The organism is Enterobacter cloacae complex sp. P16RS2 (assembly GCF_014982155.1).
In the GTDB taxonomy this organism is placed as follows: domain Bacteria; phylum Pseudomonadota; class Gammaproteobacteria; order Enterobacterales; family Enterobacteriaceae; genus Enterobacter; species Enterobacter cloacae_M.
Window position 1 is genome coordinate 202,497 of the sequence record NZ_JADCKW010000019.1, and the last position, 115,343, is coordinate 317,839.

Consider the following 115,343-nt stretch of genomic DNA (forward strand, 5'->3'; position numbering starts at 1 on the left):
TTTTTGTTGCGCATAGATTATGAAACGCGTCTGGAAAAAGCCCAGGCGTTTACACGAGGTTCACGATGAATCAACCGAAGCGGTTAATGGTGATGGCAGGCGGTACCGGTGGACACGTGTTCCCGGGACTGGCGGTTGCGCACCATTTAATGGATCAGGGCTGGCAGGTACGCTGGCTGGGAACCGCAGACCGCATGGAAGCCGATCTGGTACCGAAGCACGGTATTGAGATCGACTTTATTCGTATTTCCGGCCTTCGGGGCAAGGGCCTCAAGGCAATGCTGCTGGCACCGGTGCGTATTTTTAACGCCTGGCGTCAGGCGCGCACCATCATGAAGCGCTTTAAGCCAGATGTGGTGCTGGGCATGGGCGGCTATGTCTCGGGTCCTGGCGGGCTGGCGGCGTGGTCGTTAGGCATTCCCGTTGTGCTGCATGAACAGAACGGTATTGCCGGACTGACCAACAAGTGGCTGGCGAAAATCGCTACCAAAGTTATGCAGGCGTTTCCCGGCGCGTTCCCGAAAGCGGACGTGGTGGGTAACCCGGTGCGTGTGGACGTGCTGGCGCTGCCGCTGCCGGATGCTCGCCTGACGGGCCGTGAAGGGCCGGTTCGTGTACTGGTCGTCGGCGGCTCTCAGGGCGCACGCATTCTAAACCAGACGATGCCGCAGGTTGCCGCAAAGCTGGGGGATACCGTGACCATCTGGCACCAGAGCGGAAAAGGCGCTCAGCAGACCGTTGAGCAAGCTTACGCAGACGAAGGCCAGCCGCAGCATAAAGTCACAGAATTTATCGACGACATGGCGGCAGCGTATGCCTGGGCCGATGTCGTGGTCTGTCGTTCAGGCGCGCTGACGGTGAGCGAGATCGCCGCCGCGGGTCTGCCGGCCCTGTTTGTGCCGTTCCAGCACAAAGACAGACAGCAGTACTGGAATGCGCTGCCGCTTGAGAAAGCCGGTGCCGCGAAGATTTTTGAACAGCCACAATTTACCGCCGACGCGGTCGCCACCACCCTGGCGGGCTGGAACAGAGACGCACTGCTGGAGATGGCGCAACGCGCGCGCGCGGCCGCTATCCCTGATGCGACGGAACGGGTGGCAAAAGAAGTGAGCCTGGCAGCCCAGGCTTAACCCTCGCAGCGCGTGTTGCGCTGCACGAATTTTAAGTAGTCGATGGCGTTTAGAGAATGAATACACAACAACTGGCAAAACTGCGTTCAATCGTGCCCGAGATGCGTCGCGTCCGGCACATTCACTTTGTTGGCATCGGTGGTGCTGGCATGGGCGGTATTGCCGAAGTGTTAGCTAACGAAGGCTATCAGATCAGCGGGTCTGACCTGGCGCCAAACCCTGTAACGCAGCAGCTGGCGTCGCTTGGGGCGACTATCTATTTCAACCATCGCCCGGAAAACGTGCGCGATGCGAGCGTGGTGGTGGTCTCGAGCGCTATCTCCTCTGACAACCCGGAAATCGTTGCCGCGCATGAAGCGCGCATTCCGGTGATCCGCCGTGCAGAAATGCTGGCGGAACTGATGCGTTTTCGTCACGGCATCGCCATTGCCGGGACCCACGGTAAAACCACGACCACGGCGATGGTCTCCAGTATTTATGCGGAAGCGGGTCTCGACCCGACGTTCGTCAACGGCGGTCTGGTCAAAGCAGCGGGCGTACATGCGCGTCTGGGGCACAGCCGTTACCTGATTGCCGAAGCGGATGAGAGCGACGCGTCGTTCCTGCACCTGCAGCCGATGGTGGCGATTGTCACTAACATCGAAGCTGACCATATGGATACCTACCAGGGCGACTTCGAGAACTTAAAGCAGACCTTCATCAACTTCCTGCACAACCTGCCGTTCTATGGACGCGCGGTGATGTGCGTTGACGATCCGGTGATCCGCGAGCTGCTGCCGCGCGTGGGTCGTCAAATCACTACTTACGGCTTCAGCGAAGACGCTGACGTCCGCGTGGAAGAGTACAAACAGATTGGTGCGCAGGGGCATTTCACGCTGGCGCGTCAGGACAAAGAACTGCTGCACGTCACGCTGAATGCGCCAGGTCGCCATAACGCCCTCAATGCCGCAGCAGCTGTGGCCGTTGCGACGGAAGAAGGCATTGATGATGATGCCATTCTGCGCGCGCTGGAAAGCTTCCAGGGCACCGGCCGTCGTTTCGACTTCCTCGGTGAATTCCCGCTGGACGCCGTTAACGGTAAAGCTGGCACAGCGATGCTGGTGGACGACTACGGCCACCATCCGACCGAAGTGGACGCCACCATTAAAGCCGCGCGTGCAGGCTGGCCTGACAAAAATCTGGTGATGATCTTCCAGCCGCACCGCTTCACGCGTACGCGCGATCTGTATGACGATTTCGCCAGCGTCCTGTCACAGGTAGACACCCTGTTAATGCTGGACGTGTACGCCGCAGGCGAGACGCCGATTCCGGGTGCTGACAGCCGTTCCCTGTGTCGTACCATCCGTGGACGCGGTAAAGTTGACCCTATTCTGGTTTCTGACCCTGCACAGGTGGCGGAAATTCTGGCACCGGTCCTGACGGGTAACGATTTGATTCTGATTCAGGGCGCGGGAAATATCGGCAAAATCGCCCGTACCTTAGCTGAAATCAAACTGAAGCCGCAAACACAGGAGGATGAGCATCATGGCTGATAAGATTGCTGTCCTGTCCGGCGGTACCTCCGCCGAGCGCGAGGTTTCCCTGAATTCCGGCGCTGCTGTGCTGGCGGGCCTGCGTGAAGGTGGCGTCAATGCGCACCTGGTCGACCCAAAAGAGGTCGACGTGACGCAATTAAAAGCCATGGGTTTCGATAAAGTCTTTATCGCTTTGCATGGTCGCGGCGGCGAAGACGGCACCCTGCAGGGGCTTCTGGATTTGATCGGCATGCCTTACACCGGCAGCGGCGTGATGGCCTCCGCTATCTCTATGGACAAACTGCGCAGCAAGCTTCTGTGGCAGGGCGCGGGGTTACCCGTTGCGCCATGGGTAGCGCTGACGCGTCGCGAATTTGAATTGGGCCTGTCGGATAGCGTTAATGCACGCATTGCTGAGCTAGGCTTACCGGTTATTGTAAAGCCCAGCCGGGAAGGCTCCAGCGTGGGAATGTCCAAAGTCGACAAAGCTGATGATCTTTCGTCCGCTTTAGCACTGGCATTTCAACATGATGAAGAAGTTCTGATTGAAAAATGGCTCCGCGGGCCGGAATTTACCGTCGCGATGCTTGGCGAAGAAATTTTACCGTCAATCCGTATCCAACCCGCTGGAGTCTTCTATGATTATGAGGCGAAGTATCTCTCTGATGAGACGCAATATTTCTGCCCTTGTGGTCTTGAAGCTGAGCGTGAAGCCGATTTACAGTCCCTGGTGCTTAAAGCCTGGCATGTTCTGGGATGCCGCGGCTGGGGACGCATCGACGTGATGCAGGACAGTGATGGGCAATTTTATTTGCTGGAAGCCAATACCTCTCCGGGAATGACCAGTCACAGCCTTGTGCCGATGGCTGCACGTCAGGCGGGGATGAGTTTCTCGCAGTTAGTCGTACGCATTCTGGACCAGGCGGGCTGATATGTCTCAGGCTGCATTGAACACGCGCAACCGCGATGACGAGGACGAATACACCTCTTCACGCCGCAGTAATGGAACGCGTCTTGCAGGCATCATTTTCCTGCTCGGGGTGCTGTGCACCGTGTTTATCAGCGGCTGGATGGTCCTGGGCTGGATGGAAGATGCGCAGCGGTTACCGCTTTCTAAGCTGGTGGTCACCGGTGAGCGTCACTACACGCGTAACGACGATATTCGCCAGTCAATACTGGCGCTGGGCTCACCTGGCACCTTTATGACGCAGGACGTCAATATTATTCAGAGCCAGATAGAACGTCTGCCATGGATAAAACAGGCGAGCGTAAGAAAGCAATGGCCTGATGAATTGAAGATTCATCTGGTTGAATATGTGCCCATTGCGCGTTGGAATGATCAGCACATGGTTGACGCAGACGGAAATTCCTTCAGCGTCCCGGCCGATCGTGTCAACAAGCAAAATTTACCGATGTTGTATGGCCCGGAAGGTAGCGAAAACGAAGTATTACAGGGTTTTCGCGAAATGGGTCAGGTGCTGGCGAAGGACAGGTTTACGTTAAAAGATGCAGCCATGACGGCGCGCCGGTCCTGGCAGCTGACGTTAACAAACGGCATTAAGCTCAACCTGGGACGCGGCGACACAATGAAGCGTCTGGCGCGTTTTGTCGAACTTTACCCGGTTTTACAGCAGCAGGCACAGACTGACGGCAAACGGATAAGCTACGTTGATTTGCGCTATGACTCAGGCGCAGCAGTCGGTTGGGTACCGGCTCCGGTCGAGGAACCTAATCAGCAACAGAATCAGGCACAGGTACAGGCAGAACAACAATGATCAAGGCGACGGACAGAAAACTGGTAGTTGGACTGGAGATTGGCACCGCGAAGGTTGCCGCTTTAGTAGGGGAAGTTCTGCCCGACGGTATGGTCAATATCATTGGCGTAGGCAGTTGCCCGTCCCGTGGTATGGATAAAGGTGGGGTAAACGATCTTGAATCGGTGGTGAAATGCGTTCAGCGCGCCATCGATCAGGCTGAACTGATGGCAGATTGCCAGATTTCTTCTGTCTATCTGGCCCTTTCTGGCAAGCACATTAGCTGCCAGAACGAAATCGGTATGGTGCCGATTTCCGAAGAAGAAGTGACGCAGGAAGACGTTGAAAACGTCGTTCACACGGCGAAATCCGTGCGTGTCCGCGACGAGCATCGCGTGCTGCATGTCATTCCGCAGGAATATGCGATTGACTACCAGGAAGGGATCAAGAACCCGGTCGGTCTTTCTGGCGTGCGTATGCAGGCAAAAGTGCACCTGATCACATGTCACAACGATATGGCGAAGAACATTGTAAAAGCCGTTGAACGTTGTGGCCTGAAAGTTGACCAACTTATTTTCGCCGGTCTGGCGGCAAGTTATTCCGTACTGACCGAAGATGAACGTGAACTGGGTGTCTGTGTGGTCGATATTGGTGGTGGTACAATGGATATCGCCGTGTATACCGGCGGTGCGTTGCGCCACACGAAAGTGATCCCTTATGCCGGGAACGTTGTAACCAGCGATATTGCTTACGCTTTTGGTACGCCGCCGAGCGATGCAGAAGCGATTAAAGTGCGCCACGGCTGTGCGCTGGGGTCTATCGTTGGCAAAGATGAGAGCGTTGAAGTGCCGAGCGTCGGTGGTCGTCCACCGCGTAGCCTGCAGCGCCAGACGTTGGCAGAGGTCATTGAGCCGCGCTATACCGAGCTGCTCAACCTGGTCAACGAAGAGATTTTACAGTTACAGGAACAGCTTCGTCAGCAGGGCGTTAAACATCATCTTGCGGCGGGGATTGTATTAACCGGCGGTGCAGCGCAAATTGAAGGTCTTGCGGCCTGCGCTCAGCGGGTGTTCCATACGCAGGTGCGTATTGGTGCGCCGCTGAATATCACCGGTTTAACGGATTATGCTCAGGAGCCGTATTATTCAACGGCTGTGGGCCTGCTCCACTACGGGAAGGAATCTCATCTCAGTGGTGAAGCAGAAGTGGAAAAACGCGTCTCAGTGGGGTCGTGGGTCAAACGACTGAACAACTGGTTGCGAAAAGAGTTTTAATTTTTTTAAGAGACCGGAGAGAATTAGCGGTCTCGGGCGACAGGCACAACGGAGAGAGAAATTATGTTTGAACCTATGGAACTGACCAACGACGCGGTGATTAAAGTCATCGGCGTCGGTGGCGGCGGCGGTAACGCCGTAGAGCATATGGTGCGTGAACGCATTGAAGGTGTTGAATTCTTCGCAGTTAACACCGATGCGCAGGCACTGCGTAAGACGGCTGTAGGCCAGACTATCCAGATCGGCGGTGGTATCACCAAAGGGCTGGGAGCAGGGGCTAACCCGGAAGTCGGTCGCAATGCGGCTGAAGAAGATCGTGAAGCGCTGCGCGCTGCACTGGAAGGTGCGGACATGGTCTTCATCGCAGCAGGCATGGGTGGCGGTACCGGTACCGGCGCAGCACCTGTTGTGGCTGAAGTGGCAAAAGATTTAGGTATCCTGACCGTTGCTGTCGTGACCAAGCCTTTCAACTTTGAAGGCAAGAAGCGTATGGCCTTCGCGGAGCAGGGTATCACCGAGCTGTCCAAGCATGTGGACTCGCTGATCACCATCCCTAACGACAAACTGTTGAAAGTTCTGGGTCGCGGTATTTCCCTGCTGGACGCATTCGGTGCAGCAAACGACGTGCTGAAAGGCGCGGTTCAGGGTATCGCTGAACTGATTACCCGTCCTGGCCTGATGAACGTTGACTTTGCAGACGTTCGCACCGTGATGTCCGAAATGGGCTACGCGATGATGGGCTCTGGCGTGGCCAGCGGTGAAGACCGTGCAGAAGAAGCGGCTGAAATGGCTATCTCTTCTCCACTGCTGGAAGATATCGATCTGTCTGGTGCGCGCGGCGTGCTGGTCAACATTACCGCTGGCTTTGACCTGCGCCTGGATGAGTTCGAAACCGTGGGTAACACCATCCGTGCGTTCGCCTCTGACAACGCTACCGTGGTAATCGGTACTTCCCTTGACCCTGAAATGAACGACGAGCTGCGTGTTACCGTTGTTGCGACCGGTATCGGTATGGACAAGCGCCCAGAAATCACTCTGGTGACTAACAAGCAGACTCAGCAACCGGTAATGGATCGTTACCAGCAGCACGGTATGTCTCCTCTGACTCAGGAGCAGAAACCGGCCGCAAAAGTGGTGAACGACCCAACGCCGCAAACGGCGAAAGAGCCAGATTATCTGGATATCCCGGCGTTCCTGCGTAAGCAAGCTGACTAAGAATTGGCTGGAATTAGGGGATTTGCGCTCTTTGTGCTAAACTGGCCCACCGTTAGTGATATACACTCTCGGTTGGATAGTTAATTTGGCGAGATTATACGATGATCAAACAAAGGACACTTAAACGTATCGTTCAGGCGACTGGTGTCGGTTTACATACCGGCAAGAAAGTCACGCTGACGTTACGCCCTGCGCCGGCCAATACCGGGGTCATCTATCGTCGCACCGACTTGAATCCACCGGTAGATTTTCCGGCCGATGCCAAATCTGTGCGTGATACTATGCTCTGTACTTGTCTGGTGAACGAGCATGACGTGCGGATTTCTACCGTAGAGCACCTGAACGCCGCCCTGGCGGGTCTGGGTATCGACAACATTATTGTTGAAGTCGATGCGCCAGAAATCCCGATTATGGATGGCAGTGCTGCACCGTTCGTCTATCTGTTGCTGGATGCTGGCATCGAAGAACTGAACTGCGCGAAGAAATTTGTACGCATCAAAGAGACCGTTCGCGTCGAAGATGGCGACAAGTGGGCTGAATTCAAACCGTACAATGGTTTCTCGTTGGACTTTACCATCGACTTTAACCATCCTGCGATTGATTCCAGCACCCAACGCTATGCGATGAACTTCTCTGCTGATGCGTTTATGCGCCAGATCAGCCGAGCCCGTACATTTGGCTTCATGCGTGATATCGAATATCTGCAGTCCCGCGGCCTGTGCCTGGGCGGCAGCTTCGATTGTGCCATCGTTGTTGACGATTATCGCGTACTGAACGAAGACGGCCTGCGTTTCGAAGATGAATTCGTTCGTCACAAAATGCTGGATGCTATCGGCGACCTGTTCATGTGTGGTCACAACATCATTGGTGCATTTACCGCGTTCAAATCCGGTCATGCGCTGAACAACAAACTGTTGCAGGCCGTCCTGGCAAAACAGGAAGCCTGGGAATATGTGACCTTCGAAGACGAAGCAGAACTGCCGCTGGCTTTCAAAGCACCAAGCATGGTTCTGGCGTAACGGTTCACGCCGTTTCGTAAAAAATCGACTGGTTAACCTGGTACTCTCTCCGACCAGGGAGACCAGTCGTTTTTTATTTTTACCCTTCTTCGTTTGCCCCAGCGTTATCTCTCGTTTGTCTCACGCAGAAAATGTGTGCGTTAGCTGAATTCTTGACCGTTTTTACCCGCAGCGGCACCTCATTCCTGCTGATGTATATTGGCTTTAGTGGTACTATCTGGGCGCTAAAAAGAATAACTGAACTCAGCCTCTGCAAGGCTGGCTTATTGGGTGGAGCAGGTGAGCGGAATACTGACGCGCTGGCGACAATTTGGCAGACGTTACTTCTGGCCGCATCTCTTATTAGGGATGGTCGCGGCGAGTTTCGGCTTGCCTGCGCTCAGCAACAGTGCCGAAGCGGCGACGCCCGCAAAAACCTCCACCACCAAACACGATCTCAACTCGCGGGTTAACTTCACTAACCTCGCGTGGCTTGAAGCCAACCGCCGCCCAAACTTCTCCGTCGATTACTGGCACCAGCACGCTATCCGCACGGTTATCCGCCATCTGTCCTTCGCGATGGCACCGCAGGCCATGCCTGTTGCGGAAGAGGCGCTGCCGGTGCAGGCTCAGCATCTTGCCCTGCTGGACACGCTCAACGCGCTGCTTACGCAGGACAGCCAGCCGCCGGTCATGGTTCGTCAGACAACGCAGCGTGCGTTTGTTTCACCTGTTTCATTCTCTGTTTCAACCTGGATTAGCCAGGCCCACGGCATTCGCGCCGGTCCGCAACGCCTCAGCTAAATTAACTTTTTCAATACCTTAATTTATCTGCCCACACTGGGGCGTTTGAGAATTTATTATGCTAATCAAATTGTTAACTAAAGTTTTTGGTAGTCGTAACGATCGTACCCTGCGCCGTATGCGCAAAGCTGTTGCCGTCATCAACGGTATGGAACCTGCGATGGAGAAGCTCTCTGATGACGAGCTGAAAGCGAAAACGGCGGAATTCCGCGCGCGTCTGGAAAAAGGCGAAACCTTAGAAAGCCTGATCCCGGAAGCGTTTGCTGTCGTGCGCGAAGCGAGTAAGCGCGTATTCGGCATGCGTCACTTCGACGTCCAGCTGCTGGGTGGTATGGTGCTCAACGAGCGCTGCATCGCGGAAATGCGTACCGGTGAAGGTAAAACCCTGACCGCAACGCTGCCGGCTTACCTGAACGCGTTGACCGGTAAAGGCGTTCACGTCGTTACCGTCAACGACTATCTGGCGCAGCGTGACGCCGAAAACAACCGTCCACTGTTCGAATTCCTCGGTATGACCGTCGGCATCAACATGTCCGGCCTGCCTGCGCCAGCCAAGCGCGAAGCGTATAACGCGGACATCACCTACGGCACCAACAACGAATACGGCTTCGATTACCTGCGTGACAACATGGCGTTCAGCCCGGAAGAGCGCGTACAGCGTAAACTGCACTATGCGCTGGTGGATGAGGTTGACTCCATCCTGATCGATGAAGCGCGTACCCCGCTGATCATCTCCGGCCCGGCTGAAGACAGCTCCGAGATGTACCGTAAAGTCGACAAAATCATTCCACACCTGCTGCGTCAGGAGAAAGAGGACTCGGATACCTTCCAGGGTGAAGGCCACTTCTCCGTAGATGAAAAAGCGCGCCAGGTGAACCTGACCGAACGTGGTCTGGTGAAAATTGAAGAGCTGCTGGTAGCTGAAGGCATCATGGAAGAGGGCGAGTCCCTGTACTCTCCGAGCAACATCATGCTGATGCACCACGTGACCGCTGCACTGCGCGCCCACGCGCTGTTCACCCGCGACGTCGATTACATCGTTAAAGACGGCGAAGTGATCATTGTCGATGAACACACCGGCCGTACCATGCAGGGACGTCGCTGGTCTGACGGTCTGCACCAGGCTGTGGAAGCCAAAGAAGGTGTGGATATTCAGAATGAAAACCAGACGCTGGCGTCTATCACCTTCCAGAACTACTTCCGTCTGTATGAGAAGCTGGCGGGGATGACCGGTACTGCTGATACCGAAGCGTTTGAATTCAGCTCCATCTACAAGCTGGATACCGTGGTCGTTCCAACCAACCGTCCGATGATCCGTAAGGATATGCCGGACCTGGTGTACATGACCGAAGCGGAAAAAATTCAGGCGATCATCGAAGATATTCGTGACCGTACTGCGAATGGTCAGCCGGTTCTGGTGGGGACCATCTCCATCGAGAAATCCGAAGTGGTTTCTCACGAGCTGACTAAAGCGGGTATCAAACACAACGTTCTGAACGCCAAATTCCACGCCAAAGAAGCGGACATTGTTGCGCAGGCGGGTTATCCGGCTGCCGTAACCATCGCCACCAACATGGCGGGCCGTGGTACCGATATTATGCTGGGTGGTAGCTGGCAGGCTGAAGTGGCGGAGCTGGAAAACCCAACGCCAGAACAGATTGCCCAGATCAAAGCCGACTGGCAGGTTCGTCATGATGCCGTTCTGGCGTCCGGCGGTCTGCACATCATCGGTACAGAGCGTCACGAGTCTCGTCGTATCGATAACCAGCTGCGTGGCCGTGCGGGTCGTCAGGGTGATGCTGGTTCATCCCGCTTCTACCTGTCTATGGAAGATGCGCTGATGCGTATTTTCGCCTCCGACCGCGTGTCCGGCATGATGCGTAAGCTGGGGATGAAGCCAGGTGAAGCCATCGAGCACCCGTGGGTGACTAAAGCGATCGCTAACGCACAGCGTAAAGTGGAAAGCCGCAACTTTGATATTCGTAAGCAGCTGCTGGAATATGATGATGTGGCTAACGATCAGCGTCGCGCGATCTACACCCAGCGTAACGAACTGTTGGACGTGTCCGACGTGAGCGAAACCATCAACAGCATTCGTGAAGATGTGTTTAAAGCCACCATCGACGCGCATATTCCACCGCAGTCTCTGGAAGAGATGTGGGATATCGAAGGCCTGCAGGAACGTCTGAAAAATGACTTTGACCTCGATCTGCCAATCAAAGAGTGGCTGGATAAAGAACCTGAGCTGCACGAAGAGACCCTGCGTGAACGTATCTTTGAAACCGCGCTAGACGTCTACAAGCGTAAGGAAGAGGTTGTTGGCGCTGAAATGATGCGTCACTTCGAAAAAGGCGTGATGCTGCAGACGCTGGACTCTCTGTGGAAAGAGCACCTGGCGGCGATGGACTACCTGCGTCAGGGTATCCACCTGCGTGGCTATGCGCAGAAAGATCCGAAGCAGGAATACAAGCGTGAATCCTTCTCCATGTTTGCGTCTATGCTGGAGTCACTGAAGTATGAAGTAATCAGCACCCTGAGCAAGGTTCAGGTGCGTATGCCGGAAGAAGTGGAAGCGATGGAGCAGCAGCGTCGTGAAGAAGCCGAGCGTCTGGCACAGATGCAGCAGCTGAGTCATCAGACCGACGACAGCGAAGCCGCAGCGGCGATCGCCGCGCAGACCGGCGATCGTAAAGTGGGTCGTAACGATCCGTGCCCGTGTGGTTCCGGTAAAAAGTACAAGGCGTGCCACGGCCGTCTGAGCTAAATTCATAAAAAAACAAAAAGGCGCAGATATCTGCGCCTTTTTTATGGAAGTGACAATATGAAAATACTGCAAATTGCCGTCGGGATTATTCGCAACCCGCAAAACCAAATCTTTATCACCCAACGCGCTGCCGACGCCCATATGGCGAACAAGTGGGAGTTTCCGGGCGGTAAAATCGAGTCAGGTGAAACGCCGGAAGAGGCGCTGGTTCGGGAGCTTCAGGAAGAGGTGGGGATCACGCCGCTTGGCGCAACGCTGTTTGATAAGCTTGAGTACCAGTTTCCTGACAGGCACATCACGCTGTGGTTCTGGCTGGTGGAAAACTGGGAAGGTGAACCCTGGGGAAAAGAGGGACAGCCGGGTAACTGGGTGGAACTTCAGGCAAGTGATGCCGAAAAATTCCCGCCAGCTAATGAGCCCGTGATCCTGCGGTTAGTCGCACAACCTTAGACCTGCCAGGCAAAGCGCCAGCAGGCTTTACAGATTACTGCTGGGTTTCGCTCCAGTCATCGCTATCCGAGAGATCGCCTTCGCTTGGAATGCGTTTCTCTTCCGCCGCCCATTCTCCCAGGTCAATGAGCTGACAGCGCTTGCAGCAGAATGGGCGGAACGGACTGACTTCGCCCCAGACAACGGTTTTGCCACAGGTTGGGCAGCTTACGGTGGTGACATCAGACATCGGCACTCCTTAACAACAGGCCAGTTCAAAATCGAGACGTTCCGGCACGGTGCCATTTTCACTGTCCAGCGGCATAAAGCGAATCGCAAAGCGGCTCTTATGCCCGGAAATCTGTGGGTAAAGCTGTTCGCCGAGAGACAGGTTGAGACGCAGAAGATCGGCATCATCACCGTTATCCTGGAAGAAACCATTCAGGCTGGTTTGCTTGCGGAACGGCGCAGAGTTACGGATCAGATCGAGGATCAGCGACAGCGTCTGGTGCATTGGCTCCAGGCTTGCCAGCCAGCTGTTCACCTGCGCGTCACGCTGCGCCTGTGGCATATGTAGCCACATATGCAGCGTCGGCAGGTCGAAGCTGCAGCAGCCGCCAGGAATGCTCAGACGCTGGCGCACCAGTCCAATCAGGCGGTCTTCACGCAAAAACTGCCCGACGCGCGGCGCGGCCATCAGGACGGCGCTACTGCTTTTCAACTGCTGGCGGAGCGCGTCGATACGGCTCTGATCTACGCCGGGGACCTCTGTCCATGCCTGCAATTTACGCTGCTGGCGTTCCAACTCTTTGAGTAATTCTGTACGGACATCGCCGCGTTCAATCACATCCAGCAGATCGCCTACGTTGCGGAAGAAGTGCAACGCCGTGGCATGATCGTTAACAGGCAGATGTTGTGAAAGCTGTTGAATAAGAAATTCGATGCGCAGCCAGGTGCGCATTTTTTCGTTGAGCGGATGCTCAAAAAGGATGTGTGTCGACATTATGGTTTTTCCTGTGCAACGGCCTGCGCGGCGAACGTCAGATACTGCGCGTGCAGACGGGCAACATCCGATGCAATGGCATCTGGTGCGCCGTTATTATCAATAACATCATCCGCCACGGCAAGGCGCTGAGCGCGCGTAGCCTGAGCGGCAAGAATTTGTTCAGCATGCTCCCGCGAGACGCGATCGCGCGCCATGGTTCTCTGGATTTGCGTTTCGGGAGCGACATCAATCACCAGCACACGATCGGCTTTCTTCTGCAGCTGATTTTCAACCAGTAGCGGAACCACCCACAGGACATAGGGCGAGCGGGCTGCGGCTATCTGACGCTGAGTTTCCCGGTGGATGATGGGGTGGAGCAGTGCATTAAGCCAGGCTTTTTCTGCAGAATCAGAAAAAATGCATTCGCGAAGCTGACGGCGATTCAGTGTGCCATCGGCATTGATGGCTGCCTGACCAAAATGTTCTGCGATGACCTTTAGCGCGGGTGTATTGGGCTCTACCACCTGGCGGGCAATGATATCGGCATCAATAATCGTGATACCCAAACGAGAGAACGCGTCCGCAACGGTACTTTTGCCACTACCGATGCCGCCGGTTAATGCGACGATATACCCCATTAATTCAAATCCTGGGAATTATTCATTATTAAAATCAGTTGATTAAAACTCTTAGGTGCGCCAGCAACTGTTTGGTCCTGTTTACCGGCTTTTTACCAGGTAAATTTATAGGATTGTAGCGTAAAAAAAGAGAATTTCGCAGTCTTGCGGAGCAGGTATTAGTGCGTATGATAACGTCACTGGAGTTGTGCTTTTAACATATTTGCCTCTAACCCCAGGAATCCGCACATGCGTATCGAAGAAGATCTGAAGTTAGGTTTCAAAGACGTTCTTATCCGCCCTAAACGCTCTACACTGAAAAGTCGCTCAGACGTTGAACTCGAACGTCAGTTCACCTTTAAGCATTCCGGTCAGACCTGGTCTGGCGTGCCGATCATCGCCGCCAACATGGATACTGTGGGAACCTTTGAGATGGCAACCGCCCTGGCACAGTTCGACATTCTTACCGCCGTGCACAAACATTACAGCCCTGAAGAGTGGAATGCGTTTGTTGCGTCCGCGTCTGCTGACGTGGTGAAGCATGTGATGGTTTCTACCGGGACCTCCGATGCGGATTTCGAGAAGACGAAACAAATCCTGAACGCTAACCCGGCGCTCAACTTCGTTTGTATTGACGTGGCGAACGGTTACTCCGAACACTTCGTGCAGTTCGTCAGCAAGGCGCGTGAGGCCTGGCCGACGAAAACCATCATCGCGGGCAACGTGGTGACCGGTGAAATGTGTGAAGAGCTGATCCTTTCCGGTGCAGATATCGTGAAAGTGGGTATTGGCCCGGGCTCTGTGTGCACGACTCGTGTCAAAACCGGCGTCGGTTATCCGCAGCTCTCTGCAGTCATTGAATGTGCCGATGCGGCGCACGGTCTGGGCGGTCAGATCATCAGCGATGGCGGCTGTACCATGCCGGGCGACGTTGCGAAAGCCTTCGGCGGCGGCGCCGACTTCGTGATGCTCGGCGGTATGCTGGCAGGCCACGAAGAGAGCGGTGGTACCGTTGTTGAAGAAAACGGCGAGAAATTTATGCTGTTCTACGGCATGAGTTCTGAATCCGCGATGACCCGTCACGTCGGTGGCGTGGCAAAATACCGTGCGGCAGAAGGCAAAACCGTGAAGCTGCCTCTGCGCGGCCCGGTTGAATACACCGCGCGCGATATCCTTGGCGGCCTGCGCTCGGCCTGCACCTACGTTGGGGCATCCCGCCTGAAAGAGCTGACGAAACGTACGACGTTTATTCGCGTTCAGGAACAGGAAAACCGCGTATTCAATAGTCTGTAATGGCTTCTGCTGGCGCATTCCCGTGCGCCAGCGCTGTTCAGCACTACCCCACGCTCATCGCATCCCCCAGATGGAAAATCGGCAGATACATTGCCACTACCAGCGTGCCGATGATGACCCCTGTCACAATCAGAAGCACTGGCTCGAGAAGTGCCGCCAGATTATCTGCCCGTTGAAAGGTCTGTTCCGTGTGGTGCCGGGCGAGATTCGCCAGCATGATGTCCAGCGCACCTGACATTTCACCGGTTCGTAAAAGCTGAATACACAGCGGGGTAAAGATGGCCGCTTTCTGAAAGGATGACCAGACGGGGAGACCTTTTTCAATGTCCTCCCGAACGCTGTGGAGTATCCCCCGCCAGTAACAACTTTCAACGGTCTCCTCTGCGCTCTCTAGACCCTGTAAAAAGGGGATACCTGCCTGCTGCGTGAGTGACAGCACGGTAAAGATGTGTCCCAGTTTTTGGCCTTTTGCCAGCGCGCCCATCACGGGCATGTGCATCAGCATGCGCTGCCAGCGAGGATTGTGCCGCAGTGCCCAGGCGGCGGCTAAGGGCGTTAATAACGCGACGAACAACGCGAGGGCATAGGACTGGATAAATGCGGCCATCCCCATGACCATTTGCGTCAGCATCGGGAGCGGCGTGTTAAACGTTTTGTAGATCGCGGCAAACTCGGGCAAGACCAGAATGACCATCGCCAGCACCACGAGTACGGCCAGCGTCAGGACGATCGCCGGGTAGCGTAGGGCCTTTTTCACCTTCTCTCTGAGCTGCTGCTGCGCTTTTTGCTGCTGCGCGAGCTGACGGCAGCACTCCTCCAGTTTCCCTGTGAGCTCACCGGTTTTCACCATAGAGACATGCAGTGGGCTAAACACCGCTGGCCACTTTTTTAGCGACTCAGAAAAGGGGGATCCCTCACTGAGCTCATCGGCAATGCTTTGCAGCAGCGCCTGCCACGGTTTTAACGGATGTTGCTCTGCCAGCATCTGCAGGCTGTGGGACAACGTCAGCCCCGCCTGCAGAAGCGTTGCGAGCTGGCGAAACATCTCGCAGCAGTGATGCGGCTGCCAGCGGTGTCGCTGAGCGCATCGGGTCATCGCCAGAGGATGGAGATCGCTACGCATCAGCCTGGTGAAGGCGGCAGTGCGGTCTGTGGCCCAGAGTGTCCCGCTTCGGGGTTCTCCTTCTTTGGTGAGCGCTCGCCAGCGCCAGAGCTGATTAGCAGCCATCCGGCATTCCCAGCACGCGCACCAGCTCTTCGATCGTGGTCAGCCCTTGTTCGACGGCCATGCAGCCGTGCTCAAAAAGAGAAATCATTCCCGCCTGCCGGGCACTCGCCTCTATCACTTCGATTCCCGCCCCGCTGGCAATGGCCTGGCGCAGGGTATTGTCGATCGCCAGTACTTCAAAAATGGCCACGCGGCCATAAAAACCGTGATAACAGCGATCGCAGCCGGTGGGCTGCCAGCGTGGAAGCGGTCTGGACCATACGGCGCGCGGTAATTCAGCATGCTCGCTGGCTTCCCGGCGACAGTGTGGGCACAAACGCCGGACCAGCCGCTGGGCAATCACCATCGACAGCGCGGAAGATATCATCCAGCGCGCGACGCCCATCTGCTCCAGGCGAATCAGGGTTTCCGTCGTCGAGTTGGTGTGCAGCGTTGACAGCACCAGATGACCGGTCTGAGCGGCATTAATGGCAATTTCTGCCGTTTCGCCGTCACGGATTTCGCCGACCATAATGATGTCTGGATCCTGACGCAGCAGCGCCCTCAGTACGCTCTGGAATGTTAAACCCGCCCGGGGATTAATCTGCGTCTGGTTTAATCCCGCAAGGGGGATCTCAATGGGATCCTCTACGCTACAGATGTTGACGTCGGGGGTGTTACGCGCCTGCAGCGCGCTGTACAGCGTCACGGTTTTGCCGCTGCCGGTAGGGCCGGTGACCAGAATCAGCCCCTGCGGCTGGTGGAGGATCTCATTAAAACAGGCCAGTTGTTCTGCGCTCATACCAAGCGCTTTCGGCTCAAGAGCCTGCTGAACCTGATGCAGCAGACGCAGCACAATTTTCTCGCCACCGCTGCAGGGAAGCGTTGCGATCCGAAACGAGACCGGCGCGTTTGCCAGCTCAATCGTAAACTGGCCGTCCTGAGGTAAACGACGTTCTGCAATATCCAGATTACCCAGCACCTTTAAACGTGCACTGAACAGACTTGCCAGCGAGGCGGAAAGCGGAGGCTGGGGGCAAAGAACCCCGTCGATGCGTAAACGGATCTGGCATGCGTGCTCCATCGGTTCGATATGAATGTCGGAGGCGCGCTGGCTGATTGCCTGCTGCAGCGTGTGGTTGAGGATATCCACCGTCGAGTGTGTTTGCGAAACGACGGGCAGATGCGATTGTGACGTTAGCTGCCGGTGTTTTTCCATGCGCTCAGCGCTCCAGCACTCAATATCAATCCGTTTCTGGGTCGCGAAGCGCAGCGCCTCCATGAGTTCAGCCGCGGGGCTGCCCACGACGGCGATGCTGACCATGTCACTGTCGCTGGTGAGCAGCAGAGCGTGATGGCGCTGACAAAGCGCCACGAGTTGATCGGTATTCATTATCCGCTCCTCAGTTATTGTCGAAGCGGAAAACGTCTTCGCAGGCCTGTTTCAGGGCGCTGTCAGCACTGATGTTGCAGTCGCGCGTCCAGCCCGTCATACCGTTACCGTCGTTCCACTGCGGCGTCATGACCACTTCCAGCCCGTTAAGACTCTCCTGTCCTGTTAAGGTCACGGTCCCTTTCGCCACGCTCATTCCTGAAACGTAGCGTGTCGTGGTGGGAGAGGGGATACCGTTACTGCCCGCATCGCAGCTCTCCACGCCACCGTGATCCAGCGCGCAAAGCTCAATGGCCGTACGGTAGGGAACGAAGGTTTGCAGCATATCGGTCAGCGCCGCCTTGCGCAGGTAGTTCTGATAGGCGGGAACGCCGATGGCGCTCAGAATCGCAATGATGCCAATGACCACCATCAGCTCAATGAGTGTGAATCCTTGTTGTCTGTCCATATCTGCTCCTTATGCAAAGTGGCGCTACTTTGTCAGTGGGAAAGAGCAGAAACGAGAGGCAAAAAAGGGAACGGGAAGGAGGCTTCCAAGAATTTTTTCAGTGTTGCACGGCAGAACAGTGGATCTGCGAGCGGGGCTGAAATTCCCCTCTCCGGGTGGAGAGGGGAGGATGCGTTATTTGAAGCGCATTGAGAGGTCGAGGGCGCGAACGTGTTTGGTCAGCGCGCCGACGGAGATGTAATCCACGCCGGTTTCGGCGAATTCTCGGATCGTTTCGAAAGTGACGTTCCCGGACACTTCCAGCTGGGCCCGGCCGTTAGTCAGTTTTACCGCCTCGCGCATCTGCTCTGTTTCGAAGTTATCGAGCATGATGATATCGGCCCCGGCCTTAATCGCCTGCTTCAGCTCTTCCAGGCTTTCGACTTCTACCTCGACAGGCACATCCGGGTGCAGCCAGAAGGCTTTCTCCACCGCCTGACGCACGGAGCCAGAGGCAATAATGTGGTTCTCTTTAATCAGGAAGGCGTCGGATAAGCCCAGGCGATGGTTAGCGCCGCCGCCGCAGAGCACCGCATACTTCAGCGCGGTACGCAGGCCCGGCAGCGTTTTGCGGGTATCCAGCAGTTGGGTGCGAGTACCGGCCAGCAGGTCAACGTAGCGACGCACTTCACTGGCCACGCCAGAGAGCGTTTGTACAAAATTGAGCGCGGTACGTTCGCCGGTCAGCAAGACGCGGGAAGGACCGTCCAGTTCAAACAGCGGCTGGTTTGCCGTAATTGCATCGCCGTCTTCAACGTGCCAGATAATCTGCACATCATCACCCGCCAGCTGGGTAAAGACCTCTTCAACCCAACGCTTGCCGCAAAAAACGCCCTCTTCACGGGTAATAATGACCGCGTGCGAGCGCGTCTCTTTTGGCAACAATTGTGCGGTAATATCCTTATCAGCGTTAACGTCACCGCCCAGATCTTCTTTCAAAGCATGGGAGACGCTTGCCGGAATATCCATATTAATACGTTCCAGAAGCGCTTCACGTCGGTGGTCGGGGTTGTAGCGGCGAGGCGGCATGATAAAACTCCAAATTGGTAACGAATCATAATATTGAAACATGCTACTCTGAACCGAGTCATTGCACCATACAGAAGGAGTTCCAGCATGTTGTTAGAAAACGGATGGCTGGTGGATGCGCGGCACGTGCCCTCGCCGCACCACGATTGCCGCCCGGAGGATGAAAAGCCCACACTGCTGGTGGTTCATAATATTAGTCTCCCGCCGGGTGAATTTGGCGGTCCGTGGATCGATGCGTTATTCACGGGAACGATTGATCCCGATGCTCATCCCTTCTTTGCTGAAATTGCACATCTGCGCGTATCGGCTCACTGCCTGATTCGTCGCGATGGTGAAGTGGTTCAGTATGTTCCCTTTGATAAGCGCGCCTGGCATGCCGGCGTGTCGATGTATCACGGGCGCGAACGGTGCAATGATTTTTCTATCGGGATCGAACTGGAAGGCACGGATACTACGCCCTACACCGATTCACAGTATCAACGGCTAGCGGCAGAGACCCGCACGCTTATCGGACTCTACCCGGCTATCGCCGACAATATCACGGGACACAGTGATATAGCCCCGGAGAGAAAAACCGATCCCGGCCCGGCCTTTGACTGGCCCCGGTTTCGCGCCATGCTCACCGCGTCGTCAGAATAAGGAGATACCATGACGTTGTTTACCATGCTGCTGGTTATCATCGCTGAACGCCTGTTCAAGCTCGGCGAGCACTGGCATCTGGATCACCGGCTGGAGGTGTTATTCCGCCGTATCAAACATTTTTCCATGCTGCGCACGCTGCTGATGATGGCAGGGGTGATGGTCATTACGTTCCTGCTCCTGCGCTCGCTGTACGGACTCTTTTTCAACGTGCCGCTGCTGGTGGTGTGGATCCTGCTTGGCGTGCTGTGCATTGGCGCAGGCAAGGTGCGTTTACACTATCACGCATACCTGAAAGCCGCCTCCCGTGACGATGCCCATGCGCGCGGTGCCATGGCGAGCGAGCTGACGATGATCCACGGCGTGCCGCCGGACTGCGACGAGCGCGAATTCCTGCGCGAGCTGCAAAACGCGCTGCTGTGGATTAACTTCCGTTACTATCTTGCGCCGCTGTTCTGGTTTGTAGTGGGGGGCCCGCTGGGGCCGGTGCTGCTGATGGGATATGCGTTCCTGCGCGCCTGGCAGACCTGGCTTGCCCGTTATCTGACGCCGCACGAACGCCTGCAGTCCGGTATTGACGCCATCCTGCACGTGATCGACTGGCTCCCGGTGCGTCTGGTCGGCGTGGTGTACGCGTTAATTGGTCACGGTGAAAAAGCGCTGCCCGCATGGTTCGCTTCTCTTGCCGATCGCCATACGTCGCAGTACCAGGTGCTAACGCGTCTGGCGCAGTTCTCGCTGGCGCGTGAGCCGCATACTGACAAGATTGAAACGCCGAAGGCCGCTGTCTCCATGGCGAAGAAAACGTCGTTTGTGGTGGTGGTGATCGTGGCGCTGCTGACGATTTACGGCACGCTGGTGTAGGCCAGCGCGCCGCAAAGGCTAAAGCGTATCCGCGGGCGGGATGCCGAAATCAGGCATCCCGTTTTCATTCCAGCGGACAAGCTTCAGTCGAGTATGACGGTTCGGATCGTACAGCGGGTCGCCCTCAATTTCGGTGTAATTCCGCGCGTGATACACCAGCACATCTTCCCCTTCTGGCGTTTGCGTAAAGCTGTTGTGTCCCGGGCCGAACTGGTGGTTCTCATAGCTGGTAACGAACACTGGACGCGGGGATTTGTGCCAGTTTGCCGGGTTTTGCGGATCGGCATTCAGGTCTATCCACAGTAGCCCCATGCAGTAGTTCTCGTCGGTGGCGCTGGCGGAATAGCTGATAAACAGCTTATCGCCGTGAACCAGCACCGCCGGGCCTTCGTTGACCCAAAACCCGCGACGCTCCCAGTCATACTCTGGCTTGCTGAGCATCACCGGCTCGCCTTTCAGCGTCCACGGGTTCTCCATTTCACAGAGATAAAGATTGGAGTTTCCGGTGATGTCCGGCGCTTTTTGCGCCCACAGATACCAGCGTTTCCCCTTATGAACAAAGGTGGTGGCGTCCAGGGCGAAGGTATCGAACTGCGTTTTGATCTGTCCTTTTTCCACCCACGCGCCGGTGAGTGGATCGCCGTCAGCACATTCAATGGCGAACATGCGGTGCTGGAACATTCCGAGCGCGTCGAGCGCCTGGGTGTGCGTCGCAGCAAAATAGATGTACCACTTCCCGTTGATGTGGTGCAGTTCCGGCGCCCAGATCAGCTGGCTCATCGGGCCGGTCTCGGGTTTGCGCCAGACCACCACTTCTTCGGCATTACGTAAGCCTTCCAGCGACGCTGCGCGGCGGATCGCCAGCCTGTCGTACTCAGGCGCGGAGGCGATAAAATAGTACTGCCCCTCGTGGCGTAAAATGTACGGGTCGGCACGTTGTTCGATAAACGGATTTGGCCACTGATGCATTTGGCTCTCCTTATTTTGTCTCTGCGGCTTTCAGTTCCTGATAGTCGCTCAGTTCACGGTAATTGGTACGACGTTTTTCCAGGTCTTCCTGAATGCGCTTCATCGTTTCACGGTCCACTTTCAGCAGGCGTACCACGCCAGCGGTAATGAGATACCCGATGCCAGGAATGACGGTAAAGAGCAGCACGATCCCGTTAATGGCGTCCGCGCTTTGCGCTTTTGCGCCCGCGTCGTAACCGTACCAGGAGAGCAGGAAGCCGACCATCGCCCCGGCAATCGCCAGCCCCAGCTTCAGGAAGAAGATGTTGCCGGAGAAGCTGATCCCGGTGATGCGTTTTCCGGTCTTCCACTCGCCGTAGTCGTCCACGTCGGCCATCAGCGACCAGTGCAGCGGAGACGGGATCTGGTGCAGGATGTTCAGCAGGAAGTAGAGCACCACGATGGTGACGGTGGCTTTCGGGTCGAAGAAATAGAAGGCGGTTGAGAAAATCGCCAGAACGATATTGGTCCAGAAGAAGACCTTCAGCTTACACCAGCGGTCGGTCAGCACTTTTGCCAGCATGCTGCCGAGCATCATACCGACCACGCCCAGGCTGATAAACAGCGTGGCGAAATGGGTGCTCTGGCCCATCACCCAGGTGACGTAATACATGGTGGCCGCCATGCGGATAAAGCCCGGGCAGACGTTGCACAGGGTCAGGAGCAGAATGCGTACCCACTGGTCGTTCTTCCACACGTCTTTGAGATCGTTTTTCAGCTCGTCGTTGGTCTGTACCGCCGGACGCACGCGCTCGCGCACGGTGGCGAAGCAGAACAGGAACATGCAGGTGCCAATCAGCGCCAGGACGGTCATCGCCATCTGGTAGCCTTTGGCTTTGTTATCCCCGCCAAACCAGTCGGCCATCGGCAGCAGCGTTAATGAGAGCAGTAGCGTGGCGATGCCCACCAGCACGAAGCGATACGACTGGCAGGCCACGCGCTCTTTTGGATCGTTGGTGATCACCCCGCCCAGCGAGCAGTAGGGAATGTTGATGGCTGTATAGGTCAAAGAGAGCAGGAAGTAGGTGACAAACGCATAGATAACTTTGCTGTTATAGCTCCACTCCGGCGTGGTGAACATCAGAATGCTGAACAGCGCGTAGGGGAAGGCGATCCACAGCAGCCATGGACGAAATCGGCCATATTTACTGCGGGTACGGTCAGCAATCGCCCCCATGATCGGGTCCGTTACGGCGTCAATCACGCGTACGGAAAGCAGCAGCACGCCGACCAGCGCAGGGGCGAGGCCAAAAATATCCGTATAAAAATAGTTAACAAACAGCATGATGGCGCCGAAGATGATATTGCATCCCGCGTCGCCCATCCCATAGCCGATCTTTTCTTTTACTGAAAGTGTGTTGTTATCCATCGACAGCTCTCCGGTTTACGGTATGGAGAGAATTATTTGCTGGCAAAGGAATATATGCGTTGCAGTATCAGGGCGGTGATATGGATAAATGCGCTGCGGGCATGAAAGTGTGAGGGAGGTAACAACGCGCGGCACCCGCAAAAGCAGGCGCCGCGAAGAGAGGCTTAGTGTGCCTTCATGGCATTACGGCTTTTCTGACTGAACAGATAGCCCACGCCCAGGATCGCAATCCAGACCGGGATCAGGTAGACGGAAATCGCCATACCCGGGGTGATCAGCATAATCACCAGCACGGCTGCCATAAACAGCAGGCAGATCCAGTTACCCAGCGGATAGAGCAGGGCAGGGAAGCGCGTGGTGACGCCCTGCTGCTGCTTGGCGCGGCGGAACTTCATGTGCGCCAGGCTGATCATGGCCCAGTTGATGACCAGGGCAGAGACCACCAGCGCCATCAGCAGGCCAAACGCCGATTCCGGAGCCATGTAGTTAATGAGCACGCACAGCGCGGTCACAACCGCCGAAACCAGAATTGTGTTTACCGGCACGCCGCGCTTATCGACGTTGAGCAGCGCTTTTGGCGCGTTGCCCTGCTGGGCCAGGCCGAACAGCATGCGGCTGTTGCAGTATACGCAGCTGTTGTAAACGGAGAGCGCTGCGGTCAGCACCACGATGTTCAGGGCGTTAGCGACAAAGGTGTCGCCCAGCTCGTGGAAGATCAGCACAAACGGGCTGGTGTCGGCGGTCACGCGCGTCCACGGCAGCAGGGAGAGCAGCACGGCCAGCGAGCCCACATAGAAGATCAGAATGCGGTAGATAACCTGGTTAGTGGCTTTCGGAATGCTTTGCTCCGGGTTGTCGGCTTCAGCGGCGGTGATGCCCACGAGTTCCAGACCGCCGAAGGAGAACATAATGATGGCCATCATCATCACCAGGCCGGTCATGCCGTGAGGCAGGAAGCCCCCCTGTTCCCAGAGGTTGCGCACGGTTGCCTGCGGGCCGCCGTTGCCGCTGAACAGCAGCCAGCCGCCGAAGATAATCATCGCCACTACGGCAATGACCTTGATGATGGCAAACCAGAACTCCATTTCACCGAACACTTTTACGTTGGTCAGGTTAATGGCGTTAATAATGACGAAGAAAGCGGCTGCGGAAGCCCAGGTTGGGATCTCGGGATACCAGAACTGAATGTATTTCCCGACGGCGGTAAGCTCAGCCATGGCAACCAGAACGTACAGGACCCAGTAGTTCCAGCCCGAGGCGAAACCGGCAAAGCTGCCCCAGTATTTATAGGCAAAGTGGCTGAAGGAGCCTGCGACCGGCTCTTCAACGACCATTTCACCCAGCTGGCGCATGATCAGAAAAGCAATGAAACCCGCAATCGCGTAACCCAAAATAATGCCCGGACCGGCAGACTGGATAACGGATGCGCTGCCCAGAAACAGGCCGGTACCAATCGCACCGCCCAGTGCGATGAGCTGAATATGGCGGTTTTTAAGCCCGCGCTTTAGCTGATCGCCGTGCTGTTGAGCTTCCATTTGAAACCTCGTGTGTGGTTGTTATGTTCACGCTGTGCGTGTGTAATTATGAAAATCCATATTCTGTATTTATTTCTTTACGGTTAACGAGACCGAAAAAAGCGGAGATGGCTTCCGTAAGCGCCAGAATAGTGATAAGTGCCTGCGAATGCACCTGCTTTATGAAGGGGTGATGACGACTTGAATAAAAAGAAAGCATTTGTAAATCGGCCCGCTCGTTGTTCCTCACCCAACCTATAGAATAGAAATGCGCCTTAAGTGGGCGAATTTTCATTATTTGCCTTGTTGAATCGCTTCAGATTGCAAAAACCCTCGTTTCATTATGGTTAAAACTCCCTCTTTGGGAGTAATCAACTCATTTGTGCAAAGTTACATTTCTGAAACGTTATTTCTGTAAGGTTGTTAAAATGTGCAGGGTTTACTGATTTCAATCAAAACCAATATGGACAGAAGGTGAATACTTTGTTACTTTAGCGATACGAAATAGAAATTGGTAAGACCAATTGACTCCGGGCAAAAAGGCGTAAGACAGGGAATATGGCCTACAGCAAAATTCGCCAACCAAAACTATCTGATGTGATTGAGCAGCAGCTGGAGTTTTTAATCCTCGAAGGGACTCTGCGCCCGGGTGAGAAACTTCCGCCAGAACGCGAGCTGGCAAAACAGTTCGACGTTTCACGTCCCTCTCTGCGTGAGGCGATTCAACGTCTCGAAGCAAAGGGCTTGCTGCTTCGTCGCCAGGGCGGCGGAACCTTTGTGCAAAACAGCCTGTGGCAGAGCTTCAGCGATCCGCTGGTAGAACTTCTCTCTGACCACCCAGAATCCCAGTTTGACCTGCTTGAGACCCGTCACGCGCTTGAAGGTATTGCGGCCTATTACGCCGCCCTTCGCAGCACTGATGAAGATCGCGTGCGTATCCGCGAACTGCATCAGGCCATTGAACGGGCACAGCAGTCCGGCGATTTAGACGCCGAGTCCAGCGCCGTCGTCCAGTATCAAATTGCCGTCACCGAAGCGGCCCACAACGTGGTGCTCCTCCATCTGCTACGCTGCATGGAGCCCATGCTGGCCCAGAACGTTCGTCAAAATTTTGAATTGTTGTATGCCCGTCGGGACATGCTCCCACTGGTAAGCAACCATCGCACCCGAGTATTCGAGGCGATAATGGCCGGGGAACCGGAGCAGGCGCGCGAAGCGTCGCACCGACATCTGGCTTTCATTGAGGAAATCTTGCTGGACCGCAGCCGTGAACAATCGCGTCGCGAACGTTCATTACGCCGCATACAGCAACGAAAGGATTAAGCGCCAGGTACTTTTAGAGCGCGGCAACTAAACGCAGAACCTGTCTTATTGTGTTTTCTGGCGAAAATACAATGGGACAGGTTCCAGACAAATCAACGTATTAGATAGATAAGGAATACCCCCATGTCAGAACGTCTCCAAAATGACGTGGATCCGATCGAAACTCGCGACTGGCTACAGGCGATCGAATCGGTCATCCGTGAAGAAGGTGTTGAGCGCGCTCAGTATCTGATTGATCAGCTGCTTTCTGAAGCCCGCAAAGGCGGCGTGAAGGTTGCTTCAGGTGCAGGGGCTAGCAACTACGTAAACACGATTGCCGTCGAAGACGAACCGGAATACCCGGGCAATCTGGATCTGGAACGTCGTATCCGTTCTGCAATCCGCTGGAACGCCATCATGACCGTTCTGCGCGCATCCAAGAAAGACCTGGAGCTGGGTGGCCACATGGCGTCCTTCCAGTCTTCTGCGACCGTTTACGAAGTGTGCTTCAACCACTTCTTCCGTGCAGCGAACGAGAAAGACGGCGGCGATCTGGTGTACTTCCAGGGCCACATCTCTCCGGGCATCTATGCACGTGCATTCCTGGAAGGTCGTCTGACTGAAGAGCAGATGAACAACTTCCGTCAGGAAGTACACGGTAAAGGTCTGTCTTCTTACCCGCACCCTAAACTGATGCCTGAATTCTGGCAGTTCCCGACCGTATCTATGGGTCTGGGCCCAATCGGTGCGATCTATCAGGCTAAATTCCTGAAATACCTGGAACACCGTGGTCTGAAAGACACCTCTGAGCAGACCGTTTACGCCTTCCTGGGCGACGGCGAAATGGATGAGCCAGAATCCAAAGGTGCGATCACCATCGCTACCCGTGAGAAGCTGGACAACCTGTGCTTCATCATCAACTGTAACCTGCAGCGTCTGGATGGTCCGGTAACCGGTAACGGCAAGATCATCAACGAACTGGAAGGCATCTTCGCTGGTGCTGGCTGGAACGTGATCAAAGTCATGTGGGGCGGTCGTTGGGATGAGCTGCTGCGTAAAGACACCAGCGGTAAACTGATCCAGCTGATGAACGAAACCGTTGACGGTGACTACCAGACCTTCAAATCCAAAGACGGTGCCTACGTTCGTGAGCACTTCTTCGGCAAATATCCTGAAACCGCAGCACTGGTTGCAGACTGGACTGATGAGCAGATCTGGGCTCTGAACCGCGGTGGTCACGATCCGAAGAAAGTCTACGCTGCACTGAAAAAAGCGCGTGAAACCAAAGGTAAAGCGACTGTAATCCTGGCCCATACCATCAAAGGTTACGGCATGGGTGATACCGCAGAAGGTAAAAACATCGCTCACCAGGTTAAGAAAATGAACATGGACGGCGTGCGTTATATCCGCGACCGTTTCAACGTTCCAGTGACCGATGAGCAGGTAGAAAACCTGTCTTACATCACCTTCCCGGAAGGGTCTGAAGAGCACAAGTACCTGCACGAACGTCGTCAGGCGCTGAAAGGCTACCTGCCAGCTCGTCAGCCTAACTTCACCGAGAAGCTGGAACTGCCAGCGCTGGAAGACTTCTCTCAGCTGCTGGAAGAGCAGAACAAAGAGATCTCCACCACTATCGCTTTCGTTCGTGCCCTGAACGTGATGCTGAAGAACAAGTCGATCAAAGATCGTCTGGTTCCAATCATCGCCGACGAAGCGCGTACTTTCGGTATGGAAGGTCTGTTCCGTCAGATCGGTATCTACAGCCCGAACGGCCAGCAGTACACTCCGCAGGACCGTGAGCAGGTTGCATACTACAAAGAAGACGAAAAAGGTCAGATCCTGCAGGAAGGTATCAACGAGCTGGGCGCAGGCGCATCCTGGCTGGCTGCTGCGACCTCTTACAGCACTAACAACCTGCCGATGATCCCGTTCTACATCTACTACTCCATGTTCGGGTTCCAGCGTATCGGTGACCTGTGCTGGCAGGCAGGCGACCAGCAGGCTCGCGGCTTCCTGGTAGGCGGTACCTCCGGTCGTACGACCCTGAACGGTGAAGGTCTGCAGCACGAAGATGGCCACAGCCACATTCAGTCTCTGACTATCCCTAACTGTATCTCTTACGACCCGTCTTACGCGTACGAAGTGGCAGTCATCATGCATGACGGTCTGCAGCGCATGTACGGTGAAGCGCAAGAGAACATTTACTACTACATCACCACCCTGAACGAAAACTACCACATGCCGGCAATGCCAGCAGGTGCCGAGGAAGGTATCCGTAAAGGTATCTACAAACTCGAAACCATCGAAGGTAGCAAAGGTAAAGTTCAGCTGCTGGGCTCCGGCTCTATCCTGCGTCACGTACGTGAAGCAGCGCAGATCCTGGCGAAAGACTACGGCGTGGGTTCCGACGTGTACTCTGTGACCTCCTTCACTGAACTGGCGCGTGATGGCCAGGATTGTGAGCGCTGGAACATGCTGCACCCACTGGAAACTCCACGCGTTCCGTACATCGCTCAGGTGATGAACGACGCGCCAGCGGTGGCGTCTACTGACTATATGAAACTGTTCGCAGAGCAGGTTCGTACTTACGTTCCAGCTGATGATTATCGCGTACTGGGTACTGACGGCTTCGGTCGTTCTGACAGCCGCGAAAACCTGCGTCACCACTTCGAAGTTGATGCTTCTTACGTGGTTGTAGCAGCACTGGGCGAACTGGCTAAACGTGGCGAAATCGATAAGAAAGTGGTTGCGGACGCAATCACCAAATTCAACATCGATGCAGAAAAAGTTAACCCGCGTCTGGCGTAAGAGGTAAAAGAATAATGGCTATCGAAATCAATGTACCGGACATCGGGGCTGATGAAGTTGAAATCACCGAGATCCTGGTCAAAGTAGGCGACAAAGTTGAAGCTGAACAGTCGCTGATCACCGTAGAAGGCGACAAAGCCTCTATGGAAGTCCCGTCTCCTCAGGCTGGCATCGTTAAAGAGATCAAAGTCTCTGTTGGCGATAAAACCGAGACCGGTAAACTGATCATGATTTTCGATTCCGCCGACGGTGCAGCAACTGCTGCACCTGCGCAGGAAGAGAAGAAAGAAGCTGCTCCGGCCGCCGCTGCTCCAGCAGCTGCCGCAGCAGCAAAAGAAGTGAACGTGCCTGACATCGGCGGTGATGAAGTTGAAGTCACTGAAATTCTGGTGAAAGTGGGCGACACCGTTGCGGCTGAGCAGTCACTGATCACCGTAGAAGGCGACAAAGCCTCTATGGAAGTGCCGGCTCCGTTCGCGGGTACCGTTAAAGAGATCAAGATCAACACCGGCGACAAAGTGTCTACCGGGTCGCTTATCATGATCTTCGAAGTGGCGGGTGCAGAAGGCGCTGCCGCGCCTGCGCAGGCCGCTGCTCCGGCTCCGGCTGCTGCACCAGCAGCTGCTGGCGGCGCGAAAGACGTTAACGTACCGGACATCGGCGGTGACGAAGTTGAAGTGACCGAAGTGATGGTGAAAGTGGGCGACAAAGTTGCCGCTGAACAGTCACTGATCACCGTTGAAGGCGACAAAGCTTCTATGGAAGTGCCGGCGCCGTTCGCGGGTACCGTTAAAGAGATCAAAATCAGCACCGGCGACAAAGTGTCTACCGGCTCTCTGATCATGGTCTTCGAAGTGGAAGGCGCTGCGCCTGCCGCAGCTCCGGCTGCCGCAGCTGCTCCAGCCCCTGCTGCTGCACCGGCTCAGGCTGCTAAACCAGCCGCTGCCCCTGCTGCTAAAGCAGAAAAATCTGAGTTCGCTGAAAACGACGCTTACGTCCACGCTACTCCGCTGATTCGTCGCCTGGCGCGCGAGTTCGGTGTGAACCTGGCGAAAGTGAAAGGAACCGGCCGTAAGGGTCGTATCCTGCGCGAAGACGTTCAGACCTACGTGAAAGACGCGGTGAAACGCGCCGAAGCTGCACCTGCTGCAGCCGCCGGTGGCGGTATCCCGGGCATGCTGCCATGGCCGAAAGTGGACTTCAGCAAGTTCGGCGAAATCGAAGAAGTGGAGCTGGGCCGCATCCAGAAAATCTCTGGTGCTAACCTGAGCCGTAACTGGGTGATGATCCCGCACGTTACGCACTTCGACAAAACCGATATCACCGATCTGGAAGCGTTCCGTAAACAGCAGAACGCTGAAGCTGAGAAGCGCAAACTGGACGTGAAATTCACCCCAGTAGTCTTCATCATGAAAGCCGTTGCTGCTGCCCTTGAGCAGATGCCACGCTTCAACAGCTCCCTGTCCGAAGACGGCCAGAAGCTGACGCTGAAGAAATACATCAACATCGGTGTTGCGGTTGATACGCCAAATGGTCTGGTTGTTCCGGTCTTCAAAGACGTGAACAAGAAGAGCATCACTGAGCTGTCCCGTGAACTGACCGTTATCTCCAAGAAAGCGCGTGATGGTAAGCTGACTGCCGGCGAAATGCAGGGCGGCTGCTTCACTATCTCCAGCATCGGCGGCCTGGGTACCACCCACTTCGCACCGATTGTTAACGCGCCGGAAGTGGCTATCCTCGGTGTGTCCAAGTCCGCGATGGAGCCGGTGTGGAATGGCAAAGAGTTCGTGCCGCGTCTGATGATGCCAATCTCTCTGTCCTTCGACCACCGCGTGATCGACGGTGCTGATGGTGCGCGCTTCATCACCATCATCAACAACATGCTGAGCGACATTCGCCGCCTGGTGATGTAATCGAAAAGCCGGCCAGTCGGCCGGCTTTTTTCTGATAATCTCATGGTGTTTGTGAGGTTATTGGCGAAAGCGACAATTCGTGAGCCGTTTGTTGTTTCAAAATTGTTAACAATTTTGTAAACTGCGGGCGGATAGAACGACCCGGTGGACGACGGGTATAAATTAAGAGGTCATGATGAGCACAGAAATCAAAACTCAGGTCGTAGTACTTGGGGCAGGCCCGGCAGGTTACTCCGCAGCATTCCGTGCAGCGGATTTAGGTCTGGAAACCGTCATCGTAGAACGTTACAGCACCCTCGGCGGTGTTTGTCTGAACGTCGGCTGTATCCCTTCTAAAGCGCTGCTGCACGTGGCGAAAGTTATCGAAGAAGCCAAAGCGCTGGCTGAACACGGCATCGTCTTCGGCGAGCCGAAAACCGATATCGACAAAATTCGTACCTGGAAAGAGAAAGTTATCACTCAGCTGACCGGCGGTCTGGCGGGTATGGCCAAAGGCCGTAAAGTGAAAGTGGTAAACGGTCTGGGTAAATTCACCGGTGCGAACACCCTGGAAGTGGAAGGCGAAAACGGCAAAACCGTGATCAACTTCGACAACGCGATCATCGCGGCAGGCTCTCGCCCAATCGAACTGCCATTCATTCCGCATGAAGATCCACGCGTGTGGGATTCCACCGATGCGCTGGAGCTGAAAACCGTTCCTAAGCGTCTGCTGGTCATGGGCGGCGGTATCATCGGTCTGGAAATGGGTACCGTGTACCATGCGCTGGGTTCAGAGATCGACGTGGTTGAAATGTTCGACCAGGTTATCCCGGCTGCCGACAAAGACATCGTTAAAGTCTTCACCAAACGCATCAGCAAGAAATTCAACCTGATGCTGGAAACCAAAGTGACTGCCGTTGAAGCGAAAGAAGACGGTATTTACGTTTCCATGGAAGGCAAAAAAGCCCCATCCGAACCGCAGCGTTACGACGCCGTGCTGGTGGCTATCGGCCGTGTGCCGAACGGTAAAAACCTCGACGCGGGCAAAGCTGGCGTGGAAGTGGACGACCGTGGCTTTATCCGCGTTGACAAGCAGCTGCGCACTAACGTGCCGCACATCTTTGCTATCGGCGATATCGTCGGTCAGCCAATGCTGGCACACAAAGGTGTTCACGAAGGTCACGTTGCCGCTGAAGTTATCGCCGGCATGAAGCACTACTTCGATCCGAAAGTCATTCCATCTATCGCGTACACCGAGCCAGAAGTTGCATGGGTGGGTCTGACTGAGAAAGAAGCGAAAGAGAAAGGCATCAGCTACGAAACCGCCACCTTCCCGTGGGCTGCTTCTGGCCGTGCTATCGCTTCCGACTGCGCTGACGGTATGACCAAACTGATCTTCGACAAAGAGACTCACCGCGTCATCGGTGGTGCGATTGTCGGTACCAACGGCGGCGAGCTGCTGGGTGAAATCGGTCTGGCTATCGAAATGGGCTGTGACGCTGAAGACATCGCGCTGACCATCCACGCTCACCCGACTCTGCACGAGTCCGTGGGCCTGGCGGCAGAAGTGTTTGAAGGCAGCATCACCGACCTGCCAAACGCGAAAGCGAAGAAGAAATAAGTTTCTTCAGATGAAAAAAAGCGGCCAATGGCCGCTTTTTTTATGCGCTGCGTTTAGGGTGCCACAGGCTGCCAGTTTTTATCAGGGCTATAGGCGGCTAGCGCCCGGGTTTTCTGCTCTGAATCGCTGCCGAGATCGGACTGGTACACCTTGTCGTCCTGGTTTATCACAAAGCTCATTACGCCCGTCTGACCATAGCTGACCGGCCAGGCAACCATCGCGAAACCGTGATTATCCGGCAGGATGCGGAAGCGATAGCCGTGATAGCCGGTGCCCGGCTCTTTCGGGCTAAATGCCGGACCGAGCGGGCTGGGCGCTTCGCCGGGCGAGGCTGGCCAGTACAAACCGTCTTTTTTGCCTTTCGAGCTGACAATCTTCTGCGCGTATTTCTGGTTCATCGCAAAATAGCTTTGCTGCGCATCAACATAGGCATGCAAGGCTTCAATGGCGGCGAGCTCGTTACGCCCGATTTCACGGGTCAGGATCTCTTCAGCCCCTTCTTTGATGTCGAACTGCCAGCCTGCAGAGGTTTTGATCACCGGGATGGGAAGCTGCCAGCCGTTGTCTCCGACAACCAGATGCGCCTTATCTCCTTCGACAACCGTGGTATGACGGACGTTCCAGTCGCGCAGGAAGCGATCGACAGCATCCGGATCAACGCCCTCAGGGGGCAGAAAATCGCGCCAGTTCTCTCCAAGCAGATCGGTCATCGCGCTCTCGTTTTGCTCACTGATGGCTTTGGTCAGCGCATCGGTTGCCTGAGCGGGTGTGCTAAAAGACTGCTGCGCCATCACCGGGGCCGAAAGCATAAATAACACCATTCCGCTGAGTAGTTTACGTTTCATGTCGGTTCCCTTAGCGATGTCGAATTTCACGGCGTTCAGCACGTCCACCAGACGCCTGACGTGGCTGCTGCTGGCGCGCAGCGAGCTGTCTGCTTTGCGCACCGCGCTGCTGCTGCGCCTGCCAGTTTGCGGAGCGGCTATCGTTACCGCTCAGCGCATTGGCCCGGGGCTGGCTGCTTCGCTGCTGGAGAGAGCGTTGCTGCGCGGGCTGCGAAGCCCGCTTCTCTTGTCTCTGGGCGGTGGTCTGGCGGTTTTCTCGCTGCTGCGCGGTGCTACGCTTCGCCGTCTGCGGTTTGGTGTCGTAGCCGCGGTAGTTATTGCGCTGCGAAATCTGCTTCAGCTGTTCGCCTGAGGCCTGACGCTGCACGTCTTTCGTTCCGGTGCGCGCCGTTTGGGGGAAGGTTTTGCCCGTGGATTTCTCCATCTGGCTCAGCGCGGCCTGACGCTGGCTATCGCGATTAACCGGTTTTTGCTGCGTTGAGCTGAGCCCTGTCGCCGCGTTGGTGGCGTGGAAGCGAGTGTTGAGCTGGTTAGTCGGGTAGGGCACGCCTTCCCGATAGGCCGGGTTGTGCTGCCAGGTGCGGTTGGCGTCCGTCAGGCGCTGTCCGCTGATTTTATTGAAGTTCTCAACGTTGATATTGATATTGTTATCACCGTTGCGGTTATAGCCGCCGTGATTATCCCAGTCACCATGGTGATGATCCCAGTCATCGTCATCATCCCAGTCGATGCTGCTGAAGATGGCATAGGTTGTGGCGACGCCCAGGCTGAAGCCTAAACCGTTTACGAAGCTGTTGCCAAACTGCTCCCCGGGTGAAGGCGGGAGATAGGTGGGCGGATAGGCGGCGTTTGGCCAGGTCCCGTAAACCGTATTGGGGTTATAGGTGGGGACGTAAACAACCTGCGGGTCGGCAGATTCAATTTTGATTACCGTTGGGGCGGGCGCGGACGTCGTGGTTGTCGTTGCCTCAGCGGTGCTGGTTTTCGCTGGCGCCGGTTTTGTCACGGTGGTGACCGTCTGCTGGGGCGTGGATTGTAAAGCGCCGGCCTTCTGCGCCAGCGCGCGCAGGCGCTGAACGGAATCCATCACGTCCTTCGGCTGCGCGAGAAACGCATCACCCAGATTTTGTACCCACGGCGGGTTTTCACCCATCAGGGACATAAGCTGAGGAAACGCGACCAGCGATTTTACGCTGGGATCCCAGGGCTGGCTGGCAACGGCCTGAATCGCGGCGTCCCCTTCCATTTTAGGGTTGTCTTTGGACCACTGCGCCGCCTGGATCACGTTGGCCGGATAGGTCGACGCCATTAAAATTTGCGACAGCAGGGCATCCGGGTAGAGCGCGATGGGAGCAACCCATTGATCGATTTGCGCGGCAGTGTAGGCTGGCGCGACAACAGGGGCGGGCTGGGCTGCGGCAGGCGCTGGTGCAGCCGGTTGTTGTGCGACGGGAGCCGGCGCTGCGGGCTCCGTGGCGCGGCCTTTGACAAACATGACGCCCGAGGCGGCAAACAGCCCGGCACTGCACACAAGGACGAGCAGATGTGGCTTAAAGGGCAACTTCATAAAATGACTCCAACGAGACAAGCGCTGTGCCGTGAGGCGTTACGGTTGGCGTGAGTATTATTCACCCGTCTTTTACTGTTTTGACTTTTATTGGGAAGCGTCCGGGACGTCCGGATAAAGAGTGTGAGTATTTATTACACAATTATATCTGATGAAGAAAAAACTGAAGCGTCACGGTTCAGAAGATATCGCAAAAAGATGCCCTGAATCCCCGCTACACCATGCTTAACGATTCAGCAAATTTTTTAATGTTGCTTTTTTGTAAACGGATTAACACTGTGCAGAAATCCTGCTATGCTGCCCGACGCGGTATCGGGCATTTACCCTACAAACTGCTGTCTCACAGGAGCGTGAAGAGAACGCCCGCCGCATATGACAATGAGAGCGAGGAGAACCGTCGTGCTAGAAGAATACCGTAAGCACGTAGCAGAACGTGCCGCCGAGGGAATTGTACCCAAACCTTTAGATGCAACCCAAATGGCCGCGCTCGTCGAGCTGCTGAAGAACCCGCCTAAGGGCGAAGAAGAATTCCTGTTAGATCTGCTGATCAACCGCGTACCGCCTGGCGTAGATGAAGCTGCCTACGTAAAAGCCGGATTCCTTGCTGCTATCGCCAAAGGCGAAGCCACCTCCCCACTGGTTACTCCTGAAAAAGCCATTGAACTGCTCGGCACCATGCAGGGTGGTTACAACATTCATCCGCTGATTGACGCGCTGGATAACGACAAGCTGGCACCGATTGCCGCTAAAGCGCTCTCTTCCACGCTGCTGATGTTCGATAACTTCTACGATGTGGAAGAAAAAGCCAAAGCGGGCAACGTCTATGCGAAGCAGGTGATGCAGTCCTGGGCTGATGCCGAATGGTTCCTGAACCGCCCAGCGCTGGCTGAAAAAATCACCGTTACCGTCTTTAAAGTGACCGGTGAAACCAACACCGATGACCTCTCTCCGGCACCGGACGCGTGGTCTCGCCCGGATATCCCTCTGCACGCCCTGGCGATGCTGAAAAACGCCCGTGAAGGTATTGAGCCGGATCAGCCGGGCAGCGTCGGACCGATCAAACAGATCGAAGCCCTGCAGAAAAAAGGGTTCCCGCTGGCCTATGTGGGTGACGTTGTGGGTACCGGTTCTTCCCGTAAGTCCGCAACCAACTCCGTGCTGTGGTTCATGGGCGACGACATTCCGCATGTGCCAAACAAGCGCGGCGGCGGCCTGTGCCTCGGCGGCAAAATTGCGCCAATCTTCTTCAACACCATGGAAGATGCGGGCGCACTGCCGATCGAAGTGGATGTTTCTAACCTGAACATGGGCGACGTGATTGACGTTTACCCGTACAAAGGCGAAGTGCGTAACCACGAAACCAACGAGCTGCTGGCAAGCTTCGAGCTGAAAACCGACGTGCTGATCGACGAAGTGCGCGCCGGTGGCCGTATCCCGCTGATCATTGGTCGTGGCCTGACTACCAAAGCGCGCGAAGCGCTGGGTCTGCCGCACTCTGACGTTTTCCGTCAGGCGAAAGACGTTGCTGAAAGCAACCGCGGTTATTCTCTGGCACAGAAAATGGTGGGCCGCGCGTGCGGCGTCGCCGGTATTCGTCCTGGCGCGTACTGCGAGCCTAAGATGACCTCCGTGGGCTCTCAGGACACCACCGGTCCAATGACCCGTGACGAACTGAAAGACCTGGCGTGCCTGGGCTTCTCTTCTGACCTGGTGATGCAGTCCTTCTGCCATACGGCGGCCTATCCGAAGCCGGTTGACGTGACCACGCACCACACGCTGCCAGACTTCATCATGAACCGCGGCGGCGTTTCCCTGCGTCCGGGTGACGGCGTAATCCACTCCTGGCTGAACCGCATGCTGCTGCCGGATACCGTGGGTACCGGCGGTGACTCCCATACCCGTTTCCCAATCGGTATCTCCTTCCCGGCGGGCTCCGGTCTGGTGGCGTTTGCTGCTGCGACGGGCGTGATGCCGCTGGATATGCCGGAATCGGTGCTGGTGCGCTTCAAAGGTAAAATGCAGCCGGGTATCACCCTGCGCGACCTGGTTCACGCGATCCCGCTGTATGCGATTAAACAGGGCCTGCTGACCGTTGAGAAGAAAGGGAAGAAAAACATCTTCTCTGGCCGCATTCTGGAAATTGAAGGTCTGCCGGATCTGAAAGTGGAGCAGGCGTTCGAGCTGACCGATGCTTCCGCCGAGCGTTCTGCGGCGGGCTGTACCATCAAGCTGAACAAAGAGCCGATTATTGAGTATCTGAACTCTAACATCGTGCTGCTGAAGTGGATGATTGCAGAAGGCTACGGCGACCGTCGTACGCTGGAGCGTCGTATCCAGGGCATGGAAAAATGGCTGGCCGATCCGCAGCTGCTGGAAGCCGATGCTGACGCAGAGTACGCGGCGGTGATCGACATCGATCTGGCGGATATCAAAGAGCCAATCCTGTGTGCACCGAACGATCCTGACGACGCGCGTCCGCTGTCTGAGGTTCAGGGCGAGAAGATCGACGAAGTGTTCATCGGATCCTGTATGACCAACATCGGTCACTTCCGTGCTGCCGGTAAGCTGCTGGATACCCACAAAGGCCAGCTGCCAACCCGTCTGTGGGTGGCGCCGCCAACCCGTATGGACGCGGCTCAGCTGACCGAAGAGGGCTACTACAGCGTGTTTGGTAAGAGCGGTGCGCGTATCGAAATCCCTGGCTGTTCCCTGTGTATGGGCAACCAGGCGCGCGTAGCCGACGGTGCGACGGTGGTTTCCACCTCTACCCGTAACTTCCCGAACCGTTTAGGTACCGGTGCGAACGTCTTCCTGGCCTCTGCGGAGCTGGCGGCGGTTGCGGCGCTGATTGGCAAACTGCCAACGCCGGAAGAGTACCAGACCTTTGTGGCTCAGGTGGATAAGACCGCGGTGGATACCTATCGCTATCTGAACTTCGACCAGCTTTCTCAGTACACCGAGAAGGCCGACGGGGTTATCTTCCAGACGGCGGTATAAACAGCAAAACCGTCTCTACGAGACGGTTTTTAGTGTTTGCACCCTCTCCCGTGGGAGAGGGACGGGGTGAGGGCATCAGGCCGCAGGGTCTTGCTCTCACCTTTTTATTTTCATTCCTCCCACCTCTCCCGCTTTTTTTCTTCCTCGCTGCTGCGATAATTACGGTAATGGCTTTGCAGAGGAAAACACTATGGATTACGAATTTCTGCGCGACATCACCGGAGTGGTGAAAGTGCGTATGTCGATGGGCCACGAAGCCGTTGGACACTGGTTTAACGAAGAGGTGAAAGAAAATCTTGCACTTCTTGATGAAGTTGAACAGGCGGCAAATACGGTGAAAGGCAGTGAACGATCCTGGCAGCGCGCCGGGCATGAATATACGCTGTGGATGGACGGTGAAGAGGTCATGGTGCGTGCCAACCAGCTCGAGTTTTCAGGTGACGAGATGGAAGAGGGGATGAGCTACTACGACGAAGAGAGCCTGTCGATGTGCGGCGTAGAGGATTTCCTTCAGGTGGTAAATGCCTACCGCGACTTTATGAAACAGAAATAAAAGACCGGAGCATCCATGCTCCGGCTTGCTCTTACACGGCTGGAATATTGCGGCCGTAGTAAATCTCGCGCATCTCTTTCCAGAGCAGGTCAGTAATCGCCTTACGCTCTTCTTCGCTCAAATCTTCCGGCTTCGTGTGGAACATATAGTGCTTAAGGTCAAATTCCTTAAGTAAAATCTTGGTATGGAAGATGTTTTCCTGATACACGTTCACGTCCATCATGTCGTACAGCGATTTCATGTCCTCGGACATAAAGTTCTGGATGGAGTTGATCTCGTGGTCGATGAAATGCTTCATGCCGTTGATATCGCGGGTAAAACCACGCACGCGATAATCAATGGTGACGATGTCCGATTCCAGCTGGTGGATTAAATAGTTCAGCGCGTTAAGCGGTGAAATCACGCCGCAGGTCGATACTTCAATATCGGCGCGGAACGTGCACAGCCCGCCTTCCGGGTGACTCTCCGGGTAGGTGTGCACGCAGATATGGCTTTTATCGAGGTGGGCCACGACCACTTCCGGCAGCGGGCCCGGATGTTCAGTTTTGTCGATAAGCTTCGGGTCGACCGGCTCTTCGCTGACCAGAATAGTCACGCTGGCGCCCTGAGGTTCATAATCCTGTCGGGCGATGTTCAGGATGTTTGCGCCGATAATGGAACAGGTTTCTGACAGGATCTCGGTCAGACGGTTGGCGTTGTAGAGTTCGTCGATATAGGCGATGTAACCATCGCGTTCTTCCGCTGTTTTGGCATAGCAGATATCGTAAATACAAAAACTCAGGCTTTTCGTCAGGTTGTTAAAGCCATGCAGTTTAAGCTTTTTCAATTAGCTCACCCCCTTAGTGGATAATGCGTCTTGCAGGTACTGCGGAAGAGCAAACGCTGCGGTATGGATAGCCGGATTGTAGTATCTGCACTGAAGACCGGCCTGATGGAAGCGGGCCTGAATAATTTCGGTGGAGAGATGGCGTAATACGTCGTTATCGGTCGCCCAGGCAAAGGTCATGATCCCGCCGTAGTACGTCGGAATGGCCGCCTGATAGAAGCTGACGTCATCGAAATAGGTGCTCAGCTTACGATGGCTGTCGAGCGCTTCATCCTGCTGCAGGAAGCAGACGCCATTTTGTGCGACGAAGATCCCGCCCGGGTTCAGGCAGCGCTTGCAGCCTTCGTAGAAGGAGGAGGTAAACAGCGACGCGCCGGGGCCGATAGGGTCGGTGCAGTCGGAGATAATAACGTCAAAGGTCTGCGAGGTCTGGTTAACAAAGTTAACGCCGTCGTCAATCACCAGGCTAAAGCGCGGATCGTCATAGCTACCGGCATTGTGATTGGGCAGGTACTGGCGGCAGAAAGAGACGACGCCCGCATCGATTTCCACCATGGTGATGGTTTCAATGGAACGATGGCGGGACACTTCACGCAGCATTGCGCCGTCGCCGCCGCCGATAATCAGGACATGCTTCGCGTGACCGTGCGCCAGCAGCGGGACGTGGGTCATCATCTCATGATAGATGAACTCGTCGCGCTCGGTCGTTTGCACAACGCCGTCCAGCGCCATGACGCGGCCAAAGGCGGCGTTTTCGAAGATAATGAGATCCTGGTGATCGGTTTTCTCATGATAGAGCACGTTATCAACGGCAAAGTACTGACCAAACTGGTCATGCAGTGTTTCATGCCACAACGTGTGGTCGGCCATACGCGGACTCCTCCTTTGTTAACATCCGTTACGCTCACAAAAAATGAGCGAAACATGATAGCTAACTATAACCGTGGTTGCACGGCTATAGGTTCAACAGGGGGCGTCGGGAAGGTTATTTGACGTAGGCGAGCAGGCTGAGTGAGTCGCGAGCCAGCGCTTTACATTTTTTGGCAGTGGGAATACCAATACCGCTCAAGTCACGGTAGCTGTCTTCGCCGAGCGCCTTCATGTCGAAGCTGTCGTAGTTGCTGAGATCCCACTGGTTTTGCTGGGCAAAAAAGACCAGCGCGCGGCGAATCTGCCCGTTGGGTAAATTCTGGTAGCCACAATCATTTTTCAGGAATACAAAAACCGCCGTTAAATCGGCCATATCTTCCGCTTCATTTTCACTTAGCGCATAGCTGTTCGCACACATTGCCATCAGGCTTCCGAACAAAATTGTCCTGAAAAACGTCTTCATTGCTTCTACCACTTCTTCACGGAAAATTAACGTTAGCATACTTGATGCCGGTGCGACGATCTTTATTATTGCCGCTTTACTTGACCTTCCGGTAAGGGGAGGGTTTATGCTCAAAAGATCGCCTGCTGGAAATAAGGAAATGAACATGCAACGTCGTGATTTTTTAAAATATTCCGCTGTGCTGGGGGCTGCCAGCGCATTACCACTCTGGAGCCGCGCGGTTTTCGCGGCCGACAGGCCTGCCTTACCCATCCCTGACTTAGTGACCGCTGATGCCCGCAGCCGTATCCAGCTTGTGGTTCAGGCCGGTAAAACGACGTTCGGCGAGCACCACGCCACGACGTGGGGTTATAACGGCAATTTGCTCGGTCCGGCGCTTCAGCTACGTAAAGGGAAAACGGTGACGGTGGATATCCACAACACGCTCGCCGAAGAGACGACGCTGCACTGGCACGGGCTGGAAGTGCCGGGCGAGGTGGACGGCGGGCCGCAGGGCATCATCAAAGCGGGCGGTACGCGCAGCGTCACCTTTACGCCCGATCAGCGCGCGGCGACCTGCTGGTTCCATCCGCATCAGCATGGCAAAACGGGCCATCAGGTGGCGATGGGGCTGGCGGGGCTGGTGCTGATTGAAGACGACGAAAGCCGCCTGCTGCGCCTGCCGAAGCAGTGGGGCATCGACGACGTACCGGTGATTGTGCAGGACAAGAAATTCAACGCTGACGGGCAAATTGACTACCAGCTGGACGTGATGAGCGCGGCGGTAGGCTGGTTTGGCGACACGCTGCTGACCAACGGCGCCATTTACCCTCAGCACGCCGCGCCGAAAGGCTGGCTGCGCCTGCGCCTGCTCAACGGCTGTAACGCACGCTCGCTCAATTTCGCCACCAGCGATAAACGCCCGCTGTATGTGGTAGCCAGCGACGGCGGGCTGCTGCCGGAGCCGGTTAAGGTGAGCGAACTGCCGATGCTCATGGGCGAACGCTTTGAGGTGCTGGTGGATATCAGCGACGGCAAGCCGTTTGACCTCGTGACGCTGCCGGTGAGCCAGATGGGGATGGCGGTCGCACCGTTTGATAAGCCGCATCCGGTGCTTCGTATTCAGCCGCTGCTGGTGACCGCATCCGGCACGCTGCCTGATACGTTAACCACTCTGCCAGCCCTCCCGTCGCTGGAGGGGCTTACGCAGCGCAAGCTGCAGCTCTCTATGAACCCGATGCTCGATATGATGGGCATGCAGGCACTGATGGCGAAATATGGCGATCAGGCGATGGCGGGGATGCACCACGGGCAGATGATGGGCCACATGAATATGGACCACGGCAAAATGGGCAGCATGGGGAACATGAATCACGGCGACCACGGTTTTGATTTCCACAACGCCAACATGATCAACGGCAAAGCGTTCGACATGAATACGCCGATGTTTGCTGCGACAAAGGGTCAGCTTGAGCGCTGGGTGATTTCAGGCGAAGGGGACATGATGCTGCATCCGTTCCATATCCACGGCACCCAGTTCCGCATTCTCACAGAGAACGGCAAAGCGCCGGATGCGCACCGCGCGGGCTGGAAAGATACGGTGAGAGTAGAAGGCGGCGTCAGCGAGGTGCTGGTGAAGTTTGACCACGAGGCGCCGAAGGAGTTTGCCTATATGGCGCACTGCCACCTGCTGGAGCATGAAGATACGGGGATGATGCTCGGCTTTACCGTATAAAAAAAGCCGGGTGGCGGCTTCACCTTACCCGGCCTGGATTTCGCAGGTGCGGCCTGATGCCCTCACCCTGCCCCTCTCCCACAGGGAGAGGGAACAAACACAAAAACGGCAACCGAAGTTGCCGTTTTGCTTTTATTTGCCTTCGTCAGGCAACGCATATGCGACGATGTAGTCGCCCATCTTCGTGCCAAACGAACCGTGACCGCCGGCAGAGATGACAACGTACTGCTTGCCATTCACTTCATAGGTCATCGGCGTGGCCTGTCCACCCGCTGGCAGACGGCCCTGCCACAGTTTTTCACCGTTGGTCATGTTGTACGCGCGCAGATAGTTATCTGCGGTTGCCGCGATGAACAGCACGTTACCGGCGGTGGAAATTGGGCCACCCAGCATTGGCATACCCATATTGAACGGCACCGGAACAGGCATCGGGAACGGCATGCTGTCCTGAGGCGTACCAATACGTTTTTTCCACACGATCTGGTTAGTTTTCAGATCCAGACCGGAGATATAACCCCAGGCAGGCTGTTTACACGGCAGACCAAACGGAGACAGGAACGGGTTCAGCGTTACGCCAAACGGCACGCCGTACTGCGGCTGAATGCCGGCTTCGGTACCGCTGCCTTTCGCGTCTTTCGGCTGCTCCATTGGGTTGCCCGGACCGCGTGGGATCAGACGGGAAACGAACGGCAGCGCCATTGGGTTGGCGATCGCCACCTGACGGTTAGGGTCAACGGAAATACCGCCCCACTCGAACATCCCCAGGTTACCCGGGAAGACCAGCGTGCCCTGCTCAGACGGCGGCGTGAAGATGCCTTCATAGCGCAGCTGGTGGAACATCACGCGGCACACCAGCTGGTCAAACATGGTGGCGCCCCACATGTCCGCACCGCTGAGGTCTTTCTTCGGACGGAAGCTCAGGTCAGAGAACGGCTGGGTTTTGCTGACGTAATCGCCTTTCGCCGCGCCCTGCGGAACCGGTTTTTCCGGTGCTGGCACAACCAGCTTACCGTTGCTGCGATCCAGCACGAAGATGTTGCCCGTCTTGGCCGGAGCGTAAATCACCGGAACGGTTTTGCCATCAACGGTAATATCCGCCAGCGTCGGCTGGGACGGCATATCCATATCCCACAGATCGTGGTGAACGGTCTGGTAGCTCCACGCCAGCTTACCGGTGGTCGCATTTAGCGCCACGATAGCGCTTGCATAACGCTCCTGCTCCGGCGTGCGGTTACCGCCCCAGATATCCGGCGTGGTCACGCCCATTGGCAGGTAGACCAGGTCCAGCTTCGCGTCATACGCCGCCGGTGCCCAGGAGTTTGGCGAGTTAAAGGTAAAGGTGTGCTCGTCCGACGGGATCGCGTTTGGATCTTTCGCGCCCGGGTCGAAGGCCCACAGCAGTTTACCGGTGTTCACATCGAAACCACGGATAACGCCGGAGGTTTCACGCGTGGAGAAATTATCCGTTACCGAACCGGCAATCACGATGGTTTTATCGGTGATGATTGGCGGCGAGGTTGGCTCATACAGACCCGGCGTGGTGTCCGGCATGTTGGTCTGCAGGTTCAGGATACCTTTGTTGGCAAAGGTTTCGCACAGCTTGCCCGTTTCGGCATTGATGGCGAACAGACGGCCATCGTTCACCGGCAGCATAATGCGGCGAGGACAGTCGGCAATGACCTCCGGGCTGGCATTATCGGCGCGCGCTTCGTGGTAAGAGACGCCGCGGCAGGTGACGTGCTGGAAGGACGGGTTGGAGTTCAGCTGCGGATCGAAGTGCCATTTCTCTTTACCGGTGGCCGCGTCGAGCGCGAACAGACGCTGGTGCGCCGTACACAGATAAAGCATGTTGCCGACTTTAATCGGCGTCACTTCGTTGGTCAGCTCGCCCGGATCGTTCGGCATCTTCACATCGCCGGTACGGAATACCCAGGCTTCCTTCAGGTTTTTAACGTTGTCCGCGTTGATCTGCTTCAGCGGAGAGTAGCGTTGACCTTCCTGATTACGACCATATGCAGGCCAGTCGCCGTCAGCGACCTGGGAGATAGCTGCCGCAGGCGTGGATTCTGCGTTCAGCGTACCGTTGATCTCCTGCGGGTCATTAAAGCCGGCCCAGGTCAGAATGCCGCCGGTAATAAGCAGGGCAACAACCAGGCCCGCTACCGCACCGCTGGAAGGCACAATCAGGCGACGCCAGACGAACGGCAGGATCAGCCAGATACCGAAGAAGACCAGGATGTCGCTGCGCGGCGTCAGTGCCCAGAAGTCGAACCCGACTTCCCAGACGCCCCAGATCATGGTGGCAAGGAGGAGGGCGGCATACAGCCACAGTGCAGATTGTTTTCTGCGCAACAGCAGGACGGTTACGGCAACCATAACCAGACCCGCAATCGGGTAGTACCAGGAGCCGCCTAAAGCGACCAGCCAGACGCCACCGATTAACAGATACAGCGCGCAGAAGGCTGCGAATGCGGCTGTTAATGTCACCAGTAGACGCGGCTGTTTAGAGTTTGTTTCAGCCATAGAAAGTGTACTCGTCAGTTTTTGTTAATAATTTGCTAGCAACTAATTATAGGTATTAACAAGTGTGATCGGAATCACAATATTTGCTTTTTATAACTCATACGCCAGGGTTATCCATTTGCTGATATAATGGCTGGCTTGCGTATCAGTGCTGGATATTAACTCATCCGTATTGAGAGATTTTCACTAAAATCATTTGGTTAGTAATATGAAACATACTGTTGAAGTGATGATCCCGGAAGCCGAGATCAAAGCGCGTATCGCCGAACTGGGTCGTCAAATCACCGAACATTACAAGGACAGCGGCAGCGAAATGGTGCTGGTCGGTCTGTTGCGCGGCTCTTTCATGTTCATGGCAGACCTGTGCCGTGAAGTGCATGTGCCTCATGAGGTCGATTTTATGACCGCCTCCAGCTACGGCAGCGGCATGTCCACTACCCGTGATGTGAAAATCCTGAAAGATCTGGATGAAGATATTCGTGGCAAAGATGTGTTGATCGTTGAGGACATCATCGACTCCGGCAACACGCTGTCAAAAGTGCGCGAGATCCTGAGCCTGCGCGAGCCAAAATCTCTGGCGATTTGTACGCTGCTGGATAAACCTGACCGTCGTGAAGTGCAGGTGCCGGTAGAGTTCGTAGGCTTCTCGATTCCTGACGAATTCGTCGTCGGTTACGGCATTGACTACGCGCAGCGCTATCGTCATCTGCCGTATGTTGGGAAAGTGGTACTGCTGGACGAGTAATCGAGGGCTGATGTCCTCACCCCGGCCCTCTCCCACAGGGAGAGGGAGAACATTCCCGGCTTTATTTATGGTTCACATGCTTAAGCTGAAGGTTGGCAATCCCCGAACGGTAACGCTGCTCCAGCGTTTCGCGGTTGGTGGCGGTTACTTCCAGATTGCGCAGCAGGCCATCGTGAATCCCGTACGCCCAGCCGTGGATAGAGACCTTCTGCCCGCGTTTCCACGCTGATTGCATGATCGTTGAGTGGCCCAGGTTATATACCTGCTCCATCACGTTGAGTTCGCAAAGGGTATCCATGCGACGCTCCTGCGGCATTTCGCCCAGCAGTGAGCTATGTTTGAACCAGATATCGCGGATGTGCAGTAGCCAGTTATCAATGAGCCCCAGTTCCGTGTTTTCAACCGCCGCCTGCACGCCGCCGCAGCCATAATGGCCGCAGATGATGATGTGCTCGACTTGCAGAACGTCCACGGCATACTGAACGACAGAAAGACAGTTGAGATCGGTGTGAATCACGAGATTGGCGACATTGCGGTGAACAAACAGTTCGCCGGGTTCAAGGCCGGTCAGGCGCTCCGCCGGTACGCGGCTGTCGGAACATCCAATCCAGAGAAAGCGTGGGTTCTGAGCCTGCGCGAGTTTTCCAAAAAATCCGGGGTCTTCCTCCACCAGCATTTTTGACCATAGTGCATTGTTGCTGATGAGTGTATCTATGTTGTTCATGGAGGTTAGCGACCTGTAACCGAGTTATTGCGTTGCGCTACTATAGGGTAACCCGACTTTTAATGAAACCACACAACGTGTGTAAGAACTGAAGGTAAGTTAATTTCATGGCAATTGCACTGGAGCTTGAGCAGCTTAAAAAAACCTATCCGGGTGGCGTTCAGGCGCTACGCGGAATAGATCTGAAAGTAGAGGCCGGTGATTTTTACGCGCTTCTGGGGCCGAACGGGGCGGGGAAATCGACCACCATTGGGATTATCAGCTCACTGGTCAATAAAACGTCCGGCCGGGTGAGCGTCTTTGGGTACGACCTGCAAAAAGATGTGGTGAACGCCAAGCGCCAGCTGGGGCTGGTTCCGCAGGAGTTCAACTTCAACCCGTTCGAGACGGTGCAGCAAATTGTCGTTAACCAGGCGGGCTATTACGGCGTTGAGCGTAAAGAGGCCCTCGAGCGTAGCGAAAAATACCTTAAGCAGCTCGATCTGTGGGAAAAGCGTAACGAACGCGCGCGCATGTTGTCCGGCGGGATGAAGCGCCGCCTGATGATCGCCCGTGCGCTGATGCACGAGCCAAAGCTGCTGATCCTCGATGAGCCGACTGCGGGTGTCGATATCGAACTTCGTCGTTCCATGTGGGGCTTCCTGAAAGATCTCAACGATAAAGGCACCACCATTATTCTGACCACCCACTACCTGGAAGAGGCTGAAATGCTGTGCCGCAACATCGGCATCATTCAGCACGGCGAGCTGGTGGAAAACACCTCGATGAAGAATCTGCTCTCCAAGCTGAAATCCGAAACCTTCATTCTCGATCTGGCGGCGAAAAGCGCGCTGCCAAAACTTGAAGGCTACAACTATCGTCTGGTGGATACCTCGACGCTGGAAGTGGAAGTGCTGCGCGAGCAGGGGATTAACAGCGTGTTCTCACAGCTGAGCGCGCAGGGGATTCAGGTTTTAAGTATGCGTAACAAAGCGAACCGACTGGAAGAGCTGTTTGTCTCTCTGGTACATGACAAACAAGGAGACAAGGCATGACGCATCTTTACTGGGTCGCGCTGAAAAGTATCTGGGCGAAAGAGATCAACCGCTTTATGCGTATCTGGGTGCAAACCCTGGTGCCGCCGGTCATCACGATGACGCTCTATTTCATCATCTTCGGTAACCTGATTGGTTCCCGGATTGGTGAAATGCACGGCTTTACCTATATGCAGTTTATCGTGCCGGGCCTGATCATGATGGCGGTGATCACCAACGCCTATGCCAACGTGGCGTCGTCATTCTTCAGCGCCAAGTTCCAGCGCAATATTGAAGAGCTGCTGGTCGCGCCGGTGCCGACGCACGTCATTATCGCGGGCTATGTTGGCGGCGGCGTGGCGCGCGGGCTGTGCGTGGGGATCCTGGTCACGGCGATTTCGCTGTTCTTCGTGCCGTTTCAGGTCCACTCGTGGCTGTTTGTCGCGCTGACGCTGCTCCTGACGGCGATCCTGTTCTCGCTGGCCGGTCTGCTGAACGCCGTGTTCGCTAAAACGTTTGACGACATCAGCCTGATCCCGACCTTCGTGCTGACGCCGCTGACCTATCTCGGTGGGGTGTTCTACTCCCTGACGCTGCTGCCACCGTTCTGGCAGGCGCTGTCGCACCTGAACCCGATTGTCTACATGATCAGCGGGTTCCGCTTTGGCTTCCTCGGTATCACCGATGTGCCGCTGTTTACCACGGTGGCGGTGCTGGTGGTGTTTATCATCGCCTTCTACCTGCTCTGCTGGTCGCTGATCCAGCGCGGACGCGGGCTGCGCAGCTAATCTTTTGCCCGGCGACGTTCTGTTTGCCGGGCACTTTCTTTGACAGTTATCACCGTAAGCTAACCTTCACTCCGCTAAACTACTTGCCTGCTAAGGAGGGAGTTATGCTGGGATGGGTTATCACCTGCCACGATGAACAGGCGCAGGAAATGCTGGATAAGCTTGAAGCCAGATTTGGCCCGCTGGTGCAGTGCCGGGCGGTAAACTACTGGCGCGGGTTGAGCACCAACATGCTGAGCCGCATGATGTGCGATGCCCTGCATGAAACGGACACCGGCGATGGCGTGATTTTTCTTACCGATAAATCGGGCGCGGCGCCTTACCGCGCAGCCGCGTTGCTGAGCCATAAGCACGCGTGCTGTGAAGTGATCTCGGGTATTAACTTCTCCCTGCTGGCGTTAATGTATCCGCAGCGTGGATCCTTAAGCAGCGCAGAGTTTCGCCAGGCCATCGTGGCGCAGGGCGTTCCGGGCGTCAGCAGCTTGTGGCATCAGCAGCAAAAAAATCCTCCCTTCGTCCTGCTCCACGATTTGTATAAGAATTAAACGTTGGTATTGATGTCTCATTTGTTACAATAGCGGCAGTTTTCCGCACCGATTAAGACACCATGCTACCGCGCATTCTTTTCTTGCTATTGATGCTCATTTCCGGCGTCAGCTCAGCCAGTTTACTCAGTCAGCACACGCTGCCTGCCCAGTACATGCAAACCACCGAAGACGCGGCGATCTGGGCGCAGGTGGGGAACAGCGTGATCAACGTCGGTAACGTCCGCGCCGGGCAGATCCTGGCCGTTGTGCCCGCGGCGGCGGACTACTACGAATTTCGCTTTGGTTTTGGCACGGGGTTTATCGACAAGGGCCACCTGGAGCCGGTTCAGGGGAAACAGCGCGTCGAGGACAGCCTCGGGGATCTCAATAAACCCCTCAGCAATCAGAACCTGATTACCTGGAAAGACACGCCGGTGTATAACGCGCCGTCGAGCGGCAGCGCGCCGTTCGGCACCTTAAGCGCCAATCTGCGCTATCCGATACTGAATAAACTGAAGGACCGTCTGAATCAGACCTGGTTCCAGATCCGCATCGGCAATCGTCTGGCGTGGATCAGCAGCCTGGACGCGCAGGAAGATAACGGACTTCCGGTTCTGACCTACCATCATATTCTGCGTGATGAAGAGAACACGCGTTTTCGACATACGTCCACGACCACCAGCGTACGCGCGTTCAACAACCAGATGGCCTGGCTACGCGATCAGGGCTATACCACCCTGACGATGTACCAGCTTGAAGGGTACGTGCGTAACAAAATGAACCTGCCTGCAAAATCGGTGGTGATTACCTTTGACGACGGCCTGAAATCCGTCAGCCGCTATGCCTATCCTGTGCTGAAAGAGTATGGCTTCAAGGCTACCGCGTTTATTATCTCTTCCCGTATAAAAGGCCATCCGCAGAAGTGGGATCCAAAATCGCTGCAGTTTATGAGCGTGCAGGAGATTAAGGGGATTCAGGATGTGTTCGATATTCAGTCTCATACCCACTTCCTGCACCGCGTGGATGGGTATAAGCACCCGATTTTACTGAGCCGCAGCTATCACGTGATTTTGTTTGATTTTGAACGCTCGCGTCGCGCGCTGGCGCAGTTTAATCCACGCGTGCTCTATCTTTCCTATCCGTTTGGCGGCTACGACAATAAAGCGATAAAGGCGGCGAATGACGCCGGTTTTCATCTGGCGGTGACGACGGTAAAAGGGAAGGTGAAGCCGGGGGATAATCCGTTCTTGCTGAAACGCCTGTACATCTTAAGAACGGATTCGCTGGAGACCATGTCGCGGCTGATCAGCAATCAGCCGCAGGGATAGTGCTTAAGCAACCTGAACCGGAATCGCCTTCGCGGTACGTTTCATGTCGTTGTCGCCTTCAAAGTAGGCAACTTTCGGCTGCCAGCGGCGCGCTTCTTCATCAGACATCATCACGAAGCTGGCGATAATCACAATATCGCCCACGTCCGCGCAGTGCGCTGCCGCGCCGTTAACGGAGATGATTTTAGACCCGCGCTCGGCGGCGATGGCGTAGGTTGAGAAACGTTTGCCGTTGTTAACGTTCCAGATATCAATCGCTTCGTTTTCAAGGATGCCCGCAGCATCAAGGAAATCCTGGTCGATGGCGCAGGAGCCTTCATAGTGCAGGTCGGCCTGGGTGACTTTCACACGGTGAAGCTTACCTTGCAGCATTTTGCGAATCATTACGTTTACCTTTCATCTTCCGGGTAGAGAAACCTACGCCAGTTCAACCACTTTGTTGTCGATTAGGCGGGCCTGACCAAGCCATGCCGCCACCAGAATGACCGCACGTTTGCTGGTCTGTGTAAGCTCCAGAAGCGTGTCGGCATCGCGAATTTGAATATCATCAGCGCGGAAGCCTTTATCGTTCAGCGCCTGTTCAGCCAGAGCAATAATCTCTTCGGCCGTTAACTCTTTCGCCAGCAGCTGTTCTGCCATGGTGTTCATGACCTTGCTTAAGCCCGGCGCGATTTTACGCTGGTCCGCGGTCAGGTAGCCATTTCGCGAGCTGAGCGCCAGACCGTCTTTCGCGCGTACAATCGGTACGCCGACAATCTCGATATCGTAGCCCATATCCGCAACCATCTTGCGGATCAGCGCCAGCTGCTGGAAATCTTTCTCACCGAAGCAGGCAACGTCCGGCTGCACCAGGTTGAACAGCTTGCTGACGATGGTCGATACGCCGCGGAAATGACCCGGGCGGCTTGCACCTTCCAGCATGGTGGAAATGCCCGGTACGTCAACGTAAGTGGCCTCATCGGTACCCTGAGGATAGACATCCCCCGGTGCCGGAGAGAAGACAATATCCGCATGACGTTTTTTGAGCTTCTCGCAATCTTCCTGCAGGGTGCGCGGATAGCGTGCCAGATCGTCGGCGCGGTCAAACTGCATTGGGTTAACGAAGATACTGACCACCACGATATCTGCACGGGCTCTTGCTTCGTCAACCAGCTTCATATGGCCGTCATGCAGGTTGCCCATAGTCGGGACCAGTGCGATACGTTTACCTTCCTGACGCGCACGACGGATATGCTGGCGCAGCAGCGGCAGGGTTTCAATGATTAGCACAACGAGACTCCTTAATGGAAACTGTGTTCTTCACCCGGGTAAACACCGGATTCAACGTCGGCAATATACTGCCTGACCGCAGCGCGCATGTCGCCCGCTTCGGTGAGGAAATTTTTGGCAAACTTCGGAATATGCCCGCCGGTGATGCCAAAGGCGTCGTGCATCACCAGGATCTGACCGTCGGTCACGTTGCCTGCACCGATACCAATCACCGGAATCGACAGGGCTTCAGTAATACGCTTCGCCAGCTCAACCGGCACGCACTCCAGCACCAGCAGCTGGGCGCCTGCGGCTTCCAGCGCCAGGGCATCATCCAGCAGCGTCTGGGCGGCGTCACCGCGGCCCTGCACTTTATATCCACCAAAGATGTTGACGGACTGCGGCGTCAAGCCCAAATGGCCGCACACCGGCACGGCGCGCTCGGTGAGCATCTTCACCGTATCCACCAGCCAGGCGCCGCCTTCAATTTTGACCATGTTAGCGCCAGCACGCATGACCGCTGCCGCGTTTTCGAATGCCTGCTCCGGCGTGGCATAGGCCATAAACGGCAGATCGGAGAGCAGCAGGCAGGCTGGAGCCCCGCGGCGCACCGCACAGGTGTGGTAAGCGATATCCTCAACCGTGACCGGCAGGGTGGAATCATGTCCTTGTACCGTCATCCCTAACGAATCTCCGACCAGCATGACGTTGATACCCTCTTCGGCAAAGAGTTTGGCGAAGCTGTAGTCATACGCAGTGATGGTGGCGAAGCGTTTTTTTTCCTGTTTGCATTTCTGCAGTAAGGAGATGGTGGTTGGTTTCATACTGTTTCCTGATAGCCCAAAAGCGAATCTTTGCGCATTCTAACAGTAACATTCGGGGGAACAATGATTTTAGGTAACCGATTAGCCACAATTATTTTGAGGTTAATCGGCAGGGGAACCGGATCACCAGCGGGCGGGTCTTTCCGCGTTGAGGTTGTCCAGAATGGTCCTCAGTGGGATGCCATCCGGGAAGATGAGATCGGGGGCGACTTCAAACAGCGGCCAGAGCATAAACCCGCGATTTTTCATGTCGTAATGCGGAACGGTGAGACGTTCAGTGCTAATGGTCTCGTGACCAAACAGCATAATGTCGAGGTCCAGCGTGCGCGGTCCCCAGCGCTCGGCTTTGCGTACGCGGCCCTGCTGCAGTTCGATGCGCTGGGTGTTATCCAGCAGCGTTTCGGCATTCAGAGCGGTTTCCAGCACCACGGCGGCATTGAGATAATCAGGCTGATCCTGCGGACCCAGCGGCGGGGTACGGTAGAAAGAGGAGACCGCCACGATCTTACTTTGCGGGATCTCCCCCAGCGCCTGTATGGCAGCGTTCACCTGCTCCAGCGGAGAGGCTAAATTGCTGCCGATGGCGATATACGCGAGGGTCATGCTGTCCCTTCACGACGCGGCGCGCGTTTGCGCGGACGACGATGGCGGCGACGCGGTTCTGGCTCTTCATCCAGCCCGGTGAGCATGTCTTTTTGCTCCGGCGGTGCTGAGACCTGGAATTCGGCCCACCACTGCGCCAGGCGCTGCAGCTCCTGGTTGCGTTCAATTTCAGCACGCAGCGACAGCAGATCGAAGGCGGCGCGGAATTTTGGATGCTCCATCAGCTTCCAGGCGCGTTTGCCCTGACGACGGGACATGCGCAGCTGAAGCTGCCAGATATCGCGCACCAGCGTGGTAATGCGTTTTGGAATAGCGAGCGTACGGCACCCTTCGTCCAGCACGTCGTTTGCGGCCAGCGCGAAGGCATCATAGTATGCAAGCCCGCTCTCCTGGGTAATTCGCTGGGCCGTTTCGAGCAGCGGATACCAGAACATCGCCGCAAACAGGAACGCCGGATTGACGCGCATGTCGTTGCGAATACGGGTATCGGTATTTTTCAGCACCTGCGCAATCATCCGCTCCATTGGGCTGTCACCGCTTTCGGTGAAGTAGCGGGTAATGGTCGGGAACAGGGGCTGGAAAAGGTTGTATTCGCGCAGTAGATTGTAGGTTTCAAAGCCGTGGCCTGCCTGCAGCAGCTTCAGCGCCTCTTCAAACAGGCGGGCAGGCGGCACGTCGTTAATCAACGTCGCCAGGCGCGGAATCGGCTCTGCCGTTTCCTGGCTGATGCGCATATTAAGCTTGGCGGCGAAACGCACGGCGCGCAGCATACGCACGGGATCTTCGCGATAGCGCGTTTCCGGCGTGCCGATCAGACGGATCAGACCTTCTTTCAGGTCCTGCATGCCGCCGACGTAATCGCGCACGGTGAAATCCGCCACGCTGTAATAAAGGCTGTTGATGGTGAAGTCGCGACGCTGGGCATCTTCTTCGATAGAGCCGAAGATATTGTCACGCAGCAGCATGCCGTTCTGGCCGCGCTGTGACGTGGTGCGATCGGATGCGCCGGCTTCGTGGTGGCCGCGGAAGGTCGCCACTTCGATAATTTCCGGGCCAAACATCACGTGAGCCAGACGGAAACGGCGGCCAACGAGACGGCAGTTGCGGAATAATTTGCGCACCTGCTCAGGCGTGGCGCTGGTCGTCACGTCGAAATCTTTTGGTTTTTTGCCCAGCAGTAAATCACGTACTCCACCGCCCACGAGATAGGCCTCGTAGCCCGCTTTATTCAGACGATAGAGCACCTTGAGGGCATTTTCACTGATATCTTTGCGGGAAATAGTGTGCTGCTCACGCGGAATAACCGACATGTGTGGCTGTGCAATAGCATCGTTCGCCATGCTCTCTTCGCGGCTTAGCACTTTACGGCAAAAATTAGCGACTCGGGTAAAAATGGTACACCTCGTAGTGTGTTTTGTTATGAAAAAAGCGGCTAATCATAGCTCAGCGCAACGCATTTGAGAATGCTGGATTTTTGGCACTGCCGCGAGCGTCCAGTTGGCAATGGCCATTTTCAGCAGTTCGTCAATACGCAGATCCTGCCATTCGTTGGATACATTCTGGTTGAGAAATCGCAGCGCGTCGATCAAAACAGGACGCGGATCGCCGTCTGGCAGGGCCGGGGCGTGGTTCTGCTTTGACAATTTAAAGCCCTGCGCATTGACCGCCAGCGGCAGATGAATGTAGTCCGGTGCCGTCCAGCCAAACTGGTGATACAGCGATATTTGTCGTACGGTTGGTTCGACCAGATCCGCCCCGCGCACAATTTCCGTCACGCCCTGAAAACGATCGTCGACGACCACCGCCAGGTTATAGGCAAACAGGCCGTCACGGCGGTGAATAATAAAATCCTCACGCGCCAGGCGTTCATCGGCATGAATCTCACCGGAGAGTAAATCGGTAAAGCGCGTCACCGGGGAGCGCTGTTTTATACGCACGGCGGCATTTTCCGGGGGAAGATTAAGCGTGCGGCAGTGGCCGTCATAGACGCCACCAACGCTCTGGATACGCGCGCGGGTGCAGGTGCAGTTATAGGAAAGTCCCTGAGCGCGAAGCCAGGCCAGACGTTCCCGATAGGCCTCGTGACGTTTTGACTGCCACAGAACCTCGTCATCCCAGTGAAGACCGTAATGTTCCAGCTGACGCAGAATCGTCTCTGCTGCACCGGGAACTTCACGCGGAGGGTCAATATCTTCTATGCGGACGAGCCATTTTCCCCGGCGGGCGCGAGCCTGCAGGTAACTGCCGAGCGCGGCAATTAATGAGCCGAAGTGTAATTCACCGGAAGGAGATGGCGCGAAGCGCCCAATATAGTGTGATTCAGACATATCAACTGTAACAAGGCGGGAGAGACTCCCGCCTTTGGTATGTGCAAACAGCGCTGGTATTAACCGGCCATCTGTTTTTCGCGGATTTCGGCCAGCGTTTTACAGTCGATGCACAGATCGGCGGTTGGACGCGCTTCCAGGCGACGAATACCGATTTCAACACCGCAGGATTCGCAGTAGCCAAAATCTTCGTCTTCGACTTTTTTCAGCGTTTTCTCGATCTTTTTGATCAGTTTGCGTTCGCGGTCACGGTTACGCAGTTCGAGGCTGAACTCTTCTTCCTGAGCGGCACGGTCTACCGGATCCGGGAAGTTAGCAGCTTCATCCTGCATATGAGTAACGGTGCGATCGACTTCATCCCTGAGTTGATTACGCCATGCTTCAAGAATACGCTTGAAGTGCGACAGCTGGGCTTCGTTCATATACTCTTCGCCCGGCTTCTCTTGATACGGCTCCACCCCAGCGATGGCGAGAATACTCAGGGACGATGTTTTACGGTTTTGCCCTTCTTGCATGTTGCTTCTCCTTAACACGCACTATCGATCCCCGTGTTGGGGGAAAAATCAGGTCGCTATAAATAGCAGATGCTTTTCCGTATGGCAATTATCTAAACGTAACACTTGACAAGCCTGTGAGGAAAAGCGTATTTGCGCACGCGGCCAGAACACTTATTCGTCAATGTCTAATCCCTTATAAGACAATGGGAAGAGACGATCTCAGAGTCATATTATCGGCAGAAAGTTCCGCTTTATAAGCGAAAACCTCTACCCCCTGCTTTTGTGCCTCATTCAACAATTGCGCGTATTTAGGATCGATATGGCGGGCAGGTGAGAAACGTTCAATGGCTGAATGCAACACCGCAAACAGCAATACGGCGCGTTTGCCCGCCGCCGCAACACTCATTAGCTCTCGCAGATGCTTCTGGCCACGCAGCGTTACCGCATCCGGGAAGTAGCCATTTTCCTGTTCCGCTAACGTCACTGATTTTACTTCAATATAGCACTCCGGCCTGTCTTCCGCCTGTAACATGAAGTCAATTCTGCTGCCCTCATCGCCATATTTCACTTCACTTTTATGCGTGCCATATCCCACCAGTTCGGGAATTGTGCCAAGGGTCAGCGCTTCCTTAACCAGCTGATTGGCGCGCTGGGTATTAACGCAAATAAAAGCCCCGTTTTGGGTTTCGGTCATTTCCCAGGTATGGGCATATTTGCGTTTACTATTTTCTGATGTGGAATACCAGACCCTGTCACCCGGCGTCGCACACCCCGTCATGGCGCCGGTATTGGGGCAGTGCAGGGTGAGCTGAACCCCTTCGGGGGTAATCACGTCGGCGAGGAAGCGTTTGTAGCGTTGGATAAGCGTGGCGTGCTGCAGGGGAGGACTAAACTTCATCGGAATTCCTTTCGGTGTTGCCCAGCGTCCAGCGCTGTAGCGGCGTATAGCGGGTGCGTCCCTGTGCAAAGACGGATTCGTAAAGCGCGAATGCGTTGACCGGAAAGGCCCAGTGAAAACCCGGCGGCGGGATGGCAACGGCCTGACCGGCATCGCGCAGCAGCGTGATATGTGGATGAAACGGCTGTGGGCTCTGATAACAGCCGCTGCGCGCCGCCTGGGCGCGCAGCATATTCGCCAGCTGCAATAATCCGCGCGGCGGCTGGCGCGTTCCCAGCCACACCACGCGCGAACGCGGCCACTGGCCCGCGTCGTCGAGGTGCAGCGTAAATTCCGGCTGGGCAATACGCCCGGCCATTGCGGCTAACGCCCGCTGTTTTTCGGTGCTGACGTCGCCCAAAAAGGCCAGCGTCAGGTGCAGGTTGGCCGCCGCGACAGGGCGGCCCGCTTCCGGCGGAAAGCAATCGGCGCGCCATCGAACAATTTGACGCTGTATGGTGGTGGGCAATTCAATGGCAAAAAACAGCCGTTTCGACTCAGGCATACGGAGGACTCGGTAATGATATGCGCCGATGCTACAATGTACGCCGACTAATGTTAACCCTCTGGAGCTGTTAGTGTCCTCATTGCCGGTCGCCGTCATTCTTCCTGAGCTTCTCGCTGCCTTACACCATGCCCCGCAGGTTTTGCTGAATGCTCCTACGGGCGCGGGCAAGTCCACCTGGCTGCCGCTGCAGATTCTGAAAGACGGAAACATCAGCGGGAAAATTATCCTGCTGGAGCCGCGCAGGCTGGCCGCGCGCAACGTGGCGCAGCGTCTGGCGGAACTGCTGAATGAAAAACCGGGTGAAACGGTAGGTTACAGGATGCGTGCCGAGACCTGCGTTGGCCCGACCACGCGTCTTGAAGTGGTCACCGAGGGTATTCTCACCCGCATGCTGCAAAACGATCCTGAGCTGACCGGCGTCGGGCTGGTGATCCTCGATGAATTCCACGAGCGCAGCCTGCAGGCGGATCTGGCCCTTGCGCTGTTGCTGGACGTGCAGCAGGGGCTGCGCGACGATCTCCGGCTGCTTATTATGTCGGCCACGCTGGATAACGAGCGGCTACGACAGGCATTACCCGATGCGCCGGTCATCAGCTCAGAAGGGCGGGCGTTTCCGGTTGAACGCCGCTATCAGCCGCTTCCCTCCCATCAGCGTTTAGACGAGGCCGTCGCCATTGCCACCGCTGAGCTGCTGCGCCAGGAGCCCGGTTCCCTGCTGCTGTTTTTGCCCGGCGTGGGCGAAATCCAGCGCGTGCAGGAGCAGCTTTCTACCCGCGTAGGCGGCGACGTGCTGCTTTGCCCGCTCTACGGCGCGTTGTCGCTACAGGATCAGCGTAAAGCCATCCTTCCGGCACCGGCGGGGCAGCGCAAGGTGGTGCTGGCAACCAACATTGCTGAGACCAGTTTGACCATTGAAGGGATTCGCCTGGTGGTGGATAGCGCGCAGGAGAGGGTGGCAAGCTTTGATCCGCGTACCGGGCTGACTAAACTCCTGACGCAGCGCATCAGCCAGGCGTCGATGGTGCAGCGCGCGGGCCGCGCGGGGCGTCTTGAGCCGGGCATATGCCTGCATTTGACCAGCGCGGAACAGGCTGAACGCGCCGCACAGCAAAGCACGCCGGAAATTTTACAAAGCGATTTGTCTGGTCTGGTGATGGATCTGCTCCAGTGGGGCTGCCCGAACCCTGAGCAGCTCACCTGGCTTAATCCTCCTCCTGTCGTAAACCTCACCGCTGCGCGCACCCTGCTGACTCAGCTCGGCGCGCTGGAAGGCGAGCGTCTGACGGCGCGCGGCCAGAAAATGGCGGCGCTGGGCAACGATCCGCGTCTGGCCGCGATGCTGGTGGCCTCGCAAGGGGATGATGAAATTGCCACGGCGGCAAAACTGGCGGCTATTCTTGAGGAGCCGCCTCGCGGTGGCAGCAGCGATCTGGGGCAGGCGTTTTCGCGCAGCCAGGGGAACTGGCAGCAGCGGGCGCAGCAGTTGTGTAAACGCCTGAATAGCCGGGGAGGTGCGCCTGACAGCGATAAGATTGCCTTCCTGCTGGCACAGGCCTTCCCGGACAGGATTGCGCGTCGGCGCGGGCTGGACGGTCGCTACCAGCTGGCAAACGGCATGGGGGCGATGCTGGACAGCGATGATGCGCTGACGCGCCACGAATGGTTGATCGCCCCGCTGCTGCTGCAGGGCAGCCATTCTCCGGATGCGCGTATCCTGCAGGCGATTGCCGTAGAGATTGACGCCCTGACGCGTGCCTGTCCGCAGCTGCTTCAGCAATCTGATACCGTGGAATGGGATGACGCCCAGGGCACGCTGAAGGCCTTTCGTCGCAGCCAGATTGGTAAGTTGACGTTAGGAACGAAGCCGCTGGCGAAGCCGTCGGAAGACGAGCTTCACCAGGCGATGCTGAACGGAATTCGGGAAAAAGGGCTGAGCGCCCTGAACTGGACGCCGGAAGCGGAGCAATACCGCATTCGTCTGCACTGCGCCGCGAAGTGGCTACCGGAATACGGTTGGCCTGCGGTGGATGACGAGACGCTGCTCGCTACGCTTGAGCGCTGGCTACTGCCGCAAATGAGCGGCGTACACTCTCTGCGAGCCCTGAAGGCGCTTGATGTTAAGACCGCGTTACAGAATTTACTGGACTGGTCATTACGTCAACGTCTGGATAGTGAACTGCCAGGGCATTACACTGTGCCGACCGGAAGCCGGATTGCCATCCGTTATCATGAGGATAATCCGCCGGCGCTGGCGGTTCGGATGCAGGAGATGTTTGGTGAAGCCACCACGCCGTCCATTGCGGAAGGGCGTGTGCCGTTAGTGCTTGAGCTGCTGTCGCCTGCGCATCGTCCATTACAAATCACCCGAGATCTGGGGGCGTTCTGGGCGGGAAGCTACCGTGAAGTGCAGAAAGAGATGAAGGGGCGATATCCCAAACATGTCTGGCCGGACGATCCGGCGAATACGGCGCCGACGCGGCGAACGAAGAAATATTCGTAAAAGGGGAGTGCGGCCCGATGCCCTCACCCCGGCCCTCTCCCATGGGGAGAGGGAGAAAACAAATTTTGAGAGATTTCTTCTTTCACAGGCCTGTGAAAGAAAAGAAAATCTGGCCTTTGCGCCTGAAAGTTGCGGAGAAAAAGCATGGCGGGGAATGACCGCGAGCCAATAGGACGTAAGGGAAAACCAACGCGTCCGGCGAAAGAAAAGGTAAGCCGTCGTCGCCTCAGAGATGAGGACTATGACGATGACTATGAAGACGATTATGAGGATGAAGAACCGATGCCGCGTAATGGAAAAGGCAAAGGGCGTAAGCCTCGGGGCAAACGCGGCTGGTTCTGGCTGCTGCTGAAGCTGTTTATTGTTTTTGTCGTGCTGATGGCGATTTACGGCGTGTATCTGGATCAGAAGATCCGCAGCCGTATCGACGGTAAAGTCTGGCAGCTACCTGCGGCAGTGTATGGCCGTATGGTGAACCTTGAGCCAGATATGTCCATCACCAAGAACGAGATGGTCAAACTGCTGGAAGCCACCCAGTATCGTCAGGTGTCTAAAATGACGAGGCCTGGCGAATTTACCGTGCAGTCCAACAGCATTGAGATGATCCGTCGTCCGTTTGATTTCCCGGACAGCAAAGAGGGGCAGGTGCGCGCGCGTCTGACCTTTGACGGCGATCGTCTGGACACCATCGAGAACATGGATAACAACCGTCAGTTCGGTTTCTTCCGCCTCGATCCGCGTCTGATCACCATGCTTTCGTCAGCAAACGGCGAGCAGCGCCTGTTCGTGGCGCGTAACGGCTTCCCGGATCTGCTGGTTGATACCCTGCTGGCAACCGAAGACCGTCACTTCTACGAGCACGATGGCATCAGCCTCTACTCGATTGGTCGTGCGGTACTGGCTAACCTGACTGCCGGTCGCACCGTGCAGGGGGCGAGTACGCTGACCCAGCAGCTGGTGAAAAACCTGTTCCTCTCCAGCGAACGCTCTTACTGGCGTAAAGCGAACGAAGCCTACATGGCCGTGCTGATGGATGCGCGCTACAGCAAGGATCGTATCCTTGAGCTGTACATGAACGAGGTGTACCTCGGTCAGAGCGGCGATAACGAAATCCGCGGCTTCCCGCTGGCGAGCCTGTACTACTTTGGCCGTCCGGTGGAAGAGCTGAGCCTGGACCAGCAGGCGCTGCTGGTGGGCATGGTGAAAGGGGCGTCCATCTATAACCCGTGGCGTAACCCGAAACTGGCGCTGGAGCGTCGTAACCTCGTTCTGCGTCTGCTGCAACAGCAGCAGGTGATTGACCAGGAGCTGTACGACATGCTGAGCGCGCGTCCTCTCGGCGTTCAGCCGCGCGGTGGCGTGATTTCGCCTCAGCCTGCATTTATGCAGCTGGTGCGTCAGGAGCTGCAAAGCAAGCTCGGTGATAAGGTCAAAGATCTCTCCGGCGTGAAGATCTTCACCACCTTTGACTCCGTGGCGCAGGATGCGGCCGAAAAAGCGGCGGTGGAAGGTATTCCGGCGCTGAAGAAACAGCGTAAGCTGAGCGATCTGGAAACCGCGATGGTGGTGGTTGACCGTAACTCCGGTGAAGTTCGCGCCATGGTGGGCGGTGCCGAGCCGCAGTTTGCAGGCTACAACCGCGCCATGCAGGCGCGTCGCTCAATCGGCTCTCTGGCAAAACCGGCAACCTACCTCACTGCCCTGAGCCAGCCAAATCAGTATCGCCTGAATACCTGGATTGCGGATGCGCCGATCTCCCTGCGCCAGCCTAACGGCCAGGTCTGGTCACCGCAGAACGATGATAAACAGTTCAGCGGCCAGGTCATGCTGGTGGATGCGTTGACCCGTTCCATGAACGTGCCAACGGTGAACCTGGGCATGTCGCTGGGACTGCCGGCGATTGTCGACACCTGGCAAAAACTGGGCGTGTCGAAAGATCAGCTGCACCCGGTGCCGGCGATGATCCTCGGCGCGCTTAACCTGACGCCGATCGAAGTGGCGCAGGCGTTCCAGACCATTGCCAGCGGGGGCAACCGCGCGCCGCTGTCTGCCCTGCGTTCGGTGATTGCCGAAGATGGCTCCGTGCTGTATCAGAGCTTCCCACAGGCGGAGCGTGCCGTTCCTGCTCAGGCCGCCTACATGACGCTGTGGACCATGCAGCAGGTCGTGCAGCGCGGCACAGGGCGCCAACTGGGAGCGAAGTATCCGGGTCTCCATCTGGCGGGTAAAACCGGGACCACCAATAACAACGTCGATACCTGGTTTGCCGGTATTGATGGCCGTGAAGTGGTGATCACCTGGGTAGGCCGCGACAACAACCAGCCGACCAAGCTGTACGGCGCGAGCGGGGCGATGTCGATTTACCAGCGCTACTTGGCGAATCAGTCTCCTGTGCCGCTGAATCTGGTCGCGCCGGAAGATATCGTCGATATGGGCGTGGACAGCTCCGGTAACTTCGTCTGCGGCGGCGGAATGCGTACGCTGCCTGTCTGGACCGCTAACCCGGACTCGCTGTGCCAGCAAAGCCAGCCGGAACAGCCAACGGGTAACCCGTTCGACCAGTCTTCTCAACCACAGCAGCCACAGCAGCAACAGCCGCAGCAGCAGAATGAGAAGAAAGACAGCGACGGTGTCGCGGGCTGGATTAAAGACATGTTCGGCGGTAACTAAGCTTTTAAAGCCCTCTTCCCTGGAAGGGGGCTTTTTTTACCCGTAAACCTCATTTCGTTAACCCTCGCTTTAATTCTGATTAACCCTTCGTTTTCTCTTGATGATTTCTTAAACCCTTAATTCTCATAGGGCCGCTTACTGCTTGCTATGCAACCAGCGTTTCGCATATTATTCTGGCGCTCATAATAATAATTCTCGTTTACGTTATCATTCACTTTCACATCAGAGATTCAACATGGCGCTTTCCAATACTGCTCAGCCAATGAATACGTCGCTGCGTAAGCTCGCGGTCGTCGTCGCCACAGCGGTTGCCGGCATGTCTGCTTATGCTCACGCGGCCGAAACCCCGAAAAAAGAAGAAACCATTACGGTAACCGCAGCACCTGCGGCACAGGAAAGTGCCTGGGGGCCTGCTGCGACCATCGCCGCACGGCAATCCGCGACCGGAACCAAAACGGATACCCCTATTCAAAAGGTTCCGCAGTCGATTTCTGTGGTCACGGCCGAAGAGATGGCGCTGCATCAGCCGCGCTCGGTGAAAGAAGCCCTGAGCTATACGCCGGGCGTTGCGGTAGGCACGCGCGGCGCGTCTAACACCTATGACTATTTGATCATTCGCGGCTTCGCGGCCGATGGTCAGACGCAGAATAACTACCTCGACGGCATGAAAATGCAGGGGAACTTCTATAACGACGCGGTGATTGATCCTTATATGCTGGAGCGCGCCGAGATCATGCGCGGTCCGGTTTCCGTTCTGTACGGCAAAAGCAGCCCGGGCGGCTTGCTGAACATGGTCAGTAAGCGCCCAACAACCGAGCCGCTGAAAGAGATCCAGTTCAAAGTCGGCACGGATAGCCTGTTCCAGACCGGGTTTGACTTTAGCGATGCGATCGACGACGACGGCGTTTACTCTTATCGCTTAACGGGCGTTGCGCGTTCTAATAACGCCCAGCAGGAGCGTGCGGAAGAGCAGCGTTACGCCATCGCGCCCTCGTTCTCCTGGCGTCCGGATGATAAAACCACCTTCACGTTCCTCTCCTACTTCCAGAACGAGCCTGAAACGGGCTACTACGGCTGGCTGCCAAAAGAGGGAACGGTTGAGCCGCTGCCGAACGGCGATCGTCTGCCGACGAACTTCAACGAAGGCGCGAAGAACAATACCTATTCCCGTAACCAGAAAATGGTGGGATACAGCTTCGACCACGAGTTCAACGATACCTTTACCGTGCGTCAGAACCTGCGCTTTGCCGAGAACAAAACCTCGCAAAACAGCGTATACGGTTATGGCGTCTGTACCGACCCGGCAAACAGCGGCAACAAACAGTGTGCCGCGCTAGCGCCATCGGACAAAGGCCATTATCTGGCGCGTAAATACGTTGTCGATAACGAAAAGCTGCAGAACTTTACCGTTGATACCCAGCTGCAGAGCAAATTCTCAACCGGCGAGGTGGACCACGTCCTGCTGACCGGCGTTGACTTTATGCGCATGCGAAATGACATCAACTCCTGGTTCGGTTACGACGACTCTGTTCCGCTGCTGGATCTCTACAATCCGGTGAACAGCGATTTTGATTTCGGCTCAAAAGATCCCGCGACCTCCGGCCCATATCAGATCCTCAACCGTCAGAAGCAGACGGGGCTCTACGTTCAGGATCAGGCGCAGTGGGATAAAGTGCTGGTAACTCTGGGCGGCCGTTATGACTGGGCCGATCAGGAATCCTACAACCGCGTGACGAACACCACCTCCAAACGTGATGATACCCAGTTCACCTGGCGCGGTGGCGTTAACTATCTGTTTGATAACGGCGTAACCCCGTACTTTAGCTACAGCGAATCGTTTGAACCGGCTTCGCAGACCGATGCCCAGGGCAAACTGTTCTCGCCGTCTAAAGGCAAACAGTACGAAGCGGGCGTGAAATACGTGCCGAACGATCGTCCGATCGTCGTCACCGGTGCGTTGTATCAGCTGACCAAAACCAACAACCTGATGGCGGACCCGGCGGGCTCCTTCTTCTCGGTTCAGGGCGGTGAAATCCGCGCGCGTGGCGTAGAGCTGGAAGCGAAAGCGGCCCTGTCTGCAAGCGTCAACCTGGTGGGTTCTTATACCTATACCGATGCGGAATACACCACGGACACCACCTACAAAGGCAACACGCCAGCTCAGGTGCCAAAACACATGGCATCGTTGTGGGGCGATTACACCCTGTTTGACGGTGCGCTGTCTGGTCTGACGCTGGGTACCGGCGTGCGTTACACGGGCTCAAGCTATGGCGATCCGGCGAACTCCTTCAAGGTGGGCAGCTACACCGTAGTCGATGCGCTGGTCAGATACGATCTGGCACGCGTTGGCATGGCTGGCTCAAACGTGGCGCTGCACGTGAACAACCTGTTCGATCGTGAGTACGTTGCCAGCTGCTTCAATACCTACGGCTGCTTCTGGGGTGCTGAACGTCAGGTTGTTGCCACCGCGACCTTCCGCTTCTAATCTCTCTTCGGGCACGGTTCGCCGTGCCCTTTTTATTTAAGTTGGCTGATATGCAGGATATTCAAACGCAACCCGACACCACCTTTACGCTCAACCATCTCTCCTTTCGCGTACCCGGGCGCACGCTGCTGCATCCGCTCTCTCTGACGTTTCCGGCCGGTAAAGTGACGGGCCTGATTGGTCATAACGGTTCCGGTAAATCCACCCTGCTCAAGATGCTGGGGCGCCATCAGCCGCCTTCAGAAGGCGATATTCTGCTGGATGACCAACCGCTGGAGAGCTGGAGCAGTAAAGCCTTTGCCCGCAAAGTGGCCTATCTGCCGCAGCAGCTGCCGCAGGCGGAAGGGATGACGGTGCGTGAGCTGGTGGCGATTGGGCGTTATCCGTGGCACGGAGCGCTTGGGCGCTTCGGCGTCGCCGACCGAGAGAAGGTGGAAGAGGCGATTGCGCTGGTCGGGCTAAAACCGCTGGCGCACCGTCTGGTGGATAGCCTGTCCGGCGGCGAACGCCAGCGCGCGTGGATCGCGATGCTGGTGGCGCAGGACAGCCGCTGTCTGCTGCTGGATGAACCGACCTCTGCGCTGGATATCGCGCATCAGGTCGACGTCCTGGCGCTGGTGCATCGCCTGAGCCAGCAGCGTGGCCTGACGGTCATTGCGGTCCTGCACGACATCAACATGGCCGCGCGCTATTGTGACTACCTCGTCGCGCTGCGCGGGGGCGAGATGATTGCCCAGGGCACACCGGCAGAGCTGATGCGCAGCGAAACGCTGGAACATATTTACGGTATTCCGATGGGTATTCTGCCTCACCCTGCCGGGGCTGCACCGGTGAGCTTTGTCTACTGATGCTGAATAACACACGCATTAGCCGCCGTCGCCTGCTGACGGCGATGGCGCTCTCGCCGCTGCTGTTAAAAATGAATACGGCGCGTGCCACTGCCGTCGATCCGCACCGTATTGTGGCCCTGGAATGGCTGCCGGTCGAACTGATGATGGCGCTCGGCGTCACGCCCTATGGCGTGGCGGACATTCCTAACTATAACCTCTGGGTGAACGAGCCGAAGCTGCCGGACTCGGTGATCGACGTAGGCCTGCGTACGGAGCCAAACCTCGAATTGCTCACCCAGATGAAACCCTCGTTCCTGTTCTGGTCAGCGGGCTACGGTCCGTCAGAGGAGATCATGGCGCGCATTGCGCCAGGACGTGGATTTGCTTTCAGCGACGGTAAAAAACCGCTGGCCGTGGCGAAAAACTCGATTAACGAGATGGCGCATTTCCTCAACCGCGAAGCGGAGGCCAAAAGACATCTCGACGAATTTGATGCCCTGATCGACTCCCTGAAGCCGCGCTTTGCTCACCGGGGCGATCGTCCGCTGCTGATGGTGACGCTGCTGGATGCCCGCCATATGCTGGTCTTTGGTAAAAACTGTCTGTTCCAGGAGGTGCTGGACAGCTTCGGTATTCGCAACGCCTGGGAAGGGGAGATGACCTTCTGGGGCAGTACCGCCGTGGGTATCGACCGCCTGGCGGCGTTTCGCGATGTGGACGTGCTCTGTTTCGACCACGGTAACGAACGCGACATGCAAACCCTGATGGCGACCCCGCTCTGGCAGGCGATGCCGTTTGTGCGCGAGAAGCGCTTCCAGCGCGCCCCGGCGGTCTGGTTCTACGGCGCGACGCTGTCGGCCATGCATTTTGCCCGCGTGCTGGATAACGCCCTGGGAGGTAAAGCATGAGTACGCGTATCGCCCGCTTCCCGGCGCTGCTGTTATCCCTGCTTTTTCTGGTTGCGCTGGTATTAACCAGGTTCAACCTCTCCACGGCCTTACCGCGCGCGCAGTGGGGGGCCGCTCTGGCCTCGCCGGATATCGACAATATTCAGCAGATGCTGTTCCACTACAGCCTGCTGCCGCGTCTGGCGATCTCCCTTTTGGTCGGGGCCGGCTTAGGGCTGGTGGGCGTATTGTTCCAGCAGGTGTTGCGTAACCCGCTGGCAGAGCCAACCACGCTCGGCGTCGCGACCGGCGCGCAGCTTGGGATCACCATCACCACGCTGTGGGCGCTGCCGGGAGCGTTAACCTCGCAGTTTGCGGCACTCGCGGGAGCGTGCGTGGTGGGCGCGCTGGTCTTTGGCGTGGCCTGGGGCAAGCGCCTTTCTCCTGTAACGCTTATTCTGGCCGGGCTGGTGGTGAGCCTGTACTGTGGGGCGATTAACCAGCTGCTCGTGCTGTTCCATCACGATCGGCTGCAAAGCATGTTCCTGTGGAGTACCGGCACGCTCACCCAGACCGACTGGAGCGTTGTAGAGCACCTGTGGCCGCAGCTGGCTGGCGGCGTCGTGCTGACGCTGCTGCTCCTGCGCCCCCTGACGCTCATGGGGCTGGATGATGGCGTGGCGCGTAACCTGGGGCTGGCGCTGTCGCTGGCGCGTCTGGCGGCGCTGACGCTGGCGATTGTATTGAGTGCCCTGCTGGTCAACGCGGTCGGCATCATCGGGTTTATCGGCCTGTTTGCGCCGCTGCTGGCGAAAATGCTCGGGGCGCGTCGCCTGCTGGCGCGTCTGATGCTGGCGCCACTGATTGGGGCCCTGATCCTCTGGCTTTCCGATCAGCTTGTTCTCTGGCTGGCGCAGGTCTGGAGGGAAGTGTCCACCGGCTCGGTGACCGCGCTTATCGGGGCGCCGCTGCTGCTGTGGCTGCTCCCGCGCCTGCGCAGCATGAGCGCACCGGCGATGGACGCCGGCGATAAAGTTTACGCTGAACGTCGGTCGGTGCTGTGGTTTAGCCTTGCCGGTCTGGCGGTGCTGATTATCGCTTCGTTTGCGGCGCTCTCATTCGGACGCGATGCGTCGGGCTGGCTCTGGGCGACGGGTGATTTACTCAATGAACTGGTGCAGTGGCGCTGGCCGCGTATCTTCGCTGCGCTGATCGCAGGGGTAATGCTGGCGGTGGCGGGGTGCATTATTCAGCGTCTGACCGGCAACCCGATGGCAAGCCCGGAAGTGCTCGGGATCAGCTCTGGCGCCGCCTTTGGCGTGGTGCTGATGCTGTTCTTTGTGCCGGGGAATGCGTTTGGCTGGCTGATGCCTGCCGGCAGTATCGGTGCGGCAGTCACGCTGATGATTATCCTTATTGCCGCCGGTCGCGGCGGATTTTCACCGCACCGCATGCTGCTGGCCGGGATGGCGCTCAGTACCGCATTTACCATGCTGCTGATGATGCTGCAGGCCAGCGGCGATCCGCGTATGGCGAAGATCCTGACCTGGATTTCCGGCTCGACCTACAACGCCACCGGCAGCCAGGTGGTCTGGTCCGGGATCGCGATGCTCGTGCTGCTGGCGATGGTGCCGCTGTGCCGCCGCTGGATGACCATTCTGCCGCTCGGCGGCGAAACCGCGCGCGCGGTGGGAATGGCGCTGACGCCAGCGCGCGTGGCCCTGCTGCTGCTGGCGGCGTGCCTGACGGCTGTGGCAACCCTGACGATTGGACCGCTGAGTTTTGTCGGATTAATGGCGCCGCACATTGCCAGAATGATGGGGTTCCGCCGGACGATGCCGCATATTGTGATGTCAGCACTGACGGGCGGGATGATGCTGGTGTTTGCGGACTGGTGCGGAAGAATGGTGCTGTTCCCGTATCAGATCCCGGCGGGTCTGCTGTCGACCTTTATCGGTGCGCCGTACTTTATTTATCTGTTGAGAAAGCAGAGCCGGTAATAAAAGTAAACGGCAATCCTTAGATTGCCGTTTTAGTGTTTGCGCCCTCTCCCCGTGGGAGAGGGTTGGGGTGAGGGCATCAAGCCGCACATCTTACAGCTTCGCAAACACCTTGCGCGCCGCGTCGATGGTGTTGTTGATATCTTCTTCGCTGTGCGCCACGGACATAAAGCCCGCTTCGAACGCGGACGGCGCGAGGTACACGCCTTCGTCCAGCATCAGGTGGAAGAAGCGCTTGAAGCGTTCAACGTCGCACTTCACCACGTCCTGATAGCAGGTCACGGTTTTCGCATCGGTGAAGAAAATCCCGAACATGCCGCCCACGTGGTTGACCACCAGAGGGATACCGGCCTCTTCTGCGGCTTCCAGCAGACCGTTTGCCAGCTGCGTGGTACGGTCGGTCAGGGTTTCGTGAATGCCCGGCTGTGCCACCTCGGTCAGGCAGGCAAAGCCCGCCGCCATGGCGATGGGGTTACCGGAGAGCGTGCCCGCCTGGTAAACCGGACCGGTTGGCGCCAGGGCTTCCATCACGTCCTTACGACCACCGAATGCGCCGACCGGCATGCCGCCGCCGATGATTTTGCCGAGGCAGGTCAGGTCCGGCACGACGTCGTAGTAAGACTGGGCACCCGCCAGCGCGACGCGGAAGCCGGTCATGACTTCATCGATGATCAACAGCGCGCCGAACTCATCGCACAGGGCGCGCAGGCCCGGCAGGAAGTCAGGCTGCGGTGGGATGCAGTTCATGTTGCCGGCGACCGGCTCAACGATGATGCAGGCGATCTCCTGCGGATACTGCTCGAACGCCGCGCGAACGGTAGCAATATCGTTGTAGGTGCAGGTCAGGGTATGCTTCGCGAAATCTGCCGGTACGCCAGGCGAGTTCGGCTGGCCGAGCGTCAGCGCGCCGGAACCGGCTTTCACCAGCAGGCAGTCCGCATGACCGTGGTAGCAGCCTTCAAACTTGATGATTTTATCGCGACCGGTAAAACCGCGCGCCAGGCGGATAGCGCTCATGGTGGCTTCGGTACCGGAGTTCACCATACGCACCATGTCCATGGTAGGCACCAGCTCGGTCACCAGCTCCGCCATTTTCACTTCCATTTCGGTTGGCGCACCGAAGCTCAGGCCACGCTGGGCTGCTTCAATCACCGCGTTACGAATGGCAGGGTGGTTGTGCCCCAGCACCATCGGTCCCCAGGAACCTACATAATCGATATAGGCTTTGCCATCGACATCATACAGATACGCGCCGTCAGCACGTTCGATAAACAGCGGCGTACCGCCCACGCCGGTAAAGGCGCGCACAGGTGAGTTCACGCCACCCGGAATAAGCTCGCGGGCTGCACTGTAGAGGTTTTCAGACTTGCTCATGGCGTCGTTCCTGGTTCGAATAAAATGGTTAAGCCCACTATTCTATGTGATTCGGGGAAGGTTATGAAATTTTTAGCCGGGCAATGCTTTAAGATTTGTTAAGTAATTTTCAGGAGACGGTGGGGCCGTCTCTGGTAAAATCCTCGCGGCTTTTTGTGTGACAAATAAGAACAGGACATGAAATCAGATTCTCCGTCTTTTGAAGAACAACAGTTTACGCGCGCCCGGCACCGAATCAGCATTCGGCGGCTGCTCAATCGCGATAAAACGCCGCTGGCGATCCTGCTGGCCGCTGCCGTGGTGGGCACTCTCGCGGGCCTGGTTGGCGTAGCGTTTGAAAAAGCGGTTAATGCCGTACTCAACTGGCGAGTGGGCACCGTGGCCGGTTTCGCCGACAGCGAATGGCTGGTCTGGGTGTGGGCATTCGGGCTGTCCGCGCTGTTTGCCATGGTGGGGTATTTTCTGGTGCGTAAATTTGCGCCGGAGGCGGGCGGATCGGGCATTCCGGAAATTGAAGGCGCGCTGGAGGAGCTGCGTCCGGTGCGCTGGTGGCGGGTGATTCCGGTTAAGTTCATCGGCGGCATGGGGACTCTGGGCGCGGGGATGGTTCTTGGCCGGGAAGGGCCTACGGTTCAACTGGGCGGGAACGTTGGCCGCATGGTGGGCGATCTGTTCCGGATGCGCAGCGCCGAAGCGCGCCATACGCTGCTGGCAACCGGTGCGGCGGCGGGGCTGTCGGCGGCCTTTAACGCGCCGCTGGCGGGCATTTTGTTTATCATCGAAGAGATGCGCGCGCAGTTTCGCTACAACCTGATCTCGATTAAAGCGGTGTTTACCGGCGTCATTATGTCGAGCATCGTGTTTCGCCTCTTTAATGGCGAAGGGGCGGTCATTGAGGTGGGTAAACTGACCAACGCGCCGGTTAACACCCTGTGGCTTTACCTGATCCTCGGCATGATTTTTGGCGTGGTGGGGCCGCTGTTTAACACCTTTATCCTGCGCGCCCAGGATATGTTCCAGCGCATTCACGACGGGAACACCACGAAATGGGTGCTGATGGGCGGTCTGCTGGGCGGCATGTGCGGCGTACTCGGGTTTATCGAGCCGAATGCCGCAGGCGGCGGGTTCGGGCTGATTCCCATTGCGGCGGCAGGGAATTTCAGCGTGGGTCTGCTGCTGTTTATGTTTATCTCCCGGGTTATCACGACGGTACTGTGCTTCTCTTCCGGCGCGCCCGGGGGGATTTTTGCCCCGATGCTGGCGCTGGGCACGCTGCTGGGGACCGCATTTGGGATGGCGGCTGAAGTGGGCTTTCCCGCCTATCACCTTGAAGCCGGGACGTTTGCGGTGGCCGGAATGGGCGCGCTGCTGGCCGCGTCCCTGCGTGCGCCGTTGACTGGCATCGTGCTGGTGCTGGAGATGACGGACAATTACCAGCTCATTTTGCCAATGATCATTACCTGTCTCGGCGCGACACTATTAGCCCAGTTCCTGGGTGGAAAACCGCTATACTCCACCATCCTTGCGCGTACCCTGGCAAAACAAGAGGCGGAGCGGGCCGCCGCGCAGAATACTTGAATGAATTACCAGGGTATTAGATAATGACATAAAGAATTGGGTGAATTTTACCCAATAGCAGTATTCATGGGAGCATAAGATGAGTGATGACGTAGTAGCTGTACCGCTCGAATTTACCGAAGCAGCAGCCAACAAAGTGAAAGTCCTGATTGCCGACGAAGACAATCCGGATCTTAAACTGCGTGTCTATATTACCGGTGGCGGCTGCAGCGGCTTCCAGTATGGTTTTACCTTTGACGATCAGGTTAACGATGGCGATATGACTATCGAGAAACAGGGCGTCGCGCTGGTGGTTGACCCGATGAGCCTGCAATATCTGGTGGGGGGTTCGGTGGATTACACCGAGGGTCTGGAAGGTTCGCGCTTTGTGGTCACGAACCCGAATGCGACAAGCACCTGCGGGTGTGGATCTTCGTTCAGCATCTAATAGAGTACGGGCTGATGCCGTTACTCCGTCCCTCTCCCACAGGGAGAGGGAGAAAAGACTAAAAACGGTAACCTTGCGGTTACCGTTTTGCTTTTACCTGCCATTATCATCCAGTGCAAACGTCGGCAGCTTCAGGTGCCAGCGTATCGCCGCTAAGCGTATCACCAGCGTCACGACCATCCCCAGCATCGCGGCATTTTCCAGCGGTAAGGCAAAGGTGTAGTACGCGGTAGCGTGAACAATCCCGCCCACAATGCAGGCCGTTGCGTAAATTTCAGTACGCAGGATCATCGGCACTTCACGCGCCAGAATGTCGCGAATGATCCCACCGCCCACGCCGGTTAATACGCCCATGCAGATCGCCACCATCGGACCGGTACCGGCATTAAACGCCTTATTGACGCCAATACCGACAAACACGGCCAGACCCACGGCATCCAGTACCGGCAGTATCCACTTGGGTAAGCGGCGGGGCTGGCGAACCAGCACAATGGTTAACAGGCAGGTGACCATCGCGACCACCAGATCGGTAGGATCTTTCACCCAAAACACCGGGCCATTTGCCAGCGCCATATCGCGGATAGTCCCGCCGCCGACGGCGGTCACGACGCCCAGCACCAGCACGCCAAACGGATCCATGCGTAGTTTTCCGGCGAGCAGAACGCCGGAGATAGCAAAAACGGCTGTGCCAAGAATATCCAGCCAATAAACGAGCATCGTTAAATCCTCGAAAAGGGTCTTATGTTAGTGACTCTCTGCCAGCGCGGCACAGAGCTGTTTTGCGGCGAGGATAATACGCGGGCTGGCGCGTTCAAACCAGTCGCTGTTGAGCGGGATTACCGGAATTTTTAGCTGCCTTTGCCAGAATTGTTCAATTTTAGGAATCTCGCTCGCATTTCCGACCACGACGATGGCCTGCGGCTGGCGCGCCAGGACCTGCTCGCGGCTCACCTGCGGCCAGGGTACCCGGCTGGCAGCAAAGATGTTTTCACCGCCGCAGACTTCCAGCACCTGGTTCTGAATCGACCCTTTTCCGGTGGTAAACAGCGGCTGGCTGCCAAACTGCAGGAAGATGCGCTTTTTAACAGGGGTATCGTATCGGGATTTCAGCGCGGCATAATCGCTCAGCATCTGTTTCGCCGCAGCCTCGGCTTTTTTGGGCGTAGGGCTATAGGGGGCCAGGGCGCGTAGCGCCTGAGCGACCTGCTCAATGCTGACGGCATCAATCCACATGACCTTTATGCCAAGCGAGGTGAGCTGGTTGACCTGCCGCTCGGCGTTGCCGCCGCGCCAGGCCAGCACGAGATCCGGTTTAAGCGCCACGATGCGCTCAAGGTTCATCCCCTGCCAGGTTGCCACCTGTTCAATACCCGCGGCCTGCGGTGGGTAATCCGAAAAGCTACTCACGCCAACGGGCGTGATCCCGGCGGCAAACGCCAGTTCAGTATTTGCGGGAGAGAGAGTAATCACGCGCGGCAACGCATAGAGCCACAGCGGTGCGAGAAGAAGCAGGGCGGCCAGCGCCCTGACGGTATGTTTAGCCACGTGCCAGATTCTGCACCAGGCGCTCCACCATCACGGTGGACTGTTTTGCCGCAACGGTCAGGAACTCGTCGAAGCTGATGTGGGACTGCTGGTCTGCCACGTCAGAGATGGCGCGAACCACCACGAAGGGTACGCTGAAGTTATGGCAGACATGAGCGATCGCGGTCGCTTCCATCTCAACGGCAACCGCCTGAGGGAAGTTATGACGAATTTTCGCCAGCCCAACGGAGCCGTTGATGAAGGCATCACCGCTGACAATCAGACCGCGTACCGCGTTGAGGTTGAGTTCTGCGATGCAGGTCTCTGCCGCCGCAATCAGCTTGTCGTCAGCTTTAAAACCAGCAGGGCAGCCCGGGAGCTGTCCGTACTCGTAACCGAACGCGGTGACGTCGGCATCGTGGTAACGCGCTTCGTCGGAGACAACGATATCGCCCACTTTCAGCGTCGGCGCCAGGCCGCCCGCAGAGCCGGTATTCACGATCACGTCCGGCTTGCAGCGCTCAAGCAGCAGGGTTGCACCCAGCGCAGCAGCCACTTTACCGATGCCTGATTTCAGCAGAGCCACGTCAACACCGTTCAGCTGGCCGGTGTAGATCTCACAACCTCCCAGAGAGAGGGTCTGACGGTTCTCAATTTTGTCACGCAGCAGCGTAACTTCTTCTTCCATTGCACCAATAATGCCGATTTTCATAGATTTACTCGCGATGTGCCTTGTTAAGATGCATAGTCTATCATGCGGTTAAGGGGAAACGCATTCTCACGCGGGGGAGCACATGTCACCAATCGATTTCCGTACCAAAATTAACTGGCACCGACGTTTCCGTTCGCCGCAGGGCGACAAGAGCGAACATGAGATCCTGCGTATCTTCGAGAGCGATCGCGGGCGGATCGTTAACTCGCCTGCCATCCGCCGTCTGCAGCAAAAAACTCAGGTGTTCCCGCTGGAGCGTAACGCCGCGGTGCGCACGCGCTTAACCCACTCGATGGAAGTGCAGCAGGTCGGGCGCTACATTGCCAAAGAGATTTTGAGCCGTCTCAAAGAGCAGCGTTTACTGGAAGCCTATGGTCTGGACGAGCTGACGGGGCCCTTCGAGAGCATCGTTGAGATGGCCTGCCTGATGCATGACATCGGCAATCCGCCTTTCGGCCACTTTGGTGAGGCGGCGATCAATGACTGGTTTAAGCAGCGGCTTTATCCTTCGGATGCGGTAAGCCAGCCCCTCAGCGATGACCGCTGCACCGTACGCGATTTACGCCTGCGTGAAGGTGAAGAGCGGCTGAACGATCTGCGCCGCAAAGTGCGCCAGGATTTGTGTCACTTCGAGGGCAACGCGCAGGGGATCCGGCTGGTCCATTCCCTGATGCGCATGAACCTGACCTGGGCACAGGTCGGCTGCATTCTGAAATATACGCGCCCCGCGTGGTGGATGGGGGATACGCCCGCGTCCCACAGCTATTTAATGAAAAAACCAGGCTATTACCTTTCCGAAGAGGCCTATATTGAACGGTTACGTAAAGAACTTTCATTGACGCCAAACGGCCGCTTTCCATTGACCTGGATTATGGAAGCCGCCGATGATATTTCCTATTGCGTGGCCGATCTGGAAGATGCCGTGGAGAAAAGAATCTTCAGCGTCGAGGAGCTTTATCAGCATCTTTATGCGGCCTGGGGTACCCATGAAAAAGGTTCGCTGTTTGCGCAGGTGGTCGAAAATGCCTGGGAAAAATCGCGCTCAAATACATTAAGCCGCAGTACGGAAGACCAGTTCTTTATGTATTTGCGGGTCAATACATTAAATAAACTGGTGCCGTATGCGGCGTCGCGTTTTATTGATAATTTGCCGCTCATTTTCAGCGGGGAATTCAACCACGCGCTGCTGGAAGATGACAGCAGTTTCAGTCAACTCCTTGAGCTTTATAAACATGTGGCGATGCGGCATGTATTCAGCCATCCGGATGTCGAGCAGCTGGAGCTGCAGGGCTATCGGGTAATCAGTGGGTTACTGGAAATTTATTTCCCGTTGCTTCAGCTGTCGGTCGATGAATTCAGCGAACTGGTGGAACACGAGCGCGTGCGCAGAATACCCATCGAATCGCGGCTTTATCAGAAACTTTCTACCCGGCATCGTCTGGCGTATGTCGAAGCGATTGGCAAGCTGGAACGCAACTCTCCCCAATGGCCGGTGATGGAATATTATTATCGCTGCCGTCTTATCCAGGACTATATCAGCGGCATGACTGATTTGTATGCCTGGGATGAATACCGCAAGCTCATGGCGGTGGAATAATCCCTGAGTTTTGTAAAGACGGCCAATAAATTTTTACCTTTTCCATAAACTTATCGCCGGAACTAAGCGGTATAAAACGAATCTGAGTTACACAGCAATTTTGCGTTACCTGTAAATCGAGATTGAGAAACATGAAAAAAACCACATTAGCAATGAGTGCACTGGCTCTGAGTTTAGGTTTAGCGCTGTCTCCTCTGACTGCTACTGCAGCCGAGACCGCGTCGTCGGCAGCAACCGCGCAGCAGATGCCAAGCCTGGCACCGATGCTCGAAAAAGTGATGCCATCGGTGGTGAGTATTAACGTTGAGGGCAGCACGACCGTCAATACGCCGCGTATGCCGCGTAACTTCCAGCAGTTCTTCGGCGATAACTCGCCGTTCTGCCAGGATGGTTCGCCATTCCAGAGTTCACCGTTCTGTCAGGGCGGCGGTGCCGGGGATGACAGCCAGGGCGGCGGCCAGCAGCAGAAATTCATGGCGCTTGGCTCAGGGGTAATTATTGATGCGGCGAAAGGCTACGTCGTCACTAACAACCACGTTGTCGATAACGCGAACAGCATTAAGGTTCAGCTGAGCGATGGCCGTAAGTTCGACGCCAAAGTAGTGGGTAAAGACCCGCGTTCCGACATCGCGCTGATCCAGATTCAGGATCCGAAAAACCTGACGGCGATTAAAATTGCCGACTCCGATGCGCTGCGCGTGGGCGACTATACCGTGGCGATCGGTAACCCGTTCGGTCTGGGTGAAACCGTGACCTCGGGTATCGTCTCTGCGCTGGGCCGTAGCGGCCTCAACGCTGAGAACTATGAAAACTTCATCCAGACGGATGCGGCGATCAACCGCGGCAACTCCGGCGGTGCGCTGGTGAACCTGAACGGTGAGCTGATCGGTATCAACACCGCTATCCTGGCACCGGACGGCGGCAACATCGGTATCGGTTTTGCTATCCCGAGTAACATGGTGAAAAACCTGACCTCGCAGATGGTGCAGTATGGCCAGGTGAAACGTGGCGAACTGGGTATCCTCGGTACGGAGCTGAACTCCGAACTGGCTAAGGCGATGAAAGTTGACGCTCAGCGCGGGGCATTCGTCAGCCAGGTGATGCCAAATTCCTCTGCGGCGAAAGCGGGCATTAAAGCGGGGGATGTAATCACCTCCCTGAACGGTAAACCGATCAGCAGCTTTGCCGCCCTGCGTGCCGAAGTAGGCTCAATGCCGATTGGCAGTAAAGTGACCCTCGGCCTGCTGCGAGACGGTAAGCCGGTTAACGTGAGCCTGGAGCTGCAGCAGAGCAGCCAGAATCAGGTGGATTCCAGCACCATCTTCAGCGGGATTGAAGGTGCCGAGATGAGCAACAAAGGCGCAGACAAAGGCGTGGTGGTGAACAACGTGAAAGCGAATTCACCGGCAGCCCGTATCGGCCTGAAAAAAGGCGATGTGATCATGGGCGCTAACCAGCAGCCGGTGAAAAACATCGCTGAACTGCGCAAAATTCTCGAGAGCAAGCCTTCCGTACTGGCGCTGAATATTCAGCGTGGTGATACCTCTCTTTATCTGCTGATGCAGTAATTCTCTTAAGCCCCTGTTCGCAGGGGCTTTCTCGTTTCTGTGATTCTTGCCACAACTCCATACTTCTCCCTCTCTCTTTGTGCATTCGCACAATGCAGCCGTCGCTGAACTTCCCTATGCTTGAGCTCTGCTCACAGGAGGGTTACATGGCTGGCTGGCATCTTGATACCAAAATGGCGCAGGATATCGTGGCGCGCACCATGCGCATCATTGATACCAATATCAACGTGATGGATGCCCGCGGGCGCATTATTGGCAGCGGCGATCGCGAGCGTATTGGGGAATTGCACGAAGGCGCGCTGCTGGTGCTTTCTCAGGGGCGGGTCGTGGATATCGACGATGCGGTAGCGAAACACCTGCACGGCGTACGCCAGGGCATTAATTTACCGCTGCGCCTTGAAGGCGAAATTGTGGGGGTAATCGGCCTCACCGGCGAGCCCGAGTCACTGCGAAAATACGGTGAGCTGGTCTGTATGACGGCTGAGATGATGCTGGAGCAGTCGCGCCTGATGCACCTGCTTGCCCAGGACAGCCGCCTGCGTGAAGAGCTGGTGATGAACCTTATTCAGGCGGAAGAGCATACGCCTGCGCTCAGCGAATGGGCGCAGCGTCTGGGGATCGATCTCAACCAGCCGCGCGTGGTAGCGGTCATTGAGGTCGATAGCGGCCAGCTTGGCGTGGACAGCGCGATGGCCGAGCTGCAGCAACTGCAAAATGCGCTGGCGACGCCGGAGCGCGACAACCTTGTAGCGATCGTTTCTCTGACGGAAATGGTGGTCCTCAAACCGGCGCTCAATGCGTTTGGCCGCTGGGATGCCGACGATCATCGTCGTCGCGTGGAGCAGCTGATCTCCCGGATGGAGGAGAATGGTCAGCTGCGTTTTCGCGTTGCGCTGGGCAACTACTTTACCGGGCCGGGCAGTATCGCCCGCTCCTGGCGGACCGCACGCACCACCATGATGGTGGGTAAACAGCGTATGCCGGAAAGCCGCAGTTACTTCTATCAGGATTTGATGTTGCCGGTGCTGCTCGACAGCCTGCGCGGCGGCTGGCAGGCCAATGAGCTGGCGCGGCCATTAGTGCGCCTGAAAGCCATGGACAACAACGGCCTGCTGCGCCGCACATTGCAGGCCTGGTTCCGTCACAACGTGCAGCCGCTGGCGACCTCAAAGGCGCTGTTTATTCACCGCAATACCCTGGAGTATCGGTTAAACCGGATTTCGGAGCTGACGGGGCTGGATCTGGGGAATTTTGACGACAGGCTGCTGCTGTATGTGGCGCTGCAGCTGGATGAGCAGCGATGATGTTGTTTGCCGGGTGGCGGCTTCGCCTTACCCGGCCTACATGATGGTTTTCTCCCTCTCCCTGTGGGAGAGGGCCGGGGTGAGGGCATCAGGCCGCACCCAACTTATTTGTTGCGAGTTAATTTCTCAAGATCTGCTTCAATCTCGCTGATCTTATTCGTCACAACGCTTTCAAGGTGACGCAGATCGTCAAGGATCTTACGCTTAAGATCGACTTCGGTGCGGTCGCGCTGGCAGATCTGATCGAGTTCATCGATCACATAGCGCAGGTTAGGGCTGATTTCCTGTACTTCTTTGTAGCCCTGTCCTACACCGTCAGCCACAACGGTCTTACGCTGGCGTGGATATTTAAACTTCACGCTTTTGGCGAAAAACTCTCCTTTGTCCTTGTGAAAATAGATTTTCAGAATATCGTTATTGGCTTCCTGACGGAGGCTGTAACGATCAATTTCATCAGGATTGGTAATGCCCAGACTTTTCAGATTATCGTACATAGCGGTACCCTTGATCTCAACATAACCTTTGAATAATTAACGAAAAAATCTATTTTCGCCACCCTCAGATATAAAAAAAGCGGGGTTGCCCCCGCTTTTTGTTATACCCGATTAATCGATGGTGCGCAGCAATTCGTTGATGCCCACTTTACCGCGCGTTTTCGCATCCACTTTCTTCACGATAACCGCACAGTACAGGCTGTATTTGCCATCTTTTGACGGCAGGTTGCCGGAAACCACCACGGAGCCCGCCGGAACGCGACCGTAGTGAACTTCGCCGGTTTCACGGTCATAAATACGGGTGCTCTGACCGATGTAAACGCCCATGGAGATCACGGAGCCTTCCTCAACGATCACGCCTTCAACCACTTCAGAGCGCGCGCCGATGAAGCAGTTGTCTTCGATAATGGTCGGGTTAGCCTGCAGTGGCTCCAGAACACCACCGATGCCCACGCCGCCGGACAGGTGAACGTTTTTACCGATCTGCGCGCAGGAACCTACGGTCGCCCAGGTGTCGACCATGGTGCCTTCGTCAACGTAGGCACCGATATTCACGTAGGATGGCATCAGCACGGTGTTACGTGCGATGAACGCACCCTGGCGAACCGCCGCAGGCGGTACCACGCGGAAGCCTTCTTTCTGGAAACGCGCTTCGTCGTAGTCAGCGAATTTCATTGGCACTTTATCGAAGTAGCGGCTTTCTGCTCCGTCGATAACCTGGTTATCGTTGATGCGGAAAGAGAGCAGTACGGCTTTCTTCAGCCATTGATGAGTGACCCACTGACCGTCGATTTTTTCTGCCACGCGCAGCGCGCCGGAATCCAGAAGGGAAATCACCTGGTTTACCGCTTCACGGGTCACGGTATCCACATTTGCCGGGGTAATCTCGGCGCGACGCTCAAAAGCGGACTCAATAACGTTCTGTAACTGCTGCATTGTTTACTCTTTCCATTTCACTAAAAAACATATCACCCTTTATCGTTTGGATTGAGGGCTGCTGTCAACCGTTGTTGCACTTCAAGCTGCAGGTCATTATTAAGGGCACGCCGGTCCGCTGTCGCGATTATAAATAAATCTTCTACTCGCTCGCCAATCGTTGTAATTCGGGCCCCATGGAGCGAAATTCCCAGATCGGCAAAAACCTGGCCGACGCGAGCAAGCAGCCCCGGCTGGTCGAGCGCGATCAGCTCCAGGAACGATTTTCGGTCGGTGTGGGTCGGCAGGAAATTGACCTCGGTATCGACGGTAAAGTGGCGCAATTTCGCAGGCTGGCGACGCGGCTGCGGAGGCTGCCAGCTGCGCTGGGTAATCGCCTGCTCCAGACCAAAACGTATCCCTTCATGCCTGTCCGCCGAGAGCGGGCTGCCGTCCGGCTCAAGCACGATAAAGGTGTCCATCGCCATGCCGTCGCGGGTGGTGAAAATCTGCGCGTCGTGAACGCTCAGATTACGCCTGTCCAGCTCGGCGCAGACCGCAGCAAACAAATAAGGCCGGTCCGGGCTCCAGATGAAAATCTCCGTTCCGCCGCGCGTGGCCTGCGGGCTTAGCAGGATCATCGGCTGGGACAGATCGTGCTTGAGCAGGTGCCGCGCATGCCACGCCAGCTGGTTTGGGCTATGGCGGACAAAATAGTTGGCGCGGCAACGGGCCCAAATCTGATGTAGCGCCTCTTCATCAATATTATCCATCCGCAGCAGTGCCAGCGCCTGAAGCTGGTGGTGACGTACGCGCTCGCGCATGTCCGGCGTGTTCTGCATCCCGCGACGCAGCTGTTTTTCTGTGGCGAAATACAGCTCGCGCAGCAGGCTCTGCTTCCAGCTGTTCCACAGGGTTTCGTTGGTGGCGCAAATATCCGCCACCGTCAGGCAGACCAGATAGCGCAGACGGTTTTCAGTCTGAACCTCTTCCGCGAACTGCTTAATGACCTCCGGGTCCTGAATATCCCGACGCTGCGCGGTGACCGACATCAGCAGGTGATGGCGCACCAGCCAGGCCACCAGCTGCGTTTCACGTGAGTTCAGGCCGTGCAGTTCGGCAAATTTCAGTACGTCCTGCGCGCCCAGCACCGAATGGTCACCGCCGCGACCTTTGGCGATATCGTGGAACAGGGCGGCAATCAGGATCAGTTCCGGATGGGTCAGGCGCGGCCACAGCTCCACGCACAGCGGGTGGCGGGAGCGCGTCTCTTCTTTCGCAAAGCTCTCCAGCTTGAGCATCACGCGGATGGTGTGTTCATCCACCGTGTAGGCGTGGAACAGATCGAACTGCATCTGCCCGACGATGTGCGACCACTGCGGCATATAGGCCCACAGCACGCTGTGACGGTGCATCGGCAGCAGGCCGCGGCTTACGGCACCCGGGTGGCGGAGCATGCTCAGGAACAGCGAACGGGCTTCCGGGATATAGCACAGCGGCTGCGTCAGATGACGGCGCGCATGGCGCAGATGGCGCAGGGTGGTGGAATAGATCCCGGTGATGGTGCTGTTGCGCACCATGGTATAGAACATCCGCAGGATCGCTTCCGGCTCGCGAATAAACAGCGTTTCGTCGCGCAGATCGATAAGCGTGCCGCGCAGCTGGAATTCGTCATCAATCGGGCGCGGTTTTTCGTCCGCCGTCAGAGCCAGAATGGCCTCGTCGAACAGCTGCAACAGCATCTGGTTCAGCTCGGTCACCCGGCGGGTGACGCGGAAGAAATCCTTCATCATGTGCTCAACCGGCTCGTTGCCTTCGCCCTGATAATTCAGACGCTGAGCCACGCTGAGCTGGCGGTCAAACAGCAGGCGGTTATCGTAGCGGGTGACTTCCAGATGCAGAGCAAACCGGATACGCCAGAGCAGGTGCAGGCACTCGTTCAGCTCGTTACGCTCGGCCTCGGTTAAAAAGCCGAAGCCGACCATCTCGTCCATCGAGGTGGCGCCAAAATGGCGGCGGGCGACCCACTGTAAAGTGTGGATGTCGCGCAGGCCGCCGGGGCTGCTTTTTATATCGGGTTCAAGATTATAGCTGGTGCCGTGGTAGCGCTGGTGGCGCTGATTTTGCTCCTCGACCTTCGCGGCGAAGAACTTTTCTGACGGCCAGAAGCCGTCGCTGAAGATGTGTTTTTGCAGCTCCAGGAACAGAGCGACGTCACCGATCAGCAGGCGGGTTTCAATCAGGTTGGTGGCGACGGTCAGGTCCGATAACCCTTCCAGCAGACACTCTTCCAGGGTGCGCACGCTGTGGCCGACTTCCAGCTTTACGTCCCAGAGCAGCGTCAGCAGTTCGCCAATTTTTTGCGCCTGTTCGTCCGGCAGCTTTTTGCGGCTTAGGATCAAGAGATCGATATCGGAAAGCGGATGCAGCTCACCGCGGCCATAGCCTCCGACGGCAACCAGCGCAACGTCGCTGATTTGCCCAAACCCGTAATCGATCCACAGGCGCTGCAGCAGCTGGTCGATAAATTCGGTGCGCGCTTCAATGAGCTGCTCGGCCGACACGCCTGCGTCGAACGCGCTGCCCAGCCAGCGATGGAAAACATCCATATGGGCTTTAATATGCGCGCAGGTCAGCTCGTGCGACGGCCAGACGCCCGGGTTATCGGGCTGGTCGGGGAGGGTGGGAAGTGCTGTGTTAGCATACTGTTCGGGTAAAAGATTACTCATCGTGCGCCACCCATAAGAAAAAGCTATAGCCATTAAAAAAGCCGGCATTTGCCGGCTTTTTTATCATTCATCGTGCGTCAGTATCGCCGGGATGGTGTCATCCTTGCGCAACGTCATAATTTCGCAGCCGTTGTCTGTTACCACAATAGTATGCTCGTACTGCGCAGACAAGCTTCTGTCTTTGGTTTTCACCGTCCAGCCGTCTTTCATGGTACGGATGCGGTAGTCACCCGCGTTGACCATCGGCTCAATGGTAAAGGTCATGCCTTTTTGCAGCACCACGCCGCCGTCATCTGCGTCATAGTGCAGGACCTGCGGTTCTTCATGGAAGACGCGACCAATGCCGTGACCGCAGTACTCGCGCACCACGGAGAAACCTTCTGCTTCCACAAACTTCTGGATTGCCGCACCGATGGTACGCAGGCGAATACCCGGTTTAACCATTTTCAGCGCCAGATAGAGGCTCTCTTGCGTCACTTTGCACAGACGCTCGCCAAGAATAGTCGGCTTGCCAACGATGAACATTTTTGAGGTGTCACCGTGGTATTCGTCTTTAATGACGGTCACGTCGATGTTAACGATGTCGCCGTCTTTCAGCAGTTTTTCATCGTCCGGAATACCGTGACACACCACTTCATTAATAGAGATGCAGACGGATTTCGGAAAACCGTGGTAGCCGAGGCAGGCGGAAACCGCGTGCTGCTCGTTTACGATATAGTCGTTACAGATACGGTCCAGCTCACCGGTGCTGACGCCCGGCTTCACAAACGGCTCGATCATTTCCAGCACTTCCGCGGCCAGACGACCGGCGACGCGCATCTTTTCAATTTCTTCAGGTGTCTTAATAGAGATAGCCATGTAATCTGTCCATCGGTGTCGATTTTTTCGACAATACTAGTCTAAGTGTCGTCAATGGTATCAGTCAGGCACGCTCCGTGCCAAATTGAGAATCATTAACAGCACACTCCGCCAACAACAGTTGGTTTCTGATCGTGTTTTGTGGTATAAAGCGCGCCGGACTTCCGATCCATCTCAGATACACAGGCTGGACGGAAGCGACAAATCTCACTTTGTGTAACAACACACACGTATCGGCACATATTCCGGGGTGCCCTTCGGGGTCGGTAATATGGGATACGTGGAGGCATAACCCCAACTTTCAATATAGAGGTTTTAAACATGGCAACTGTTTCCATGCGCGACATGCTCAAGGCTGGTGTTCACTTTGGTCACCAGACCCGTTACTGGAACCCGAAAATGAAGCCTTTCATCTTCGGCGCGCGTAACAAAGTTCACATCATCAACCTTGAGAAAACTGTACCAATGTTCAACGAAGCCCTGGCTGAACTGAACAAGATCTCTTCCCGTAAAGGTAAGATTCTGTTCGTTGGTACTAAGCGCGCTGCAAGCGAAGCTGTGAAAGATGCTGCTAACAGCTGCGACCAGTTCTTCGTGAACCATCGCTGGTTGGGCGGCATGCTGACCAACTGGAAAACTGTTCGTCAGTCCATCAAACGCCTGAAAGATCTGGAAACCCAGTCTCAGGACGGTACTTTCGACAAGCTGACTAAGAAAGAAGCGCTGATGCGCACTCGTGAACTGGACAAGCTGGAAAACAGCCTGGGCGGTATCAAAGATATGGGCGGCCTGCCAGACGCGCTGTTCGTAATCGATGCAGACCACGAGCACATCGCAATCAAAGAAGCTAACAACCTGGGTATCCCGGTATTCGCTATCGTTGATACCAACTCCGATCCGGACGGTGTTGACTTCGTTATCCCGGGTAACGACGACGCAATCCGTGCTGTTAGCCTGTACCTGAGCGCTGTAGCTGCTACCGTTCGTGAAGGCCGTTCCCAGGATCTGGCTTCTCAGGCGGAAGAAAGCTTCGTAGAAGCTGAATAATAAGGTTTTACCCCTTATTAGTACCGTGTATGAATAGGGGCCCATTACCGGCCCCTTTTTTCAATTTACACTGTTTGGCCCCCGGCCGGGCAGTTCACATCTCCCGAGGATTTAAGAATGGCTGAAATTACCGCATCCCTGGTAAAAGAGCTGCGCGAGCGTACTGGCGCAGGCATGATGGATTGCAAAAAAGCGCTGACTGAAGCGAACGGCGACATCGAGCTGGCAATCGAAAACATGCGTAAATCCGGTGCGATCAAAGCAGCTAAAAAAGCAGGCAACGTTGCTGCTGACGGCGTGATCATCACTAAGATCGACGGCAACTACGGCATCATTCTGGAAGTTAACTGCCAGACTGACTTCGTTGCTAAAGATGGCGGTTTCCAGGCATTTGCTAACAAAGTTCTGGACGCAGCTGTTGCGGGTAAAATCACTGACGTTGAAGTTCTGAAAGCACAGTTCGAAGAAGAACGTGTTGCGCTGGTTGCTAAAATCGGTGAGAACATCAACATTCGTCGCGTATCTTCTCTGGAAGGCGACGTTCTGGGCTCTTACCAGCACGGTGCACGTATCGGTGTTCTGGTTGCGGCTAAAGGCGCTGACGAAGAACTGGTTAAACAGCTGGCAATGCACATCGCTGCAAGCAAACCAGAATTCGTTAAGCCAGAAGACGTGTCTGCTGAAGTGGTAGAGAAAGAGTACCAGGTTCAGCTGGACATCGCGATGCAGTCTGGTAAGCCAAAAGAAATCGCAGAGAAAATGGTTGAAGGCCGCATGAAGAAATTCACCGGCGAAGTTTCTCTGACTGGCCAGCCATTCGTAATGGACCCAAGCAAGTCTGTTGCTCAGCTTCTGAAAGAGCACAACGCTGACGTAACTGGCTTCATCCGCTTCGAAGTGGGCGAAGGCATCGAGAAAGTTGAGACTGACTTCGCAGCAGAAGTTGCTGCAATGTCCAAGCAGTCTTAATGATTGAAAAGGAGCCGCCTGAGGGCGGCTTCTTTTTGTCACCCGTCACAGGAAATCAGACAGGCTCCAGTATCGCTGTGCTGATTTGCGGCATATCATGTCGCCAGAATTAACCCCCATCTTAATCGTTGACAGTCTCAGGAAAGAAACATGGCTACCAATGCAAAACCCGTGTACAAACGCATTCTGCTTAAGCTGAGTGGCGAAGCGCTGCAGGGATCGGAAGGCTTCGGTATTGACGCAAGCATCCTTGATCGCATGGCACAGGAAATCAAAGAACTGGTCGAACTGGGTATCCAGGTTGGCGTGGTCATTGGCGGTGGCAACCTTTTCCGTGGTGCTGGTCTGGCGAAAGCGGGGATGAACCGCGTAGTGGGCGACCACATGGGCATGCTGGCAACCGTCATGAATGGCCTGGCAATGCGTGATGCACTGCATCGCGCCTATGTGAATGCCCGCCTGATGTCCGCGATTCCGCTGAATGGCGTTTGCGATAATTACAGCTGGGCAGAAGCCATCAGCCTGTTGCGCAATAACCGCGTGGTGATCCTCTCCGCCGGTACGGGTAACCCGTTCTTTACAACCGATTCCGCCGCCTGCCTGCGCGGTATCGAGATCGAAGCCGATGTGGTACTGAAAGCGACCAAAGTAGACGGCGTGTTTACTGCCGACCCGGCAAAAGATCCTTCTGCCACCATGTACGATCAGCTGAGCTACAGCGAAGTGCTGGATAAAGAGCTGAAAGTGATGGATCTTGCCGCCTTCACGCTGGCTCGCGACCACAAACTGCCGATCCGTGTCTTCAACATGAACAAGCCTGGCGCACTGCGTCGCGTGGTCATGGGCGAAAAAGAAGGCACTTTGATCACGGAATAATTTCCGTTGACGATAAATACAGGTAAGATTCTGCTTTATTTTGTAGTGGTATCTTACCCGGGCGCGCCTTTGGCGTTGTCATGAATTAAACGCGACTATACTTAGCACACCTGTAGCGCTGTGCTGGCGGATAGTCTGCCTGAGACAAGTTTTCAAGGATTCGTAACGTGATTAACGACATCAGAAAAGATGCTGAAGTACGCATGGACAAATGCGTAGAAGCGTTCAAAAACCAAATCAGCAAAATCCGTACTGGCCGTGCTTCCCCAAGCCTGCTTGATGGCATCATCGTAGAATACTACGGTACGCCAACGCCTCTGCGCCAGCTGGCGAGCGTGACGGTTGAAGATACCCGTACGCTGAAAATCAACGTCTTCGACCGCTCTATGAGCCCGGCCGTTGAGAAAGCGATTATGGCCTCTGACCTCGGACTGAACCCAAGCTCTGCGGGCGCAGACATCCGTGTTCCACTGCCTCCGCTGACGGAAGAGCGTCGTAAAGATCTTATCAAAGTGGTTCGTGGCGAAGCTGAGCAGGGTCGTGTATCCGTGCGTAACGTCCGTCGCGACGCGAACGATAAAGTGAAAGCACTGCTGAAAGAAAAAGAGATCAGCGAAGATGACGATCGTCGTTCTCAGGACGACATTCAGAAAATGACCGACGCGGCCATCAAGAAAATTGATGCGGCGCTGGCAGAAAAAGAAGCGGAACTGATGCAGTTCTGATTTCTGTCGTACACTGATAAACGCCGTTCAGAGGGACTTCGGGTCTTGCTGGCGGCGTTTTGCTTTTATCTGGTCTAACTTTTTTCGGGCATCTCATGAAGCATTTAACACTCCTCGGCTCAACCGGCTCTATCGGTTGCAGCACTCTCGACGTCGTTCGCCATAATCCTGAACTTTACACCGTGACAGCGCTGGTGGCCGGTAAGAATGTGCAGCGAATGGCCGAGCAGTGCCTGGAGTTTGCGCCCCGCTATGCGGTGATGGATGACGAAGAGAGCGCGCGTCTGCTGAAAGCACAGCTGCGTGAAAAGGGCTGCCGAACCGAAGTGCTGAGCGGCCATCAGTCGGCCTGCGAGATGGCGGCGCTGGACGAGGTGGATCAGGTGATGGCGGCCATTGTCGGCGCGGCAGGGCTGCTGCCGACGCTTGCCGCGATTGATGCCGGTAAGGATGTTTTGCTGGCCAATAAAGAGTCGTTGGTCACCTGCGGACGCCTGTTTATGGATGCGGTGAAGCAGCGCGGCGCGCGTCTTTTGCCGGTCGACAGCGAGCACAACGCGATTTTTCAGAGTTTACCGCAACCTTTTCAACAGAACCTGGGGTACGCTGACCTGGAGCAGAATGGCGTGGTGTCTATTCTGCTTACCGGGTCTGGTGGCCCGTTCCGCGAAACGCCACTGTCTGAACTGCGTGCGATGACACCGGATCAGGCGTGCCGTCATCCGAACTGGTCGATGGGGCGTAAAATCTCCGTTGATTCTGCCACCATGATGAACAAAGGTCTGGAATACATTGAAGCGCGCTGGCTATTTAATGCGTCAGCGAAACAGATGGAAGTACTGATTCACCCGCAATCGGTGATTCACTCGATGGTGCGTTATCAGGATGGCAGCGTGCTGGCACAGCTGGGCGAGCCGGATATGCGTACGCCGATTGCCCATTCAATGGCGTGGCCAAAACGAGTGAAATCTGGCGTGAAGCCGCTTGATTTCTGCAAGCTAAGTTCCCTGACGTTTAGTGAACCAGACTACGACCGCTATCCTTGTCTGAAGCTTGCGATGAATGCCTTTGACCAGGGGCAGGCGGCGACGACGGCACTTAATGCAGCCAATGAAATTACCGTTGAGGCATTTCTGAATCAGCAAATTCGTTTTACCGATATCGCGTCGTTAAATTTATCGGTACTGGAGATGATGGATTTGCGCGAACCACAAAGCGTGGAAGAGGTGCTGGCAGTGGATGCAGCTGCGCGTAATATTGCGCGTCAACAGGTGACACGTCTCGCAAGCTGGTGATAAAGCAAGCACTAGTCGTCGTGCTATTTGTTAGCGTTGGGCTTCAGTGATATAGTCTGCGCCACCTGATCGCAGGTATTTGACTTAATGTGGTCAGGTGAGCCGTGGTTTGACACGGCTTTTTTATGTATAGGCTTCAGTATTCCTGAGTACCGTTAAATCCTTTTCAGGGACAAAAAACGCGTTATGTTGTCTGCGAATCAACCAATAAGCGAAAATTTGCCAGCTCATGGCTGCCGTCATGTAGCAATCATTATGGATGGCAATGGCCGCTGGGCGAAAAGACAAGGGAAGATACGAGCCTTTGGGCATAAAGCGGGGGCGAAATCCGTTCGCCGCGCCGTTTCTTTTGCCGCCAACAACGGCATTGATGCGTTAACGCTCTATGCTTTTAGCAGTGAAAACTGGAATCGACCTCTGCAGGAAGTGACTGCGTTGATGGAATTGTTTGTGTGGGCGCTAGACAGCGAAGTAAAAAGCCTGCACCGCCACAACGTCCGCCTGCGTATCATTGGCGATACCAGTCGTTTCAACTCACGTTTGCAGGAACGGATTCGTAAAGCAGAAGCGCTGACGGAAAATAATACCGGTCTTACGCTGAATATTGCGGCGAATTACGGTGGACGCTGGGATATTATCCAGGGCGTTCGGCATCTGGCCGAACAGGTTCAGGAAGGGCTGTTGAGACCCGACCAAATTGATGAAGAGGCGCTGAGCAAGCAAATCTGCATGAATGAACAGGCACCTGTGGATTTGGTAATTAGGACAGGGGGAGAACATCGCATAAGTAACTTTTTGATATGGCAAATTGCCTATGCCGAACTTTACTTTACAGATGTTCTTTGGCCCGATTTTGATGAACAAGACTTTGAAGGTGCGCTGCATGCCTTTGCCAATCGAGAGCGTCGTTTCGGCGGCACCGAGCCTGGTGGCGACAAAGCCTGATGGGGGTAGCTTTTGCTGAAGTATCGCCTGATTTCCGCTTTTGTATTAATACCTATTGTCATTGCGGCGCTGTTTTTACTGCCCCCGGTGGGATTCGCTATTGTCACGCTGGTGGTGTGCATGCTCGCCGCGTGGGAATGGGGACAGTTTAGCGGCTTTACCTCGCGCACTCAGCGAGTATGGCTTGCGGTACTTTGTGGCTTTATCCTGGCCATAATGCTGTTTACGTTGCCTGAGTATCACCATGATATTCACCAGCCCCTGGTTGCCGGTTCCTTGTGGATATCGCTGGCCTGGTGGGTTGCCGCGCTGTTGCTGGTTCTTTTTTATCCGGGTTCAGCGGCATTATGGCGTAATTCAAAAGTGCTGCGACTGATTTTTGGCTTGCTCACAATTATTCCTTTTTTCTGGGGTATGGTTGCGCTGCGAGCCTGGCACTACGACGAAAACCACTACAGCGGTGCGATCTGGCTGCTTTATGTGATGATTCTGGTCTGGGGGGCTGACTCCGGGGCCTATATGTTTGGTAAACTGTTTGGCAAACATAAGCTGGCACCGAAGGTTTCCCCGGGCAAAACCTGGCAAGGATTCATCGGCGGCCTGTTTACGGCAGCGATCATCTCCTGGGGCTACGGCGTCTGGGCGAATCTTGAAGTAGCACCGTCAATACTGCTGGTGTGCTCGGTTTTTGCTGCGCTTGCCTCCGTGCTCGGTGATTTAACCGAAAGTATGTTTAAGCGTGAAGCAGGGATTAAGGACAGCGGACACCTGATTCCAGGGCATGGCGGTATACTGGATCGCATTGATAGCCTGACAGCGGCTGTTCCAGTGTTTGCGTGTTTGCTTTTACTGGTATTCGGGACGATTTAACGGAAGGTTTTATGCTGAGCATTCTCTGGAATCTGGCGGCGTTCATTGTTGCACTGGGTGTACTGATTACCGTGCATGAATTTGGCCATTTCTGGGTTGCTCGCCGCTGTGGCGTGCGCGTAGAGCGGTTTTCCATCGGCTTTGGGAAATCACTCTGGACGCGCACCGACCGCCACGGCACGGAATTTGTCATCGCCCTTATCCCGCTGGGCGGCTACGTCAAAATGCTCGACGAACGCGTCGAGCCTGTCGCTCCTGAGCTGCGACACAGCGCATTCAACAATAAAACCGTTGGACAACGCGCCGCCATCATTGCTGCCGGACCGGTAGCCAACTTCATCTTTGCTATTTTCGCTTACTGGCTGGTGTTTATCATCGGCGTCCCTGGCGTACGTCCGGTGGTGGGTGAAATTGCCCCCAATTCCATCGCGGCGAATGCGCAAATTACATCCGGGATGGAACTTAAAGCGATTGATGGCATCGAAACCCCTGATTGGGATGCCGTGCGACTGCAGCTGGTAGCTAAAATTGGCGATCCGCAGACCACCATCAGCGTGTCGCCGTTTGGTTCAGATACGCGTCAGGACAAAGTACTCGATTTACGTCACTGGCGTTTCGAGCCAGACAAAGAAGATCCCGTCGCTGCGCTGGGCATTCGTCCACGCGGCGCGCAGATCGAGCCGGTATTAGCCGAAGTACAGGCAAATTCGGCGGCGAGCAAAGCGGGTTTGCAAGCGGGCGACAGGATCGTTAAAGTCGATGGTCAACCATTAACAGAGTGGATGACCTTTGTTACTCTGGTGCGCGATAATCCGGGAACGTCTCTCGCGCTGGAAGTTGAAAGGCAGGGTAGTCCGCTTTCGCTGACGCTGATCCCGGATACGAAGTCGGTCGGCAAAAAGGCAGAAGGGTTCGCAGGCGTTGTGCCAAAAGTGATCCCGCTGCCAGATGAGTACAAGACAATACGCCAGTATGGGCCGTTCAGCGCCATCCTTGAAGCCACGGATAAAACATGGCAACTGATGAAGCTGACGGTCAACATGTTGGGGAAATTGATAACCGGTGATGTGAAACTGAACAACCTCAGTGGGCCAATTTCGATTGCTCAGGGGGCTGGGATGTCAGCGGAATTCGGGGTGATTTACTATCTCATGTTCCTCGCGCTCATTAGCGTGAACCTTGGGATAATCAACCTGTTCCCGCTTCCCGTTTTAGACGGGGGTCATCTGCTGTTTTTGGCGATTGAAAAGCTAAAAGGCGGACCGGTATCCGAGCGAGTTCAAGACTTTAGTTATCGCATTGGCTCGATTTTGCTGGTGCTGTTAATGGGGCTTGCACTTTTCAATGATTTCTCTCGGTTGTAAGAGAGTGTTAGGAAGAACGCATAATAACGATGGCGATGAAAAAGTTGCTCATAGCGTCGCTGCTGTTTAGCAGCGCCACCGTATACGGTGCTGACGGGTTCGTAGTGAAAGACATTCATTTCGAAGGCCTCCAGCGTGTCGCCGTTGGTGCGGCCCTCCTCAGTATGCCTGTACGCCCCGGCGATACGGTTAATGATGATGATATCAGTAACACCATCCGTGCTCTGTTTGCCACCGGCAACTTTGAGGACGTCCGCGTCCTGCGCGATGGTGATACGCTGCTGGTACAGGTAAAAGAACGTCCGACGATCGCCAGTATCACTTTCTCCGGTAACAAGTCGGTGAAAGATGACATGCTCAAGCAGAACCTTGAAGCATCCGGTGTTCGTGTGGGTGAATCCCTGGACCGCACAACCCTTTCAGACATTGAAAAAGGTCTGGAAGACTTCTATTACAGCGTCGGTAAATACAGTGCCAGCGTGAAAGCGGTTGTCACTCCGCTGCCGCGTAACCGTGTTGACCTGAAGCTGGTCTTCCAGGAAGGTGTTTCTGCGAAGATCCAGCAGATCAACATTGTCGGCAACCACGCGTTCAGCACCGACGAACTGATCTCCACCTTCCAGCTGCGCGATGAAGTGCCATGGTGGAACGTGGTAGGCGATCGCAAATACCAGAAACAAAAACTGGCGGGCGACCTTGAAACCCTGCGCAGCTACTATCTCGATCGTGGCTATGCGCGTTTCAACATCGACTCGACTCAGGTCAGTCTGACTCCGGACAAGAAAGGCATCTACATTACGGTTAACATCACCGAAGGCGAGCAGTACAAGCTTTCTGGTGTTGAAGTGAGTGGTAACCTTGCGGGGCATTCTGCTGAAATCGAATCGCTGACCAAAATTCAGCCGGGCGATCTGTACAGCGGTTCCAAAGTAACCAAAATGGAAGACAGCATTAAGAAGCTGCTCGGCCGCTATGGTTATGCCTATCCGCGCGTACAGACTCAGCCGGAAATCAATGACGCGGATAAAACCGTTAAGCTGCACGTGAATGTGGATGCGGGCAACCGTTTCTACGTGCGTAAGATCCGCTTCGTCGGTAACGACACCTCCAAAGATTCCGTTCTGCGTCGCGAAATGCGTCAGATGGAAGGCGCATGGTTGGGAAGCGACCTCGTTGATCAGGGTAAAGAGCGTCTGAACCGTCTGGGCTATTTTGAAACGGTGGATACCGATACCCAGCGCGTACCGGGCAGCCCGGATCAGGTTGATGTCGTATATAAAGTGAAAGAGCGCAACACCGGTAGCTTCAACTTCGGTGTGGGTTACGGTACTGAAAGCGGCGTCAGCTTCCAGGTCGGCGTGCAGCAGGATAACTGGCTGGGTACGGGTTACTCTGTCGGTATTAACGGCACCAAAAACGACTACCAGACCTACTCTGAGTTCTCTGTGACTAACCCATACTTCACCGTAGACGGTGTGAGCCTGGGCGGTCGTATCTTCTATAACGACTTTAAAGCAGATGACGCGGACCTGTCTTCATACACCAACAAGAGTTACGGTGTAGACGGTACGCTTGGCTTCCCGGTTAACGAATACAACACCCTGCGTGCAGGCTTGGGCTACGTGCATAACGACCTGTCCAACATGCAACCGCAGGTGGCAATGTGGCGTTACCTGGACTCTATTGGTCAGTCGGCAAGTAAGTCCAGTGATAATAACGGTTTCGCTGCGGATGACTTCACCTTTAACTACGGCTGGACCTATAACCGCCTTGACCGTGGTTACTTCCCAACGGAAGGTTCTCGCGTCAACCTGAACGGTAAAGTTACCGTGCCGGGTTCCGATAACGAGTTCTACAAGGTCACGCTGGATACCGCATCCTACTTCCCGATTGATGACGATCATAAGTGGGTAGTCCTGGGTCGTACCCGTTGGGGCTATGGAGATGGTCTGGGTGGCAAAGAAATGCCATTCTACGAAAACTTCTATGCGGGTGGTTCCAGCACCGTTCGTGGCTTCCAGTCCAATAACATTGGTCCGAAAGCGGTCTACTACGGCGGGAACGACAAAGACAACTGTTATAAGTCTTCCTCCTCCGAAGTCTGTAGCTCTGATGATGCGGTGGGCGGTAACGCCATGGCGGTGGCCAGCCTGGAGTTCATCACACCAACGCCGTTTATCAGTGATAAATACGCGAACTCTGTCCGTACGTCCTTCTTCTGGGATGCCGGTACGGTATGGGATACCAACTGGCAGAATACAGCCCAGATGCGTGCGGCAGGCGTTCCAGATTATAGCGATCCGAGCAATATTCGCATGTCTGCCGGTATCGCATTACAATGGATGTCACCGCTGGGGCCGTTGGTCTTCTCTTACGCCCAGCCGTTTAAGAAATATGATGGAGATAAGTCGGAGCAATTCCAGTTTAACATTGGTAAAACCTGGTAATAATCCGCTGCAAAGGAATGCGTTGGCAGTGTAGCGCTGACAACTGGCGATCGGTAACTCGGTCGCCTTGCCACGCAAAGAACGGTACCTTCTGGTGCCAATGGGATGGTAAGGAGTTAATTGTGAAAAAGTGGTTATTAGCTGCAGGTCTCGGTTTAGCGATGGCAACTTCTGCTCAGGCAGCAGACAAAATTGCAATCGTCAACATGGGTAATTTGTTCCAGCAGGTTGCACAGAAAACGGGTGTTTCTGCGACTCTGGAAAACGAATTCAAAGGCCGTGCAAGCGAACTGCAGGGTATGGAAAACGATCTTCAGTCCAAAATGCAGCGTCTGCAGCGTGATGGTTCTACCATGAAAGCAAGCGACCGCAGCAAGCTGGAAAAAGACGTAATGGCTCAGCGCCAGGCGTTCTCTCAGAAAGCGCAGGCTTTCGAGCAGGATCGTCAGCGTCGTTCTAACGAAGAACGCGGCAAGCTGGTGACTCGCATTCAGACCGCTGTTAAATCAGTGGCTGCCGATCAGAACATCGATCTGGTTGTTGATGCGAACGCTGTAGCTTTCAACGGCAGCGATGTTAAAGACATCACCGCTGATGTTCTGAAACAGGTTAAATAAGTAATGCCTTCAATTCGACTGGCTGATTTAGCTCAGCAGTTGGATGCAGAATTACACGGTGATGGCGATATCGTCATCACCGCTGTTGCGTCCATGCAATCTGCTAAAGCTGGCACGATTACCTTCATGGTAAGCCCTAAGTACCGTGAGCAACTGGCTCAATGCCAGGCGTCAGCTGTTGTTCTGACGCAGGACGATCTTCCATTTGCCACTGTAAGCGCGCTGGTAGTGAAAAACCCCTACCTGACGTATGCACGCATGGCTCAAATTCTTGATACTACGCCGCAGCCGGCCCAGGACATTGCTGCCAGTGCAGCGATTGACGCGACGGCCAGGCTTGGTAGCAACGTCGCCGTTGGCGCAAATGCGGTTATCGAATCCGGCGTTGTGCTGGGCGATAACGTCGTCATTGGCCCGGGCTGCTTCGTTGGGAAAAATACGAAAATCGGCGCCGGGACCCGTTTATGGGCCAATGTGTCCGTTTATCATGATGTTGAAATTGGCGAAAATTGCCTTGTCCAGTCCAGCACCGTAATTGGTTCTGATGGCTTTGGTTACGCTAACGATCGCGGTAACTGGGTTAAGATTCCGCAGCTTGGTCGCGTTATTATTGGCGATCGCGTAGAGATCGGCGCCTGTACCACCATTGATCGTGGCGCGCTTGACGACACGATCATTGGCAATGGTGTTATCATCGATAACCAGTGCCAGATTGCGCATAACGTTGTGATTGGCGACAATACCGCGGTTGCGGGTGGCGTCATCATGGCAGGCAGCCTGAAAATTGGCCGTTATTGCATGATTGGCGGTGCGAGCGTGATTAATGGCCATATGGAAATATGCGACAAGGTCACTGTGACGGGAATGGGCATGGTAATGCGTCCTATCACTGAACCTGGCGTCTATTCCTCAGGTATTCCGCTACAACCCAACAAGGTATGGCGTAAAACAGCAGCTCTGGTGATGAACATTGATGATATGAGCAAGCGCCTCAAGTCTCTTGAGCGTAAGATCGATCAACAAGATTAAGCGTCATCCGTTGAACGCTATTTTTCCCGGCCTGTCGGCTTTCTAATAAACCGGCAGGCCGTGTTATTATTGTTATCAGTACATTTTGACAGGAAGAGTATTTTGACTACTGACACTCATACTCTGCATATTGAAGAGATTTTAGAACTTCTGCCGCACCGCTACCCGTTTCTGCTGGTAGACCGTGTGCTGGATTTTGAAGAAGGTCGTTTTCTGCGCGCAGTGAAAAATGTTTCCGTGAACGAGCCGTTCTTCCAGGGGCACTTCCCTGGTAAGCCTATCTTCCCGGGTGTGTTGATTCTGGAAGCGATGGCTCAGGCTACCGGTATTCTGGCGTTTAAAAGCGTCGGCAAACTGGAGCCAGGTGAGCTGTATTACTTCGCGGGTATTGATGAAGCGCGCTTTAAGCGCCCTGTCGTGCCTGGTGATCAGATGATCATGGAAGTCACTTTTGAAAAAACGCGTCGTGGCCTGACTCGCTTCAAAGGCGTAGCGCTGGTTGACGGCAAAGTTGTTTGCGAAGCGACGATGATGTGTGCTCGTAGCCGGGAGTCCTGATACGTGATTGATAAATCCGCCTTTATTCATCCTACCGCTATTGTGGAAACCGGTGCCATCATTGGCGCTAACGTCCACATTGGCCCGTTTTGTATTGTTGGACCCCATGTCGAAATTGGTGAGGGTACAGTACTGAAATCTCACGTTGTCGTGAATGGTCACACGACCATTGGCTGCAATAACGAGATCTATCAGTTCGCTTCCATCGGCGAAGTTAACCAGGATCTGAAATATGCTGGTGAGTCGACCCGTCTGGAAATTGGCGATCGTAACCGTATTCGCGAAAGCGTCACTATTCATCGTGGAACAGTACAGGGTGGTGGGTTGACGAAGGTGGGCAGCGATAACCTGTTTATGGTTAATGCGCATATCGCGCACGACTGTACCGTGGGTGACCGCTGTATTCTTGCCAACAACGCAACGCTGGCAGGACACGTATCGGTTGATGACTTCGCAATTATTGGCGGCATGACCGCAGTCCATCAGTTCTGCATCATTGGTGCGCACGTGATGGTAGGCGGATGCTCCGGTGTGGCGCAGGACGTTCCACCGTATGTGATTGCGCAGGGCAACCATGCCACGCCGTTTGGCGTGAACATCGAAGGCCTCAAGCGTCGTGGTTTTAGTCGCGAAGCGATTACTGCCATCCGCAACGCGTACAAACTGCTGTACCGTAGCGGTAAAACGCTGGAAGAGGCGAAGCCGGAAATTGCCGAGCTGGCGAATAAGCACCCGGAAGTGAACGCGTTCATGGAATTCTTTGACCGTTCAACAAGGGGTCTGATTCGTTAATGGTCGACAGTCGTCCGCTTACGATAGCCCTGGTCGCCGGAGAAACCTCCGGCGATATTCTTGGTGCCGGTCTCATCCGCGCGCTTAAGGCGCGTGTACCCAATGCTCGCTTTGTCGGCGTTCCTGGCCCGCTGATGCAGGCCGAAGGCTGTGAAGCCTGGTATGAAATGGAAGAGCTCGCCGTGATGGGCATCGTTGAGGTGCTGGGACGGCTACGCCGTTTGCTGCACATCCGCGCCGATCTCACCCGTCGTTTTACCGAACTCAAACCCGATGTGTTTGTCGGTATCGATGCGCCTGATTTCAACATTACCCTCGAAGGGAATCTGAAAAAGCAGGGTATCAAAACGATTCACTACGTCAGTCCGTCCGTCTGGGCGTGGCGACAGAAACGCGTTTTCAAAATCGGACGGTCCACCAATCTGGTGCTGGCTTTCCTGCCTTTCGAAAAAGCGTTTTACGACAGATTTAATGTTCCGTGCCGTTTTATCGGCCATACCATGGCGGATGCGATGCCATTGGATCCGGATAAAAACGCGGCGCGCGACGCGCTGGGCATCCCGCATGATGTGCACTGTCTGGCACTGCTGCCAGGCAGCCGTGGTGCAGAAGTTGAGATGCTGAGCGCCGATTTCCTCAAAACAGCGCAAATTATTCGCCAGACCTATCCGGATCTTGAAGTGGTTGTTCCGCTGGTAAATGCCAAGCGCCGCGAGCAGTTTGAGCGCATCAAAGCGGAAGTCGCCCCGGATCTTCACGTCCGTCTTCTGGACGGGAAAGGGCGGGAAGCGATGTATGCGAGCGATGCCGCGCTGCTGGCCTCCGGTACGGCGGCGCTGGAATGTATGCTGGCGAAATGCCCTATGGTGGTCGGCTATCGCATGAAGCCGTTCACCTTCTGGCTGGCAAAACGTCTGGTGAAAACGGATTATGTCTCCCTGCCAAACCTGCTTGCCGGGCGCGAGCTGGTGAAAGAGCTGTTGCAGGACGAGTGCCAGCCGCAGGCGCTTGCCGATGCGCTGCTGCCGCTGCTCGCCAACGGCAAGACCAGCCACCAGATGCACGATACCTTCCGCGAACTGCATCAACTGATCCGCTGTAATGCTGATGAGCAAGCGGCTGATGCGGTGCTGGAGCTAGCAAAATGATGGAATTTGTTTATCCTCACACTCGCCTTGTGGCGGGCGTGGACGAAGTGGGTCGCGGCCCGTTGGTCGGGGCAGTGGTGACCGCCGCGGTGATCCTCGATCCGGATCGCCCGATTATCGGGCTGAACGACTCTAAAAAATTGTCAGAAAAGCGCCGTCTGGCGCTGTTTAGTGAGATCCAGAAGAAGGCGCTGGCCTGGAGCCTGGGGCGCGCTGAACCGCATGAAATAGACGAACTGAATATTTTGCATGCCACGATGCTGGCGATGCAGCGTGCGGTAGCAGGTCTGAAAATTTCCCCGGAATATGTCCTGATTGACGGCAACCGCTGTCCGGCATTGCCCATGCCATCAATGGCGGTCGTTAAAGGCGATAGCCGGGTCGCAGAAATTAGCGCAGCTTCTATTATTGCCAAAGTGACGCGCGACGCCGAAATGGCCGCGCTGGACCTCACTTATCCTCAGTATGGTTTCGCCCAGCATAAGGGGTATCCCACACCTTTCCATCTGGAAAGGCTGGCTGAACATGGCGCAACCGAACATCACCGGCGCAGTTTTGGCCCGGTGAAGCGCGCGCTGGGACGGGTGTCCTGAATCAATACGCAAGCAATTAAGTAACGCGGAATCTGAAGATGGCTGAACCACGTTTCGTACACCTGCGGGTGCATAGCGACTACTCCATGATCGATGGGCTGGCGAAGACCGGGCCGCTGGTAAAAAAGGCGGCCTCCCTTGGCATGCCCGCGCTGGCGATCACCGATTTTACCAACCTGTGTGGCCTGGTGAAGTTCTACGGAACGGCGCACGGCGCGGGGATAAAGCCCATCGTCGGGGCGGATTTTCATGTGCAGAGCGATCTTATCGGCGATGAAATGACGCAAATCTCCGTGCTGGCGATGAACAACACGGGCTATCAAAACCTCACTCTGCTTATCTCAAAAGCCTATCAGCGCGGATATGGCGCGCTGGGGCCGTGGATCGACCGTGACTGGCTGGCTGAACTGAACGAAGGGCTGCTGCTGATCTCGGGTGGCCGTATGGGTGACGTCGGCAAATGTCTGCTGCGAGGCAATAGCGCGCTGGTGGATCAATGCGTCTCGTTCTATGAAGAATATTTCCCGAATCGTTATTACCTGGAGTTGATCCGTACCGGCCGTCAGGATGAAGAGAGCTATCTTCATGCCGCGGTGGCGCTCGCAGAGGAGCGCGGGTTGCCCGTAGTGGCCACCAACGACGTGCGGTTCCTTGAGGCGGGCGATTTTGACGCTCACGAAATTCGCGTGGCGATCCACGATGGCTTCACCCTCGACGATCCGAAGCGGCCGCGCAATTACTCCGCACAACAGTACATGCGCAGCGAGGAGGAGATGTGTGAGCTCTTCTCCGATATCCCCGAAGCGCTGGAAAACAGCGTAGAGATTGCTAAGCGCTGCAACGTCACCGTCCGCCTTGGCGAATACTTCCTGCCGCAGTTCCCGACGGGTGACATGACCACGGAAGATTTCCTGGTCGCGAAATCAAAAGAAGGTCTGGAAGAGCGTCTGGAATTCCTGTTCCCGGATGAAGAAGAGCGTAAAAAGCGTCGTCCGGAGTATGACGAACGCCTGGACATTGAACTCCAGGTGATCAACCAGATGGGCTTCCCGGGCTACTTCCTGATCGTTATGGAGTTCATCCAGTGGTCGAAGGATAACGGCGTGCCGGTTGGACCGGGCCGTGGCTCCGGTGCGGGCTCGCTGGTGGCGTACGCGCTGAAAATTACCGACCTCGATCCGCTGGAATTCGACCTGCTGTTCGAACGTTTCCTTAACCCGGAACGTGTCTCGATGCCCGACTTCGACGTCGACTTCTGCATGGAGAAACGCGATCAGGTCATTGAGCACGTGGCCGATATGTACGGCCGTGATGCGGTTTCGCAGATTATTACGTTCGGTACGATGGCGGCGAAGGCGGTTATCCGCGACGTGGGACGCGTGCTGGGCCACCCGTACGGGTTTGTCGATCGTATTTCTAAGCTGGTGCCGCCCGATCCGGGCATGACGCTGGCAAAAGCGTTTGAAGCCGAACCTCAGCTGCCGGAAATCTACGAAGCTGACGAAGAGGTCAAAGCGCTGATAGACATGGCGCGCAAGCTGGAAGGCGTCACGCGTAACGCCGGCAAGCATGCGGGGGGCGTGGTTATCGCGCCGACCAAAATTACCGACTTCGCGCCGCTCTACTGCGATGAAGCGGGCCAACACCCGGTAACCCAGTTTGACAAGAACGACGTAGAATACGCCGGGCTGGTGAAGTTCGACTTCCTGGGTCTGCGTACGTTGACCATCATCAACTGGGCGCTGGAGATGATTAACGCCCGCCGCGAGAAGAACGGCGAACCGCCGCTGGATATCGCGGCCATCCCGCTGGATGACAAGAAAAGTTTCGATATGCTGCAGCGCTCGGAGACCACCGCCGTCTTCCAGCTTGAATCCCGCGGCATGAAAGACCTGATTAAACGTCTGCAGCCCGACTGCTTCGAAGATATGATCGCTCTGGTCGCCCTGTTCCGTCCGGGCCCACTGCAGTCAGGGATGGTAGATAACTTTATCGACCGTAAGCACGGTCGCGAAGAGATTTCTTACCCGGACGTTCAGTGGCAGCATGAAAGCCTCAAGCCGGTACTGGAACCAACCTACGGCATTATCCTGTATCAGGAACAGGTCATGCAGATTGCTCAGGTGCTTTCCGGCTATACGCTCGGCGGCGCGGACATGCTGCGTCGTGCTATGGGTAAGAAAAAGCCGGAAGAGATGGCCAAGCAGCGTTCCATCTTTGAAGACGGGGCGAAGAAAAACGGCGTTGACGGCGAGCTGGCGATGAAAATCTTCGACCTGGTGGAGAAATTCGCCGGGTACGGATTTAACAAATCCCACTCCGCCGCCTATGCTTTGGTGTCATATCAAACGCTGTGGCTGAAAGCGCACTATCCTGCTGAATTTATGGCGGCGGTAATGACGGCCGATATGGACAACACCGAGAAGGTGGTTGGCCTGGTGGACGAGTGCTGGCGCATGGGCCTTAAGATCCTGCCGCCGGATATTAACTCAGGGCTTTACCACTTCCACGTCAACGACGACGGAGAGATCGTTTACGGGATCGGCGCGATCAAAGGCGTGGGCGAAGGTCCGATCGAGGCGATCATCGAAGCGCGTAACAACGGCGGGTATTTCCGCGAACTGTTCGATCTTTGCGCTCGTACCGACACCAAAAAACTGAACCGTCGCGTGCTGGAAAAACTGATCATGTCCGGCGCGTTTGACAGGCTGGGGCCGCATCGCGCCGCGCTGATGAATTCCCTCGGCGACGCGCTGAAAGCGGCGGATCAGCATGCAAAAGCGGAAGCCATTGGTCAGGCGGATATGTTCGGGGTGCTGGCGGAAGAGCCAGAGCAGATCGAGCAATCTTATTCCAACTGCCAGCCGTGGCCAGAACAGGTGGTACTGGATGGGGAGCGTGAGACGTTAGGCTTGTACCTGACTGGGCACCCGATCAACCAGTACATCAAAGAAATTGAGCGCTATGTCGGCGGCCACAGGCTTAAAGACATGCATCCGACAGAACGTGGTAAAATTACCACGGCTGCGGGGCTCGTGATTGCCGCAAGGGTTATGGTCACCAAGCGTGGCAATCGTATCGGCATCTGTACGCTGGATGACCGTTCCGGGCGTCTGGAGGTGATGTTGTTCACCGACGCGCTGGATAAATACCAGCAATTGCTGGAAAAAGACCGCATACTTATCGTCAGCGGACAGGTCAGCTTTGATGACTTCAGTGGGGGGCTTAAAATGACCGCCCGCGAAGTGATGGACATTGACGAAGCCCGGGAAAAATATGCTCGCGGGCTTGCTATCTCGCTGACGGACAGGCAAATTGATGACCAGCTTTTAAACCGACTCCGTCAGTCTCTGGAACCCCACCGCTCGGGGACAATTCCAGTACATCTCTACTATCAGAGGGCGGATGCACGCGCGCGGTTGCGCTTTGGTGCAACGTGGCGTGTCTCTCCGAGCGATCGTTTACTGAACGATCTCCGTGGCCTCATTGGTTCGGAGCAGGTGGAACTGGAGTTTGACTAATACAGGAATACTATGAGTCTGAATTTCCTTGATTTCGAACAGCCGATTGCTGAGCTGGAAGCGAAAATCGATTCTCTGACAGCGGTAAGCCGTCAGGATGAAAAACTGGATATTAACATCGACGAAGAAGTGCATCGTCTGCGCGAGAAAAGCGTAGAGCTGACGCGCAAAATCTTTGCCGATCTCGGCGCATGGCAGGTGGCCCAGCTGGCTCGCCATCCACAGCGTCCGTACACCCTGGATTATGTCCGCCTGGCGTTTGACGAATTTGACGAACTGGCAGGCGATCGCGCATACGCTGACGATAAAGCTATCGTTGGCGGTATCGCGCGTCTGGACGGACGCCCGGTGATGATCATTGGTCATCAGAAAGGTCGTGAAACCAAAGAGAAAATCCGTCGTAACTTCGGTATGCCAGCACCAGAAGGCTACCGTAAAGCCCTGCGCCTGATGGAGATGGCTGAGCGTTTCAACATGCCAATCATCACCTTCATCGACACCCCGGGTGCATACCCTGGCGTGGGCGCGGAAGAGCGCGGTCAGTCTGAAGCTATCGCGCGCAACCTGCGCGAGATGTCTCGCCTGAAGGTGCCGGTCATCTGTACCGTTATCGGTGAGGGTGGTTCCGGCGGTGCGCTGGCAATTGGCGTGGGCGATAAAGTGAATATGCTGCAGTACAGCACCTATTCCGTTATCTCTCCGGAAGGCTGCGCGTCCATTCTGTGGAAAAGCGCCGACAAAGCGCCGCTGGCTGCAGAAGCCATGGGCATCATTGCGCCGCGCCTGAAAGAGCTTAAGCTGATCGACTCCATCATCCCGGAACCGCTGGGTGGTGCGCATCGTAAGCCGGAAGTGATGGCGGCTTCTCTGAAAGCGCAGCTGCTGGCTGACCTGGCAGATCTGGACGTGCTGAGCAAAGAAGATCTGCTCAACCGCCGTTACCAGCGTCTGATGACCTACGGTTACGCGTAAGCCTCACAATTATCTGAAAAGCCGCACAATGTTGCGGCTTTTTTTATAGCTGCCGTTTACCTTAACTATGCTTAGCTAATGTTTTTCAAGGAGGTAAACCGTGAACATCATTGCCATTATGGGGCCGCACGGCGTCTTCTATAAAGACGAGCCCATCAAGGAGCTTGAGCAAGCCCTGCAGTCGCGCGGGTATCAGCTAATCTGGCCGCACAACAGCGCCGACCTGCTGAAGTTCATCGAGCATAACCCGCGTATTTGCGGCGTGATCTTCGACTGGGACGAATACGATCTCGAACTGTGCAGCGATATCAACAGGCTGAACGAATATCTCCCGCTGTACGCGTTTATTAATACCCACTCAACCATGGACGTCAGCGCCAACGATATGCGTATGGCGCTGTGGTTCTTTGAATATTCCCTCGGCGTGGCGGAAGATATTGCGACCCGAATTCAGCAATATACGAATGAATATCTCGATAACATCACTCCGCCGTTTACCCGCGCGCTCTTCACCTACGTGAAGGAGGGCAAATATACCTTTTGTACGCCAGGTCATATGGCGGGAACGGCCTATCAAAAAAGCCCGGTGGGCTGCCTGTTCTATGATTTCTTCGGTGGCAACACGCTGAAAGCGGACGTGTCGATTTCAGTCACCGAACTAGGCTCTCTGCTGGATCACACCGGCCCGCATCTGGAAGCCGAAGAGTATATCGCCCGCACCTTTGGCGCCGAACAGAGCTATATGGTGACCAACGGCACGTCGACCTCGAACAAAATCGTCGGGATGTACGCTGCGCCTGCTGGCAGCACCTTGCTGATTGACCGTAACTGCCATAAATCGCTGGCACATCTGCTGATGATGAGCGACGTCGTACCGCTCTGGCTGTCGCCCACGCGTAACGCGCTCGGTATTCTTGGCGGTATTCCGCGCCGGGAGTTCACCCATGACGCCATTGAACGTAAGGTTGCGGCAATTCCTGGCGCAAGCTGGCCTGTCCATGCGGTGATCACCAACTCCACCTACGACGGTCTGCTGTACAACACTAACTGGATCAAAAAGACGCTGGACGTGCCGTCGATCCACTTCGATTCCGCGTGGGTGCCGTACACTAATTTCCACCCGATTTACGCCGGCAAAAGCGGCATGAGCGGTGAACGCGTGCCGGGTAAAGTGTTCTTCGAAACGCAGTCGACGCACAAAATGCTAGCGGCGTTTTCCCAGGCTTCGCTTATTCACATCAAAGGCGAGTATGACGAAGAGACCTTTAACGAAGCCTTTATGATGCACACCACCACCTCACCGAGCTATCCGCTGGTGGCCTCCATCGAAACGGCCGCGGCGATGCTGCGCGGCAATCCGGGCAAACGACTCATCAACCGTTCGGTAGAACGCGCGCTGCATTTCCGCAAAGAGGTTCAGCGACTGAAAGATGAAGCCGACGGCTGGTTCTTTGATATCTGGCAGCCGGAAGAGATTGATGAAGCAGAATGCTGGCCCGTCTCGCCCGGAGAAGACTGGCATGGCTTCCGGGATGCCGATAGCGACCATATGTTCCTCGACCCGGTAAAAGTGACGATCCTGACGCCGGGCATGGATGAGCAGGGCAAGATGAGCGATGAAGGTATTCCGGCCGCGCTGGTCGCGAAATTCCTTGATGAACGTGGCGTGGTGGTGGAGAAAACCGGTCCCTATAACCTGCTTTTCCTGTTCAGTATTGGTATTGATAAAACCCGGGCGATGGGGCTGTTGCGCGGCCTGATGGAGTTTAAGCGCGCCTACGATCTCAACCTGCGGGTGAAGAACATGCTGCCGGATCTCTACGCGGAGGATCCTGACTTCTATCGAAATATGCGCATTCAGGATCTGGCTCAGGGGATCCACAGGCTGATCCGTCAGCACGATCTGCCGCGTCTGATGCTTCAGGCGTTCGATGTCTTACCGGAGATGAAGTTTACCCCGCACAAAGCATGGCAGCGCCAGGTGAAAGGGGAGGTCGAAACCGTCGAGCTGGAAAACCTGGTCGGGCGCGTATCGGCTAACATGATCCTGCCTTACCCGCCGGGCGTTCCGCTCCTGATGCCGGGAGAGATGATTACCGAAGAGAGTCGGGCCGTGCTCGATTTCCTGCTGATGCTCTGTTCGGTTGGGCGGCACTATCCCGGTTTTGAGACGGATATCCACGGTGCGAAGCGCGACGAGAACGGCGTTTACTGGGTGCGAGTCCTAAAATAAGGGTGACCGCTTGCCAGGTGCGGGTTTTCGGTTGTAACGTTCAGGCATCATAAAAAGGAGAAGCTATGCTGGGTTTAAAAGCTGTTCATCATATTGCGATCATTGTGACCGACTACGCGAAAAGTAAGGCCTTCTACTGCGACATCCTCGGCTTTACGCTCATGAGCGAGGCCTACCGCGAGGAGCGTGACTCCTGGAAGGGCGACCTGGCGTTAAACGGGCAATATGTGATTGAGCTGTTCTCTTTTCCTTTTCCGCCTGCGCGTCCGTCCCGCCCGGAAGCCTGTGGCCTGCGTCATCTTGCCTTCAGCGTCGATGACCTGGATAGCGCGGTAAAACATCTGGAAGCGCACGGCGTGACGTGCGAAGCGATACGCGTCGATCCGTTCACCGACAAGCGTTTTACCTTTTTCAACGACCCGGACGGCCTGCCCCTGGAGCTTTATCAGCAGTAATGGTTGTCCTGTGTGATAATGCCCGCTCAGTTCGGGCATTTTTTATGTGTAATCTCCTATGATCTTACCCGCTATCGCACAAGCCGTTTCACCGTACCGCCAGCTGCTGGTGGGGTTTAGCGGTGGCCTCGATTCTACCGTGTTGCTGCATCGCCTTAAGATTTGGCGCGATCGGGAACCTGACGTCCAGCTTCGGGCGATGCATATTCACCACGGATTAAGTCCTCACGCAGAGGCGTGGGTGGCGCACTGCGAAGCCTTATGTGCGGCCTGGGCGATCCCGCTCATCGTGGAGCGAGTGACGCTTGCGGAGGAAGGGCTGGGCATCGAGGCTCAGGCGCGGAAAGTCCGCTATGCCGCGTTTGCCGGGGCATTACTTGCTGGAGAAGCGCTGGTCACGGCTCAGCATCTTGATGACCAGTGTGAAACTTTTCTGCTGGCGCTTAAGCGGGGCAGCGGGCCGGCGGGACTTTCTGCCATGCCGGCGCGTTCTGAATTTGCCGGCACAACATTACTGCGTCCGCTGCTTGGCGAGACGCGAGCCTCGCTGGAAGCCTGGGCGCGAGAACATCAGCTGAACTGGATCGAAGATGAGAGTAACCAGGATGACGGCTATGACCGTAACTTCCTGCGCCTGCGCGTCCTCCCGCTTTTGGGCGAGCGCTGGCCGCATTTCGCCGACGCGACGGCAAGAAGCGCCATGCTGTGCGCCGAACAAGAGTCGTTGCTGGATGAACTGTTGAGCGACGAACTGGCTGGGCTGATTTCTGCCGACGGGGCGTTGGCAATCGCACCGATGAAAGCGATGAGTCCGGTACGTCGCGCCGCGCTGCTACGACGCTGGCTGGCCTTTCATCGCGCCGCGATGCCGTCGAGGACAATGCTGAGCCGTATCTGGGAAGAAGTCGCTCTGGCGCGGGATGATGCCTCCCCGTGTGTCCACCTGAACGGTTTTGAGGTTAGACGCTATAAGGGGGAGCTCTGGTGGATAAAATCCATGCCCTCGCTGACCGATGTGGTGCTCGACTGGCTTTCTCCTGACGCACCGCTGATATTGCCCTGTGAGGCAGGACGCGTTTCTCTCCTGTCGTCTGGTCATGTGCGGCTGCCGAAGCCCGGTGAACCGGTCACCGTGCGCTTTAAGGCTGGTGGCATGCTCCATATCGTCGGGCGCAACGGGGGACGGAAGCTGAAGAAAATATGGCAGGAGTGTAACGTGCCGCCGTGGCTGCGTGACACCACGCCGCTACTGTTCTACGGTGAAACGCTTATCGCTGCGGCAGGGGTTTTCATCACGGAAGCGGGGTGGTCAGAAGAGGGTGTCCGTTTTGAGTGGCAAAAAGCGTAACGGGCAGCCAGGCTGCCCGTTAGTGTCATCAGGATTCGCTCACCACGACGGTGCCGATTTGCGGGTGGCTGAAGCTGGCTATTTTGTCCAGACGCAGCTCACGCGTCGCACCGGCATCTTCCACTATCAGGTATTCCACATTCTTACGTGAAACCAGATCGCTGGCCTTCGCCTTCAACACTTCGCCATCTTTTAGCTCCAGCGTCAGTAATAAATGATGCTGGCAGGCGAGTTCGAGGTTGTCATAGTCATCACAATTGATGGGTTGATAAGTATCATTCATCGACATAATCGCTCACCAGTAAATTCGCCGCAGCATACGCTGCTTTTTCCCTGACCGACTCTGAAAGGCTCTCATCAGAGGCCACTTCATTAAGCACTTTCAATACACAGCCCAACGCGTCCGGGACATACCCCAGATCTCCGCTGGCGATTTCCGCATACCGTTTGCGAATTAACTCACAATAATTATTCACATCCCCTCCCGCCAGCGCACTGACTTACTGTGAGATATCATTAAGCCTACGAAGATAAACTCGGTTTAGCAAGGTGACTATACCATACTCATTTAAGCAATATCAGGGCCTTGATAGCGGTGTATTTAACACCCTGTAACAGCCTTTTGCCGCGGTTTTCGCTACAATGTGCGCCTGATTCGAATGGAGTTCTCTCATGGCGCTGAAAGCGACAATTTATAAAGCAGTGGTCAATGTGGCCGATCTGGATCGCAACCAGTTCCTCGACGCGTCGCTTACGCTGGCACGCCACCCCTCCGAAACCCAGGAGCGCATGATGCTGCGCCTGCTGGCGTGGATTAAGTACGCTGACGAGCGTCTGCAGTTTACCCGTGGGTTAAGCGCAGAAGACGAGCCTGAAGCCTGGCTGCGCAACGATCATCTGGGTATCGATTTGTGGATAGAACTCGGCCTGCCGGACGAGCGCAGAATTAAAAAGGCCTGCACCCAGTCCGCTGAAGTGGCCTTATTCACGTATAATCAGCGCGCTGCGGAGATTTGGTGGCAGCAAAACAAGAGCAAGTGCGGACAGTTTAAAAATCTCACGGTCTGGTATCTGGATGATGAGCAGCTGGCGCAGCTGAGCGACTTTGCCAGCCGGACCATGGTGTTGCAGGCGACGATTCAGGATGGCGCCATCTGGCTCTCTGATTCTCAGAATAATCTGGAAATTCATTTGACGGCGTGGCAACCCGCGTCATGATCGTCTTGTCCCGAAACGTCAGCATCCCTGACAACGAGCTGGAGATCACCGCCATCCGTTCGCAGGGGGCTGGCGGGCAGCACGTCAACAAGGCGTCGACGGCTATCCATTTGCGTTTTGACATTCGGGCCTCAAGCCTGCCAGAGTATTATAAAGAAAGCCTGCTTGCCGCCAGCCATCACCTGATCACCAGCGATGGCGTGATTGTGATCAAAGCCCAGGAGTACCGCAGCCAGGAGCTCAACCGGGAAGCGGCGCTAGCCAGGCTGGTGGCGGTCATCAAAGAGTTAACGACAGTACAAAAAAGCCGCCGGGCAACGCGGCCAACCCGAGCATCGAAAGAGCGTCGGTTGTCCTCGAAGGCCCAAAAATCCACAGTGAAAGCACTACGCGGTAAAGTTCGTCGCCCGACAGAGTGACGAAAGGGAACACACTTTTCATAAGGAATTCATTGTGAAAAAAGTATTATGGTCAGCACTGGCAGCGAGTACGCTGTTTGCGCTTTTTGGGTGTAATAACCGCTCCGAAACGCAGGTTTTACAACCCACGCAAACGGAAGAATTAAAACCGATGCAGCAGAGCTGGCGCGGCGTATTGCCTTGCGCGGACTGCGAAGGCATTGAAACGTCTCTGTTCCTGCAAAAAGACGGCACCTGGGTGATGAACCAGCGCTATCAGGGCGCAAAAGAGCCTTCTTCTTTTGCAACTTATGGAACATGGGCGCGTACGGCCGAGAAGCTGGTCCTGACGGACACCACCGGTGAGAAAACCTTTTTCCGCGCCAAAGGTGAGGGGATGGAGATGCTTGACCGCGAAGGCAACCCGATTGAATCCCAGTTCAACTACACGCTTGCGCCGGTAAAAGCGGCTCTGCCTGCCACGCCGATGGCAATGCGGGGAATGTACTTCTATATGGCGGATGCGGCGATCTTTACCGACTGCGCAACCGGCAGGAAGGTCAGCGTGGCAAACAATGCGCAGCTTGAACGTGATTACGCAGTGGCACGCGGTAATGACAGCAAGCCGGTATTGCTGACGGTTGACGGTCACTTTACGCTGGAGCCAAACCCGGATAGCGGGGAGATGGTGAAAACGCTGGTGGCAGATAAAGACGCGAAGTTTGTTGCGGGTAAAGACTGTAACAGTAAATAAGCTGACGCTGAGCCATTAAAAAACCCCGCCTGAGCGGGGTTTTTTGTTTAGCCTTTGATGGCTTTCACCAGGTAATCAAGAATGTCGCCGGTCTTGATCATCTGTTTTTCGCCGCTGCGACGGTATTTGTATTCAATCTCATCGCTGTCGAGGTTGCGGTCGCCGATGACGACGGTGTGCGGGATACCGATCAGTTCCATATCGGCGAACATTACGCCTGGACGCTCTTTACGGTCATCCATCAGCACTTCGATACCCTGAGCGCGCAGCTCGGCATACAGCTTCTCGGCCAGCTCCTGCACGCGGTAAGACTTGTGCATGTTCATTGGCAGAATGGCCACCTGGAACGGCGCAATATTGTCCGGCCAGACGATGCCGCGTTCGTCGTAGTTCTGCTCAATCGCCGCAGCCACCACGCGCGTCACCCCGATACCGTAGCAACCCATGGTCAGGATCTGGTTACGGCCATCTTCACCCTGAACAGCGGCGTTCAGCGCCCGAGAGTATTTATCGCCCAGCTGGAAGATGTGACCCACTTCGATGCCGCGCTTAATCATCAGGGTACCCTGACCGTCCGGGCTTGGATCGCCTGCAACCACGTTACGGATGTCAGCCACTTCCGGCGTCGCCACGTCGCGATCCCAGTTGATGCCGAAGTAGTGTTTACCGTCGATGTTCGCACCTGCAGAGAAGTCGCTCATTGCAGCAACCGTGCGGTCAATAACAACCGGCACCGGCAGATTGACTGGACCCAGTGAACCTGGACCCGCATTCACCACGGCGCGGATTTCCGCTTCCGTTGCGAAGGTCAGCGGACTGGCTACCTGCGGCAGCTTCTCGGCTTTCACTTCGTTCAGCTCATGATCGCCACGCACCAGCAGGGCAACCAGCGGATAAGCGCTACCTTCAGTGGATTTCACCAGCAGGGTTTTCACGGTTTTTTCGACAGGCAGATTGAACTGTTCAACCAGCTCGGCAATGGTTTTCGCATTTGGCGTATCAACCAGCGTCATCTCTTGCGTTGCCGCGCCGCGCGGTTCTTTTGGCGCCAGCGCTTCTGCAAATTCGATATTCGCCGCGTAGTCTGAAGAGTCAGAGAAGATCACATCGTCTTCACCGCTCTGCGCCAGTACCTGGAACTCATGGGATGCGCTACCGCCGATGGAGCCGGTATCAGCCTGCACAGCGCGGAAATCCAGACCCATGCGGGAGAAGATCTTGCTGTATGCCGCGTACATTGCGTCGTAAGTCTCTTGCAGTGATTCCTGAGAGGTATGGAAAGAGTAAGCATCTTTCATCAGGAATTCGCGAGAGCGCATGACGCCGAAACGTGGGCGAACTTCGTCACGGAACTTGGTCTGGATCTGGAAGAAGTTCAGCGGCAGCTGTTTGTAAGAGCTCAGCTCGTTACGAATCAGGTCGGTAATGACTTCTTCATGCGTTGGGCCGAGAACGAAAGGACGCTCGCCGCGATCGACAAAGCGCAGCAGTTCAGGACCATATTGCTCCCAACGGCCGCTCTCCTGCCACAGGTCAGCGGGCTGAACCACAGGCATGGACACCTCGATAGCACCGGCGTTGTTCATCTCTTCACGCACGATGTTTTCGACTTTTTTCAGGACGCGCACGCCGGTCGGCAGCCAGGTGTATAACCCGGAGGCCAGCTTGCGGATCATCCCGGCGCGCAGCATCAGCTGATGGCTGATCACTTCGGCGTCGGCAGGCGTCTCCTTCAGAGTGGAGAGCAGATATTGGCTAGTACGCATGTTGTTACGGTTCCATTTCGACGATTGGAACAGGCTGAAACACCAGCCTGACACAAAAAAAGTGGTTTAGTTTACCAGTGTGGCAAAGATGCCAAAAGAGAGGAGAACAAAATTACCTGGGTTCAAGGGCAAACACTTCAAAACCTGCCCCGGTGACGCGCCAGCGAACGTTGAAATCAAGCAGCCAGACGGCGTACGTTTTTCCTTCTTCCTCTTCTTTACGGTAGGCCGGACGAGGGTCCTGTGCCAGAACTTCAGTGATGAAATCCCGTAAGCGAGGATAGCGTTTCTCCAGCTGACCGAGCTGCGCGGTTATCTCTGGCGTAAAATAAACAGGCATGTCCGCCTGCGGTGCGTCCTGAGCATAACTTGCACGCGCGTCCGGGAGCGCTTCGGCGAAGGGCAAATAGGGTTTGATGTCGATTACCGGCGTGCCGTCTACCAGGTCCAGACTACCTAACTCCAGTATCACCCGATCTTTCTGGCAGCGTATGCCTTTCAGTTCAACCAGCGACATTCCAACCGGGTTTGGGCGAAAGGTCGAGCGAGTCGCAAACACGCCCATTCTCGCATTTCCGCCAAGACGAGGAGGCCGCACGGTAGGCCGCCAGCCGCCTTCCATCGTCTGGTGAAACACGAACACCACCCATAAATGGCTGAAAGCCTCGAGCCCGCGTACAGCATCGGCCTGATTGTAAGGCGCAATCAGGTGAAGCTCACCGCTTCCGCTGGTGACCAGACCGGGCTGGCGGGGGACGGCGAACTTCTCTTTATAAGGAGAGTGGATAACGCCTATCTGCTCGAACTGAAATGCACTCATTTAGCCGTGATGTTCAGCGCAGAACCGATGCAAACCGCCTGACGATAGCAGCCCGGCGTGCCGCTGGTGACTTCGCAGCTGTGCAACAGAACCGCGTTGGCTTTCATTTTTGCGGCATTAATCTGCATACGTTTACGCGCTGTCGGAATATTCGGTGGTGAGTCCTGATTGGTCGCCTGACAGGATTCGCCGCTTACTTCGCCCAGTTCACGGAACGGTTTACCGACGAGTTCGTCTGCTTTCGTGATAATGCGAACCGGTGCAGGGCGAACCACTTTCGGTTTCGTAGGCTCTGTTTTTGGCGGGGTTGCCGTGCTTTGAACAGGTTCAACGGGAGATCTGCTTAGCATAGAACAGCCGCTCAGCATGAGTGCTAAAAGACAGATCGGTAAAGCACGCATAATAGTTCCTCAATGGATGATCAAAACGTCAGATATTGAATCAGTTGACTGCACAAATGACAAGACGGGCATAAGCCCGTCCTGATGATATTACACTGAGGTGAGATTACCAGCCTTTAACAGCGCCGCCGTTAAACACTTTGTTGGCTTCCTGGTAAACTTCATCAGACTGATAAGCCTGAACGAATTTCTTCACGTTTTCCGCGTCCTTGTTGTCTTCGCGAGTCACGATCAGGTTAACGTACGGTGAGTCTTTATCTTCTACGAAGATACCGTCTTTGGCTGGCGTCAGGCCAATCTGGCTGGCGTAAGTGGTGTTGATAACGGCCAGGGCAATCTGCGCATCGTCCAGAGAACGCGGCAGCTGCGGTGCTTCCAGTTCAACAATTTTCAGATTTTTCGGGTTCTCGGTAACATCCAGAACGGTTGGCAGCAGGCCAACACCGTCTTTCAGTTTGATCAGGCCCACTTTCTGCAGCAGCAGCAGGGAACGGCCAAGGTTGGTTGGGTCGTTAGGCACGGCAACCTGAGAGCCCGGCTGCAGCTCGTCCAGCGATTTAATTTTCTTAGAGTAACCGGCAATTGGATAAACAAAGGTGTTACCGACGCCCACCAGTTTATAGCCACGATCTTTGATCTGCTGATCAAGGTATGGCTTATGCTGGAAGGCGTTAGCGTCGATATCGCCTTTGCTCAGCGCTTCGTTCGGCAGAACGTAATCGTTGAAGGTCACCAGCTCAACGTCCAGGCCATACTTCTCTTTCGCCACTTTCTGAGCAACTTCAGCAACCTGTTGTTCTGCACCCACGATAACGCCCACTTTAATGTGGTTTGGATCTTTTTCGTCCTGACCGCAACCCACCAGTGCCAGAGAGCCGATCAGCGCGCCTACTGCTGCAAAGGTCTTTAATTTAAACGCCATGTTTTATCCTTAACTCGTAGAGTTTGTGTTGTGTGTAACGTTATTTGTGAGTAACGGTCCGGACGATGCGATCGCCAGAGAACTGGATTAAATAAACCAGAACAACCAGCAATACCAGAACGGTATTCATCACGGTAGCGTTATATCCAATATAGCCGTACTGGTAACCAATCTGGCCTAAACCGCCGGCGCCAACTGCGCCACCCATTGCGGAATAACCGACCAGCGTGATGAGCGTGATGGTTGCCGCGTTCACCAGGCCCGGCAGTGCTTCCGGGAGCAGAACTTTGCGGACGATCTGCATCGGTGTTGCGCCCATCGCGCGTGAGGCTTCGATCAAACCGGTTGGAATTTCCAGAAGGGCGTTTTCCACCATACGAGCGATAAACGGCGCAGCCCCCACGGTCAGCGGAACAATGGCCGCCTGCAGTCCGATAGACGTTCCGACGATCACGCGGGTAAACGGAATCATCCACACCAGCAGAATAATGAAGGGAATAGAACGGAAGATGTTCACCAGCGCAGAGAGCGTACGGTACAGTTTCGCGTTCTCAATGATTTGACCTGGACGCGTCACGTACAGCAATACGCCAACCGGCAGGCCAATCACAAAACCAAAGAAGCCAGAGACAAAGGTCATTGCCAGCGTTTCCCAAACGCCGCGAACCAGCAGCCACATCATCGGCTCAGACATAACCCAGTACCTCTACTTTTACGTGGTGTTCTTGCAGCCAGGCAATCGCGGCCTGGGTTTCTTCTTGTGTGCCGTGCATTTCTGTCAGCATGATGCCGAACTTCACGCCACCTGCGTAATCCATCTGCGCGCTGATGATGTTGTTGTTCACGTTAAAGCGACGCGCGGTTTCGGAAAGCAGGGGAGCGTCAACGGACTGACCGGTGAACTCCATACGCAGCATCGGGACGCTGTCTGCTGCGGGTTCGGTTTTCAAACGCTCCAGATAATCTTCCGGAATATCCAGATGCAGCGTGGACTGGATGAACTGCTGTGCCAGCGGCGTCTTCGGATGCGAGAACACTTCACTTACCGTGTCCTGCTCGATCAGTTCACCGTTGCTGATGACCGCCACGCAGTCGCAGATGCGTTTCACCACGTCCATCTCATGCGTAATAAGGAGGATCGTCAGGCCCAGGCGACGGTTAATGTCTTTCAGCAGTTCCAGAATTGAACGCGTGGTTGCCGGATCCAGTGCGCTGGTGGCTTCATCACACAGAAGTACCTTAGGGTTGCTTGCCAGCGCGCGGGCAATGGCCACACGCTGTTTTTGCCCACCGGACAGATTTGCCGGGTAGCTATCATGCTTGTCGCCCAGACCCACGAGGTCGAGCAGCTCGGTAACGCGACGCTTCACTTCTTCTTTCGGCGTGTTATCCAGCTCAAGCGGCAGGGCAACGTTGCCGAACACGGTGCGGGAAGCCAGCAGGTTAAAGTGCTGGAAGATCATGCCAATCTGACGACGCGCTTTGGTGAGTTCTTTCTCTGAGAGGGCGGTAAGTTCCTGGCCGCCAACTTCTACGCTGCCCTGGGTTGGGCGCTCAAGCAGGTTAACACAACGAATCAGCGTGCTTTTACCTGCACCCGATGCGCCAATGACGCCATAAATTTGACCAGCAGGAACATGCAGGCTGACGTTGTTCAGCGCCTGAATGGTTCGGTTCCCCTGCTGGAACACTTTGGTGATATTGGAAAGTTTAATCATTAGATTATTTTTATCGTATGTAAGTTAGCCGTGGCATTTTCTTCTGCCAGATACGGGTGATGACCGTAAACAAAACGGATGTTAAGGCATCCAGACGTCTAAATCAATCCAACTCTGTACGATGAGCACTTTATTGCGCTGCGATTCATGAGATACTAGTCGAACATGCCTTTTTCAGGAGCAAACCGGTGGCAAAATCAGTACCCGCAATTTTTCTCGATCGTGACGGCACTATTAATGTGGATCACGGTTATGTCCATGAGATTGATGAGTTCGAGTTTATCGAGGGCGTAATAGATGCCATGCGCCAGCTGAAAGAGATGGGTTATGCGCTGGTGGTTGTGACGAACCAGTCCGGTATTGCACGCGGTAAATTCACCGAAGCGCAGTTCGAGACGCTGACGGAATGGATGGACTGGTCGTTGGCCGACCGAGGTGTGGATCTCGACGGCATCTACTATTGTCCGCACCACCCGCAGGGAACGGTAGAAGCGTATCGCCAGACCTGTGACTGCCGTAAGCCGCATCCGGGGATGTTCATCTCTGCACAGGAGTTCCTGCACATTGATATGTCTGCTTCTTATATGGTGGGCGATAAACTGGAAGATATGCAGGCAGCAGCGGCAGCAGGTGTAGGAACCAAAATATTAGTTCGCACCGGTAAGCCAGTGACGCCAGAAGCAGAAAATGCAGCGGATTTGGTGATTAATAGCCTGGCCGACCTGCCAAAAGAGATTAAAAAGCACCAAAAAT

At 55.6% G+C, this 115,343-nt stretch carries 104 protein-coding genes (1 of these 104 only partly in view); 61 read left to right on the forward strand and 43 right to left on the reverse strand.

Annotation, left to right across the window (positions count from 1 at the left end):
* From INF68_RS23245 to mutT, 11 genes are all read left to right on the forward strand, one after another.
* On the forward strand, window positions 1–69 hold a 69-nt coding region (locus INF68_RS23245; RefSeq protein WP_227412865.1), incomplete at its 5' end, for a hypothetical protein.
* Complete coding sequence (gene murG, locus INF68_RS14080) at window positions 66–1,130, forward strand: undecaprenyldiphospho-muramoylpentapeptide beta-N-acetylglucosaminyltransferase (protein WP_039260813.1); 1,065 nt, start codon at window positions 66–68, stop codon at window positions 1,128–1,130. The genes INF68_RS23245 and murG, both read left to right, overlap by 4 nt.
* A 56-nt stretch (window positions 1,131–1,186) precedes the next feature.
* A complete protein-coding gene (murC, locus tag INF68_RS14085; protein ID WP_023310397.1) occupies window positions 1,187–2,662 on the forward strand; it encodes a UDP-N-acetylmuramate--L-alanine ligase in 1,476 nt (491 codons plus the stop codon).
* Window positions 2,655–3,575: a D-alanine--D-alanine ligase gene (locus tag INF68_RS14090; protein WP_126786334.1), complete on the forward strand. Its 921-nt coding sequence runs from the start codon at window positions 2,655–2,657 to the stop codon at window positions 3,573–3,575. Before murC ends, INF68_RS14090 begins: the two co-directional genes overlap by 8 nt.
* 1 nt (window position 3,576) lies before the next feature.
* Window positions 3,577–4,419: a cell division protein FtsQ gene (gene ftsQ / locus INF68_RS14095; protein WP_111964036.1), complete on the forward strand. Its 843-nt coding sequence runs from the start codon at window positions 3,577–3,579 to the stop codon at window positions 4,417–4,419.
* Window positions 4,416–5,672: a cell division protein FtsA gene (ftsA, locus tag INF68_RS14100; RefSeq protein ID WP_023334508.1), complete on the forward strand. Its 1,257-nt coding sequence runs from the start codon at window positions 4,416–4,418 to the stop codon at window positions 5,670–5,672. Before ftsQ ends, ftsA begins: the two co-directional genes overlap by 4 nt.
* A gap of 63 nt (window positions 5,673–5,735) precedes the next feature.
* Window positions 5,736–6,887: a cell division protein FtsZ gene (gene ftsZ / locus INF68_RS14105; RefSeq protein WP_008501978.1), complete on the forward strand. Its 1,152-nt coding sequence runs from the start codon at window positions 5,736–5,738 to the stop codon at window positions 6,885–6,887.
* A gap of 101 nt (window positions 6,888–6,988) precedes the next feature.
* Window positions 6,989–7,906 (forward strand): UDP-3-O-acyl-N-acetylglucosamine deacetylase, encoded by a 918-nt coding sequence (gene lpxC / locus INF68_RS14110; RefSeq protein ID WP_008501977.1) that lies wholly within the window; start codon window positions 6,989–6,991, stop codon window positions 7,904–7,906.
* A 279-nt stretch (window positions 7,907–8,185) separates the two neighbouring features.
* Window positions 8,186–8,689, forward strand: a complete 504-nt coding sequence (gene secM, locus INF68_RS14115) for a secA translation cis-regulator SecM (RefSeq protein WP_023310401.1) — start codon at window positions 8,186–8,188, stop codon at window positions 8,687–8,689.
* 58 nt (window positions 8,690–8,747) lie between these two features.
* Entirely contained in the window at window positions 8,748–11,453 is a 2,706-nt protein-coding gene (gene secA / locus INF68_RS14120; RefSeq protein ID WP_023310402.1) for a preprotein translocase subunit SecA, read from the forward strand.
* Between the two features lie 57 nt (window positions 11,454–11,510).
* Entirely contained in the window at window positions 11,511–11,903 is a 393-nt protein-coding gene (gene mutT / locus INF68_RS14125) for an 8-oxo-dGTP diphosphatase MutT (RefSeq protein ID WP_023310403.1), read from the forward strand.
* Between the two features lie 34 nt (window positions 11,904–11,937).
* Here mutT and yacG read toward each other — a convergent pair whose 3' ends face one another.
* From yacG to coaE, 3 genes are read right to left on the reverse strand one after another with little or no spacing between them, the layout of a single operon-like run.
* Window positions 11,938–12,132 carry a DNA gyrase inhibitor YacG gene (gene yacG / locus INF68_RS14130; RefSeq protein ID WP_023310404.1) on the reverse strand — a complete coding sequence of 65 codons (195 nt, stop codon included), beginning with the start codon at window positions 12,130–12,132 and terminating at the stop codon, window positions 11,938–11,940.
* Between the two features lie 9 nt (window positions 12,133–12,141).
* Window positions 12,142–12,885 (reverse strand): cell division protein ZapD, encoded by a 744-nt coding sequence (gene zapD / locus INF68_RS14135; protein WP_023310405.1) that lies wholly within the window; start codon window positions 12,883–12,885, stop codon window positions 12,142–12,144.
* Window positions 12,885–13,505: a dephospho-CoA kinase gene (coaE, locus tag INF68_RS14140; RefSeq protein WP_126786335.1), complete on the reverse strand. Its 621-nt coding sequence runs from the start codon at window positions 13,503–13,505 to the stop codon at window positions 12,885–12,887. The genes zapD and coaE overlap by 1 nt, the downstream gene beginning before the upstream one ends.
* Window positions 13,506–13,733: 228 nt before the next feature.
* Between coaE and INF68_RS14145 the strand changes: the two genes are divergently transcribed.
* Window positions 13,734–14,777 (forward strand): GMP reductase, encoded by a 1,044-nt coding sequence (locus INF68_RS14145; RefSeq protein WP_023310407.1) that lies wholly within the window; start codon window positions 13,734–13,736, stop codon window positions 14,775–14,777.
* 43 nt (window positions 14,778–14,820) lie between these two features.
* Here the strand turns inward: INF68_RS14145 and hofC are convergent, their stop codons facing one another.
* The 4 genes from hofC to nadC form a co-directional block, all read right to left on the reverse strand.
* On the reverse strand, window positions 14,821–16,005 hold the full coding sequence (gene hofC / locus INF68_RS14150; protein ID WP_126786336.1) for a protein transport protein HofC: 1,185 nt from the start codon (window positions 16,003–16,005) through the stop codon (window positions 14,821–14,823).
* The gene (gene gspE / locus INF68_RS14155) at window positions 15,995–17,377 is read right to left on the reverse strand and encodes a type II secretion system protein GspE (protein ID WP_126786337.1); all 1,383 of its coding nucleotides are present in this window, start codon (window positions 17,375–17,377) and stop codon (window positions 15,995–15,997) included. Before gspE ends, hofC begins: the two co-directional genes overlap by 11 nt.
* A gap of 10 nt (window positions 17,378–17,387) precedes the next feature.
* A complete protein-coding gene (gene ppdD / locus INF68_RS14160; RefSeq protein ID WP_023310410.1) occupies window positions 17,388–17,825 on the reverse strand; it encodes a prepilin peptidase-dependent pilin in 438 nt (145 codons plus the stop codon).
* Between the two features lie 174 nt (window positions 17,826–17,999).
* Window positions 18,000–18,893, reverse strand: a complete 894-nt coding sequence (gene nadC / locus INF68_RS14165; protein ID WP_126786338.1) for a carboxylating nicotinate-nucleotide diphosphorylase — start codon at window positions 18,891–18,893, stop codon at window positions 18,000–18,002.
* A gap of 87 nt (window positions 18,894–18,980) precedes the next feature.
* Here nadC and ampD point away from each other — a divergent pair, with 87 nt between their 5' ends.
* A complete protein-coding gene (ampD, locus tag INF68_RS14170) occupies window positions 18,981–19,532 on the forward strand; it encodes a 1,6-anhydro-N-acetylmuramyl-L-alanine amidase AmpD (protein WP_193525332.1) in 552 nt (183 codons plus the stop codon).
* A 9-nt stretch (window positions 19,533–19,541) separates the two neighbouring features.
* The gene (ampE, locus tag INF68_RS14175) at window positions 19,542–20,396 is read left to right on the forward strand and encodes a beta-lactamase regulator AmpE (RefSeq protein ID WP_033144645.1); all 855 of its coding nucleotides are present in this window, start codon (window positions 19,542–19,544) and stop codon (window positions 20,394–20,396) included.
* A gap of 18 nt (window positions 20,397–20,414) precedes the next feature.
* On the opposite strand, the gene INF68_RS14180 is transcribed toward ampE, so the two are convergent.
* From INF68_RS14180 to INF68_RS14195, 4 genes are all read right to left on the reverse strand, one after another.
* Entirely contained in the window at window positions 20,415–21,365 is a 951-nt protein-coding gene (locus INF68_RS14180; protein ID WP_126786339.1) for a family 43 glycosylhydrolase, read from the reverse strand.
* 10 nt (window positions 21,366–21,375) lie between these two features.
* Window positions 21,376–22,773 carry a glycoside-pentoside-hexuronide (GPH):cation symporter gene (locus INF68_RS14185; protein ID WP_109845559.1) on the reverse strand — a complete coding sequence of 466 codons (1,398 nt, stop codon included), beginning with the start codon at window positions 22,771–22,773 and terminating at the stop codon, window positions 21,376–21,378.
* Between the two features lie 164 nt (window positions 22,774–22,937).
* Window positions 22,938–24,308 carry an aromatic amino acid transporter AroP gene (gene aroP, locus INF68_RS14190; RefSeq protein ID WP_045355157.1) on the reverse strand — a complete coding sequence of 457 codons (1,371 nt, stop codon included), beginning with the start codon at window positions 24,306–24,308 and terminating at the stop codon, window positions 22,938–22,940.
* Window positions 24,309–24,354: 46 nt separating this feature from the next.
* Entirely contained in the window at window positions 24,355–24,582 is a 228-nt protein-coding gene (locus INF68_RS14195) for a hypothetical protein (protein WP_023310417.1), read from the reverse strand.
* 263 nt (window positions 24,583–24,845) lie between these two features.
* On the opposite strand from INF68_RS14195, the gene pdhR reads away from it, so the two are divergent.
* The 4 genes from pdhR (at window position 24,846) to lpdA (ending at window position 31,910) form a co-directional block, all read left to right on the forward strand.
* Window positions 24,846–25,610, forward strand: coding sequence for a pyruvate dehydrogenase complex transcriptional repressor PdhR (gene pdhR, locus INF68_RS14200; RefSeq protein ID WP_008501960.1), 765 nt, complete (start codon window positions 24,846–24,848; stop codon window positions 25,608–25,610).
* Between the two features lie 123 nt (window positions 25,611–25,733).
* Window positions 25,734–28,397, forward strand: a complete 2,664-nt coding sequence (gene aceE, locus INF68_RS14205; protein WP_023310418.1) for a pyruvate dehydrogenase (acetyl-transferring), homodimeric type — start codon at window positions 25,734–25,736, stop codon at window positions 28,395–28,397.
* A 14-nt stretch (window positions 28,398–28,411) separates the two neighbouring features.
* Window positions 28,412–30,310 carry a pyruvate dehydrogenase complex dihydrolipoyllysine-residue acetyltransferase gene (gene aceF / locus INF68_RS14210; RefSeq protein ID WP_126786340.1) on the forward strand — a complete coding sequence of 633 codons (1,899 nt, stop codon included), beginning with the start codon at window positions 28,412–28,414 and terminating at the stop codon, window positions 30,308–30,310.
* Window positions 30,311–30,485: 175 nt separating this feature from the next.
* Window positions 30,486–31,910, forward strand: coding sequence for a dihydrolipoyl dehydrogenase (gene lpdA / locus INF68_RS14215; protein WP_003856313.1), 1,425 nt, complete (start codon window positions 30,486–30,488; stop codon window positions 31,908–31,910).
* A 53-nt stretch (window positions 31,911–31,963) separates the two neighbouring features.
* Here the strand turns inward: lpdA and INF68_RS14220 are convergent, their stop codons facing one another.
* Together INF68_RS14220 and INF68_RS14225 are read right to left on the reverse strand one after the other, a co-directional pair.
* Window positions 31,964–32,755 carry a DUF2950 family protein gene (locus tag INF68_RS14220; protein WP_126786362.1) on the reverse strand — a complete coding sequence of 264 codons (792 nt, stop codon included), beginning with the start codon at window positions 32,753–32,755 and terminating at the stop codon, window positions 31,964–31,966.
* Window positions 32,756–32,765: 10 nt separating this feature from the next.
* On the reverse strand, window positions 32,766–34,322 hold the full coding sequence (locus INF68_RS14225; protein WP_126786341.1) for a DUF3300 domain-containing protein: 1,557 nt from the start codon (window positions 34,320–34,322) through the stop codon (window positions 32,766–32,768).
* A gap of 399 nt (window positions 34,323–34,721) precedes the next feature.
* On the opposite strand from INF68_RS14225, the gene acnB reads away from it, so the two are divergent.
* The gene (acnB, locus tag INF68_RS14230; protein ID WP_045355163.1) at window positions 34,722–37,319 is read left to right on the forward strand and encodes a bifunctional aconitate hydratase 2/2-methylisocitrate dehydratase; all 2,598 of its coding nucleotides are present in this window, start codon (window positions 34,722–34,724) and stop codon (window positions 37,317–37,319) included.
* A gap of 190 nt (window positions 37,320–37,509) precedes the next feature.
* The gene (gene yacL, locus INF68_RS14235; RefSeq protein WP_023310423.1) at window positions 37,510–37,872 is read left to right on the forward strand and encodes a protein YacL; all 363 of its coding nucleotides are present in this window, start codon (window positions 37,510–37,512) and stop codon (window positions 37,870–37,872) included.
* Between the two features lie 31 nt (window positions 37,873–37,903).
* Here yacL and speD read toward each other — a convergent pair whose 3' ends face one another.
* The 3 genes from speD to INF68_RS14250 form a co-directional block, all read right to left on the reverse strand.
* Window positions 37,904–38,698 carry an adenosylmethionine decarboxylase gene (gene speD / locus INF68_RS14240; RefSeq protein WP_126786342.1) on the reverse strand — a complete coding sequence of 265 codons (795 nt, stop codon included), beginning with the start codon at window positions 38,696–38,698 and terminating at the stop codon, window positions 37,904–37,906.
* Entirely contained in the window at window positions 38,699–39,568 is an 870-nt protein-coding gene (speE, locus tag INF68_RS14245) for a polyamine aminopropyltransferase (RefSeq protein WP_023310424.1), read from the reverse strand.
* Window positions 39,569–39,683: 115 nt separating this feature from the next.
* On the reverse strand, window positions 39,684–40,031 hold the full coding sequence (locus INF68_RS14250; RefSeq protein ID WP_014882582.1) for a YacC family pilotin-like protein: 348 nt from the start codon (window positions 40,029–40,031) through the stop codon (window positions 39,684–39,686).
* Between the two features lie 145 nt (window positions 40,032–40,176).
* Here INF68_RS14250 and cueO point away from each other — a divergent pair, with 145 nt between their 5' ends.
* Window positions 40,177–41,745 carry a multicopper oxidase CueO gene (cueO, locus tag INF68_RS14255; RefSeq protein ID WP_109845555.1) on the forward strand — a complete coding sequence of 523 codons (1,569 nt, stop codon included), beginning with the start codon at window positions 40,177–40,179 and terminating at the stop codon, window positions 41,743–41,745.
* Window positions 41,746–41,877: 132 nt separating this feature from the next.
* Here cueO and INF68_RS14260 read toward each other — a convergent pair whose 3' ends face one another.
* Window positions 41,878–44,268 carry a glucose/quinate/shikimate family membrane-bound PQQ-dependent dehydrogenase gene (locus INF68_RS14260; RefSeq protein WP_059445810.1) on the reverse strand — a complete coding sequence of 797 codons (2,391 nt, stop codon included), beginning with the start codon at window positions 44,266–44,268 and terminating at the stop codon, window positions 41,878–41,880.
* Between the two features lie 208 nt (window positions 44,269–44,476).
* Between INF68_RS14260 and hpt the strand changes: the two genes are divergently transcribed.
* Window positions 44,477–45,013 carry a hypoxanthine phosphoribosyltransferase gene (gene hpt, locus INF68_RS14265; protein ID WP_008501948.1) on the forward strand — a complete coding sequence of 179 codons (537 nt, stop codon included), beginning with the start codon at window positions 44,477–44,479 and terminating at the stop codon, window positions 45,011–45,013.
* Window positions 45,014–45,074: 61 nt separating this feature from the next.
* On the opposite strand, the gene can is transcribed toward hpt, so the two are convergent.
* Window positions 45,075–45,737, reverse strand: coding sequence for a carbonate dehydratase (can, locus tag INF68_RS14270; RefSeq protein ID WP_008501947.1), 663 nt, complete (start codon window positions 45,735–45,737; stop codon window positions 45,075–45,077).
* 107 nt (window positions 45,738–45,844) lie between these two features.
* Between can and INF68_RS14275 the strand changes: the two genes are divergently transcribed.
* The 4 genes from INF68_RS14275 to INF68_RS14290 all read left to right on the forward strand — a co-directional run bounded on the left by INF68_RS14275 (window position 45,845) and on the right by INF68_RS14290 (window position 49,393).
* The gene (locus tag INF68_RS14275) at window positions 45,845–46,771 is read left to right on the forward strand and encodes an ABC transporter ATP-binding protein (protein WP_003856300.1); all 927 of its coding nucleotides are present in this window, start codon (window positions 45,845–45,847) and stop codon (window positions 46,769–46,771) included.
* The gene (locus tag INF68_RS14280) at window positions 46,768–47,538 is read left to right on the forward strand and encodes an ABC transporter permease (protein WP_023310428.1); all 771 of its coding nucleotides are present in this window, start codon (window positions 46,768–46,770) and stop codon (window positions 47,536–47,538) included. The genes INF68_RS14275 and INF68_RS14280 overlap by 4 nt, the downstream gene beginning before the upstream one ends.
* Before the next feature lie 104 nt (window positions 47,539–47,642).
* Window positions 47,643–48,083: a PTS sugar transporter subunit IIA gene (locus tag INF68_RS14285; RefSeq protein ID WP_033144654.1), complete on the forward strand. Its 441-nt coding sequence runs from the start codon at window positions 47,643–47,645 to the stop codon at window positions 48,081–48,083.
* Between the two features lie 62 nt (window positions 48,084–48,145).
* On the forward strand, window positions 48,146–49,393 hold the full coding sequence (locus INF68_RS14290) for a polysaccharide deacetylase family protein (protein ID WP_045355167.1): 1,248 nt from the start codon (window positions 48,146–48,148) through the stop codon (window positions 49,391–49,393).
* Window positions 49,394–49,396: 3 nt separating this feature from the next.
* Here the strand turns inward: INF68_RS14290 and panD are convergent, their stop codons facing one another.
* The 9 genes from panD to thpR all read right to left on the reverse strand — a co-directional run bounded on the left by panD (window position 49,397) and on the right by thpR (window position 56,334).
* Window positions 49,397–49,777 carry an aspartate 1-decarboxylase gene (gene panD, locus INF68_RS14295; protein WP_006810068.1) on the reverse strand — a complete coding sequence of 127 codons (381 nt, stop codon included), beginning with the start codon at window positions 49,775–49,777 and terminating at the stop codon, window positions 49,397–49,399.
* A 33-nt stretch (window positions 49,778–49,810) separates the two neighbouring features.
* A complete protein-coding gene (gene panC / locus INF68_RS14300) occupies window positions 49,811–50,662 on the reverse strand; it encodes a pantoate--beta-alanine ligase (protein ID WP_126786343.1) in 852 nt (283 codons plus the stop codon).
* An 11-nt stretch (window positions 50,663–50,673) separates the two neighbouring features.
* Window positions 50,674–51,465 carry a 3-methyl-2-oxobutanoate hydroxymethyltransferase gene (gene panB / locus INF68_RS14305; RefSeq protein ID WP_126786344.1) on the reverse strand — a complete coding sequence of 264 codons (792 nt, stop codon included), beginning with the start codon at window positions 51,463–51,465 and terminating at the stop codon, window positions 50,674–50,676.
* A gap of 123 nt (window positions 51,466–51,588) precedes the next feature.
* A complete protein-coding gene (gene folK / locus INF68_RS14310; protein ID WP_109845552.1) occupies window positions 51,589–52,068 on the reverse strand; it encodes a 2-amino-4-hydroxy-6-hydroxymethyldihydropteridine diphosphokinase in 480 nt (159 codons plus the stop codon).
* Window positions 52,065–53,462: a polynucleotide adenylyltransferase PcnB gene (pcnB, locus tag INF68_RS14315; protein WP_216786933.1), complete on the reverse strand. Its 1,398-nt coding sequence runs from the start codon at window positions 53,460–53,462 to the stop codon at window positions 52,065–52,067. Before pcnB ends, folK begins: the two co-directional genes overlap by 4 nt.
* Window positions 53,463–53,504: 42 nt before the next feature.
* Window positions 53,505–54,395, reverse strand: coding sequence for a tRNA glutamyl-Q(34) synthetase GluQRS (gene gluQRS / locus INF68_RS14320; protein WP_126786345.1), 891 nt, complete (start codon window positions 54,393–54,395; stop codon window positions 53,505–53,507).
* A gap of 59 nt (window positions 54,396–54,454) precedes the next feature.
* Window positions 54,455–54,910: an RNA polymerase-binding protein DksA gene (dksA, locus tag INF68_RS14325; RefSeq protein WP_001155232.1), complete on the reverse strand. Its 456-nt coding sequence runs from the start codon at window positions 54,908–54,910 to the stop codon at window positions 54,455–54,457.
* A 175-nt stretch (window positions 54,911–55,085) separates the two neighbouring features.
* The gene (sfsA, locus tag INF68_RS14330) at window positions 55,086–55,790 is read right to left on the reverse strand and encodes a DNA/RNA nuclease SfsA (RefSeq protein ID WP_023310436.1); all 705 of its coding nucleotides are present in this window, start codon (window positions 55,788–55,790) and stop codon (window positions 55,086–55,088) included.
* Entirely contained in the window at window positions 55,780–56,334 is a 555-nt protein-coding gene (gene thpR / locus INF68_RS14335; protein WP_126786346.1) for an RNA 2',3'-cyclic phosphodiesterase, read from the reverse strand. Before thpR ends, sfsA begins: the two co-directional genes overlap by 11 nt.
* Window positions 56,335–56,407: 73 nt before the next feature.
* Between thpR and hrpB the strand changes: the two genes are divergently transcribed.
* The 6 genes from hrpB (at window position 56,408) to fhuB (ending at window position 67,709) form a co-directional block, all read left to right on the forward strand.
* A complete protein-coding gene (gene hrpB, locus INF68_RS14340; protein WP_126786347.1) occupies window positions 56,408–58,837 on the forward strand; it encodes an ATP-dependent helicase HrpB in 2,430 nt (809 codons plus the stop codon).
* 144 nt (window positions 58,838–58,981) lie between these two features.
* The gene (gene mrcB, locus INF68_RS14345; RefSeq protein WP_023310439.1) at window positions 58,982–61,507 is read left to right on the forward strand and encodes a bifunctional glycosyl transferase/transpeptidase; all 2,526 of its coding nucleotides are present in this window, start codon (window positions 58,982–58,984) and stop codon (window positions 61,505–61,507) included.
* 235 nt (window positions 61,508–61,742) lie between these two features.
* Window positions 61,743–63,992 (forward strand): ferrichrome porin FhuA, encoded by a 2,250-nt coding sequence (gene fhuA, locus INF68_RS14350; RefSeq protein WP_033144662.1) that lies wholly within the window; start codon window positions 61,743–61,745, stop codon window positions 63,990–63,992.
* Window positions 63,993–64,042: 50 nt separating this feature from the next.
* On the forward strand, window positions 64,043–64,840 hold the full coding sequence (gene fhuC, locus INF68_RS14355; RefSeq protein WP_033144663.1) for a Fe3+-hydroxamate ABC transporter ATP-binding protein FhuC: 798 nt from the start codon (window positions 64,043–64,045) through the stop codon (window positions 64,838–64,840).
* The gene (gene fhuD / locus INF68_RS14360) at window positions 64,840–65,730 is read left to right on the forward strand and encodes a Fe(3+)-hydroxamate ABC transporter substrate-binding protein FhuD (RefSeq protein ID WP_193525333.1); all 891 of its coding nucleotides are present in this window, start codon (window positions 64,840–64,842) and stop codon (window positions 65,728–65,730) included. Before fhuC ends, fhuD begins: the two co-directional genes overlap by 1 nt.
* Window positions 65,727–67,709 carry a Fe(3+)-hydroxamate ABC transporter permease FhuB gene (fhuB, locus tag INF68_RS14365; RefSeq protein ID WP_126786349.1) on the forward strand — a complete coding sequence of 661 codons (1,983 nt, stop codon included), beginning with the start codon at window positions 65,727–65,729 and terminating at the stop codon, window positions 67,707–67,709. Before fhuD ends, fhuB begins: the two co-directional genes overlap by 4 nt.
* A gap of 93 nt (window positions 67,710–67,802) precedes the next feature.
* Here fhuB and hemL read toward each other — a convergent pair whose 3' ends face one another.
* Window positions 67,803–69,083: a glutamate-1-semialdehyde 2,1-aminomutase gene (hemL, locus tag INF68_RS14370; protein WP_126786350.1), complete on the reverse strand. Its 1,281-nt coding sequence runs from the start codon at window positions 69,081–69,083 to the stop codon at window positions 67,803–67,805.
* Between the two features lie 177 nt (window positions 69,084–69,260).
* Between hemL and clcA the strand changes: the two genes are divergently transcribed.
* Window positions 69,261–70,661 carry a H(+)/Cl(-) exchange transporter ClcA gene (gene clcA / locus INF68_RS14375; RefSeq protein ID WP_126786351.1) on the forward strand — a complete coding sequence of 467 codons (1,401 nt, stop codon included), beginning with the start codon at window positions 69,261–69,263 and terminating at the stop codon, window positions 70,659–70,661.
* Between the two features lie 79 nt (window positions 70,662–70,740).
* The gene (gene erpA / locus INF68_RS14380; RefSeq protein ID WP_023310446.1) at window positions 70,741–71,088 is read left to right on the forward strand and encodes an iron-sulfur cluster insertion protein ErpA; all 348 of its coding nucleotides are present in this window, start codon (window positions 70,741–70,743) and stop codon (window positions 71,086–71,088) included.
* A 93-nt stretch (window positions 71,089–71,181) separates the two neighbouring features.
* Here the strand turns inward: erpA and INF68_RS14385 are convergent, their stop codons facing one another.
* The 3 genes from INF68_RS14385 to mtnN are packed head-to-tail and all read right to left on the reverse strand — an operon-like array spanning window position 71,182 to window position 73,324.
* Window positions 71,182–71,805 (reverse strand): TRIC cation channel family protein, encoded by a 624-nt coding sequence (locus INF68_RS14385; protein ID WP_023310447.1) that lies wholly within the window; start codon window positions 71,803–71,805, stop codon window positions 71,182–71,184.
* A gap of 27 nt (window positions 71,806–71,832) precedes the next feature.
* On the reverse strand, window positions 71,833–72,633 hold the full coding sequence (gene btuF, locus INF68_RS14390) for a vitamin B12 ABC transporter substrate-binding protein BtuF (RefSeq protein WP_045355180.1): 801 nt from the start codon (window positions 72,631–72,633) through the stop codon (window positions 71,833–71,835).
* Window positions 72,626–73,324: a 5'-methylthioadenosine/S-adenosylhomocysteine nucleosidase gene (gene mtnN / locus INF68_RS14395; protein ID WP_014882620.1), complete on the reverse strand. Its 699-nt coding sequence runs from the start codon at window positions 73,322–73,324 to the stop codon at window positions 72,626–72,628. Before mtnN ends, btuF begins: the two co-directional genes overlap by 8 nt.
* Before the next feature lie 82 nt (window positions 73,325–73,406).
* Here mtnN and dgt point away from each other — a divergent pair, with 82 nt between their 5' ends.
* The 3 genes from dgt to INF68_RS14410 all read left to right on the forward strand — a co-directional run bounded on the left by dgt (window position 73,407) and on the right by INF68_RS14410 (window position 77,793).
* A complete protein-coding gene (gene dgt, locus INF68_RS14400) occupies window positions 73,407–74,921 on the forward strand; it encodes a dGTPase (protein WP_126786352.1) in 1,515 nt (504 codons plus the stop codon).
* A gap of 131 nt (window positions 74,922–75,052) precedes the next feature.
* Window positions 75,053–76,489, forward strand: coding sequence for a serine endoprotease DegP (gene degP / locus INF68_RS14405; RefSeq protein WP_023310451.1), 1,437 nt, complete (start codon window positions 75,053–75,055; stop codon window positions 76,487–76,489).
* Window positions 76,490–76,635: 146 nt separating this feature from the next.
* Entirely contained in the window at window positions 76,636–77,793 is a 1,158-nt protein-coding gene (locus INF68_RS14410; RefSeq protein WP_109845540.1) for a CdaR family transcriptional regulator, read from the forward strand.
* 104 nt (window positions 77,794–77,897) lie between these two features.
* On the opposite strand, the gene INF68_RS14415 is transcribed toward INF68_RS14410, so the two are convergent.
* From INF68_RS14415 to map, 4 genes are all read right to left on the reverse strand, one after another.
* The gene (locus INF68_RS14415) at window positions 77,898–78,287 is read right to left on the reverse strand and encodes a DUF3461 family protein (RefSeq protein WP_008501916.1); all 390 of its coding nucleotides are present in this window, start codon (window positions 78,285–78,287) and stop codon (window positions 77,898–77,900) included.
* Window positions 78,288–78,398: 111 nt separating this feature from the next.
* Window positions 78,399–79,223, reverse strand: a complete 825-nt coding sequence (dapD, locus tag INF68_RS14420) for a 2,3,4,5-tetrahydropyridine-2,6-dicarboxylate N-succinyltransferase (protein ID WP_008501915.1) — start codon at window positions 79,221–79,223, stop codon at window positions 78,399–78,401.
* A 32-nt stretch (window positions 79,224–79,255) separates the two neighbouring features.
* Window positions 79,256–81,931 (reverse strand): bifunctional uridylyltransferase/uridylyl-removing protein GlnD, encoded by a 2,676-nt coding sequence (gene glnD / locus INF68_RS14425; protein WP_109845538.1) that lies wholly within the window; start codon window positions 81,929–81,931, stop codon window positions 79,256–79,258.
* Between the two features lie 63 nt (window positions 81,932–81,994).
* Window positions 81,995–82,789: a type I methionyl aminopeptidase gene (gene map / locus INF68_RS14430; RefSeq protein WP_023310454.1), complete on the reverse strand. Its 795-nt coding sequence runs from the start codon at window positions 82,787–82,789 to the stop codon at window positions 81,995–81,997.
* Window positions 82,790–83,110: 321 nt separating this feature from the next.
* Here map and rpsB point away from each other — a divergent pair, with 321 nt between their 5' ends.
* The 20 genes from rpsB (at window position 83,111) to tilS (ending at window position 106,593) form a co-directional block, all read left to right on the forward strand.
* Window positions 83,111–83,836: a 30S ribosomal protein S2 gene (gene rpsB, locus INF68_RS14435; RefSeq protein ID WP_003856207.1), complete on the forward strand. Its 726-nt coding sequence runs from the start codon at window positions 83,111–83,113 to the stop codon at window positions 83,834–83,836.
* Between the two features lie 117 nt (window positions 83,837–83,953).
* On the forward strand, window positions 83,954–84,805 hold the full coding sequence (tsf, locus tag INF68_RS14440; protein WP_014882627.1) for a translation elongation factor Ts: 852 nt from the start codon (window positions 83,954–83,956) through the stop codon (window positions 84,803–84,805).
* A gap of 150 nt (window positions 84,806–84,955) precedes the next feature.
* Window positions 84,956–85,681, forward strand: a complete 726-nt coding sequence (gene pyrH / locus INF68_RS14445) for a UMP kinase (protein ID WP_008501910.1) — start codon at window positions 84,956–84,958, stop codon at window positions 85,679–85,681.
* Between the two features lie 167 nt (window positions 85,682–85,848).
* Window positions 85,849–86,406 carry a ribosome recycling factor gene (frr, locus tag INF68_RS14450; RefSeq protein WP_003856180.1) on the forward strand — a complete coding sequence of 186 codons (558 nt, stop codon included), beginning with the start codon at window positions 85,849–85,851 and terminating at the stop codon, window positions 86,404–86,406.
* 95 nt (window positions 86,407–86,501) lie between these two features.
* Window positions 86,502–87,701: a 1-deoxy-D-xylulose-5-phosphate reductoisomerase gene (gene ispC, locus INF68_RS14455; RefSeq protein ID WP_126786353.1), complete on the forward strand. Its 1,200-nt coding sequence runs from the start codon at window positions 86,502–86,504 to the stop codon at window positions 87,699–87,701.
* Between the two features lie 186 nt (window positions 87,702–87,887).
* Window positions 87,888–88,646: a (2E,6E)-farnesyl-diphosphate-specific ditrans,polycis-undecaprenyl-diphosphate synthase gene (gene ispU, locus INF68_RS14460; RefSeq protein ID WP_024907522.1), complete on the forward strand. Its 759-nt coding sequence runs from the start codon at window positions 87,888–87,890 to the stop codon at window positions 88,644–88,646.
* 12 nt (window positions 88,647–88,658) lie between these two features.
* Complete coding sequence (gene cdsA, locus INF68_RS14465) at window positions 88,659–89,516, forward strand: phosphatidate cytidylyltransferase (RefSeq protein WP_126786354.1); 858 nt, start codon at window positions 88,659–88,661, stop codon at window positions 89,514–89,516.
* An 11-nt stretch (window positions 89,517–89,527) separates the two neighbouring features.
* Window positions 89,528–90,880, forward strand: coding sequence for a sigma E protease regulator RseP (rseP, locus tag INF68_RS14470; RefSeq protein ID WP_109845536.1), 1,353 nt, complete (start codon window positions 89,528–89,530; stop codon window positions 90,878–90,880).
* A 29-nt stretch (window positions 90,881–90,909) separates the two neighbouring features.
* A complete protein-coding gene (bamA, locus tag INF68_RS14475) occupies window positions 90,910–93,327 on the forward strand; it encodes an outer membrane protein assembly factor BamA (protein WP_023310459.1) in 2,418 nt (805 codons plus the stop codon).
* 122 nt (window positions 93,328–93,449) lie between these two features.
* Window positions 93,450–93,944 carry a molecular chaperone Skp gene (gene skp, locus INF68_RS14480; RefSeq protein ID WP_029741200.1) on the forward strand — a complete coding sequence of 165 codons (495 nt, stop codon included), beginning with the start codon at window positions 93,450–93,452 and terminating at the stop codon, window positions 93,942–93,944.
* A 3-nt stretch (window positions 93,945–93,947) separates the two neighbouring features.
* Window positions 93,948–94,973, forward strand: coding sequence for a UDP-3-O-(3-hydroxymyristoyl)glucosamine N-acyltransferase (lpxD, locus tag INF68_RS14485; RefSeq protein ID WP_029741199.1), 1,026 nt, complete (start codon window positions 93,948–93,950; stop codon window positions 94,971–94,973).
* A 102-nt stretch (window positions 94,974–95,075) separates the two neighbouring features.
* Window positions 95,076–95,531, forward strand: a complete 456-nt coding sequence (gene fabZ, locus INF68_RS14490) for a 3-hydroxyacyl-ACP dehydratase FabZ (RefSeq protein WP_010426706.1) — start codon at window positions 95,076–95,078, stop codon at window positions 95,529–95,531.
* A gap of 3 nt (window positions 95,532–95,534) precedes the next feature.
* Window positions 95,535–96,323, forward strand: a complete 789-nt coding sequence (gene lpxA / locus INF68_RS14495) for an acyl-ACP--UDP-N-acetylglucosamine O-acyltransferase (RefSeq protein ID WP_023310462.1) — start codon at window positions 95,535–95,537, stop codon at window positions 96,321–96,323.
* The gene (lpxB, locus tag INF68_RS14500) at window positions 96,323–97,471 is read left to right on the forward strand and encodes a lipid-A-disaccharide synthase (protein WP_126786355.1); all 1,149 of its coding nucleotides are present in this window, start codon (window positions 96,323–96,325) and stop codon (window positions 97,469–97,471) included. The genes lpxA and lpxB overlap by 1 nt, the downstream gene beginning before the upstream one ends.
* Complete coding sequence (rnhB, locus tag INF68_RS14505; protein WP_126786356.1) at window positions 97,468–98,064, forward strand: ribonuclease HII; 597 nt, start codon at window positions 97,468–97,470, stop codon at window positions 98,062–98,064. The genes lpxB and rnhB overlap by 4 nt, the downstream gene beginning before the upstream one ends.
* A gap of 38 nt (window positions 98,065–98,102) precedes the next feature.
* Window positions 98,103–101,585 carry a DNA polymerase III subunit alpha gene (gene dnaE, locus INF68_RS14510; RefSeq protein ID WP_126786357.1) on the forward strand — a complete coding sequence of 1,161 codons (3,483 nt, stop codon included), beginning with the start codon at window positions 98,103–98,105 and terminating at the stop codon, window positions 101,583–101,585.
* A gap of 12 nt (window positions 101,586–101,597) precedes the next feature.
* Window positions 101,598–102,557 carry an acetyl-CoA carboxylase carboxyl transferase subunit alpha gene (gene accA / locus INF68_RS14515; RefSeq protein ID WP_008501895.1) on the forward strand — a complete coding sequence of 320 codons (960 nt, stop codon included), beginning with the start codon at window positions 101,598–101,600 and terminating at the stop codon, window positions 102,555–102,557.
* A gap of 100 nt (window positions 102,558–102,657) precedes the next feature.
* Window positions 102,658–104,790: a lysine decarboxylase LdcC gene (locus tag INF68_RS14520; protein ID WP_126786358.1), complete on the forward strand. Its 2,133-nt coding sequence runs from the start codon at window positions 102,658–102,660 to the stop codon at window positions 104,788–104,790.
* 65 nt (window positions 104,791–104,855) lie between these two features.
* Entirely contained in the window at window positions 104,856–105,245 is a 390-nt protein-coding gene (locus tag INF68_RS14525) for a VOC family protein (RefSeq protein WP_109845532.1), read from the forward strand.
* Window positions 105,246–105,303: 58 nt separating this feature from the next.
* Window positions 105,304–106,593 (forward strand): tRNA lysidine(34) synthetase TilS, encoded by a 1,290-nt coding sequence (gene tilS / locus INF68_RS14530; protein ID WP_126786359.1) that lies wholly within the window; start codon window positions 105,304–105,306, stop codon window positions 106,591–106,593.
* 28 nt (window positions 106,594–106,621) lie between these two features.
* Here the strand turns inward: tilS and rof are convergent, their stop codons facing one another.
* Window positions 106,622–106,882 (reverse strand): Rho-binding antiterminator, encoded by a 261-nt coding sequence (rof, locus tag INF68_RS14535; RefSeq protein WP_008501890.1) that lies wholly within the window; start codon window positions 106,880–106,882, stop codon window positions 106,622–106,624.
* Entirely contained in the window at window positions 106,869–107,069 is a 201-nt protein-coding gene (locus tag INF68_RS14540) for a YaeP family protein (protein ID WP_008501889.1), read from the reverse strand. Before INF68_RS14540 ends, rof begins: the two co-directional genes overlap by 14 nt.
* Before the next feature lie 196 nt (window positions 107,070–107,265).
* On the opposite strand from INF68_RS14540, the gene INF68_RS14545 reads away from it, so the two are divergent.
* The 3 genes from INF68_RS14545 to nlpE are packed head-to-tail and all read left to right on the forward strand — an operon-like array spanning window position 107,266 to window position 108,963.
* A complete protein-coding gene (locus INF68_RS14545; protein WP_109845530.1) occupies window positions 107,266–107,811 on the forward strand; it encodes a YaeQ family protein in 546 nt (181 codons plus the stop codon).
* Window positions 107,808–108,230: an alternative ribosome rescue aminoacyl-tRNA hydrolase ArfB gene (gene arfB / locus INF68_RS14550; RefSeq protein ID WP_126786363.1), complete on the forward strand. Its 423-nt coding sequence runs from the start codon at window positions 107,808–107,810 to the stop codon at window positions 108,228–108,230. The genes INF68_RS14545 and arfB overlap by 4 nt, the downstream gene beginning before the upstream one ends.
* A gap of 34 nt (window positions 108,231–108,264) precedes the next feature.
* Window positions 108,265–108,963 carry an envelope stress response activation lipoprotein NlpE gene (nlpE, locus tag INF68_RS14555; RefSeq protein WP_032660574.1) on the forward strand — a complete coding sequence of 233 codons (699 nt, stop codon included), beginning with the start codon at window positions 108,265–108,267 and terminating at the stop codon, window positions 108,961–108,963.
* Window positions 108,964–109,010: 47 nt separating this feature from the next.
* Here nlpE and proS read toward each other — a convergent pair whose 3' ends face one another.
* From proS to metN, 6 genes are all read right to left on the reverse strand, one after another.
* Window positions 109,011–110,729 carry a proline--tRNA ligase gene (gene proS, locus INF68_RS14560; protein ID WP_033144681.1) on the reverse strand — a complete coding sequence of 573 codons (1,719 nt, stop codon included), beginning with the start codon at window positions 110,727–110,729 and terminating at the stop codon, window positions 109,011–109,013.
* 112 nt (window positions 110,730–110,841) lie between these two features.
* Entirely contained in the window at window positions 110,842–111,549 is a 708-nt protein-coding gene (gene tsaA, locus INF68_RS14565) for a tRNA (N6-threonylcarbamoyladenosine(37)-N6)-methyltransferase TrmO (RefSeq protein WP_023310474.1), read from the reverse strand.
* Window positions 111,546–111,950 carry an Rcs stress response system protein RcsF gene (gene rcsF, locus INF68_RS14570; RefSeq protein WP_063440181.1) on the reverse strand — a complete coding sequence of 135 codons (405 nt, stop codon included), beginning with the start codon at window positions 111,948–111,950 and terminating at the stop codon, window positions 111,546–111,548. The genes tsaA and rcsF overlap by 4 nt, the downstream gene beginning before the upstream one ends.
* A 106-nt stretch (window positions 111,951–112,056) precedes the next feature.
* Window positions 112,057–112,872, reverse strand: coding sequence for a methionine ABC transporter substrate-binding lipoprotein MetQ (gene metQ, locus INF68_RS14575; protein ID WP_014168729.1), 816 nt, complete (start codon window positions 112,870–112,872; stop codon window positions 112,057–112,059).
* 40 nt (window positions 112,873–112,912) lie between these two features.
* Window positions 112,913–113,566 (reverse strand): methionine ABC transporter permease MetI, encoded by a 654-nt coding sequence (locus INF68_RS14580; RefSeq protein ID WP_014168730.1) that lies wholly within the window; start codon window positions 113,564–113,566, stop codon window positions 112,913–112,915.
* Window positions 113,559–114,590: a methionine ABC transporter ATP-binding protein MetN gene (gene metN, locus INF68_RS14585; protein WP_023310475.1), complete on the reverse strand. Its 1,032-nt coding sequence runs from the start codon at window positions 114,588–114,590 to the stop codon at window positions 113,559–113,561. Before metN ends, INF68_RS14580 begins: the two co-directional genes overlap by 8 nt.
* A gap of 188 nt (window positions 114,591–114,778) precedes the next feature.
* On the opposite strand from metN, the gene gmhB reads away from it, so the two are divergent.
* A protein-coding gene (gmhB, locus tag INF68_RS14590) for a D-glycero-beta-D-manno-heptose 1,7-bisphosphate 7-phosphatase (protein WP_109845526.1) crosses the window boundary here: on the forward strand, window positions 114,779–115,343 show its 5' portion. 2 nt of this gene lie beyond the right edge of the window; the window shows 565 of its 567 coding nt (coding positions 1–565); its start codon is at window positions 114,779–114,781; only part of the stop codon is in view: it crosses the right edge, with 1 base visible at window position 115,343.

Bases quoted from the DNA above. Each gene is read 5' to 3' on its own strand.
- murG (WP_039260813.1), top strand. From the start codon at position 66: ATGAATCAACCGAAGCGGTTAATGGTGATGGCAGGCGGTACCGGTGGA.
- murC (WP_023310397.1), top strand. From the start codon at position 1,187: ATGAATACACAACAACTGGCAAAACTGCGTTCAATCGTGCCCGAGATG.
- INF68_RS14090 (WP_126786334.1), top strand. From the start codon at position 2,655: ATGGCTGATAAGATTGCTGTCCTGTCCGGCGGTACCTCCGCCGAGCGC.
- ftsQ (WP_111964036.1), top strand. From the start codon at position 3,577: ATGTCTCAGGCTGCATTGAACACGCGCAACCGCGATGACGAGGACGAA.
- ftsA (WP_023334508.1), top strand. From the start codon at position 4,416: ATGATCAAGGCGACGGACAGAAAACTGGTAGTTGGACTGGAGATTGGC.
- ftsZ (WP_008501978.1), top strand. From the start codon at position 5,736: ATGTTTGAACCTATGGAACTGACCAACGACGCGGTGATTAAAGTCATC.
- lpxC (WP_008501977.1), top strand. From the start codon at position 6,989: ATGATCAAACAAAGGACACTTAAACGTATCGTTCAGGCGACTGGTGTC.
- secA (WP_023310402.1), top strand. From the start codon at position 8,748: ATGCTAATCAAATTGTTAACTAAAGTTTTTGGTAGTCGTAACGATCGT.
- mutT (WP_023310403.1), top strand. From the start codon at position 11,511: ATGAAAATACTGCAAATTGCCGTCGGGATTATTCGCAACCCGCAAAAC.
- yacG (WP_023310404.1), bottom strand. From the start codon at position 12,132: ATGTCTGATGTCACCACCGTAAGCTGCCCAACCTGTGGCAAAACCGTT.
- zapD (WP_023310405.1), bottom strand. From the start codon at position 12,885: ATGTCGACACACATCCTTTTTGAGCATCCGCTCAACGAAAAAATGCGC.
- coaE (WP_126786335.1), bottom strand. From the start codon at position 13,505: ATGGGGTATATCGTCGCATTAACCGGCGGCATCGGTAGTGGCAAAAGT.
- INF68_RS14145 (WP_023310407.1), top strand. From the start codon at position 13,734: ATGCGTATCGAAGAAGATCTGAAGTTAGGTTTCAAAGACGTTCTTATC.
- hofC (WP_126786336.1), bottom strand. From the start codon at position 16,005: ATGGCTGCTAATCAGCTCTGGCGCTGGCGAGCGCTCACCAAAGAAGGA.
- gspE (WP_126786337.1), bottom strand. From the start codon at position 17,377: ATGAATACCGATCAACTCGTGGCGCTTTGTCAGCGCCATCACGCTCTG.
- ppdD (WP_023310410.1), bottom strand. From the start codon at position 17,825: ATGGACAGACAACAAGGATTCACACTCATTGAGCTGATGGTGGTCATT.
- nadC (WP_126786338.1), bottom strand. From the start codon at position 18,893: ATGCCGCCTCGCCGCTACAACCCCGACCACCGACGTGAAGCGCTTCTG.
- ampD (WP_193525332.1), top strand. From the start codon at position 18,981: ATGTTGTTAGAAAACGGATGGCTGGTGGATGCGCGGCACGTGCCCTCG.
- ampE (WP_033144645.1), top strand. From the start codon at position 19,542: ATGACGTTGTTTACCATGCTGCTGGTTATCATCGCTGAACGCCTGTTC.
- INF68_RS14180 (WP_126786339.1), bottom strand. From the start codon at position 21,365: ATGCATCAGTGGCCAAATCCGTTTATCGAACAACGTGCCGACCCGTAC.
- INF68_RS14185 (WP_109845559.1), bottom strand. From the start codon at position 22,773: ATGGATAACAACACACTTTCAGTAAAAGAAAAGATCGGCTATGGGATG.
- aroP (WP_045355157.1), bottom strand. From the start codon at position 24,308: ATGGAAGCTCAACAGCACGGCGATCAGCTAAAGCGCGGGCTTAAAAAC.
- INF68_RS14195 (WP_023310417.1), bottom strand. From the start codon at position 24,582: ATGAAAATTCGCCCACTTAAGGCGCATTTCTATTCTATAGGTTGGGTG.
- pdhR (WP_008501960.1), top strand. From the start codon at position 24,846: ATGGCCTACAGCAAAATTCGCCAACCAAAACTATCTGATGTGATTGAG.
- aceE (WP_023310418.1), top strand. From the start codon at position 25,734: ATGTCAGAACGTCTCCAAAATGACGTGGATCCGATCGAAACTCGCGAC.
- aceF (WP_126786340.1), top strand. From the start codon at position 28,412: ATGGCTATCGAAATCAATGTACCGGACATCGGGGCTGATGAAGTTGAA.
- lpdA (WP_003856313.1), top strand. From the start codon at position 30,486: ATGAGCACAGAAATCAAAACTCAGGTCGTAGTACTTGGGGCAGGCCCG.
- INF68_RS14220 (WP_126786362.1), bottom strand. From the start codon at position 32,755: ATGAAACGTAAACTACTCAGCGGAATGGTGTTATTTATGCTTTCGGCC.
- INF68_RS14225 (WP_126786341.1), bottom strand. From the start codon at position 34,322: ATGAAGTTGCCCTTTAAGCCACATCTGCTCGTCCTTGTGTGCAGTGCC.
- yacL (WP_023310423.1), top strand. From the start codon at position 37,510: ATGGATTACGAATTTCTGCGCGACATCACCGGAGTGGTGAAAGTGCGT.
- speE (WP_023310424.1), bottom strand. From the start codon at position 39,568: ATGGCCGACCACACGTTGTGGCATGAAACACTGCATGACCAGTTTGGT.
- INF68_RS14250 (WP_014882582.1), bottom strand. From the start codon at position 40,031: ATGAAGACGTTTTTCAGGACAATTTTGTTCGGAAGCCTGATGGCAATG.
- cueO (WP_109845555.1), top strand. From the start codon at position 40,177: ATGCAACGTCGTGATTTTTTAAAATATTCCGCTGTGCTGGGGGCTGCC.
- INF68_RS14260 (WP_059445810.1), bottom strand. From the start codon at position 44,268: ATGGCTGAAACAAACTCTAAACAGCCGCGTCTACTGGTGACATTAACA.
- hpt (WP_008501948.1), top strand. From the start codon at position 44,477: ATGAAACATACTGTTGAAGTGATGATCCCGGAAGCCGAGATCAAAGCG.
- can (WP_008501947.1), bottom strand. From the start codon at position 45,737: ATGAACAACATAGATACACTCATCAGCAACAATGCACTATGGTCAAAA.
- INF68_RS14275 (WP_003856300.1), top strand. From the start codon at position 45,845: ATGGCAATTGCACTGGAGCTTGAGCAGCTTAAAAAAACCTATCCGGGT.
- INF68_RS14280 (WP_023310428.1), top strand. From the start codon at position 46,768: ATGACGCATCTTTACTGGGTCGCGCTGAAAAGTATCTGGGCGAAAGAG.
- INF68_RS14285 (WP_033144654.1), top strand. From the start codon at position 47,643: ATGCTGGGATGGGTTATCACCTGCCACGATGAACAGGCGCAGGAAATG.
- INF68_RS14290 (WP_045355167.1), top strand. From the start codon at position 48,146: ATGCTACCGCGCATTCTTTTCTTGCTATTGATGCTCATTTCCGGCGTC.
- panD (WP_006810068.1), bottom strand. From the start codon at position 49,777: ATGATTCGCAAAATGCTGCAAGGTAAGCTTCACCGTGTGAAAGTCACC.
- panB (WP_126786344.1), bottom strand. From the start codon at position 51,465: ATGAAACCAACCACCATCTCCTTACTGCAGAAATGCAAACAGGAAAAA.
- folK (WP_109845552.1), bottom strand. From the start codon at position 52,068: ATGACCCTCGCGTATATCGCCATCGGCAGCAATTTAGCCTCTCCGCTG.
- gluQRS (WP_126786345.1), bottom strand. From the start codon at position 54,395: ATGTCTGAATCACACTATATTGGGCGCTTCGCGCCATCTCCTTCCGGT.
- dksA (WP_001155232.1), bottom strand. From the start codon at position 54,910: ATGCAAGAAGGGCAAAACCGTAAAACATCGTCCCTGAGTATTCTCGCC.
- sfsA (WP_023310436.1), bottom strand. From the start codon at position 55,790: ATGAAGTTTAGTCCTCCCCTGCAGCACGCCACGCTTATCCAACGCTAC.
- thpR (WP_126786346.1), bottom strand. From the start codon at position 56,334: ATGCCTGAGTCGAAACGGCTGTTTTTTGCCATTGAATTGCCCACCACC.
- mrcB (WP_023310439.1), top strand. From the start codon at position 58,982: ATGGCGGGGAATGACCGCGAGCCAATAGGACGTAAGGGAAAACCAACG.
- fhuA (WP_033144662.1), top strand. From the start codon at position 61,743: ATGGCGCTTTCCAATACTGCTCAGCCAATGAATACGTCGCTGCGTAAG.
- fhuC (WP_033144663.1), top strand. From the start codon at position 64,043: ATGCAGGATATTCAAACGCAACCCGACACCACCTTTACGCTCAACCAT.
- fhuD (WP_193525333.1), top strand. From the start codon at position 64,840: ATGCTGAATAACACACGCATTAGCCGCCGTCGCCTGCTGACGGCGATG.
- fhuB (WP_126786349.1), top strand. From the start codon at position 65,727: ATGAGTACGCGTATCGCCCGCTTCCCGGCGCTGCTGTTATCCCTGCTT.
- hemL (WP_126786350.1), bottom strand. From the start codon at position 69,083: ATGAGCAAGTCTGAAAACCTCTACAGTGCAGCCCGCGAGCTTATTCCG.
- clcA (WP_126786351.1), top strand. From the start codon at position 69,261: ATGAAATCAGATTCTCCGTCTTTTGAAGAACAACAGTTTACGCGCGCC.
- erpA (WP_023310446.1), top strand. From the start codon at position 70,741: ATGAGTGATGACGTAGTAGCTGTACCGCTCGAATTTACCGAAGCAGCA.
- INF68_RS14385 (WP_023310447.1), bottom strand. From the start codon at position 71,805: ATGCTCGTTTATTGGCTGGATATTCTTGGCACAGCCGTTTTTGCTATC.
- mtnN (WP_014882620.1), bottom strand. From the start codon at position 73,324: ATGAAAATCGGCATTATTGGTGCAATGGAAGAAGAAGTTACGCTGCTG.
- dgt (WP_126786352.1), top strand. From the start codon at position 73,407: ATGTCACCAATCGATTTCCGTACCAAAATTAACTGGCACCGACGTTTC.
- degP (WP_023310451.1), top strand. From the start codon at position 75,053: ATGAAAAAAACCACATTAGCAATGAGTGCACTGGCTCTGAGTTTAGGT.
- INF68_RS14410 (WP_109845540.1), top strand. From the start codon at position 76,636: ATGGCTGGCTGGCATCTTGATACCAAAATGGCGCAGGATATCGTGGCG.
- INF68_RS14415 (WP_008501916.1), bottom strand. From the start codon at position 78,287: ATGTACGATAATCTGAAAAGTCTGGGCATTACCAATCCTGATGAAATT.
- dapD (WP_008501915.1), bottom strand. From the start codon at position 79,223: ATGCAGCAGTTACAGAACGTTATTGAGTCCGCTTTTGAGCGTCGCGCC.
- glnD (WP_109845538.1), bottom strand. From the start codon at position 81,931: ATGAGTAATCTTTTACCCGAACAGTATGCTAACACAGCACTTCCCACC.
- map (WP_023310454.1), bottom strand. From the start codon at position 82,789: ATGGCTATCTCTATTAAGACACCTGAAGAAATTGAAAAGATGCGCGTC.
- rpsB (WP_003856207.1), top strand. From the start codon at position 83,111: ATGGCAACTGTTTCCATGCGCGACATGCTCAAGGCTGGTGTTCACTTT.
- tsf (WP_014882627.1), top strand. From the start codon at position 83,954: ATGGCTGAAATTACCGCATCCCTGGTAAAAGAGCTGCGCGAGCGTACT.
- pyrH (WP_008501910.1), top strand. From the start codon at position 84,956: ATGGCTACCAATGCAAAACCCGTGTACAAACGCATTCTGCTTAAGCTG.
- ispC (WP_126786353.1), top strand. From the start codon at position 86,502: ATGAAGCATTTAACACTCCTCGGCTCAACCGGCTCTATCGGTTGCAGC.
- ispU (WP_024907522.1), top strand. From the start codon at position 87,888: ATGTTGTCTGCGAATCAACCAATAAGCGAAAATTTGCCAGCTCATGGC.
- rseP (WP_109845536.1), top strand. From the start codon at position 89,528: ATGCTGAGCATTCTCTGGAATCTGGCGGCGTTCATTGTTGCACTGGGT.
- bamA (WP_023310459.1), top strand. From the start codon at position 90,910: ATGGCGATGAAAAAGTTGCTCATAGCGTCGCTGCTGTTTAGCAGCGCC.
- lpxD (WP_029741199.1), top strand. From the start codon at position 93,948: ATGCCTTCAATTCGACTGGCTGATTTAGCTCAGCAGTTGGATGCAGAA.
- lpxB (WP_126786355.1), top strand. From the start codon at position 96,323: ATGGTCGACAGTCGTCCGCTTACGATAGCCCTGGTCGCCGGAGAAACC.
- rnhB (WP_126786356.1), top strand. From the start codon at position 97,468: ATGATGGAATTTGTTTATCCTCACACTCGCCTTGTGGCGGGCGTGGAC.
- dnaE (WP_126786357.1), top strand. From the start codon at position 98,103: ATGGCTGAACCACGTTTCGTACACCTGCGGGTGCATAGCGACTACTCC.
- accA (WP_008501895.1), top strand. From the start codon at position 101,598: ATGAGTCTGAATTTCCTTGATTTCGAACAGCCGATTGCTGAGCTGGAA.
- INF68_RS14525 (WP_109845532.1), top strand. From the start codon at position 104,856: ATGCTGGGTTTAAAAGCTGTTCATCATATTGCGATCATTGTGACCGAC.
- tilS (WP_126786359.1), top strand. From the start codon at position 105,304: ATGATCTTACCCGCTATCGCACAAGCCGTTTCACCGTACCGCCAGCTG.
- rof (WP_008501890.1), bottom strand. From the start codon at position 106,882: ATGTCGATGAATGATACTTATCAACCCATCAATTGTGATGACTATGAC.
- INF68_RS14545 (WP_109845530.1), top strand. From the start codon at position 107,266: ATGGCGCTGAAAGCGACAATTTATAAAGCAGTGGTCAATGTGGCCGAT.
- arfB (WP_126786363.1), top strand. From the start codon at position 107,808: ATGATCGTCTTGTCCCGAAACGTCAGCATCCCTGACAACGAGCTGGAG.
- proS (WP_033144681.1), bottom strand. From the start codon at position 110,729: ATGCGTACTAGCCAATATCTGCTCTCCACTCTGAAGGAGACGCCTGCC.
- tsaA (WP_023310474.1), bottom strand. From the start codon at position 111,549: ATGAGTGCATTTCAGTTCGAGCAGATAGGCGTTATCCACTCTCCTTAT.
- rcsF (WP_063440181.1), bottom strand. From the start codon at position 111,950: ATGCGTGCTTTACCGATCTGTCTTTTAGCACTCATGCTGAGCGGCTGT.
- metQ (WP_014168729.1), bottom strand. From the start codon at position 112,872: ATGGCGTTTAAATTAAAGACCTTTGCAGCAGTAGGCGCGCTGATCGGC.
- INF68_RS14580 (WP_014168730.1), bottom strand. From the start codon at position 113,566: ATGTCTGAGCCGATGATGTGGCTGCTGGTTCGCGGCGTTTGGGAAACG.
- metN (WP_023310475.1), bottom strand. From the start codon at position 114,590: ATGATTAAACTTTCCAATATCACCAAAGTGTTCCAGCAGGGGAACCGA.